The sequence below is a fragment of the Myxococcales bacterium genome (assembly GCA_016716835.1).
In the GTDB taxonomy this organism is placed as follows: Bacteria; Myxococcota_A; Polyangia; order Haliangiales; family Haliangiaceae; genus JADJUW01.
Genome location: JADJUW010000002.1, coordinates 287,100 through 402,442 on the forward strand (window position 1 = coordinate 287,100; position 115,343 = coordinate 402,442).

Annotated in this window: 104 protein-coding genes (2 of these 104 cut by a window edge); 55 read left to right on the forward strand and 49 right to left on the reverse strand. The window is 62.1% G+C overall.

Annotated features, from left to right (window positions below):
• The 8 genes from IPL79_16075 to IPL79_16110 form a co-directional block, all read left to right on the forward strand.
• Positions 1-1,495 carry the end of an efflux RND transporter permease subunit gene (locus tag IPL79_16075; GenBank protein MBK9072494.1) on the forward strand. The gene continues 1,823 nt to the left of window position 1, outside the view, so only the last 1,495 of its 3,318 coding nucleotides appear in the window; its start codon lies beyond the left edge, outside the window; it ends in the stop codon at positions 1,493-1,495.
• 28 nt (positions 1,496-1,523) lie between these two features.
• The gene (locus tag IPL79_16080; protein MBK9072495.1) at positions 1,524-1,928 is read left to right on the forward strand and encodes a cupredoxin domain-containing protein; all 405 of its coding nucleotides are present in this window, start codon (positions 1,524-1,526) and stop codon (positions 1,926-1,928) included.
• Positions 1,929-2,148: 220 nt separating this feature from the next.
• The gene (locus tag IPL79_16085; GenBank protein ID MBK9072496.1) at positions 2,149-3,429 is read left to right on the forward strand and encodes a TolC family protein; all 1,281 of its coding nucleotides are present in this window, start codon (positions 2,149-2,151) and stop codon (positions 3,427-3,429) included.
• Positions 3,426-4,694: an efflux RND transporter periplasmic adaptor subunit gene (locus IPL79_16090; GenBank protein MBK9072497.1), complete on the forward strand. Its 1,269-nt coding sequence runs from the start codon at positions 3,426-3,428 to the stop codon at positions 4,692-4,694. The genes IPL79_16085 and IPL79_16090 overlap by 4 nt, the downstream gene beginning before the upstream one ends.
• On the forward strand, positions 4,691-8,170 hold the full coding sequence (locus IPL79_16095) for an efflux RND transporter permease subunit (GenBank protein MBK9072498.1): 3,480 nt from the start codon (positions 4,691-4,693) through the stop codon (positions 8,168-8,170). Before IPL79_16090 ends, IPL79_16095 begins: the two co-directional genes overlap by 4 nt.
• Positions 8,167-9,588, forward strand: a complete 1,422-nt coding sequence (locus IPL79_16100) for an MBL fold metallo-hydrolase (protein ID MBK9072499.1) — start codon at positions 8,167-8,169, stop codon at positions 9,586-9,588. The genes IPL79_16095 and IPL79_16100 overlap by 4 nt, the downstream gene beginning before the upstream one ends.
• Positions 9,589-9,644: 56 nt before the next feature.
• A complete protein-coding gene (locus IPL79_16105) occupies positions 9,645-12,047 on the forward strand; it encodes a cation-translocating P-type ATPase (GenBank protein MBK9072500.1) in 2,403 nt (800 codons plus the stop codon).
• A complete protein-coding gene (locus tag IPL79_16110; protein MBK9072501.1) occupies positions 12,044-12,673 on the forward strand; it encodes an ATP-binding protein in 630 nt (209 codons plus the stop codon). The genes IPL79_16105 and IPL79_16110 overlap by 4 nt, the downstream gene beginning before the upstream one ends.
• Before the next feature lie 64 nt (positions 12,674-12,737).
• Here IPL79_16110 and IPL79_16115 read toward each other — a convergent pair whose 3' ends face one another.
• Positions 12,738-15,086: a heavy metal translocating P-type ATPase gene (locus IPL79_16115; GenBank protein ID MBK9072502.1), complete on the reverse strand. Its 2,349-nt coding sequence runs from the start codon at positions 15,084-15,086 to the stop codon at positions 12,738-12,740.
• 1,182 nt (positions 15,087-16,268) lie between these two features.
• The gene (locus IPL79_16120; GenBank protein MBK9072503.1) at positions 16,269-16,679 is read right to left on the reverse strand and encodes a helix-turn-helix transcriptional regulator; all 411 of its coding nucleotides are present in this window, start codon (positions 16,677-16,679) and stop codon (positions 16,269-16,271) included.
• Positions 16,680-16,761: 82 nt separating this feature from the next.
• Here IPL79_16120 and IPL79_16125 point away from each other — a divergent pair, with 82 nt between their 5' ends.
• The 6 genes from IPL79_16125 (at position 16,762) to IPL79_16150 (ending at position 21,176) form a co-directional block, all read left to right on the forward strand.
• Positions 16,762-17,211 carry an SRPBCC family protein gene (locus tag IPL79_16125; protein ID MBK9072504.1) on the forward strand — a complete coding sequence of 150 codons (450 nt, stop codon included), beginning with the start codon at positions 16,762-16,764 and terminating at the stop codon, positions 17,209-17,211.
• A complete protein-coding gene (locus tag IPL79_16130) occupies positions 17,208-17,585 on the forward strand; it encodes a TfoX/Sxy family protein (GenBank protein ID MBK9072505.1) in 378 nt (125 codons plus the stop codon). The genes IPL79_16125 and IPL79_16130 overlap by 4 nt, the downstream gene beginning before the upstream one ends.
• Positions 17,586-17,657: 72 nt before the next feature.
• The gene (locus tag IPL79_16135; protein MBK9072506.1) at positions 17,658-18,005 is read left to right on the forward strand and encodes a hypothetical protein; all 348 of its coding nucleotides are present in this window, start codon (positions 17,658-17,660) and stop codon (positions 18,003-18,005) included.
• The gene (locus IPL79_16140) at positions 17,945-19,273 is read left to right on the forward strand and encodes a sigma-70 family RNA polymerase sigma factor (GenBank protein ID MBK9072507.1); all 1,329 of its coding nucleotides are present in this window, start codon (positions 17,945-17,947) and stop codon (positions 19,271-19,273) included. The genes IPL79_16135 and IPL79_16140 overlap by 61 nt, the downstream gene beginning before the upstream one ends.
• Positions 19,274-19,671: 398 nt before the next feature.
• Positions 19,672-20,283 (forward strand): type IV toxin-antitoxin system AbiEi family antitoxin domain-containing protein, encoded by a 612-nt coding sequence (locus IPL79_16145; GenBank protein ID MBK9072508.1) that lies wholly within the window; start codon positions 19,672-19,674, stop codon positions 20,281-20,283.
• Positions 20,280-21,176, forward strand: a complete 897-nt coding sequence (locus IPL79_16150) for a nucleotidyl transferase AbiEii/AbiGii toxin family protein (GenBank protein MBK9072509.1) — start codon at positions 20,280-20,282, stop codon at positions 21,174-21,176. Before IPL79_16145 ends, IPL79_16150 begins: the two co-directional genes overlap by 4 nt.
• 106 nt (positions 21,177-21,282) lie before the next feature.
• Here the strand turns inward: IPL79_16150 and IPL79_16155 are convergent, their stop codons facing one another.
• The gene (locus tag IPL79_16155; protein MBK9072510.1) at positions 21,283-21,840 is read right to left on the reverse strand and encodes a dihydrofolate reductase family protein; all 558 of its coding nucleotides are present in this window, start codon (positions 21,838-21,840) and stop codon (positions 21,283-21,285) included.
• A gap of 127 nt (positions 21,841-21,967) precedes the next feature.
• On the opposite strand from IPL79_16155, the gene IPL79_16160 reads away from it, so the two are divergent.
• Positions 21,968-22,534 (forward strand): hypothetical protein, encoded by a 567-nt coding sequence (locus tag IPL79_16160; protein MBK9072511.1) that lies wholly within the window; start codon positions 21,968-21,970, stop codon positions 22,532-22,534.
• Positions 22,535-22,566: 32 nt separating this feature from the next.
• On the opposite strand, the gene IPL79_16165 is transcribed toward IPL79_16160, so the two are convergent.
• Positions 22,567-22,959, reverse strand: coding sequence for a hypothetical protein (locus IPL79_16165; GenBank protein MBK9072512.1), 393 nt, complete (start codon positions 22,957-22,959; stop codon positions 22,567-22,569).
• Positions 22,960-22,974: 15 nt separating this feature from the next.
• A complete protein-coding gene (locus IPL79_16170) occupies positions 22,975-23,172 on the reverse strand; it encodes a hypothetical protein (GenBank protein MBK9072513.1) in 198 nt (65 codons plus the stop codon).
• 271 nt (positions 23,173-23,443) lie between these two features.
• Here IPL79_16170 and IPL79_16175 point away from each other — a divergent pair, with 271 nt between their 5' ends.
• Entirely contained in the window at positions 23,444-23,830 is a 387-nt protein-coding gene (locus IPL79_16175) for a phage holin family protein (protein ID MBK9072514.1), read from the forward strand.
• Positions 23,831-23,937: 107 nt separating this feature from the next.
• On the opposite strand, the gene IPL79_16180 is transcribed toward IPL79_16175, so the two are convergent.
• Together IPL79_16180 and IPL79_16185 are read right to left on the reverse strand one after the other, a co-directional pair.
• Positions 23,938-24,726 carry a DNA alkylation repair protein gene (locus tag IPL79_16180; GenBank protein ID MBK9072515.1) on the reverse strand — a complete coding sequence of 263 codons (789 nt, stop codon included), beginning with the start codon at positions 24,724-24,726 and terminating at the stop codon, positions 23,938-23,940.
• 20 nt (positions 24,727-24,746) lie between these two features.
• Positions 24,747-24,962 (reverse strand): hypothetical protein, encoded by a 216-nt coding sequence (locus tag IPL79_16185; GenBank protein ID MBK9072516.1) that lies wholly within the window; start codon positions 24,960-24,962, stop codon positions 24,747-24,749.
• Positions 24,963-25,019: 57 nt separating this feature from the next.
• Here IPL79_16185 and IPL79_16190 point away from each other — a divergent pair, with 57 nt between their 5' ends.
• Entirely contained in the window at positions 25,020-25,682 is a 663-nt protein-coding gene (locus IPL79_16190) for a DUF2200 family protein (protein MBK9072517.1), read from the forward strand.
• Between the two features lie 30 nt (positions 25,683-25,712).
• Here the strand turns inward: IPL79_16190 and IPL79_16195 are convergent, their stop codons facing one another.
• The 4 genes from IPL79_16195 to IPL79_16210 all read right to left on the reverse strand — a co-directional run bounded on the left by IPL79_16195 (position 25,713) and on the right by IPL79_16210 (position 28,578).
• Positions 25,713-26,432 (reverse strand): hypothetical protein, encoded by a 720-nt coding sequence (locus IPL79_16195; GenBank protein MBK9072518.1) that lies wholly within the window; start codon positions 26,430-26,432, stop codon positions 25,713-25,715.
• A 267-nt stretch (positions 26,433-26,699) separates the two neighbouring features.
• Positions 26,700-26,918: a hypothetical protein gene (locus tag IPL79_16200; protein ID MBK9072519.1), complete on the reverse strand. Its 219-nt coding sequence runs from the start codon at positions 26,916-26,918 to the stop codon at positions 26,700-26,702.
• 33 nt (positions 26,919-26,951) lie between these two features.
• Positions 26,952-27,983, reverse strand: coding sequence for a hypothetical protein (locus IPL79_16205; protein MBK9072520.1), 1,032 nt, complete (start codon positions 27,981-27,983; stop codon positions 26,952-26,954).
• 298 nt (positions 27,984-28,281) lie between these two features.
• The gene (locus IPL79_16210; protein ID MBK9072521.1) at positions 28,282-28,578 is read right to left on the reverse strand and encodes a hypothetical protein; all 297 of its coding nucleotides are present in this window, start codon (positions 28,576-28,578) and stop codon (positions 28,282-28,284) included.
• 621 nt (positions 28,579-29,199) lie between these two features.
• On the opposite strand from IPL79_16210, the gene katG reads away from it, so the two are divergent.
• Complete coding sequence (gene katG, locus IPL79_16215; protein ID MBK9072522.1) at positions 29,200-31,422, forward strand: catalase/peroxidase HPI; 2,223 nt, start codon at positions 29,200-29,202, stop codon at positions 31,420-31,422.
• Between the two features lie 47 nt (positions 31,423-31,469).
• Here the strand turns inward: katG and IPL79_16220 are convergent, their stop codons facing one another.
• On the reverse strand, positions 31,470-32,120 hold the full coding sequence (locus IPL79_16220; GenBank protein MBK9072523.1) for a hypothetical protein: 651 nt from the start codon (positions 32,118-32,120) through the stop codon (positions 31,470-31,472).
• A gap of 81 nt (positions 32,121-32,201) precedes the next feature.
• On the opposite strand from IPL79_16220, the gene IPL79_16225 reads away from it, so the two are divergent.
• Positions 32,202-32,456 (forward strand): hypothetical protein, encoded by a 255-nt coding sequence (locus tag IPL79_16225; GenBank protein ID MBK9072524.1) that lies wholly within the window; start codon positions 32,202-32,204, stop codon positions 32,454-32,456.
• Between the two features lie 25 nt (positions 32,457-32,481).
• On the opposite strand, the gene IPL79_16230 is transcribed toward IPL79_16225, so the two are convergent.
• Entirely contained in the window at positions 32,482-33,045 is a 564-nt protein-coding gene (locus IPL79_16230) for a hypothetical protein (GenBank protein ID MBK9072525.1), read from the reverse strand.
• Between the two features lie 387 nt (positions 33,046-33,432).
• Here IPL79_16230 and IPL79_16235 point away from each other — a divergent pair, with 387 nt between their 5' ends.
• Genes IPL79_16235 through IPL79_16245 form a run of 3 tightly spaced genes read left to right on the forward strand, consistent with a single transcriptional unit; the run spans position 33,433 to position 35,128 of the window.
• The gene (locus IPL79_16235) at positions 33,433-33,849 is read left to right on the forward strand and encodes a helix-turn-helix transcriptional regulator (GenBank protein MBK9072526.1); all 417 of its coding nucleotides are present in this window, start codon (positions 33,433-33,435) and stop codon (positions 33,847-33,849) included.
• The gene (locus IPL79_16240) at positions 33,830-34,660 is read left to right on the forward strand and encodes an SRPBCC family protein (protein ID MBK9072527.1); all 831 of its coding nucleotides are present in this window, start codon (positions 33,830-33,832) and stop codon (positions 34,658-34,660) included. The genes IPL79_16235 and IPL79_16240 overlap by 20 nt, the downstream gene beginning before the upstream one ends.
• A 45-nt stretch (positions 34,661-34,705) precedes the next feature.
• Positions 34,706-35,128, forward strand: coding sequence for an SRPBCC family protein (locus IPL79_16245; protein MBK9072528.1), 423 nt, complete (start codon positions 34,706-34,708; stop codon positions 35,126-35,128).
• 26 nt (positions 35,129-35,154) lie between these two features.
• Here IPL79_16245 and IPL79_16250 read toward each other — a convergent pair whose 3' ends face one another.
• The gene (locus IPL79_16250; GenBank protein ID MBK9072529.1) at positions 35,155-35,760 is read right to left on the reverse strand and encodes a PilZ domain-containing protein; all 606 of its coding nucleotides are present in this window, start codon (positions 35,758-35,760) and stop codon (positions 35,155-35,157) included.
• A 338-nt stretch (positions 35,761-36,098) separates the two neighbouring features.
• Between IPL79_16250 and IPL79_16255 the strand changes: the two genes are divergently transcribed.
• On the forward strand, positions 36,099-37,652 hold the full coding sequence (locus IPL79_16255) for an NAD(P)/FAD-dependent oxidoreductase (GenBank protein MBK9072530.1): 1,554 nt from the start codon (positions 36,099-36,101) through the stop codon (positions 37,650-37,652).
• Between the two features lie 4 nt (positions 37,653-37,656).
• Here the strand turns inward: IPL79_16255 and IPL79_16260 are convergent, their stop codons facing one another.
• Both IPL79_16260 and IPL79_16265 read right to left on the reverse strand, forming a co-directional pair.
• Positions 37,657-38,301 carry a hypothetical protein gene (locus IPL79_16260; GenBank protein ID MBK9072531.1) on the reverse strand — a complete coding sequence of 215 codons (645 nt, stop codon included), beginning with the start codon at positions 38,299-38,301 and terminating at the stop codon, positions 37,657-37,659.
• 123 nt (positions 38,302-38,424) lie between these two features.
• Positions 38,425-39,447, reverse strand: coding sequence for a hypothetical protein (locus IPL79_16265; GenBank protein ID MBK9072532.1), 1,023 nt, complete (start codon positions 39,445-39,447; stop codon positions 38,425-38,427).
• 130 nt (positions 39,448-39,577) lie between these two features.
• Between IPL79_16265 and IPL79_16270 the strand changes: the two genes are divergently transcribed.
• Positions 39,578-41,464 carry a fibronectin type III domain-containing protein gene (locus IPL79_16270; protein MBK9072533.1) on the forward strand — a complete coding sequence of 629 codons (1,887 nt, stop codon included), beginning with the start codon at positions 39,578-39,580 and terminating at the stop codon, positions 41,462-41,464.
• Between the two features lie 379 nt (positions 41,465-41,843).
• The gene (locus IPL79_16275) at positions 41,844-42,314 is read left to right on the forward strand and encodes a hypothetical protein (protein MBK9072534.1); all 471 of its coding nucleotides are present in this window, start codon (positions 41,844-41,846) and stop codon (positions 42,312-42,314) included.
• A 14-nt stretch (positions 42,315-42,328) separates the two neighbouring features.
• On the opposite strand, the gene IPL79_16280 is transcribed toward IPL79_16275, so the two are convergent.
• Together IPL79_16280 and IPL79_16285 are read right to left on the reverse strand one after the other, a co-directional pair.
• Positions 42,329-43,699 carry a T9SS C-terminal target domain-containing protein gene (locus IPL79_16280; GenBank protein MBK9072535.1) on the reverse strand — a complete coding sequence of 457 codons (1,371 nt, stop codon included), beginning with the start codon at positions 43,697-43,699 and terminating at the stop codon, positions 42,329-42,331.
• Positions 43,700-43,702: 3 nt separating this feature from the next.
• On the reverse strand, positions 43,703-44,056 hold the full coding sequence (locus tag IPL79_16285) for a thiol reductase thioredoxin (GenBank protein ID MBK9072536.1): 354 nt from the start codon (positions 44,054-44,056) through the stop codon (positions 43,703-43,705).
• A 99-nt stretch (positions 44,057-44,155) separates the two neighbouring features.
• Here IPL79_16285 and IPL79_16290 point away from each other — a divergent pair, with 99 nt between their 5' ends.
• The gene (locus tag IPL79_16290) at positions 44,156-44,977 is read left to right on the forward strand and encodes a sigma-70 family RNA polymerase sigma factor (protein MBK9072537.1); all 822 of its coding nucleotides are present in this window, start codon (positions 44,156-44,158) and stop codon (positions 44,975-44,977) included.
• A 152-nt stretch (positions 44,978-45,129) separates the two neighbouring features.
• Here IPL79_16290 and IPL79_16295 read toward each other — a convergent pair whose 3' ends face one another.
• Both IPL79_16295 and IPL79_16300 read right to left on the reverse strand, forming a co-directional pair.
• The gene (locus IPL79_16295) at positions 45,130-46,098 is read right to left on the reverse strand and encodes a DUF1554 domain-containing protein (GenBank protein MBK9072538.1); all 969 of its coding nucleotides are present in this window, start codon (positions 46,096-46,098) and stop codon (positions 45,130-45,132) included.
• A 23-nt stretch (positions 46,099-46,121) separates the two neighbouring features.
• Complete coding sequence (locus IPL79_16300) at positions 46,122-47,348, reverse strand: glycosyltransferase (protein MBK9072539.1); 1,227 nt, start codon at positions 47,346-47,348, stop codon at positions 46,122-46,124.
• A 548-nt stretch (positions 47,349-47,896) separates the two neighbouring features.
• Here IPL79_16300 and IPL79_16305 point away from each other — a divergent pair.
• A complete protein-coding gene (locus tag IPL79_16305) occupies positions 47,897-48,310 on the forward strand; it encodes a hypothetical protein (protein MBK9072540.1) in 414 nt (137 codons plus the stop codon).
• Between the two features lie 53 nt (positions 48,311-48,363).
• Positions 48,364-49,107, forward strand: a complete 744-nt coding sequence (locus IPL79_16310; protein MBK9072541.1) for a hypothetical protein — start codon at positions 48,364-48,366, stop codon at positions 49,105-49,107.
• Here the strand turns inward: IPL79_16310 and IPL79_16315 are convergent.
• Together IPL79_16315 and IPL79_16320 are read right to left on the reverse strand one after the other, a co-directional pair.
• Entirely contained in the window at positions 49,104-49,607 is a 504-nt protein-coding gene (locus IPL79_16315) for a hypothetical protein (GenBank protein ID MBK9072542.1), read from the reverse strand. The genes IPL79_16310 and IPL79_16315 overlap by 4 nt on opposite strands.
• Positions 49,604-50,056: a DUF302 domain-containing protein gene (locus tag IPL79_16320; GenBank protein ID MBK9072543.1), complete on the reverse strand. Its 453-nt coding sequence runs from the start codon at positions 50,054-50,056 to the stop codon at positions 49,604-49,606. Before IPL79_16320 ends, IPL79_16315 begins: the two co-directional genes overlap by 4 nt.
• 285 nt (positions 50,057-50,341) lie before the next feature.
• Here IPL79_16320 and IPL79_16325 point away from each other — a divergent pair, with 285 nt between their 5' ends.
• The 3 genes from IPL79_16325 (at position 50,342) to IPL79_16335 (ending at position 53,119) form a co-directional block, all read left to right on the forward strand.
• A complete protein-coding gene (locus IPL79_16325) occupies positions 50,342-52,417 on the forward strand; it encodes a cation:proton antiporter (GenBank protein MBK9072544.1) in 2,076 nt (691 codons plus the stop codon).
• Between the two features lie 73 nt (positions 52,418-52,490).
• On the forward strand, positions 52,491-52,691 hold the full coding sequence (locus IPL79_16330) for a dodecin domain-containing protein (protein ID MBK9072545.1): 201 nt from the start codon (positions 52,491-52,493) through the stop codon (positions 52,689-52,691).
• An 83-nt stretch (positions 52,692-52,774) separates the two neighbouring features.
• The gene (locus tag IPL79_16335; GenBank protein MBK9072546.1) at positions 52,775-53,119 is read left to right on the forward strand and encodes a hypothetical protein; all 345 of its coding nucleotides are present in this window, start codon (positions 52,775-52,777) and stop codon (positions 53,117-53,119) included.
• A 26-nt stretch (positions 53,120-53,145) separates the two neighbouring features.
• Here the strand turns inward: IPL79_16335 and IPL79_16340 are convergent, their stop codons facing one another.
• Both IPL79_16340 and deoC read right to left on the reverse strand, forming a co-directional pair.
• The gene (locus IPL79_16340; GenBank protein MBK9072547.1) at positions 53,146-55,563 is read right to left on the reverse strand and encodes an aldehyde dehydrogenase family protein; all 2,418 of its coding nucleotides are present in this window, start codon (positions 55,561-55,563) and stop codon (positions 53,146-53,148) included.
• A gap of 14 nt (positions 55,564-55,577) precedes the next feature.
• Positions 55,578-56,555: a deoxyribose-phosphate aldolase gene (gene deoC / locus IPL79_16345; protein MBK9072548.1), complete on the reverse strand. Its 978-nt coding sequence runs from the start codon at positions 56,553-56,555 to the stop codon at positions 55,578-55,580.
• Between the two features lie 192 nt (positions 56,556-56,747).
• Between deoC and IPL79_16350 the strand changes: the two genes are divergently transcribed.
• The 5 genes from IPL79_16350 (at position 56,748) to IPL79_16370 (ending at position 60,632) form a co-directional block, all read left to right on the forward strand.
• Complete coding sequence (locus tag IPL79_16350; GenBank protein ID MBK9072549.1) at positions 56,748-57,215, forward strand: hypothetical protein; 468 nt, start codon at positions 56,748-56,750, stop codon at positions 57,213-57,215.
• A gap of 53 nt (positions 57,216-57,268) precedes the next feature.
• Positions 57,269-57,730 (forward strand): GNAT family N-acetyltransferase, encoded by a 462-nt coding sequence (locus IPL79_16355; GenBank protein ID MBK9072550.1) that lies wholly within the window; start codon positions 57,269-57,271, stop codon positions 57,728-57,730.
• 13 nt (positions 57,731-57,743) lie between these two features.
• Positions 57,744-58,997 carry a chloride channel protein gene (locus IPL79_16360; protein ID MBK9072551.1) on the forward strand — a complete coding sequence of 418 codons (1,254 nt, stop codon included), beginning with the start codon at positions 57,744-57,746 and terminating at the stop codon, positions 58,995-58,997.
• A gap of 3 nt (positions 58,998-59,000) precedes the next feature.
• Positions 59,001-59,729 (forward strand): SDR family oxidoreductase, encoded by a 729-nt coding sequence (locus IPL79_16365; protein ID MBK9072552.1) that lies wholly within the window; start codon positions 59,001-59,003, stop codon positions 59,727-59,729.
• Positions 59,730-59,963: 234 nt separating this feature from the next.
• Positions 59,964-60,632, forward strand: a complete 669-nt coding sequence (locus IPL79_16370; protein MBK9072553.1) for a hypothetical protein — start codon at positions 59,964-59,966, stop codon at positions 60,630-60,632.
• A 54-nt stretch (positions 60,633-60,686) separates the two neighbouring features.
• On the opposite strand, the gene IPL79_16375 is transcribed toward IPL79_16370, so the two are convergent.
• The 5 genes from IPL79_16375 to IPL79_16395 form a co-directional block, all read right to left on the reverse strand.
• Positions 60,687-61,427 (reverse strand): ABC transporter ATP-binding protein, encoded by a 741-nt coding sequence (locus IPL79_16375; protein MBK9072554.1) that lies wholly within the window; start codon positions 61,425-61,427, stop codon positions 60,687-60,689.
• 6 nt (positions 61,428-61,433) lie between these two features.
• A complete protein-coding gene (locus IPL79_16380; protein MBK9072555.1) occupies positions 61,434-62,645 on the reverse strand; it encodes an ABC transporter permease in 1,212 nt (403 codons plus the stop codon).
• A complete protein-coding gene (locus tag IPL79_16385; protein ID MBK9072556.1) occupies positions 62,642-63,826 on the reverse strand; it encodes an efflux RND transporter periplasmic adaptor subunit in 1,185 nt (394 codons plus the stop codon). The genes IPL79_16380 and IPL79_16385 overlap by 4 nt, the downstream gene beginning before the upstream one ends.
• Positions 63,827-63,874: 48 nt before the next feature.
• The gene (locus tag IPL79_16390) at positions 63,875-64,840 is read right to left on the reverse strand and encodes a cysteine synthase family protein (GenBank protein ID MBK9072557.1); all 966 of its coding nucleotides are present in this window, start codon (positions 64,838-64,840) and stop codon (positions 63,875-63,877) included.
• 147 nt (positions 64,841-64,987) lie between these two features.
• On the reverse strand, positions 64,988-65,416 hold the full coding sequence (locus IPL79_16395) for a hypothetical protein (protein MBK9072558.1): 429 nt from the start codon (positions 65,414-65,416) through the stop codon (positions 64,988-64,990).
• Positions 65,417-65,660: 244 nt separating this feature from the next.
• Between IPL79_16395 and IPL79_16400 the strand changes: the two genes are divergently transcribed.
• On the forward strand, positions 65,661-66,182 hold the full coding sequence (locus IPL79_16400; GenBank protein MBK9072559.1) for a hypothetical protein: 522 nt from the start codon (positions 65,661-65,663) through the stop codon (positions 66,180-66,182).
• On the forward strand, positions 66,172-66,324 hold the full coding sequence (locus tag IPL79_16405) for a hypothetical protein (protein ID MBK9072560.1): 153 nt from the start codon (positions 66,172-66,174) through the stop codon (positions 66,322-66,324). Before IPL79_16400 ends, IPL79_16405 begins: the two co-directional genes overlap by 11 nt.
• Before the next feature lie 243 nt (positions 66,325-66,567).
• On the opposite strand, the gene IPL79_16410 is transcribed toward IPL79_16405, so the two are convergent.
• Positions 66,568-66,900, reverse strand: coding sequence for a pyridoxal-phosphate dependent enzyme (locus IPL79_16410; GenBank protein MBK9072561.1), 333 nt, complete (start codon positions 66,898-66,900; stop codon positions 66,568-66,570).
• An 89-nt stretch (positions 66,901-66,989) separates the two neighbouring features.
• Here IPL79_16410 and IPL79_16415 point away from each other — a divergent pair, with 89 nt between their 5' ends.
• The 5 genes from IPL79_16415 to IPL79_16435 all read left to right on the forward strand — a co-directional run bounded on the left by IPL79_16415 (position 66,990) and on the right by IPL79_16435 (position 74,407).
• Entirely contained in the window at positions 66,990-67,412 is a 423-nt protein-coding gene (locus tag IPL79_16415; GenBank protein MBK9072562.1) for a BlaI/MecI/CopY family transcriptional regulator, read from the forward strand.
• Positions 67,409-68,383, forward strand: coding sequence for a M48 family metalloprotease (locus IPL79_16420; GenBank protein MBK9072563.1), 975 nt, complete (start codon positions 67,409-67,411; stop codon positions 68,381-68,383). Before IPL79_16415 ends, IPL79_16420 begins: the two co-directional genes overlap by 4 nt.
• An 80-nt stretch (positions 68,384-68,463) precedes the next feature.
• Complete coding sequence (locus IPL79_16425; GenBank protein MBK9072564.1) at positions 68,464-69,687, forward strand: TolC family protein; 1,224 nt, start codon at positions 68,464-68,466, stop codon at positions 69,685-69,687.
• A gap of 2 nt (positions 69,688-69,689) precedes the next feature.
• Positions 69,690-71,315: an efflux RND transporter periplasmic adaptor subunit gene (locus IPL79_16430; GenBank protein ID MBK9072565.1), complete on the forward strand. Its 1,626-nt coding sequence runs from the start codon at positions 69,690-69,692 to the stop codon at positions 71,313-71,315.
• Positions 71,315-74,407 (forward strand): efflux RND transporter permease subunit, encoded by a 3,093-nt coding sequence (locus IPL79_16435; protein ID MBK9072566.1) that lies wholly within the window; start codon positions 71,315-71,317, stop codon positions 74,405-74,407. The genes IPL79_16430 and IPL79_16435 overlap by 1 nt, the downstream gene beginning before the upstream one ends.
• A 2-nt stretch (positions 74,408-74,409) precedes the next feature.
• Here the strand turns inward: IPL79_16435 and IPL79_16440 are convergent, their stop codons facing one another.
• A complete protein-coding gene (locus tag IPL79_16440) occupies positions 74,410-75,120 on the reverse strand; it encodes a hypothetical protein (protein MBK9072567.1) in 711 nt (236 codons plus the stop codon).
• A 23-nt stretch (positions 75,121-75,143) separates the two neighbouring features.
• Positions 75,144-76,562 (reverse strand): NAD-dependent malic enzyme, encoded by a 1,419-nt coding sequence (locus IPL79_16445; protein ID MBK9072568.1) that lies wholly within the window; start codon positions 76,560-76,562, stop codon positions 75,144-75,146.
• 12 nt (positions 76,563-76,574) lie between these two features.
• Here IPL79_16445 and IPL79_16450 point away from each other — a divergent pair, with 12 nt between their 5' ends.
• Together IPL79_16450 and IPL79_16455 are read left to right on the forward strand one after the other, a co-directional pair.
• Positions 76,575-77,846, forward strand: coding sequence for a HAMP domain-containing histidine kinase (locus IPL79_16450; GenBank protein ID MBK9072569.1), 1,272 nt, complete (start codon positions 76,575-76,577; stop codon positions 77,844-77,846).
• A 7-nt stretch (positions 77,847-77,853) separates the two neighbouring features.
• Positions 77,854-78,396 carry a response regulator gene (locus IPL79_16455; protein ID MBK9072570.1) on the forward strand — a complete coding sequence of 181 codons (543 nt, stop codon included), beginning with the start codon at positions 77,854-77,856 and terminating at the stop codon, positions 78,394-78,396.
• A 24-nt stretch (positions 78,397-78,420) separates the two neighbouring features.
• Here IPL79_16455 and IPL79_16460 read toward each other — a convergent pair whose 3' ends face one another.
• Positions 78,421-79,305, reverse strand: a complete 885-nt coding sequence (locus tag IPL79_16460; protein MBK9072571.1) for a LysR family transcriptional regulator — start codon at positions 79,303-79,305, stop codon at positions 78,421-78,423.
• 73 nt (positions 79,306-79,378) lie between these two features.
• Here IPL79_16460 and IPL79_16465 point away from each other — a divergent pair, with 73 nt between their 5' ends.
• Together IPL79_16465 and hppD are read left to right on the forward strand one after the other, a co-directional pair.
• A complete protein-coding gene (locus IPL79_16465) occupies positions 79,379-80,494 on the forward strand; it encodes a homogentisate 1,2-dioxygenase (protein MBK9072572.1) in 1,116 nt (371 codons plus the stop codon).
• Positions 80,495-80,517: 23 nt separating this feature from the next.
• Positions 80,518-81,585: a 4-hydroxyphenylpyruvate dioxygenase gene (hppD, locus tag IPL79_16470; GenBank protein MBK9072573.1), complete on the forward strand. Its 1,068-nt coding sequence runs from the start codon at positions 80,518-80,520 to the stop codon at positions 81,583-81,585.
• A gap of 9 nt (positions 81,586-81,594) precedes the next feature.
• Here hppD and IPL79_16475 read toward each other — a convergent pair whose 3' ends face one another.
• Positions 81,595-82,104, reverse strand: coding sequence for a YceI family protein (locus IPL79_16475; GenBank protein MBK9072574.1), 510 nt, complete (start codon positions 82,102-82,104; stop codon positions 81,595-81,597).
• A gap of 209 nt (positions 82,105-82,313) precedes the next feature.
• Between IPL79_16475 and IPL79_16480 the strand changes: the two genes are divergently transcribed.
• Positions 82,314-82,688, forward strand: coding sequence for a CBS domain-containing protein (locus IPL79_16480; GenBank protein MBK9072575.1), 375 nt, complete (start codon positions 82,314-82,316; stop codon positions 82,686-82,688).
• A gap of 25 nt (positions 82,689-82,713) precedes the next feature.
• On the opposite strand, the gene IPL79_16485 is transcribed toward IPL79_16480, so the two are convergent.
• From IPL79_16485 to IPL79_16500, 4 genes are all read right to left on the reverse strand, one after another.
• Positions 82,714-83,835, reverse strand: coding sequence for a hypothetical protein (locus IPL79_16485; GenBank protein ID MBK9072576.1), 1,122 nt, complete (start codon positions 83,833-83,835; stop codon positions 82,714-82,716).
• A gap of 74 nt (positions 83,836-83,909) precedes the next feature.
• Positions 83,910-84,743 carry an alpha/beta hydrolase gene (locus IPL79_16490; protein MBK9072577.1) on the reverse strand — a complete coding sequence of 278 codons (834 nt, stop codon included), beginning with the start codon at positions 84,741-84,743 and terminating at the stop codon, positions 83,910-83,912.
• A 315-nt stretch (positions 84,744-85,058) separates the two neighbouring features.
• Positions 85,059-85,709 carry a dioxygenase gene (locus tag IPL79_16495; protein MBK9072578.1) on the reverse strand — a complete coding sequence of 217 codons (651 nt, stop codon included), beginning with the start codon at positions 85,707-85,709 and terminating at the stop codon, positions 85,059-85,061.
• A 59-nt stretch (positions 85,710-85,768) separates the two neighbouring features.
• Entirely contained in the window at positions 85,769-86,815 is a 1,047-nt protein-coding gene (locus IPL79_16500) for a hypothetical protein (GenBank protein ID MBK9072579.1), read from the reverse strand.
• Positions 86,816-86,923: 108 nt separating this feature from the next.
• On the opposite strand from IPL79_16500, the gene IPL79_16505 reads away from it, so the two are divergent.
• Genes IPL79_16505 through IPL79_16515 form a run of 3 tightly spaced genes read left to right on the forward strand, consistent with a single transcriptional unit; the run spans position 86,924 to position 95,271 of the window.
• Complete coding sequence (locus IPL79_16505; GenBank protein ID MBK9072580.1) at positions 86,924-90,265, forward strand: protein kinase; 3,342 nt, start codon at positions 86,924-86,926, stop codon at positions 90,263-90,265.
• Between the two features lie 2 nt (positions 90,266-90,267).
• A complete protein-coding gene (locus IPL79_16510) occupies positions 90,268-93,615 on the forward strand; it encodes a hypothetical protein (GenBank protein MBK9072581.1) in 3,348 nt (1,115 codons plus the stop codon).
• A gap of 51 nt (positions 93,616-93,666) precedes the next feature.
• Positions 93,667-95,271 (forward strand): formate--tetrahydrofolate ligase, encoded by a 1,605-nt coding sequence (locus IPL79_16515; GenBank protein ID MBK9072582.1) that lies wholly within the window; start codon positions 93,667-93,669, stop codon positions 95,269-95,271.
• 26 nt (positions 95,272-95,297) lie between these two features.
• Here IPL79_16515 and IPL79_16520 read toward each other — a convergent pair whose 3' ends face one another.
• The 6 genes from IPL79_16520 to IPL79_16545 form a co-directional block, all read right to left on the reverse strand.
• Positions 95,298-95,891 carry a carbonic anhydrase gene (locus IPL79_16520; GenBank protein ID MBK9072583.1) on the reverse strand — a complete coding sequence of 198 codons (594 nt, stop codon included), beginning with the start codon at positions 95,889-95,891 and terminating at the stop codon, positions 95,298-95,300.
• A gap of 55 nt (positions 95,892-95,946) precedes the next feature.
• A complete protein-coding gene (locus IPL79_16525) occupies positions 95,947-98,505 on the reverse strand; it encodes a tandem-95 repeat protein (GenBank protein MBK9072584.1) in 2,559 nt (852 codons plus the stop codon).
• Between the two features lie 44 nt (positions 98,506-98,549).
• Positions 98,550-100,346 carry an ABC transporter ATP-binding protein gene (locus tag IPL79_16530; GenBank protein MBK9072585.1) on the reverse strand — a complete coding sequence of 599 codons (1,797 nt, stop codon included), beginning with the start codon at positions 100,344-100,346 and terminating at the stop codon, positions 98,550-98,552.
• 204 nt (positions 100,347-100,550) lie between these two features.
• Positions 100,551-104,330, reverse strand: coding sequence for a M48 family metalloprotease (locus IPL79_16535; GenBank protein ID MBK9072586.1), 3,780 nt, complete (start codon positions 104,328-104,330; stop codon positions 100,551-100,553).
• A gap of 195 nt (positions 104,331-104,525) precedes the next feature.
• The gene (locus IPL79_16540; GenBank protein MBK9072587.1) at positions 104,526-104,855 is read right to left on the reverse strand and encodes a hypothetical protein; all 330 of its coding nucleotides are present in this window, start codon (positions 104,853-104,855) and stop codon (positions 104,526-104,528) included.
• Between the two features lie 37 nt (positions 104,856-104,892).
• Positions 104,893-105,564, reverse strand: coding sequence for a thiopurine S-methyltransferase (locus tag IPL79_16545; GenBank protein ID MBK9072588.1), 672 nt, complete (start codon positions 105,562-105,564; stop codon positions 104,893-104,895).
• 113 nt (positions 105,565-105,677) lie between these two features.
• Between IPL79_16545 and IPL79_16550 the strand changes: the two genes are divergently transcribed.
• Complete coding sequence (locus IPL79_16550; protein ID MBK9072589.1) at positions 105,678-106,280, forward strand: YceI family protein; 603 nt, start codon at positions 105,678-105,680, stop codon at positions 106,278-106,280.
• Between the two features lie 6 nt (positions 106,281-106,286).
• On the opposite strand, the gene IPL79_16555 is transcribed toward IPL79_16550, so the two are convergent.
• Both IPL79_16555 and IPL79_16560 read right to left on the reverse strand, forming a co-directional pair.
• Positions 106,287-107,129, reverse strand: coding sequence for a DUF1003 domain-containing protein (locus IPL79_16555; protein MBK9072590.1), 843 nt, complete (start codon positions 107,127-107,129; stop codon positions 106,287-106,289).
• Positions 107,130-107,160: 31 nt separating this feature from the next.
• Positions 107,161-108,066: an AEC family transporter gene (locus tag IPL79_16560; GenBank protein ID MBK9072591.1), complete on the reverse strand. Its 906-nt coding sequence runs from the start codon at positions 108,064-108,066 to the stop codon at positions 107,161-107,163.
• A gap of 209 nt (positions 108,067-108,275) precedes the next feature.
• On the opposite strand from IPL79_16560, the gene IPL79_16565 reads away from it, so the two are divergent.
• From IPL79_16565 to IPL79_16575, 3 genes are all read left to right on the forward strand, one after another.
• Positions 108,276-109,901 carry a hypothetical protein gene (locus IPL79_16565; GenBank protein ID MBK9072592.1) on the forward strand — a complete coding sequence of 542 codons (1,626 nt, stop codon included), beginning with the start codon at positions 108,276-108,278 and terminating at the stop codon, positions 109,899-109,901.
• Positions 109,902-109,917: 16 nt separating this feature from the next.
• A complete protein-coding gene (locus IPL79_16570; GenBank protein MBK9072593.1) occupies positions 109,918-110,556 on the forward strand; it encodes a DedA family protein in 639 nt (212 codons plus the stop codon).
• 96 nt (positions 110,557-110,652) lie between these two features.
• Positions 110,653-111,708 (forward strand): hypothetical protein, encoded by a 1,056-nt coding sequence (locus tag IPL79_16575; protein ID MBK9072594.1) that lies wholly within the window; start codon positions 110,653-110,655, stop codon positions 111,706-111,708.
• A 14-nt stretch (positions 111,709-111,722) separates the two neighbouring features.
• Here the strand turns inward: IPL79_16575 and IPL79_16580 are convergent, their stop codons facing one another.
• From IPL79_16580 to IPL79_16590, 3 genes are all read right to left on the reverse strand, one after another.
• Positions 111,723-112,694, reverse strand: a complete 972-nt coding sequence (locus tag IPL79_16580) for a hypothetical protein (protein MBK9072595.1) — start codon at positions 112,692-112,694, stop codon at positions 111,723-111,725.
• A gap of 24 nt (positions 112,695-112,718) precedes the next feature.
• Complete coding sequence (locus IPL79_16585) at positions 112,719-114,329, reverse strand: protein kinase (GenBank protein ID MBK9072596.1); 1,611 nt, start codon at positions 114,327-114,329, stop codon at positions 112,719-112,721.
• Between the two features lie 109 nt (positions 114,330-114,438).
• Positions 114,439-115,343: the 3' portion of a serine/threonine protein phosphatase gene (locus tag IPL79_16590; GenBank protein MBK9072597.1), read on the reverse strand. Its footprint extends 787 nt past the window's final position; only the last 905 of its 1,692 coding nucleotides appear in the window; the start codon falls outside the window, past its right edge; its stop codon occupies positions 114,439-114,441.

Consider the following 115,343-nt stretch of genomic DNA (forward strand, 5'->3'; position numbering starts at 1 on the left):
GATTCTCATGACGTTCCCTGAAGTGGAGCGAGTGTTTGGGAAAGCAGGCCGTGCTAACACGTCAACCGACCCCGCCCCGTTTACCATGATGGAGACGACGATTGTTTTGAAGCCCGAATCGCAGTGGCGCACCAAGACACAGTGGTACTCGTCATGGGCTCCGGACTTCTTGCAGTTGATGCTTCGCCCATTCTGGCGAGACAGAATTTCCCAAGAGGAGCTCGAGGAAGACATGAACCGGGCCTTGCAAATCCCCGGTATTTCCAACGCGTGGACCATGCCGATCAAAGGGCGCCTAGACATGCTGTCGACGGGGATTCGCACGCCAGTTGGCATAAAAATCATGGGGGCTGATTTGGCAACCATTGAACGCATCGCCAAGGAAACAGAGAAGGCTGTGTCACAAGTGCCTGGAACGCGCAGTGCTTACGCAGAGCGTGTTGCAGGCGGCTTTTTTCTCGACTTTATTTTGAAGCGGGAGCAATTGGCTCGCTACGGACTCAGCGTGGACGATGCGAACATGATGGTAATGACAGCGGTTGGCGGTGACAATCAGAGCATCACCGTCGAGGGCAGAGAACGCTACGGCATCAATGTGCGCTACGCCAGAGACTACAGAGAAGACATTCAGTCGCTACGCAGAGTGCTGCTCTCTCTCCCCAGTGGCCAGGGACAAATACCAATGGAAGAAATTGCAGACGTCAAGCTGGTTTCTGGCCCAGCGATGATTCGCAACGAAAACGGGCTGCTTGCGGGTTACGTGTACGTTGATTTTGACACGTCAAGATTCGACATTGGAACATTCGTTGAGCGGGCAAAAAAAGCTGTCGCTGCACATGTGAAGACACCTCCAGGCTACGCCATGGTGTGGAGCGGGCAATTTGAGAACATGCTGCGCGTGAGAGAGCGACTGAAAATTATTATTCCGCTGACGTTGGTGCTGGTGTTTGCGCTTTTGTATATGAACACGAAGTCTGTGTTTAAGACGTCACTCGTCATGCTTGCCGTGCCGTTCTCTGCGGTTGGCGCCGTGTGGCTCTTATGGCTATTGGACTACAATATGTCAATTGCGGTCTGGGTGGGCATCATCGCCCTGATGGGCCTGGACGCAGAGACAGGTGTATTTATGCTCCTGTTTTTAGACCTGTCTTACGATGAGTATCAGCAGTCTGGTCGCCTCAGGACACGCGGCGACTTGGTCGAGGCGATCATTCATGGGGCAGTAAAACGGGTCCGCCCAAAAGCAATGACTGTCATGGCTGCCATGCTGGGCCTGTTGCCGATTATGTGGTCCATTGGCACCGGCTCAGACGTCATGAAACGCATTGCGGCCCCAATGGTGGGAGGGCTAGCGACTAGCTTCCTAATGGAACTGCTGGTCTATCCGGCGGTTTACTACCTATGGCGACGCCGTGGCCTACCAGAGGGACCGGTGTCAACGTCCCCCCATTTGGAACAGCCGTATCATCCCGGGCTTATGCCGGCGGAAACTTGATGACACTTACCCAACGAAGAGGAAGCACATGAAAAAGCAAATTCTGATTATTTCCCTATTGTCTATTGCGGGCTGCAAAGGCAAATCAAATGCGCCCGAGCACAAGGCAGAGGCGAGCCAGCCCGCGCCTCCACCCGCTAAAGCTGAAGCAGCCGCAACGACGACCACAGACGGAAGCATTGCTATAACCGTTGATGGCGAGGGGTATCACCCGTCGACAATTAACGCCCCGGCTGGAAAGAAGGCGACGTTGGTGTTTACCCGAACAGCTGACAAATCATGTGGCACCGAGGTGGTGTTTCCATCTCTCAACATCAAAAAAGACTTGCCTCTCAATGAACCAATAACGATTGAAATCGATGTGCCCGCTTCAGGCCAAATTGCCTTCGCGTGTGGCATGGACATGATGAAGGGCAGCATTGTGGCGCAGTGAAAATATTCTGCGGACTCCGGAAGGCGCATGGCATGCGCGCGTTGACTAGTGCATACGCACATTTTGCGGAGGCGTACCTCCCCGCGGGAGCTGCTGTGGCTTAAGGTCTGCTGCGCCCACGTCTGGTTGTGATTGACGGGGGTTCAGTCACCTACGGCTGGCACAGCAAATGCAATCGAAGACCCCGCAGGGGTACTCTGAAGAAAAACAGTAGAAACCAATGAGCACCTTACACATAAGCTTTTTCCTGGGGTTTGCCTTCATTGTATCTCTGTCGACGTCGGGCCGTGCGGAAGCACAGGCGCCCGCGCAAGGGCAATCAGAGGACGCATTGCCGAGTCCACTTCGGCTCGAGGATGTGTTGCAGTTTTCTCGGAGTCACCGCGCGGAGATCACCGCCGCGCGTGCTCGTGCGCGGGCTGTCGCGCAACGCCCCGCGATTGTGTCATCGCTAGAAGACCCAATGATTTCCCCATCAATTGATCACCTACCATTTATGCTCCATGGCGTCGATGCAAGTTTGAGCATTGAGCAACGCTTCCCGCTGTCGGGGATTCGCGGTAGGCGGCGCCGCGCCGCCGAAGCTGAGGCGCAGCAAGCTCTTGCTGAAACCGGTAGGGCGATACTTGATATTGAGCTTGAAGCGGCGACCGCGTTTCTCATGCTTCAGGAGCGTCGTCAGGTTAGAGGCATTCTCGAGGAGCAGCACACCCTCGCACAACAATTTGTCATCGCCGCCAACGCGCGCTACTCGGCCGGAACCGGCCCCCAGGCGGACGTTTTGCGCGCGGAAATCGAAATGGCGCGAGTTGCAGGAACGCGTCGCTCGATCGCTGCCGAAGTAAGGGCTGCAGAAGCTATGTTCAATACCACGCTCGGACGTTCTGTTACCGCCGTCGTTCCAACACTAGACAGCTCGGCCTCCATGACACCACCTCCGACCATGGAAGCGGTACGTAAAGCGGCGCTCGACCAACGGCCCGAACTGCAACGGGGGCGGGCGGAGATCGGACGCGCGCGCGCAGAAGTTTCCGTCATGGAGTCAATGTATTCGCCGATGGCGATGATCCGAACCGGACCGGCTTACACCATGAGCGATGGCGCGGGGTGGATGGTCATGGTCGGGATTAGCATTCCGATATGGCGCGGACGCCTTCGGGCAGGAGTTGCCGAAGCGGAGGCCATGGTCGATATGGCTGAGGCTGACGTGCTCGCCATGCGACGCATGATCGATGGCAATGCGGTTGCGTCGCGCGAGCAAGTCGTCGCATCTCAGGAACGGCTGCTGGCGCTTCGAGACGAAGTCCTGCCTCGCGCGCGGCAGGCCATCGAGCCCTCCCTCGCGGGGTACGCCGCCGGGCAGCTTCCACTCGTCAGCGTCATCGAGGCCGCGCAGACCCTGTGGTCATCGGAGGCCGAGCTGGTGTCGGCGGAATTCAGCCTTGGTCTGGCCTGGGCGAGGCTCCGCAGGGCGACCGGCGATGAGGGACCGCCGCCATGATCAAGTTACTCAAGGAATGGCGATCCGTTGGCGCCGGGGTCGTTTTCACCGCCGTTATCCTTATTGGCGCTCTCCTCATCCAACATTTCCGCCACAGCTGGCCATTTTCGCCACAGCAGAATCGCAGCACCCTCCTCAAAGGAGCGGCGGGACCTGACGCGGGCGACGCGGGCACCAGGCTCGCCGCCAACGCGCGGGCGGAAGTAGACTTCGATCCAGCACGCCTGGAGGTGCTTGGCGTCCGCGCCGAAACCGCGACGTTGGAGAACATCTCAAACTCGGTCCGCGCCATGGCGACGGTGGTCCCCGACGAATCGCGGGTCTCACACGTGCATACCCGCGTCGCGGGATGGATCGAGCGTCTCTCCATAGACCCCCCGGGACAAGCCGTGCGAGCCGGTCAGCCCCTGGCGGGCATTTTCTCGCAGGAACTCCTCTCCTCTCAAAGCGAATTTCTTGCAGCGCTTCGATCTGCCGCGGCCAACCCCCAGAGCACCCTCCTCGAGGGCGCCCGCGCGCGCCTGAAAGTTTTTGGCATGAGCGACGCGCAGATCAGGTCGCTCGAAAAAAGCGGTCAACCACAGCGCTTGGTGACCGTCGCAGCTCCTCGGCGCGGTGTGGTGCTACATCGCGGCGTGTCCGTGGGGACCGCGGTCGATCCATCGACCGAGATCATGACCATTGCCGATTTGTCCCGTGTTTGGGTCTTCGCGGAGGTGCCCGAGGCGGACGTGCCCCAGATCGCTGTGGGGACGCGCGCGGTGCTGGAGTTCTCCTCATCGGGACTTCCACCCTTCGAGGCGCACGTGGAATTCCTTTACCCGACGCTGACAGAGCGGACTCGGACGTTGCGCGTCCGCTTTGCCATCGACAATCCGAAGGGTTCGCTCCGTCCAGGCATCTACGGCACAGCCGATTTTCAAGTGACCCCTCGTCAAGCGGTCACAGTCGGGCGCGATGCGGTCGTAGACACTGGCATCGCGCAACATGTCTTTGTTGTCGCGAGCTCTGGTCGTTTCGTCCCTCGCACCGTCAAGCTGGGGGCTCGTCTCGAGGACCGAATCGAAATACGAGAAGGGCTCGAGGCCGGAGAAAAAGTTGTTGCCTCCGGCGTGTTTCTCATCGACTCCGAAAGCAGACTGCGCGCCTCCGGCGGAGGCACGGGGGGCCATGCCGGCCATACCGGCATCAGTGGTGCAGCGAAGTCCAGCCCTGCCAAACCAGACGCGTCTGACGCCCACAAAGGGCACGAAACCAACCCATGATCGAGCGCATCATCGAGCTGTCTGCCAAACACCGATGGGTCGTTTTTGGAGCGACAGCACTCATTGTCGCTTGGTCCATATTCGCTATCAAGCGCACGCCTCTCGATGCGCTACCTGACCTCTCCGATCCCCAGGTCATCGTCTTCACGGACTGGATGGGGCGCAGTCCCGACCTTGTCGAAGATCAGGTTACCTACCCGCTCGTTCGGGCGCTGCAGAGCACGCCTCAAGCACGAACAGTTCGTGGCTATTCGATGTTCGGGATGAGTTTCATCTATGTCATCTTCGAGGACGGCACAGATATCTATTGGGCGCGCGCGCGGGTGTTCGAACAGCTTGCTCGCGTTCAACAGATACTCCCACCCGATGTGTCCCCGGTGCTCGGACCGGACGCCACGGGGGTGGGCTGGGTATTTCAGTACGCGCTTGAGGATAGCACCGGACAGCGTGACCTCGCTCAGTTGCGTGAGCTTCAGGACTTTACGATTCGCCCAACGCTTCAGGCAGTCGCGGGTGTCGCCGAAGTCGCCTCGTTCGGTGGCTTTGAGCGTCAGTACCAAATCGTCCTCGACCCGGATCGGCTTGCTTCCTTCGGGCTTTCGCTTGGCGACGTCACCCGCGCGGTGCGGGACGCGAACGCGGAAGTTGGAGCGCGCGTGCTCGAGCTTGCGGGACGCGAGTACGTGCTGCGGGGGCGCGGCTACGTGAAGACGCTCGCGGACCTCGAAGCCAGCGTGGTGACGGTTGGCGCGGGGGGGACACCTGTGCGCCTGCGGGATGTAGCGCGGGTGCAGTTCGGCCCGGAAATCCGTCGAGGTGCTGCCGATCTGAACGGGCTCGGCGAAGTCGTTGGCGGCATCGTCGTGATGCGCATCGGTGCGAACGCGCTAGAGGTCAACGATGCGATTAAGGCCGAGATTGCGCGCCTGAATTTGCCAGAGGGTGTCCGTATCGTTCCGACCTACGACCGATCCGAGCTGATTCGCGGCTCGGTCGCGACACTGACCAGCACCTTGATGCAGCAAGGCATCATCGTCGCCATCATGTGCCTGATCTTCTTGTTTAGCCTTCGCTCGGCGTTCGTCGCAATAGTCGTCATTCCCATTGCGGTTCTGATGACGTTCATTCCTGCCTACTACTTTGGCATGACCATCAACATCATGTCCCTCGCCGGCATCGCAATTGCCGTGGGGGAATTGGAGGATGCCTCAACGACCTTCGTCGAGAACGGCGCTCGCAGACTCTCGATGGCGCAAGCTGGAACGGACCGGCGACGCGTCATCCTCGACGCGCTCAAAGAAGTCGGGCGTCCCACGTTCTTTTCTCTACTGTTGGTGACGGTCAGCTTCATTCCGCTCTTCACTCTGACCGGCCAGGCTGGGCGACTTTTTCGCCCACTCGTGCTCACGCATACATTCGCCACGTTTGCGGCGGCGATACTTGCCGTGACGCTGGTCCCACCCCTCATGATGCTCGTGATGCGCGGCAAATTTCGCCGCGAAAACCAAAACCCTGTCAGCAGGACTCTGACCAAGCTCTATCGCCCGCTCGTCGCCCTTGCCGTCAGAGCGCGCTGGTTCGTAGTCGCCGGTGCGATGCTGTTGGTTGTGGCGACGGTACCCATCGCCATGCGACTGGGCTCGGAGTTTATGCCGCCCCTCAACGAGGGTTCGCTGCTCGTGATGCCGACAACCTTCCCAGGCATCGCGATTGAAGAAGCCCGCCAGGCCCTCACCGCCCAGCATCGCATCATCAAGAGCTTTCCCGAAGTGGCGTCGGTGCATGGCAAGGCAGGTCGAGCCGAGACGGCGACTGACCCAGCTCAGCTCGACATGAACGAGAGCGTCGTGACGTTGCGGCCGAGAGAAGCCTGGCCGAAGCGGTTTACGGCACGCTGGTACAGCGATGGCCCAGAATGGCTCAAGGTGCCGCTCAGGTGGATTTGGAAAGAAGAACGTCCGCGCACGCTCGAGGAGCTCAGCCGCGACATGGATGCGGCGCTCCAAATGCCGGGTTATCAGATGGCCATCGCACCGCCAATTCGGACGCGAATCGACATGCTGACAACCGGTGTGCGCACGCCTGTCGGGATCAAGGTCTTCGGCACTGACCTCGCCGAAATTGAGCGACTCTCCATCGCCCTCGAAGGCATGCTGCGCGACGTACCGGGGACGCGAAGCACGTTTGCAGAGCGGCAAACGGGTCGCGAGTACATTGACGTCGTTCCAGACCGAGAAGCCATTGCCCGCTACGGTCTCAGCGTGCGCGATGTGCTCGACGTCGTGGAAGCAGCCGTTGGCGGCATGCCTGTGTCTACGGTGATAGCAGGTCGTTCAAGGTTTTCCGTCAACCTGCGCTACGCCTCGGACTACCGCGCAGATCCGGAAGCGCTTCGCCGCATTCTTATCCCGACCGCTATTTCAGAGCCTGTGGGTGAAGCCGAGCTCGGCGGCTCAGGCACAGGTTCATCGTCGTCCGGAGCCGGTATGCAGGGTGGCTCGTCGCCCATGCGGGGTGCTGCGGCGACCGCGGGCGGAATGAGTGGGATGGGTGGAAGCGGCACAGTCAATGCCGGCGCTCCGATGGGGTCTGCAGGGGCAGCGAGCACGAGCGCCCCGATGGCCTCGTCCTTTGGTTTTCCCGCCGACCCAAGCGATCGCTGGCGCCAGTCAGGCTCCTCGGTTCCCCTCGGCGCAATCGCGGACGTACGCGTCGTCACAGGCCCGCCCATGATCAAGGACGAGAACGGCGTCCTCGTTGGTTATGTCTTCGCGGACATCGATGCATCGAAACGGGATCTCGGTGGATGGGTCAATGATGCCAAGCAGCTCGTGGGCCGCGAGCTGTCGCTTCCGCCCGGCTATAGGATCCAGTGGACAGGCCAGTACGAGTTTATGGAGGAGATGCAATCGCGAATGGCGTGGGTGGTGCCGCTCACTTTGCTGTTGGTCATCTTTCTCCTTCGCATGGGTATGCGTGGCTGGTCGCAGACGGGTCTTGTCCTCACGAGCTTGCCCTTTGCGTTGATAGGCAGCGTCTGGCTGCTTTTTTTTCAGGATTACAACGTCTCGACCGCCGTGTGGGTGGGCCTCATCGCCGTCATAGGAACCGCGTCCGAGACCGGAATTCTGATGGTCACATTTCTCGATCAAGCGATGGCACTTCGCCAGCAGTCGAAAAGCACCCTTACCGCGAATGACGTGAATGAAGCCGTCGTGGACGGGGCTTCGTCCCGTGTTCGCCCCATCGTTATGTCGGTGGCCAGCACAGTTCTTGGTCTGCTTCCCTTACTTTGGGAGGCGGGGCCAGGCGCTGACGTTTCTGCCCGAATTGCAGCGCCCGTGGTGGGTGGCCTGGTCTCGTGCCTATTGCTCACGCTGTTCGTGCTGCCGGCAGGCTACGCGATCTGGCGCCGCCGACAGATTCGAACCGGACACATCATGCCAATTAAGGCAGAAGAAGAAGGATCAGTATGAACGAACCAACGCTCACATTTCTTGGAGGTGCGGGGACCGTTACGGGCTCCAAATATCTCATTGAAGCGAACGGAGGCCGCTTGTTGCTCGATTGCGGCTTGTTCCAAGGTCTCAAGGCACTGCGCGAGCGCAATCGCAGCGCGCAGCCCTTCGAGGCAAAGTCCGTCGACTGCGTCGTCTTGAGCCACGGGCACCTGGATCATTCAGGCTACCTGCCTCTCTTGGTCAAGAATGGGTTTCGAGGACCCATCTACTGCACAGCCGGCACGCGAGATTTGCTTGAGGTGCTCCTGCTCGACTCAGCACACTTGCAGGAGGAGGACGCAGCTCGTGCGAACCGCTATGGCTACTCAAAGCACAAGCCAGCACTGCCGCTGTATACGGAGGAAGATGCGCGCAAGGCATTAGAGCTCATTAAGACCAACGGGTACGGAGCGGCATTTGCCATAGGCACACTGGGACACGCACTCTTCCGAAGAGCGGGGCATATTCTCGGCTCTGCCACCGTCGAGCTCCAGCTCGCGTCGGCCGACCCATGTCGACTTGTCTTCTCCGGTGACCTGGGCAGGTGGAACCGCCCAATCATTCGAGACCCTGAGTTCGTACCGGAAGGTGACGTATTGCTCGTTGAGTCCACCTATGGAAATCGATTTCATGCGACGAACAGCGAGGAGACCCTCGTGCGGGTCCTCACGGAGACAGCAGAGCGCGGCGGCGCAGTGATTGTACCGTCCTTCGCGATTGGTAGACCCCAGGAGCTACTCTGGACAATTCGCAAGCTCGAGGATGAGGGGCGATTGCCCGCCTTGTCGGTCTACCTCGACAGCCCCATGGCGATCACGGCGACCGACATCTATTGCCGGCATCCCGAAGAGCATGACATCGACATGAAACTGCTTATGGATGAGCAGCGTTGTCCGCTTTGCTGTCGGCAATACCATTTGGTCCGGACGGCGGAGGAATCGAAGGCTCTCAACAAGAAGAGCGGGCCGATGGTAATTATCGCCGGCAGTGGCATGGCGACAGGTGGACGGGTTTTGCATCACCTTAAACAACGACTAACCGACGAGCGAAATACCGTGCTTTTGGTGGGGTTCCAGGCTGCGGGAACGAGGGGACGGGCGCTACAGGAGGGTGCAAAGTGGGTTCGGATTCACGGTGGAGATATCGCGGTCCGAGCGCACGTCGAGACGGTCGACGGGCTTTCCGCTCATGCAGACCAAGGCGAACTACTGCGGTGGATGCGTGGTTTCACCAAGCCACCAAAGCAGACCTACGTTGTTCATGGCGAACCGAACGCTTCACAGGCGCTCGCATTCGAGATTCGCAAGCAGCTCGGTTGCAACGTCGAGGTGGCTGAGGATGGCAAGACCGTGGCGCTCACTGTAGCGAAGGCGAGGATTGGGGCTGAACGATAATGGAAATGGTCCCGCGACGAGCTGATCCGGATAGCAGCCAAAACGCTCCACTTGGCTTGACAAGCGTCGAGGCCGCACGCCGTCTTGCTGAGCACGGGCGAAACGAGATCGCACGGGAACGAGCAACCTCGCCGTGGGTTCTCCTTGCACGGCAGTTCAAGAGTCCGGTCATCTGGCTGCTGCTCGGGGCCTGTATCGTATCCGGTGCTCTTGGCGAGCTCGCCGATGCCATCGCGATCGGGACGATCGTGGTCCTTAACGCGCTGGTGGGCTTCTTCCAAGAATACCGGGCAGAACGCGCGGTCCTCGCGCTGCGCTCGATGACGGCTCCTCGAGCACGCATCCTGCGCGATGGACGAGTGGCGGACATCCCCGCCGCGGATGTGGTTCCCGGAGATTGGCTGCTACTCGAAGCCGGTGACGTTGTCGCCGCCGACGCTCGATTGGTCGAGGCGAACCGCCTTTCGACGAACGAGGCACCTCTCACAGGAGAGAGCGCTCCGGTCGAAAAATCCATCGTTCCTGTAGCGGACGAAGCGCCTATCGCCGAGCGCCACGACGCCGTATTCATGGGCACGGCCGTGGCAAACGGCACCGGCAAGGCAGAAGTCGTCGCTACCGGCATGCGCACCGAACTCGGGAAAATCGCGCACCTTCTGGCCACTGCGGAGGAAGTCTCTACGCCTCTTCAGTTACGGCTCGCTCGCGTAAGTCGGCTCCTCCTCTACATCTGCGGCGGCATCGTCGTCGTCGTGGCTGCCGCGGGTATCCTACGCGGCGTAGCGCTATTTGATGTGTCCCTCGCCGCCGTCTCGCTGGCCGTCGCCGGTGTTCCCGAAAGTTTGCCGGCAATCGTCACCATAGCGCTGGCGATTGGCGTAAAGCGTATGGCCTCACGACATGTTCTTGTCCGGAGGCTTCACTCTGTCGAGACCCTCGGATGCGCCACTGTCATCTGCACGGACAAGACCGGCACTTTGACGACCGGGGTCATGGGCGTGCGGGAGCTCTGGGGCACCGACCACAAATTTCTTCTCGATGCGGCGGCGGCTTGTTGCGATGCTGAACTTGCGCACGACGAACGCACCGGCATAGGCGATCCGACAGAAGTTGCCATTCTCGTAGCCGCGGGAAAGCAAGAGATTCGACGCGCCGATATTGAGCGCGACCGGCCTCGTGTCACCGTCATGCCCTTCGACACCGAACGTAGGCGGATGTCGATTCTTCGGAGAGATGGAAAACTGTATCTCAAGGGAGCCGTTGAGGTGGTTTTCGGGTTCTGCACCTCAGGCACGGAAGGAGCGATGCAAGCCAATGATGAACTGACTGCGCGTGGACTGCGGGTCCTCGCTGTTGCGGTTGGTGAGGGCGCGGAAGAAAAAAACCTGCGCTTCATCGGCCTGATTGGAATCGCCGATCCTCCACGAGCGGAGGCCATTTTAGCGGTCGCAGCCGCGCGCGAAGCGGGCATCAAGACGGTGATGATTACCGGCGACCATCCAGCGACGGCGCTCGCCATCGCACGGGAACTTGGCATCGTCCGAGAAGGAGACAACCCCGAAGAACTCGTCCACGCGCGAGCCTCACCAGAAGACAAACTGAAGATCGTCAAGTCATGGAAGACGCAAGGCGCGGTGGTCGCGATGACGGGCGACGGCGTCAACGACGCACCGGCGTTGCGCGAGGCGCACATCGGCATCGCCATGGGCAAGACCGGGACGGAGGTCACGCGCGAAGCCTCTGACATGGTGCTCACCGACGACAACTTTGCCAGCATCGTCGCCGCGGTCCAAGAGGGGCGTGGCATCTTCGATAACATCCGAAAGACCATTGTCTACCTGCTCGCGGGCAACACTGCCGAGCTCGCCGTGATGCTCGCGGCGGCAATCGTGGGGCTCCCGTTGCCGCTACTTCCACTTCATCTTTTGTGGATCAACCTCGTCACCGACGGTCTACCAGCGCTTGCCCTCGTGACGGACCCAACGGATCGGGACGTGCTCAAGCGACCGCCCAGGCAGCCGGACGAGCCGATGCTGGGTCGCCCTGAGTGGACCAACGTCATCGTAACGGGCCTGCTTCAGGCGACAGCGACGCTGGCCGTGTTTGCGTGGGCGCTTCAAAATAGGGACCTCATCCAGGCCCGCAGTTTGGCCTTCTCGGTGTTGGTGTTCGGGGAGTTGTTTCGTGCGTTTGCGGCACGGAGCACGACGCGGGTGTTCTGGGAGGTCGGTGCTTTCACGAACGTACGCTTGCTCGGTGTGGTCGTGTTATCTGTCCTGGTTCAGCTGGGCATTCACCATTTCCCCGCAACCCAGGCGCTGTTCCAAATCGGGGAACTGTCGCTTGACGACTGCGTACTCGGCCTACTCGTGGGGCTTTGCCCGGTGTCTGTGATTGAGCTATCGAAACTTGTTCGTCGCGCAATTCAACCGCGACCCAATTTGAGGAGAGCAACATGATTGAATGCCAATGCCAAGAGCCCCACGAACACCGACGAATCGTGCTAACCGGAGGGCCGGGTGCAGGAAAGACGGCGGTCTTGGAGTTGGTACGTCAGTACTTCTGCAAGCACGTCGACGTGCTGCCCGAGGCCGCGAGCATTCTGTTTGGCGGTGGATTTAGACGAGGCACCACGATCGCCGGCCGAGCCGCCTCGCAACGCGCCATTTTTCACGTACAGCGAGAGCTTGAGACGACGGCCGACGTTGAGGGTGACGCGGCGATTATTCTCTGCGATCGAGGAACCATCGATGGTTTCGCCTACTGGCCTGGGCCAGAGGACTTCTGGAGCTCGCTTGGGACGACGCGAGAACGAGAGTTCCAACGCTACAGTGCTGTGATTCACCTGCGCACGCCGCTAGCAGTGGGCGGCTACAATCACCGTAATCCGGTAAGGATCGAATCGGCCGCCGAGGCCGCGCTGGTCGACGAACGGCTCGCACAGGCGTGGGAAGGACATCCTCGACGCTTCGTTGTCGAGAGCACGGCCGACTTCCTGGATAAGGCGAAGCGGACCATCGAGGTCCTGCGAGGCGAAATGCCAGAATGCTGTCGGCAACATCTAGTGCCTACGGTGGATGGCTGAATCTAGGGTAGGACAACGTGGAGTGATCATGAAATGCCCGCCACAAAGAAGCAGATGAGCCCCGTCAGCTCGTGCGCGCAGCGCGCAGACGTAGTGCATTGGCGACGACGGACACGGAGCTAAGACTCATCGCGAGCGCGGCGATCATAGGCGAGAGCAGCCAGCCGGTGGCGGGATACAGCACGCCGGCAGCTAGGGGAATGCCGAGCGCGTTGTAGATAAATGCAAAGCCGAGGTTCTGCTTCATGTTCGCGACGGTGGCCGAGGAGATCACGCGAGCGCGCACGATGCCTCGCAGATCGCCCTTCACGAGCGTGACCTGCGCGCTGTTCATCGCTACGTCGGTACCGGTGCCCATCGCGACGCCCACGTCAGCCTTCGCCAGCGCGGGCGCGTCGTTGATGCCGTCGCCCGCCATCGCAACAATGCGGCCTTCCCCTTGCAGGCGCTCTACCAACGCGAGCTTGTCTGCGGGCTTCACCTCGCCATGCACCTCGTCGATGCCGAGGCGGGCCGCGACCGCGCGTGCAGTTGTCAGCCCATCGCCCGTGGCCATCACGACGCGCAACCCTGAACGTTTCAACGTTGCGATCGCTTCGGGCGTGCTGGCCTTGACGGCGTCCGACACCGCTAGGAGTCCCATCAACCGGCCATCGACTGACAGATGCATCACGCTAGCCCCCTCCTCGCGCAGCGTTTCTGCTTGCGCGCGCAGGCCATCCACATCGATTCCGAGCTGATTCATGAGCGTTGTGTTGCCGAGCGAGAGGTCCTGGCCCGCCACCCGGCCGCGCACGCCGATCCCCGAGCTCGACTCAAATGCCTCGGCCTTGTCGAGCACGAGGCCGCGCTCGCGGGCCGCGCGCACGATGGCGTCCGCAAGTGGATGCTCGCTGCCCTGGTCAAGGCTGGCGGCGAGCCGCAACACCTCATCGGCTGAGCCACCCTCGACCGGCACGGCGCGATTAAACGAGGGCTTGCCTTCCGTGAGCGTGCCCGTCTTGTCGACGATTAGCGTGTCGACGGCGCGAAACCGTTCGATCGCAGCAGCGTCGCGGAAGAGCACGCCTTGGGTAGCCGCCTTGCCGGTCGCGACCATGATCGACATCGGCGTCGCCAACCCAAGCGCACACGGACACGCGATAATGAGCACCGCCACCGCGTTGACCAGGCCATACACCCAGCTCGGTTCGGGACCGATGAGGCCCCAGACTAGGAACGTCGCAAGGGCAATGGCAACCACCACTATCACGAACCAGCCCGCAACTCGGTCGGCCATGCGTTGCATGGGCGCCTTGGAGCGCTGCGCCTGCGCGACCATCTGCACGATCTGCGCAAGCATCGTTTGCGCGCCGACACGCTCGGAGCGCATGACGAGTGCGCCGCTGGTATTGAGCGTGGCGCCGATGAGTTTGTCGCCTGGGCCCTTGCTCACGGGCAGCGGCTCGCCAGTCAGCATGGCCTCGTCGACCGCGCTGCGCCCTTCCAGCACGATGCCGTCGACGGGGACTTGTTCGCCCGGGCGGACGCGCAGCGAATCGCCGACGTGCACATGCGAAAGCGCAACGTCCTGCTCGCTGCCGTCCGCGCTGATGCGGCGCGCGGTCTTCGGCGCCAGCCGGAGCAGCGACTTGATGGCGCCCGAGGTCTGCGAACGCGCCTTTAGCTCCAGCAGCTGTCCGAGCAGCGTCAGCGAGATGATGACGACGGCGGCTTCGAAGTACACCGCGACCCGGCCCATAGCGAAGAACGAGGCAGGAAACACACTTGGCGCGACGGTCGCGACGACGCTATAGACGAATGCCGCTCCGGTCCCGATGGAGATAAGCGTCCACATATTGGGGCTTTTATGCGCAATCGACTGCGCGCCGCGCACAAAGAAAGGCCACCCAGCCCACAGCACCACGGGCGCCGAAAGCGCCAGCTCGATCCAGCTCTGCGTCGCCATGTCGAACCAACCGAGCTGATGCCCGAACATCGCCATTGCGGTGACGATGACCGTCAGCGGTAGGGTCCACCAAAAGCGCCGTTGAAAGTCCGCCAGCTCGGGATTCGCTTCATCATTGATGCTCGGCAGCTCAGCCTCCAGCGCCATGCCGCATTTTGGGCAGGTCCCTGGCTCGTTCCGCCTGATCTCCGGATGCATGGGGCAGACGTAGACCGTTGCGGCGTCGGTGGAGCTCTCGATGGGGCGCGGGGCGAGCGCCGCGGCGGGAGCGACGTACCTAAGTGGCTCGGCGGCAAACTTCGCCCGGCATTTCTCGCTGCAAAAGAAGTAAGCGCGATCTCCGTGCTCGTGCCGATGAGGCGACTGCTCGCTGACGGTCATACCGCACACCAAGTCCTTTGCCGAGGTGGGCGCCGGCTGTTGCGAATCCTGATGAACGTGATGGGATCTTTGGTGGTCGGACATGTTTGTGTGTCAAAAGCTACGCTACAAACGTGTCCGGGTCTCAGCCGTTCCTAACGATCTGGAACCCATCTCCCATTGGCATCCATCCCTTGGAAAATACGCTGTCAGTGGCACGCAAGCCGCGCTGTCGCAGGTGCTGGCAGCCTGTCGGGCCGCGTGCGTGGCGTGCGAGACCGAGTGCGCAAAGCATGGCGCGCACATGAATCACTGCGCGACCTGCGCCGAGTGTTGCCGGCGTTGCGCGGATGCCTGCGCAAAGCTCATCGGCGGCGCTTCGGCGTAACCGTCAAAGATGTTCCGTGGCGATGGTAAACGCGCAAATGGAGGGACAGGGGGCTATCGACTGAAACGGCGCGATATCAATACGTTGGCAGGCAATCACGCGCGGCTACTGGGGTGAGTTTGGCCAAAGGCCGTTAATCGCCCCAATTGGACGTCTTTTTGGTGCTATCTCAACGGCACGGGCGGATGTCGCGACGGCAATGTTGGCTGGCAGCCGCGCTAGGCAGGCGGTGAATTGGGAGAATCAGCGATCTGTTTGCCAAGGAGCCACCGCGAATCACGCGGCAGGCAGGTGTCGACTCGTGGTATAAATCAACGAGGGGGGTGCGACACTAAGTTGAGTGCGGCGACAATTCGAATCCTTGCTCTTAGCGTGCATTTTCTAGGTATACGGGCAGGTATACGAGATATTTATTCTGGTATAAACATAAACTATTTCAATCAGTTACGTGCTTGAGTCGAACCCTCTCCCCGGAGCAAAAGCATGTCCCTCTGATCGCGAACATCAGGGGCATTTTTGTTTAACAAGCGTGAGTGGTCGAAATTCAAATGGTTTTCTCGTGCAGGGTCGATTCCTTACTTGCTGAGCGTCACCATCGCGCGGTCTCCGCTTAACAACTTAGGCCATTTTCTCCACATTTTTGGACTCTCCTGGGGCAGAGAGAAATGGAGAAAGTTGTTAACCAGTTAACAGCACGAGAGTTTAGCGCATGAAAATTCTCGTCGTGGCGGTGTTCTTGAAATCGGTGGCGAACGCTGTCCCATTCGCCACCCCGGGGTGGCAAGAGGTACGGTTGGGCTAATGAGTTGAGACGACTTCAAACGACGCGTTGAGACGTTCGAACATTCTTTGCCACGTGGCGAAGCGGTTAGGCGGCAAGTTTGGATCGCCCACGTAAACTACGCGGAGCGACTATGTTGCTTCTTGAGTTCTATCAGGAGCGCATTGCGGTTTGTCTTCGCCCGCCGAACAAAGTCAGGTGGCGCGGCGGTGTCGGCGTCATAGGTGCCGCTCCACGCAATCATTTCGACTAACAAGGGCATTAAAGCCAGCCCCTTCTCGGTAAGTGAGTAGCGCGTTCGCGCCGAAGCGGTGTGGATGATTTCCTTTTTGATGATGCCGTTGTCTTCAAGTGTTGCCAGACGGTCCGCCAAAATATTGGTCGAAATCGATTCGTCTGACTCAAGAATCTCCCGGTAGCTGGTTTTTTCCTTGAACATCAAGTCCCTGACAATGAGCAACGTCCAAGCGTCGCCGAACACCCCGAGCGCATAGTGAATTGGACAATGTGACGGCCTCCGCTTTCCCATGTCGACAGCTTAGCGACAAGACTTGCAATTCGCAAGTCTTGTGATAGCGTAGCTTGCAATTCACAAGGCTAATGGAGGCCAAATGACAACGCTTGAAAACACGATTCGGATTAAGGCAACCCCTCAGCAAGTGTGGCAAGCGCTTGGTCAACTTGATGCCCTGGAGAAGTATGATTCAGGTGTCAAAAAGTCGACCTTGCTGGATGGCCCGAAAGAAGGAATGGGCGCCACCCGTCAATGCGACCTGACTCCTGGCGGTTGGTTTCGGGAACGCGTGACGGACTGGAAACCCGGAGCCACTCTCGCGTTTGAATTGACGGCCTGCACGCTGCCCGTCAAGGCGCTCCGCCACAGCTACCGATTTGAAGTCGACGGCGCTGAAACCATTGTCACGCAGAAAATGGAGTACCAGCTCAAGTTTGGTCCCTTGGGCGCCTTGATGGACGTGCTGATGGTGCGAATACAATGGAACAGCGGCATCAAGTCGTTTTTCGCTGGGCTTAAGGCACATGTGGAGCAGCAAAAGTCGTGAGTTTTGATGAACGCTTGGCGCTGCGCATCCGTGAGCTTCTCGCAAGCCGCGATGACGTAGTTGAAAAACGCATGTTCGGAGGCCTGTGTTTTATGGTGAATGGCCACATGTGCTGCGGTCTGACGGCCACGGACTTCATGGTGCGTGTTGGACCAGAGCAGTTCGAGTCGGCGCTTTCGGAGGCGCACGCAAGACCAATGGATTTCACCGGTCGCCCGCTCAAGGGCATGGTGTACGTGAGCGCTGGCGGAACCAAGGATAAAGCCGGGCTTCAAAAATGGGTGAATCTCGGCTTACGCTTGGTCGACAGCCTGCCGGACAAGTCATTGAAAATACAAACGAAACCAAAAAAAGTACTCAAAAGACGACTATAGTGTCCAAAGTTTTGGCACTTGGGCGTCATAAGGAGTCGGCCCTGACGGCCTGACAAACACAAGGAGAAACAAATGCCCAAATACCTCTGTCTACAACGAAACCTTTCAGGCGCTTCTGGCGTGAGCGGCGGCGAAAAACCATCCCCTTCACAAATGCAGGCGATGTACGCCAAGTTTAACGAGTGGCGCGAGAAATACCAGACGAACCTCCCCGATATGGGTGGCAAATTGGGCGCAGGAAAATTAGTAACTTCGCAGCCTGCGCCAGATGGACCACTGGTTGAAGTCAAAGAGCTTGTTGGTGGCTACATGATTGTCTCCGCCGCAACCATCGACGAAGCCATCGCGGTCGCGCGTGAATGCCCAGGCCTTGTGCGTCCAGGCTCTGGCGTAGAAGTCATCGAAATTCATACCCCTTGAATTCAGTCGGCCTTGTCGAGCACTTCTTCCGGCACGAGTACGGGCGCATCTGCGCTTTGCTGTCGTGCCGATTTGGCGTGCAGCACATCAATGTGGTCGAAGATGCAGTTCAATCAGCACTACTAACGGCGATTCAGTCATGGGGCGTGGGGTTCGTGCCGGACAACCCGTCGGCGTGGCTGTACCGTGTGGCGCACAATCACTTGGTAAGTCAGCTTCGTAGCCATGTTCGCCAAGATCGTTTGGCCCGTGAACACGCACTTGAAAACGATGTGGCCACGACCGACGCCGCATCCACTAGCGACGCTACCGACGAGCTTCTGCAAATGCTGTTCGTCGCGTGCGACGAGTCGATTCCCATCGAATCACAGCTTGTCTTTGCGCTGAAAACGCTTTGCGGTTTCGACATCAAAGAAATTGCCGACCGACTCTTCATCTCGGAGGCGAACGCATACAAGCGCTTTGGTCGAGCGAAAGAGCATCTTCGCAACAAACCGTCGATGTTTGAGATTGGGGCACCAGAATATCACCGGCGGCTACCAACCGTTCACGCAGTCATCTACCTGCTGTTCACCGAAGGCTACCTGTCGTCTCACCCCGTTGCCGCCATTCGAAAAGAGCTTTGCGACGAGGCCATAAGGCTTGGGACGCTTTTGACGCAGCGACCTGCAGGACAAACCCCAGAGACCTACGCACTGCTGGCGCTCATGACTTTGCATTCATCGCGCGAGAAAGCGCGGCAAGACGCGACCGGTGGCCTGGTGCTTCTGGAGGAACAAAATCGAGCTCTGTGGGACCAAGAAAAGATTGCACTCGGACTTGCCTGGTTGGCGAAATCTGCCGAGGGCGATGTGTTTACTCGCTATCACGCGGAGGCAGGCGTTGCCGCAGAGCATTGCCTCGCTCAATCACTGCAGGAAACCAACTGGGAGCGCGTCGTTGAGTGTTACATGCTACTGGAGCGAATTGCCCCCTCTCCGCTGCCTGCGCTCAATCGAGCGCTCGCGACCGCAGAATGGAAGAGTCCACGACATGGATTGGCTCTTTTGGATGGGCTTGTGCCGCCTACCTGGCTTGAGGGATCTTACGTTTGGTCAGCGACTCTATCCGACTTGCATCGACGTTGCGGGAATAAAGAGCTTGCGTTTAGACATCGCGAACTTGCCCTTCACCTCGCCCCAACAGATGCGGTAAAAAACGCGCTCGGGCGACGCCTGCGGCAGGAGAACGACTACAGCAGCCAGAGCGCTTTTTCTGCAGTCTCCTGAAAGCTATCTCGACCACAGTATGGTTTTCCATATATTCAAGTCGTGAATCGATCGGTCGACACGGTCGATGGCTGGGTCGTTGAGCACATCAACCGCGGTATCTGCCACTGAATCGCTTACAAGCAAACGCCTGCCTCCGGAGATTCCGGCAGTTGAGCGGGTTCGGGTTGTTCAGGGCGGCGAGGGCCCTTGGTCCACTGAATAGCGTATTGGTGTACGCCGGCCTCTGGAGAATCCAGCAGTTGGGTGGGTTGTTCGGGTGCTGCCGGGCGGGCGCGTTCCACACGAGCCAATTCTCCAGATTGTTAATTGTTTCGACCGGTTAACGTAACTCACTTCACGCTAGACTGGCAGCCAGATCCGAGGTACATTTACTAGGTATAACTAATTATACACCTATGTCTAGAACCATCGAGACGAAGCTCGAAGCAACGCAAGCCCTTGTTCGCAAACAAGGTGTGCTGCGTGCTCGCGACCTTTCGTCCCGGGGCATTCCTCGTAGCTACCTTAGACGTCTTCAAGATCAGGGAGCTATCGAAAAGCTCGGCCCAGGACTCTACGCAGATGCGAAATTTGAACCGACAGCGAACCATTCGCTTGTTGAAGCGAGCGTACGTGTTCCGCACGGTGTTATTTGTCTTCTCTCCGCGCTGCGTTTCCACGGCCTAACGACCCAAGCACCTTTTCAAGTGTGGCTCGCGATAGACATTCACGCGTGGAGGCCCAAGCAAAGTAGCCCACCACTGCGCATCGTACACATGGGCGAAGCTGCACTGAAAGCAGGCGTTGAAACGCACAAAATGGAGAACGTTGATGTGCCGGTATTCAGCGCGGCAAAAACAGTGGCCGACTGCTTCAAGTATCGAAACAAGATCGGCCTCGACGTTGCCCTTGAAGCTCTGAAAGAATTTCGCGCATCCAAGAAGTGGAGCCACGACGAGCTCTGGCGTCACGCAAAGCTTTGCCGAGTCGCCAATGTCATGCGCCCATACCTTGAGGCACTCGCATGACAATAGCGAAAAATATCGAAGCGTCCGTTCGGCAGCGGCTGCTCAACTTGTCAAAAGAGAGAGGCGAAGATTTTGGACTTGTACTTTCGCGTTTCGCGATCGAACGCCTTTTGTTTCGGATTGCGACTTCGCCGCACAAGGGCAAGTTCATCCTTAAGGGCGCTACGCTGTTTACGGTTTGGTCTGGAACACCGCATCGAGCGACGAGAGACCTCGACCTGCTGGGCTTCGGTGACAATTCGCCCGATGAGCTGACGCGTACCTTTCGTGGGATTTGCATGGTAGCCACGGTGCAGGACGGCCTGAAGTTTGACGATAAAAGCGTGAGCGCCGCGCCCATCCGCGAAGACAACATCTACGGAGGCATTCGAATCACGCTGGTGGCAAAGCTCGGCACAACACGCATTCCTGTACAGGTCGACGTTGGTTTTGGCGATGACCTTGTGCCGAACCCGTCCGAGGTGACGTTGCCCGCACTGCTGGAGTTCCCGGCACCAGTGCTCCGCGCCTACGCCAAAGAAACCGTCATCGCTGAAAAGTTTCACGCGATGGTCGTCCTCGGCATGAGCAACAGCCGGATGAAGGATTTCTTCGACATTGCTTGGCTCGCGGAGCACTTCGATTTTGACGAGGCGGTGCTGCGGAGCGCCATCGAATCGACGTTCAACAGGCGAAGCACACCTATCCCGGAGACAACGCCGCTGTGTTTGACGGATGAGTTCTTCGCAGATGCTGCCAAGCAGCGGCAATGGCATGCATTCACCAACCGCATTGCCCAGCCATCAGTTTCCTTTGAGGAAGTCGTTCGTCAAATTTCACACTTTCTTGGCGTGTTGTTGTCACCCAAGCAAGCTCGAAAGTGGATAGTTGGCGGACCATGGAGGTCAGAATGAATCTCACAGGCCTGCATTGGGGTGCTGGCGCTTTGTATTGTGCTGGCATGCGGTCATCATCCCCTAAAGTGATGCCACCCAAAGCTGGTAAACGGGGCGCCCGGCCCTAGAGCCCGCGCCTATAGTGCATAGCGACGGCGCCGCAGCGGAGCGGCATCGCCGAGACCAGCTCGAGGCGGCGCGTGCTCGGCAAGCCGCGTTGGTATAGCGTTGGGCCGTGGCCGACGATGCGGGGTTGGATGAGGAACTTGTACTCGTCGATTAGATCTAACCGGTCAAGCTCCACCGCGAGCTTGCCGCTACCGAGTAGCACGCCGGTTGGGGTCGCATCCTTTAGTTGCTGAACTCTTGCGCGCAAGTCGCCGGTGAGATGGTGGCTGTTGGTCCACGGAAAATCTTTTCGCGTCGACGACACCACGTACTTTGGTTTGGTCTCGAGCTTGACCGCCCACTCGCGCAACGCAGGCGGCGCCTCGGTCTCGCCGCGGGCGACGGACGGCCAGTAGCTCTCCATCATCTCGTACGTGACGCGGCCCCACAGCATCGCGCCGCCCTCGTCCATGAGGCGGGTGAAGAAGGCGTGTGTCTCGTCGTTGGCGATCCCCTCTTGGTGGTCGACGCAGCCGTCCAAGGTAACGTTGAGGCTAAAAGTCATGAGTCCCATGCGGCAGGTCTAACACTGCGAGCGATGCAAACGGATCGCGGCGCAGACTTTTCGCTGAGGCGGCTGGGACGGGCGCGTGTAGGGCGCGACCTGCGCCCTGCGTAGTCGTGATAAACATCTGCCTACTATGCGTCGATTGACAATACCCGTCGCGCTACTCATCGTCGGTCTTGGCCTGGGCTGTCGCGGGCCGACGCCGAAGCTGGCCCCGACGCCCAGTGCGCAGCCGAACCTTGGCGGTGCTGGCGCGATGTTGGTAGCAGACCTGCAATACGTGGATATCAGCAGCGGCATGACGTTCTTTTCGTTGCAGCGCGACGGCGTCTTTCGCGCGGGAAAACGCATCGTCGGTCGGCTCGATGGCGCGGGGACCTTCGTGTTCGATGATACGCAGGGGCGCGTTACAGCGACGCTTTCTGAGAACGGCCGCATTGCAATTATCGCGTCAGAGGGAACGGACTTGGCCGCCATACCGGGGAGGCTTGGTCGACTGCTAACCGATTTCGAAGGACGGGTTGAGTCCGGCTATACACTTGGCTCCGATGCCACCGCAACTATTGCGCTAGGCAACACGCTCGCGTTTGACGACCAAGGACGCCTCGCTGACCGCGAAATGATGGTCAAAGGGCTCACGCCGCAAACGCGACGCACCGCAATGTTTCTCTATCTCGTGTTGGCGATGATCACGCAGTAACGTAGCCGTCGCGTTGCACGGGTCGGCACCTGCTATTGTTGGTCTGGCTTCGATGATAGCTGACTCGAAAGCCAGGACTGTGCGGACGTGCGGCCGAGCTGCAACGCAAGGCCACCCATCAGCGCGCCAAGACCGCTCGGTAAAAGAGTCCGGCCGCTGCGCCCAACGCCGACCGCCACGCCGCCCGCTAAGGCGAGCGCGGCTGCGGCGAGCGGGTGTTGGCGAATCTGCGAGGACACTTCGGTGGCGTCTTTCAAAGGTTCGACCCGACGTCGCAACTCGCGAAGTCTCCGTCCGATGCTCTGGCTGGCGTCGGCAATTCTCCTCGCGTAGCCCCCACGCTCGTCGGCCTGGTCGTGCTTAACCATCGCGGTATCAGCAGCGCCGGCGCGCGAATTGAGCTCATTGCGGGCAAGTTCCGTCATGGTTGAGGTCCTGTTCTAGCGACGTGCAAGGCGCGTGACGAGGTAGCCGATGCCGAACGCGCTGGCTACCGCCGTGAGTGGACGCGCTTTAATCACCTTGGTAAGCGAGGCAATCATGGTCTCCCCACGCTGCACGACCATGTCTTTGGCTTCGACGGCGCGGTCCTTGGCGTCGCTTATAAGATGTTTGCCGGCGTCGGATAGCTCTGACACGAGCTTTCCAGCGTGGTCAGTCGCGTCCTTGGCAGATGATGAAGCGTTCCCGGAAGTGTTCGTATTGTATGTTGACATAGTAATCTCCTGGCCCAACCATGTGCATACGGCGTGCCATGCTCAAGGTGTTGCTACGCCCTTGGTAATGGTTAAAATAGCGAGCGCTGACGCACAGCGAGCGCGGCAGCGGCACAAGCGGGCACAAATGCGCGGCCACTACTCGCGGGCGTAAGGCAGGCCTAGCGGCTCATTTATTGCACTGTGCAGACCTGTGACTATTAGTGACGAAGTCAATCCACGCAACGATCAACGCAACGACCGCCAGTCATTTCCCTGCGGCCACGTTGATGAATCCAATGTTGCCCTGATCGGAGGGTTGATGGCAGATGCGAACGATTTGGCCCTGGGGCACCTAGATCGCCTAAAGCATGAATTAAAACAGGAAGTTGACTCGTTAAAGTCGATGATCGTTACGTGGTTGCTGGTGCTGGGCCTTGCCATCGTGGGTGCAGTGCACGTTACGTCTGCCGCCGCGTTAGCCCTCGCCGACGGCACAGGATGGCAGTTGTGGCTGTGCTATGGCCTGGTTGCAAGTGTTGTGCTGCTGCTCGCGGGAATCGTCGTGATTTCCCGACAAGCCGCGAAGGAAGAGTTATGACGACGCCGCGTCGGCGATCATCGGCACGACGAATCCGATGGAAGATGGCTTTCTGATATTCAAGAATAGCTGAGCTACCATCTGACCCATGCTTGAAATTACCAGGGTCAGCAGCGGCGTCGCGGGGTCTCGCGTGAGCGCTCGTGCGCGGCAGGCGAGGCGAAGCCCTTGGAGGTGGAGTACGCCCAGGCCTTCTCGATATATGCCGCGGCGTCGGGCGTCTTGCACGCCGTGTCGCCGTGGTCAATTTCGACCTTGCCAATGCGCTTAGCGGCGGCGATGGCCGATTTGCGCAACCCGGCGCTGCGGCACCCGATGGCGATGAGGGCCAGGTTCATTGCCTCGCGCTCTGCATTGGGCGCTGCATGAATGGTGCGGGCGATGTCGGCGAGGTGCTTCTCGAAGGAAGCATCCATCGATTTTTCGTCGCGCTCTGCCAATTGCCCAAGGAGGGACCACCCGTAGCAGCGCTTGCCTTCGTCCTTGGACCCCAGCCACTGGGCCACCTTCTTGGCGGCGTGCGGTCCCTCTGCCGCTACCATGCCGACGTAGCTGCTACACATCCGCGCGGTCATCTCGCTAGCCCAGCGGTCAAGGTCGGCCGAGGTCATGCGCGCAGGGTCGACGATTTTAACCGCGAGATTTCGCGCGTCGAAGTTTCCCGTGGCCCATAACGCGAGCGCCAACTCGTGATCGACGTCAATTTTCTTCATCAAGATTTTGAGCGTAGCGAAGCTGACGCCGAACATCGGCTCCCGCGCGCCGTGCCGCGTATAGGTCTTGCGAGTTTGTTCCGAGCCCGCCGCCTTTAGCGCCCGCATCACCTCAGCAAGCGTCACGCGCGGCTTAGATTTTGCGGGTGCAGGTTTCTTGGATGTCGCTTTGGTAAGAGCCATGGCGACCGCAGCGTAACAGCCTACGGTGACTGGAGCCACAGCGCGGCGCTATCGGCAATGGTATCGCCGACGCCGCGCGCAGGTCGTCCAAGCAGCCGCGCCAGGGTTGGATCGGTCGTCGCGCCCTGGCCGAAACGGAGGAGGAAATGGAGGATCGTTTGCACGTCGATCCAGTTTATGGGCGCTGACCCGGCGGGGACGTAGATGCTGTCATCCTCGCGTCGGTCTGTTAGCACGAGTCACTTTTTGTCGGCGGCGCTGGGCGCAGCTGTGTAAATCAATAATCATAAGGCATGGCCGTCGCTTCTAAACGCAAACCAGTCGCCACACCCAAAGCCCGCGCCGTGCGAAAGCCCGCGCCCTCCACCAAGCCACATCGAATTTACTCAATGAGCGTTGCGAGCGTGTACCCGCACTACGTCGCCAAGGCTGAAAGGAAAGGGCGCACAAAGGCCGAGGTCGACGACATTATTCGTTGGCTCACGGGCTACACCCAGCGCCAGCTCGATGCCCATTTGCAGAAGAAGACCGCCTTCGAAGCATTCTTTGCCCAGGCCGCGGGGATCAATCCGTTGCGTCACCTAATTTCCGGTGTGGTGTGTGGGGTTCGCATTGAGAATATCGAAGAACCGCTCATGAAAGAAATTCGCTATCTCGACAAGCTCATTGACGAGCTGGCGGCGGGCCGATCTATGGAAAAGATTTTGCGCAAGGCGGATGCGATCACGCCGGGGGTGCCGAAGAAATCGAAGGCGCCCATGGCGCAAGCTGGGCGCTTGCCAAATATTGGTGCACCCGCCACGCGAGCGCTTGCGGCGCTGGGGGTGACGACGACAGCGCAAGCGGCAAAGTATTCTGCGCGCGAGCTGCTCGCCTTGCACGGGTTTGGGCCGAGGGCGCTTGCCATACTCGAACGTGAATTGGCGGGCATAAAGCGATCGCTTAAGAGGAACTAGGATTTGTCGCGGTGCAGCCTGTGCGCGCGTCTACGGCGTCGGCGTCAGCGTGATCTCTACGTTGCGATAGTAGAATCTCGAGTCCGATTCGAACCCGGAGTGGGTCGATAACGAGATCAGCAAGGTGCCATCGGCGGCGGTTTCAATCTCGATGGGATCGCTGGTGCGCGTCTCTAGCGACCATGGGTTTGCATTGAAGCAATCGGTGCCGGCGGTGCCAATGTCACCCGCAAGTCCACAATTTCCCTCTCGACTGCCAAGTGGCAGGCGCCAGTGGTTTAGATTGTCTACGATGCGCACGTCGGCATCTGGATCTGCGGAGGCGCAGAGCGCCGGCCAGACGCCATCAGGACCACCGCCCACGCCGGCGCAACCGATTGGCGCATTGGAGTAAAACGAGAAGGTTGAGGTGATCGTGTATGTGGTGCTTGGCGCTAGCCCAGCGGAGGCGTCTAGCGACCAAATTAGGTTTGAGTCGATGTCGTCAGAGTAGTTGAAGGCGTAGTACTGCAGCCCTCTCCCCGTCCCGACGTCGCTCGGCAGGTCGACCAAGCCGACGTCGATTTGGTATTGCTCTTCCGCGCCGACCGGGTAGTCGGACATGATGAAGGTTAGGTGCTCAGGTTGCTCCAACATCGACGAAAAATCAACGGTCAAGACGAGCGGATCACTAGGAGGCTGGTTGGAACCTCCGCCACATGAGGCTGGTACGGCGAAGAACAGTGTAGTTAAGAACAGATTGGTTCTCATGCCTAAACCTTAACCAGTGGTTGCGTCTCGAGACAATACATTTTATTCGTCTATGTAAATACATGCACTTGCGTCACTTTGTTATGCACCATATATTGAAATGGCTAAGGTTTGATGGTTGCCTTGGTCATTACTTAGCTGCAGCAGAGCGACCGCAACGTTGGGGATGCCACTCCTCTCGCGGGGGCTCAGTCTCGCCTTAGGCGGCATGCGTTGTCTGGTGCTCGAGCTCAATGCTGGCAATGTCAAGCTTGGTAAACGCAAAGGTTACCGTTCATTGCCGCGTTTGAAGTTGCCCGTCTTGCGCGCAATGATGAGTTGAACAATTTGCTCGTCGCCGTTGGCTCGCGCTGCGCGAATCTGCTCCGCCGCTGGGCCAACCAGGGTATCGACCAGGCGACCTCGGAAGTAGATGTGAACCGCCTCGCGGCTGATCACCGCGGTGAAGGGCTCGTGTCCTAGCTTGCCGCGCTTGTCGATGGCCATGATGAATCACGCGGTTGTGAATGCAGTGCTAACTTACGGCACTTCGACGAGGCCTGAAATGAACCGCGACCAATCTGCGACGTGGTCGTCACCCGAATATTCCTCTGGCTTCATGCCGAGCGCTTGGCCGCGAACCAGCGAAAGCGGCATGATCGCATCGTTCGCAGCGCAGTATTCGCCACCGATGAACTTGCCGTTTTTTGCTTCGAGCACGTAGCGATACGTTGCGTCAATGATTTGGCCATTGAGTTGCATGTAGCGGACGGCCGTCGTCACCAGATAGACCGCGTCGGCATTGCTGTTGGTGCCGTAGCCAGGCGCACCCGCGCTGTCGCTGCCTTGAAGGCAGGCGTTCGCGGCTGAGCCAGTCGTTTCGGCCATGGTCGATGCAAACGACAGAACCGGGTACGTCATGACTAGGTCATAATTAGTTTCATGAGGCATGCCCACCACGAGTGGCCCGCGGGCGTGCACGAAGCTGTTGGCAAGCGCAATGTGGAAGACGCCAGCGTTCACGGCGCCGGGGAATCTGCCCCCATAGCGGTTGTCGCCCTTGATCGCCGTCGACGTTGCTTCCGTGGCGCGCAGCGCGCTAAAGAAGAGGCTTCGCGGCGAATACGTTTTGTCGTTTATGGCGTCGTAGACCGGGTGCAGCGGCATCGGCAGCAGCTGCGTTCCCACGGCCCAGGCGAGGTGTTTTTCGTTGTAGATCTCGATGCGCTGCTCGCCCCGCGGATCCTGTCGAGAGTAGTCACGCGGTGGCGGCGTCGTGCCAGCGAAGTTTTCAGCCTCCCAAGCCGATGGCGTGCCGGGCGCATACGAGGCGGGGTCCATATCCGCAAGGGGCAGCGGCATTGGCGTGTTGGGGGCATACTTTGGCAAAATCCAAAGGGGCGTGACGTGACTGCCCGCTTGCGCAAGGTCAGCGACGGCCGTGACGATGCTGTCGGCGCCAAATAGGGCCTGCGGCGAATTGGTCGCCGACCACGCTCGTTTATCTTGGTCTTCGGTGCCGTCCCCAGATCCGCTAGGATCGAGACAACCGAGGGCGGTGGTAGATAGCAAAGTGAGAAGTGTTGTTTTTATTGGTGTGTGCATGGGAACTACACATGCAAGCGCTGTTCCATACACAATCGTCTGTAACCTGCGGATAGCATTGTGCTTGTGGCGGGGAAATTCCGAGCCTGGCGACTTCAGTCCCAGGGATACGCCCATGGTTCCGCATTTATTGCGAGGGTCGGTTTCATGCCGAACCCTGCAAAATTTCAGAACGCGCCCTAAACTCAGTGCGTGCGTTCGTTATCCGCACTATTCGCCGCTCCGACAACTGCAGCCGCCAAAATGTGCACTACCTAAGGGGTCCTTAGCCGTCGTTGGTCGTTTCTTGCTGCCAGACGCAATCTCCAGTGCGGCGGCACTCCGCTTCGCTGAGCCCGGCACAAGCGAAATTGCAGATTTCGCCGTTTTCGGTGATTGACTCGCAATGCGCAGGGATGGTGTGAGAGTCGCCACGGCGCCAAAACCAGCCACCATTGCCGGTATCAGTTTGCGCCTCTTCTGTCTGCTCGAACTGTGGGTCCTCATTGTCAAGACCAACACAGGCCGTCATCGAAAGGGCACTCGCAAGTATCAAGATAATCAAAGCATGTTTTCGTCGCATTATTGGGATTCTCCTTGGTTCGAAGGCGAAGTACGTAGTGGCCGTTTTTATATGCGCCATAAATGCCCATAGCTACCGAAACATTCTTAACTTATTGAAGGCTGGTATGAGGCCTCGCAACTACGTCCTCTCCGGTCACGGCATGTTACTCAGGCATTGGCTTGCCGATGCCACCTGGCACAATAGGCCGGCTATTTGCCTGCGCCAGCGCCGACACCTAGCGCCTTGGTTGGCGCGTAGGACAGGGCTCACAGGACTGTGTACTTCTTAGGTTAGGTATCAAGACCCCTTAGCTGATGCCATTCACGCGACCAGGGCTTGTTGGGATAGGCGCATGGACCCAAATCCGACATTCTTGCCCCAATGCCACAGCTGCCTCGCTGGTATTAATTTCTTAGCTCGACCCGTTTCGCTGATTATGCCCGATGCCAGGCGGTTCGGGTAACGCGTAAATCAAGGCCGGCACGTGTGCTTGAGACAGTGCATTTTCCCATCGGGGACATGCGGTTGCTGAATCGCTCTCCCGACAAGCATCGTGGCGTTTGGAGGTGCGCTGGTCTACTTTTGCTGGTGTGTACGCCTAGGGCGTGCGGCGCGCGCAAAGTGGAGGTATAGAGCGGCATGAGCGATTCAAAGCAGCCAGCGTCGAAGTCACCGGCAACCGCGGGGACTTCAGTTAGCACCCATGCCAGCGGGGGTAAGTGCCCGGTGATGCATGGCGGCAATACCAACGTCGACATGGCGCACATGGGTTGGTGGCCGAAGGCGCTGAATCTCGACATCTTGCATCAGCACGATCGCAAGACCCAGCCGCTGGGCGAGGGCTATAGCTATCGCGAGGCGTTAAAAAAACTCGACGTTGCGGCGCTTAAGCGCGACCTGCACGCACTCATGACCGACAGCCAATCGTGGTGGCCGGCCGATTGGGGGCACTATGGCGGCTTTTTTGTGCGCATGGCGTGGCACGCTGCGGGCACGTATCGCATTGCCGATGGTCGCGGCGGCGGCGGTGCCGGCAACCAGCGCTTTGCGCCGATGAGCTCGTGGCCCGACAACGGCAACCTCGACAAGGCGCGGCGGCTGCTTTGGCCGATTAAGAAAAAATACGGCAACCAAGTTAGCTGGGCCGACCTCATGATCTTGGCCGGCACCATCGCGTACGAGTCGATGGGCCTTAAAACCTTTGGCTTTGGCTTTGGTCGCGAAGACATCTGGCATCCAGAAAAAGATGCGTACTGGGGCGCCGAAAAAGAGTGGCTCGGTTCGACGCGGTACGACGGCGACGATCGCGCCAGCTTGCAAAACCCGCTCGCCGCGGTGCAGATGGGCCTAATTTACGTAAACCCCGAGGGCGTTGGCGGCAAGCCCGACCCGCTGCGCACCGCGCAAGACGTGCGCCTAACCTTTGCGCGCATGGCGATGGACGACGAAGAGACCGTCGCGCTCACCGCCGGCGGTCACACCGTGGGCAAGGCGCATGGCAATGGCGATGCGAGTCGGCTGGGGCAAAGCCCCGAAGGCGCCGAGATCGCCGAGCAAGGGCTTGGCTGGCGCAATCCGGCCGGCAAGGGCTGCGGCCGCGAGACCGTGACCAGCGGCCTTGAGGGCGCGTGGACCACGCATCCGACCCGGTGGGACAACGGCTACTTTGAGATGCTGTTTGGGCACGAATGGGAGCTAAAGAAAAGCCCCGCCGGCGCATGGCAATGGGAGCCGTTGAGCATCAAAGAGGAAGATAAACCCGTCGACGTCGAAGATCCTACCATTCGCAAAAATCCGATCATGACCGACGCCGACATGGCGATGATCAAAGATCCGATCTACCGAAAAATCTCGGAGCGCTTTCACAAGGACCAGGCGTATTTCTCGGAGGTGTTTGCGCGCGCGTGGTTCAAGCTCACGCATCGCGATCTGGGGCCCAAGGCGCGCTACCTCGGGCCGGATGTGCCAGGCGAAGACCTGATCTGGCAAGACCCAGTGCCCGCCGGCAGCACCACGTACGATGTTGCCGCGGTCAAGGCGCGCATCGCGAGCAGCGGCCTGTCGATTCCCGAGATGGTCGCGACCGCGTGGGATAGCGCGCGCACGTTTCGCGGCTCAGATAAGCGCGGCGGCGCCAATGGCGCGCGCATTCGCTTGGCGCCGCAAAAGGATTGGGCGGGAAATGAACCAGCTCGTTTGGCGCGCGTGTTAGGCGTGCTCGAGAGGATTGCCAAAGCCACCGGCGCCAGCGTCGCCGATGTCATCGTGCTGGCTGGAAATGTCGGCGTCGAGCAGGCGGCGCGCGCTGCGGGCGTTGAGGTCGCGGTGCCATTTGCGCCAGGGCGTGGCGATGCGACCGCCGCGCAAACCGATGCGGCGTCTTTCGCGCCGCTCGAACCGATTCACTACGGCTATCGCAATTGGCTGGCGCAAGATTTCGCCGTCAGCGCTGAAGAGCTAATGCTGGATCGCACGCAGCTTATGGGCCTGACCGCGCCGGAGATGACGGTGCTGGTGGGCGGCATGCGCGTGCTCGGCGCCAACTACGGCGGTGCCAAGCATGGCGTGTTCACCGATCGCGTGGGCGTGCTGAGCAACGACTTCTTCGTCAACCTAACCGACATGCGCTATGCATGGGTGCCGACAAGCGGCGGCATTTACGAGGTGCGCGAACGCGCCACGGGCGCCGTGAAGTGGACCGCGACGCGGATCGATCTGGTCTTCGGTTCGAACTCTATCTTACGCGCTTACGCCGAGGTCTATGCGCAAGACGATGGCAAGGCGAAGATGGTGCACGACTTTGTGGCCGCGTGGAGCAAGGCGATGAGCGCCGATCGCTTCGACCTCGCCGCGCGCGCGTAGCCGCATGCATGACGCGCACGCTGGCCTGCGACGATGGCTCGCTTCGGCTATTTCTTGGCCGGCTTCAGTGGTTTGACGACGAGCGACCAGTGTCGGCGGTAGCCGGTATTGTATGGGAATACTTCGAGCCGGTTGACGACATCAAGTGATGTCGGGTCATAGCCGAGCTTTTTTAGCGTTTGGTAGACATCATCTTGGTCTTGCTCGTGGATGACGTGCGCGAGCAGCTGGGCTTGCGACAGGGTAGGGTTTTTGTCAAAGAGCTCTTCCATCTGTTCAATGATTTCATCGGCGATGCCGAGGCGAAGTGGACCCTTTGGCTTGCTTCCCCGTTTGGCGACGCCTTGCCAAATGGTCGCCGAGAGCGGCGAGACCGTGCCTAAGCCCGGCACCGTGACGCGAATTCCTCGGCGGAAAATATATGGCGATAAGGAGGATGCCTCGCCGGGCTCGTCGGCTGATACGGCGCTGGATGGGTCGCGGAAGAAGCCTGCATGGAGCGTTTCGCCAGCTGCCAGGCGCACGTTGCCTTTGGTGATCTTGATTTCAAGGTCGGTACCGGGGCTTCCGTATATCGATTTGCTGCGGACGATCTTGCCGACCGCGCTGACGCCAACACCTGGCCCTTTGGGGCCCGCGGTCGTCTTTCTCGGCGCCGCATCGGCAGCGCCCGACAGCAATGCGCAGCCAAGTAGCATCGGCAGCAATGTGAAACTAAATTTTTTTTGCATACCTGGGAAATTAGCAATGCACGTGCCAGGCCTAACACGGCGCTAACCATGCGGATTCAAATCCTCGTTGCGCTTGGGTTAAGGGGATACACGACACTAGCGGCTATTTCGCATGCCGGCGAACTGGTCGACGACAGCAAACACAACTGGCTGTTGCAAAGGCTTATCATAGCGGCCGGCGAGCTGCTCTCGGCAGCGATGCGGCGGCAATGGAAGGCGACGGTGTGGCCGCGTGGCGTGGCGCCAGGTGAGGTGAGTGACACCGACGCATGCAAGCTGGTTGCGGCGCGCGGGCGCGGTTAATTAACCACGGTGAATGGAAGCTAAACTATTTCTGCTTGGCCGGCTTCAGCGGCTCTACGATGAGATATCCAAATTTTTGGTACCCGGTGTCGATCGGGAAATCCTCAAGACTGTCGACTATGTCCAGTGACGTCGGGTTGTAGCCGAGCTTGGTCAGTGTTTGGTAAACATCGCCCTGATCTTGTTCATGGACGACCTGCGCAAATAGCTGGGCCGGACTCAGCCTCGGATTTTTCTTATAGAGGGCTTCCATTTGCTCAGTTATTTCATTATCGAGGCCAAGGCGAAGCGGCCCCTTTTGTTTGGTGCCTCGTTTGGCGAGGCCTTGCCAGATCGTCGCCGATAGTGGTGAGACCGTCCCAAGGCCCGGTACCGTAACGCGAATTCCTTTGCGGAACGCATCGCCGTTCACGTGCGATGCTTCACCGGACGCGTCTGCGGTTTTTTCGCTGGTCGGGTCAATAAAATAGCCGGCACCGAGAGTTTCCCCTTTCTTCACGCGCGCATTGCCTTTCGTGATCTTAATATCTACGTAGGTGCCACTAATGCCCCTGGCTATGCTTAATTTGCTAGGGACAATCTTGCCCACCGCGGTGACGCCTATGCCTGGCCCTCGTGGCCCTGTCGACGTCTTTCTTGGCCCGGCATCAGCGGAGCCGATCAGCACGGTGCAGCCGAGCAAGGCGGGAACCAATGTGAGACGTAGTTTAGTTAGCATACCGGGCAAATAAGCAATGCGAGTGCCAAGCCGAACGCGGCGCTAACTAGGCGGATTAAAATACTAGGTGGGCTTGAGTTAAGGGGACGCGCGACACCAGCGGCCAATGCGTTTGCCGCAACGACGGGTGATTCACCTGCCGTCGCGGTCGGCGCGGCGCGGCGCGACGATGACGTGGCGAGGCGTCGGGTCCCGCACGCGCTTGCTTTTGTGGGGCTAACATGTTACTAATTGGTTAATTAACTAATTGGTAAAGTAATGACTGACCCTCTCAGCTCGACCTTCGCGGCGCTGGCCGACCCAACGCGGCGCGCCCTCCTGGCGCGTCTTGCCAAAGGTGAGGCCAATGTGTCGAGCCTGGCCAAGCCCTTTGCCAAATCGATGAGCCTACCGGCGATTACCAAGCACCTCAAGGTGTTGGAACACGCAGGCCTGATTCGCAAGACCAGGGACGCGCAATGGCGAAACTGCACGTTGCGCGCCGCGCCGCTTAGGGCCGCCGCCGGCTGGATTGACGACTACCGCCACCACTGGGAGCAGCGGCTCGACCGGCTCGGCGACTACCTTGCCCAGGTGCAGTCGGCGCAACCATCACCGATGCCTACAGCACGCCTGCAAAATCTGCCAAAGCCAACAAAAGCCAAAGGAAGCCGCCATGCCCGCCAAGCCAAATGAAATTGTCCTCACCCGCGTCTACGACGCGCCGCTTTCGCTGATGTGGGAGGTTTGGACCGACCAGGCTCATCTTGAACGCTGGTGGGGCCCGCGCGGATTTACGATTGCGACCCAGCACAAGGAGATTCGGCCCGGCGGCAAATGGATATTCACGATGCACGGCCCTGACGGCGCTGATTACCCCAACCAGATCACCTACCACGAGGTGGTGCCGTTTGAGCGTCTCGTCTACGATCACGGCACCGACGAAGCACGCCCCAAGGCATTTTCGATGGTGGTGACCTTTGCCGAAGCCAAGGGCAAGACGACGGTCTACATTGCGATGGCGGTAGCCACGCCCGAGGCTGCGCGCGAGATGGCAAAACATATCAAGCGGGCCAACGGCACCTCCACGTGGGATCGGCTTGGCGAGTATCTCGAGCACAAGGCCACGGGCGCGGAGGTCTTGTTGGTAACCCGATCATTTGCGACCGATGCTAAGACGTTGTTTGCCATGTGGCATGCGCCAGCGGACGTTGCCAAGTGGTTGCCGAGAGGGGGCGCCATCACGGCGTCTGACGCGGGCGAAGCGGGCGAAGACGGCTGGGCGCGGTGGTCCATCACGACGCCAGCTGGGACAATCGCGCTGCAAACCACTGCGACCTTTGCGGCCGAAGGCGGAGATGCCGCCCGCGTGACTTTAAGATGTGCGATCGCTGGTGAGGTCACGGCCGAGGCGCGCGAGGCCTTCAGCGCGCAAAAGCGGTTCATGAACGAAGCTTGGAATGATGCCTTTGATCAGCTCGACGTCCTGCTGGCGCCGAGGTCGTAAACCGCGGCTTGTGTGATATGTATTCGCCCACGAAAGGATTACGTCATGTCAGCACCTACAAAGATCACCATCGAGGCAACGGTCATGGCGCCTGCACCGCGCGTCTGGGCGTGCTGGACGGAACCCGCGCATATCACGCAGTGGAATTTTGCATCGCCCGATTGGCAGTGCCCGCGCGCCTCCAACGAGCTTGTCGTCGGCGGCAAATATGTCGCGCGCATGGAGGCCAAGGACGGCAGCTTTGGCTTTGACTTCGAGGCGAGCTACAACGAGATCGTGACGCACGAACGACTGACCTACACCATGCCAGATGGTCGCGTGGTGAAGACAACATTTGAGGCGATAGGCGATACCACCAAGGTGACAACGGTGTTTGACGCCGAAACGATGAACTCCGCCGACATGCAGCGGGATGGCTGGCAGGCGATTTTGAATAACTTCAAGGCCCATACCGAGGCGGCTCGCTAACGTCAGCGCTGTCGGCGTAACGATTTCTAGAGCGCGGCAATGATACGGCGCAGCGTGCGCGCGAGGCGCAGTTCGCTGGCGCCGGTGTTTAAAAACTCCGCGCCGATGATGCCGATGCTTTCGTTAGCGCCCGCGTCCGCCCTTTTTTGATACACGATACGAGCCTTGAGCTTAAAACGATTTTGGCGTCCCGGCACCTCAAGGCTAAGCGGGAGATGTTTCGCGGCCGGTGGCAGCTCGCCAACCAGCGCCGCGCCACCGACGCTGATGTCGCGCGTGGTGAGCGGGTAGTCCCGGCCACCGATCCTCGCGGTCATGTGGAGCGCCAATGGTAAGCGCTCGTGGCGACGCTGCGCTGCCGACGGTGCCGTCCCCAAGGCCGTCTCAAACGCCAAGGCCGCATCGCGCGAGGCTTGCGGCAAATACATCCAAATGCCGCGGCGACGCGGCGGCGTGCCGCCATTGCTTTGGGTTGCCAAAACGCTAGCCACGACGACGACGGCACGCGGCCACTCAGGCCGGCGCAAGGCCAGCAAGAGCACCTCGCCGGCCGTGAACGCTCGTGAGGTGGCGATGAATACGCAGTCATCGCCATGCGCCGGCGGGATTGCGGTCAGTTGCAGCCGCTTCACCGCGGCCTCAGGCGAAAGGGGGGGCTCAAACGGAACAAAAACATATGTCAGTTTTTAATGCAATCGGCAGGCCACCGCGCCCAAACACGGATTCAGCTAGATGCGACCGCGTCGGCTCAAAAAACTGAGGCGCATGTGATGATCTGGATCCACCTAGGGTGTGGCGACGCGACCACGGTCACAGCGAAATGACGCGGCGAAAATGGCGTCGCGAAAGCACTTAAGGCCGTTCACCTTTAGGCTTAACGTCGGCGGGCTGGTGCAAACTTGCGCGGACCGCGTAAAGCGCCTTACCGTCGCGCGGCGTTTGACCTATCAGCCGCAAGGAGCAAGGAACCATGTCACTACCCTCAACGACCGATGTCCTCGTCATTGGCTCGGGCCACAACGGCCTGGTCGCCGCGACCGTGCTGGCCCGCCGCGGGCTCAAGGTGCTCGTGGTCGAAGAAAAGCCCATCATCGGCGGCGCGACGCGCACGGAAAAGGTGTTTAAAAAGGCGCCCAACCTCGGCATCTCGTCGGGCTCTTATTTGCTCGGGGTCATGCCGCCAGAGGTGATTGGGCTCATGGGCGCGAAGATCGAGCTCATCCGCCGCGATCCACACTATTTCTTGCCAACGCTCGATGGCCGCTACCTCATGTTTGGTTCGGACAAGGTCGCGATGCGGGAGCAGTTTCTCAAATTCTTTTCCGCCAAAGACTGGCAGGCCAACGAGGCGTTGACGACGGAGATTGGACAGATCCGCGACGACCTCGCGCCAAGCTGGCTGCAAGCGCCACTTTCGCTGGAGGCGACGGCCGAAAAATATATTCGCCCCGCGCTGCGCGAGGTGTTCATGAAGCTCGTAACGCAGCCGTGCGAAAACTATATCGCGCGCTTTGGCTTTGAGAGCGAATTGCTGGTGGCCATGTATGCGGTGACCGATGGCTTCTCGGGGCTGTCGGCATCGTTCGGCACCGCGGGCACGGGCATGAACTTCTTGGTCCACAATATGTGTCGACTGCCCGGGTCAGATGGCACGTTCATGATCGTCAAGGGCGGCATGGGCAGCATCAGCACGGAGTTTGCGCGGCTGGCGCGCGAAGCCGGGGTCGAAATCATGACGAACACGGGTGTCGAGCACATCGTCACCACGCAAGGCCGCTCGACGGGCGTGGTGCTCAAAGATGGCCGCGAGATCCACGCCAAAACCATCGCCTGCAACGCCGATCCCTTTCGCCTGCGCAAGCTCGTGGGCGAGGCCGCGTTTCCACAAGAATTTAACCAACGCCTCGATTCGATGAAGCGCTTTGGCACGACGATGAAGGTCAACCTCGCGCTCGAACGCCTGCCGACTTTTACCTGTCTGCCGGAAAATCGCGGCCAGCACAACGCAACCATCCACTTGCTCCCCGGCGAGCCCGATGTCATGGGTCAGATCAAGCGCGGTTTTGCCGACGTGCAGGCCGGTCGCCTGCCGCAGTTTCCAACCATCGAATGGTACATCCACAGCCAGGCCGATCCGTCGCTGAGCGATGAACAGGGCCGCCACAATTCGGCGTTCTTCGTGCAATGGGTGCCCTATGAACTGAGCGGCACCACCTGGGACAAAGAAATTGACGGCTACGTGCAGCACCTGCTCGGCATCGCCGAACGCTATGCGCCAGGTCTAACCGCGAGCGTCGTCGAGGCCTCGCCGCTGACGCCCAAGGGCATCGAAGAGCAATTCGGCATTACGTACGGCCATATTCATCACATCGACAATACGTATGGCTTTGACCAGCGCTTTCCTTACGCCACCCCAGTGCAGGGGCTGTATTCGTGCAGCGCCGGCACGCACCCCGCGGGCTCGGTGGTTGGCGCCGCGGGCCACAATGCGGCGCAGCGCATCTTGCAAGATATGGGGCTGTGACCGCCTAGAACTCGTTGTCCGTCGAGGCGGTGAGCAAGTCGGCGATCTTTACGCCGTCGCTGGCGTTGGCGGGCACCGTGTACGACGTGCGGTTGTGGGTGAAGATGACCGCGCGCCCGAGGCGGCGCGATAGCTGCGCGGCCTTGACGATGGCGTCGTCAAGATGCACACCGCCCTCGACCTTCATCTGGCGAAATTTGCCGCCACGCGGGTTGCCAATGGCGTGCCTTAGCTCGCCTCCGGCCAACGCCGGCATCGCTCGCCCCGTCGTTGGTTGCTTGGCTTGATAGTGCGTCAGCTCAAACGACTTGCCAAGGCCAAGCCAGGTTCGCTTAAACGTGCAGGTTGCGACATAACCGTCGTCTTGTCGCTCCTGCACCTTGATCACGCGATTATTGCGGCGAAACGCCGTGAAACGCTTGCCCCTGACCGGCTGACCATCGGCGGCGAGCACGCTGGCGGCGGCGGCTTTGGCGCCGCGCAAGCCGAGCACAGGCTGGCGGTTCGTGGTCGTGCCGCTGGCAACCTTGGCTTTGCCAACGTTAGGGGCGGCGTTGGCTGCTTGGCTCGAGACGATGCCGCTAGCGAGCAAGAGCGTCAGCGCGCTGATGATTGGCAAAATAAGGCAGTTAAATTTTTTGTCGGACATAATAAGATAAAACAATTCAAGATGCGTGCCAGTCGCGGGTGGGGCGCAAACGGCTGAATTCCGACAAGTCACGGCTCACCTGGCAGGCGTGGGCGCCAGTGACGTGGGGTATGCAGACGCCGCTTATGGCCGCCAGGCACCGTCGGCGAAGACCTGCGCGTCGTCGATCCACACCTTGTCGGTGACAGGAAAAACGTCGATGTGGTAGCGGGTTTGCTTGTGGCGCAGGCCGGGCTTTTTAAATACGCCGTGCTTAGCGCCGAGCGAGAGATGCACGCCACATACGCGCTCAAACGCGCCAATGTCGCCCACGAGACGCTGCGGCGAAAACGCGCGGTTGAGGCCAAACCCAAGCTCGCGCACCATGATGCTGCCTTCATCGTGGCGAATTTGGTCGAGCACGGCGTCAAATACTGGCACCGAGTTTTGCACGTCGATGACCTGGCCATCGTCGATCACCATGGTGATCGGCGGCGTTGCCGTGTTGACGCGAAACTCTAGATCAGAAAAGACGTAGATGCGCACGGTGCCGCTCACCCGCGCTAGATCTTGCGCCTCGGTGAAGACCTCGCCGATGGGGTACATGCCGCCGACGGTATTGAGGTGGCGGTAATCGCCGGTATTGAGCTTGGCGGGCTCGAACGGCGACTCAAACACCAGCCGCGCGCCCGCGCCTTCCACCACCGCGCGCGTTGCGACATCGAGCCGGGCCTTGAGCGCGCTGCCGATGCCGCGATAATAGGCGGGGTCATAGGCGAGCGAGTCTACGTACGTCGCCATCTCGTGCGGCGCCATGCGCGCCAGGCTCGCGTGTTCGATCACCTTTATGCCCCGCTTCATGAGCTCGACGCGGATGCGAAACGATTCGATGCGAAAATTTGTCGACTGAACCAACGCCACCAAATCGCCGGCCACCAGCTCCTCGAACATGGCGAGCAGCTCGGGCGTTTTTATCAAGTAAAACAGCTCGTGCGTCGCGTCGGGCAAGACGTCGCCGTACGCCTCGGCGATGATATCGGTCAGCTCGCACTGCGTGTCCGACAAAACGATGGCGGCGTGGTCGGGCGTGTACTCAAGCGACAGCCCAAGTGTGTCGCGCAGGTGACGGCTTGCGGTGGTAACCAGCTCGGCGTGGAGTTCACTCATATAAGCTCGTTGTTTTCGTCGCGCGCTGCGTTATCGCATTGAACATAGTGAGCTTGTAAATATCTGAATCCACAGAAAAATCTGCGCTGTAATATTGCTGTAATTTGCTTTTGAGCGCTATCGTGCGCGCATGAAGCGCTTGCTCCCTCTATTATTTCTTGCGACGGCCTGTGGTGATAACGGTGCACTCCCTGGCCCGGCCCCCACAAATCCCTTGGTGGCGGAAACCCTCACCGGCCGGCTCGTCTCGCCGACCCAGATCGACCTCTCGTGGACGTCGGAGTCCGAGGGCCAAACTGGTGCCATCATTGAGCGCCGTGGCCCGCACGACGCTGGTTTCACTCAGATCGCCACGGTTGGCGCCAATGTCACCACCTATTCGGACACGGACCTGGTCGGCGGCATGCTGCGCTATCGCGTCCTTACCATTTCCGAGGCGGGGCAATCGCCGCGTTCTAATGTAGCCGAAGTGGCGGTGCCGCTGGCCGCGCAGACGGCGACGCTCTCGAGTGACGTCGCGACGCATGAGGTGACGGTCACATCGCAACCCGAGAACTTTAATTTGTCGGGCTCGGTTCGCGAATTTATTACGTTCGCGCCTGGCGCGCCCCTGGGCCTCGCACTGCGCGTGCAAAACAGCACGGGGCGCCCGGTTTTTAACTTGAAAGCGGTGGTCACGTCAGTTTCGGATGGCATGAGCAAGATTGGCATCGGCGCACATGGCAACTTTGCCGGCAGCCCGTTTATCCATTTTGGCAACGCGGGTATCGACATCGGCGCCACGCGTACCCAATACCTTGGCATCTCAGGCTACGACGACACCGCAACCTCGATCGATCTCGAAATCACGCTGGTCGATAGCCCGGTCGTTCTAACCACCGACTCTTACTCCGGTGGCAATCTCTACGCCAGCGACCTTAGCGGCGTGGGCTTTGTGACAGAACTCGACATCAATCAATTTACGTTTGGCGGCAAAGATGGCAACAGCAATACAATGCGAGGCGTCGTTTCGCCTGACGGGCGCTACGCTTATTACGGCCTGCGCAACCAACCCGCGGTCTTGGTCGTCGATTTGACGACGTTGACGCCGATGGTGGGCCCGAGCCTCGTGGGCACGGAGCTGGCGCATGACACGACCGGCGCCGTGGGCATGACCCGTGCGGTGACGATGTCGCCCGACGGCATGTACCTGTACGTCACGCTGATGACGGAAATGCATGCGTATGAGTGCTCGACGTCCTCATACGACGGCACTGAGCAAGGCGATATTAAGGACCCGGCAAGCATCGGGACCATTGAGGTCGTCAAGCTCGATCGCGCCACCCTGGCCGAAGTCGACCGCGCGGTGCTCCTCACCGGCGTCAGCGAGGCGCAGGGCCGCGAGCTGACCTTGTCGGCCGATGGTAGCCGCGGCGCGATTGCTATCAAGGTCAATGACGAAGGGTATGGCGTGCCGGCCGAGCAGGTGCACGGCCGCTTTTTTGTCATCAACACCAGCGACATGTCGATCGTCGACGGCGACGACGCCGCAGATTTTCAGTCCTTTGACGTATCGGCCTACAGCGCCAAAGTCTACGCGGCGACCATCTCGCCCGATGGCACGTCGGTGTACGTCCTGACCACGAGCGACGACTCACCGTTGGTGAATGTCGAAATTGCGACCGGGACCGCGACACCTGTCGATGGTCACGGACTAAGTGGCGATCTGTACACGAAGAATCTGACCTTTGGCCCTGATGGCCGCCTCTACTGGATGGACTATTACGTTGGTGGCCATATCTTTGCTCCTGGCGCCTCGGCAACCGAGGGCACCTGGACGCATGGCCTTGATACCAACGTGCGCGACATCGCCTTCATCCCCTCGACGCTTCAGTACGTGCATTTTCTGTTCAACGACAGCTCCGCCAAGGTCTATGACCTTGCGACGGATGCCTTGGTTAACAGCGAGTCTGACGATGAAGCGGCGCGTTGGATTGGGAACTTGGCAGCGCACTCGTCCTTAGTAACGCCGTTCTAGTCGCTGGCACCGTGAACAAAAATTGCGCCTTTGCGGCGACCATGTTGGCGCTTGCGGCCGCCGCAAGCTGTGGCAGCGCAAAGTCGGCGCAAGAGGCGCCTGCCAGCCTCGGCACAGGAACCGTTGAGCTCTTCGTAAACGGTGCGGCCGTGGCGACGGCGCGGCAGCAGGATGTTCGGGGCGTGCAGGCGCTTGCGACCTGGTTGCCGGTGGGCGCGCAAGATCCGGCGATGTGGCAATGGTTAGGCGCCACCTCAAAGCGTGACGCAAAGTTGAACTTGCCAACCCCGCTAGGCGCTACGCCGAGCACGATTTTGCCTTATTTACCGACACCGCCGGCCAGCTCGCTTTGGGCATTTTTCGCAAGCCGGTCGCGGGCATGTCCGCCGAAGACCGCATCGCGTACGCCAAGCCCGTCATGGCACTCGGGGATGCCGCGCGCATTGAGGTATGGACCAAGCCAATCCCGAGCGACGAGATCGCGGGCTATGCCCTGGTCGTGCGGACCGCGTCGGGCGAGGTCGAGCTCACCAAGCGCGAGCTCGAGGTGCTGCCTCGCGTGCCACTCGGCGACGAGGTTGGCCCGCGCGAGCGAGCCCCGGGCGAGAGCAACCGCGACCGGCAGAAGGCTTCGGGATGGCGGTTGCAAGACGTCATGGCGGCGGCGAAGGTGGCTGGCGCCACGACCGTGATCGTCGTCTCGGCAAACAAGCAGGAAACCACGGTTGATGCGGCCAACAGCACCCTAGGTATTAATCGACGCGGCTTGTTTTCGGTTTACACGCTGCAAGCGGGTGGCAAGATTGAGCGTCTGCGCAACGTCATTCGACTTGAGTCGCCCCAGCGATAAGTTGAAATTTTCGGCTACGGCGCGCTGGTAAGCGTGACGCGAAAAAGGCGCGATGACGCGATGCTGGCGTCGACGACGTCGCTGAAGAAAACGTTTGGCGCCGAGCTCTCGATGCCGCCGACGATGTAGCCAAGCTCGAGGCCGGCCGGTGGCAGCGGCAGCGCAGGCACGGCGATGATGCCGCGCGCGGTACCAGCTAGATCAGGATTGGGTACAAATTCCGCGCTGGCACCGAGCAGCGCCGGCATCTCGCCAATGACAAACTCGCGCATGCTGCCATCAGCCCCGCGCGTCACCATGCTGATGGTGTTGACAAAGGGCACCGCCGAATCTTCCGTGAGCGTGCCGTCGGCGTCGTAAAAAAACTGCGCCATGCCGCCAAAGAACAGGGTGTGCATCTCGCCACGCTGCGCGTCGTGCAGCGGCGCATGCGCGCTGTGGTAGTGGCTGAGCAGTTGCTCAAAGCCGGGCACGAGCTGATAGCCCTCGGCGTCGAAGTCGACCGCGGTCAGCCATGGCACGTCGCGGTCTTGTTGAAAGACGCCGGAGAACATGGTGAAGCCGTGGCGGCCGTCGGGAAAGATTTGCGGAACCAGGTTGTAGTCGCGGCGATGCAGCGCGGCCGCGTCGTGCCAGGCGGCGTAGCCCGTGATGGTGAGCGTTGTACCATCGTCGCTAATGCCAAATCGGCGAATCTCATCGGTATACGCTTGGGTAAAGCCTGGCCCGTGGCTGGGTCCCATAGGGTTATAGCGGCCGGTAAAGCGCTGGCCGCCGGCGAGATAAAACACGTCATCCTGCTCGCCGAGATAGCCGCCGGTCACCGCCATGCGTTCGTCGGCGAGTTGGCGCACGTGCGGCGCCAGCGGGTCGCCAGCGATGATGGCGTCGATGGCCGCGGGCACGTCGATCGCGGTGAGGTAGGGATGAGTCATGTGATCGCCTGCCTCGGCGTCGTAGCCATAGCCGCCGATGATGTACAGCGTGTCGTCGCGCTGGACGAACTCCATATTGGTCGACTGCAGCTGCGACGCCAGCGACGGCGCCAGCGAGGTGACCGACTGCGACCACACCGTCGACGCCACGGGGTCGACGACGTAGGCGGTGGTGTTGTTGTCGGCGGCGAGAAAGGCCTCGAACGGCCGCCGCTTGTGCAAGCCGTCTTTGCGGCCGCCGAGCAAGAGCCATTTGCCGCCAGCCTCGCCCAGGACATAGGACTGCAACGCCGGCAGGCCGGCGAGCGGTACCGGGGTTAGCGTAACCGCAAAGGCGCCGGCGGCGGGCGGCGGAAACGGCGCGGGCCCGGGGGTGGATTTTGTTGCGCAGCTTGCGGCAACGGCCAACGTGGTCGCGAACAAAACGGTGAGTCGTGGGAGCGTTGTCATGGCTTAGGCCGCCTCGGTGCGGCGAACTTCATCCATATCGAGCGCCTTGACCTGCGCCACGAGGTCGTCGAGTGCGGCCGCTGGCAGCAGCCCAGGTTGCGCGTAGAGCAAGATGTCGTCGCGAAACACCATGAGCGTGGGAATCGAGCGGATCTGCAGGCCACCCGCGAGTACCGGCTCGGCTTCGGTATTGCACTTGCCCCACGTAATGTCGGGGTGGCGCGCCGCCGCGGCCTCAAACACCGGGGCAAACGCGCGACACGGCCCGCACCACTCGGCCCAAAAGTCGATGATCAAGATGCCGGGGCGTTCGACGTGTTGGTCAAAATTGGCGGCGGTGATTTCAACAGTTGACATGGTTGGCTCCTTCTTTCGCTAGGTATGAGCCACGGGCCGCGCAAAAGGGTTCGCAAAATCGGCGGCTCCTGTGATTTTCGCGTGATAACGTGGGGTTGCGTGAAGGACGTGGATTCGCTCAATCAACAAATCGCCAAGGCTAAGGCCGGGGATGTCGCGGCCATGGAGCAGGTCTTACTCGCGCTGGCGCCGGCGATGCGCCGCTTTGGCCTGCACATGTGCCGGCATCGGCAAGACGCCGAAGATGCGCTGCAAGACGCGCTTTTGGCAGTTGCACGCCATCTGCCGACTTTTGATGGCCGCGCGTCGCTGTCGAGCTGGGCATTTGCGATCACGCGTTCGGCGTGCGCGCGCCATCATCGCGGCGATGTGCCGCATGCGGCGGCGGCCGTGCCCGCGGCCGAGGCGTTGGGCGACCTCGCCGACGCCTCGCCATCACCCGAGGCGCAAGTGGCCGACCTCGAGCTATCGCGCGAGCTCAGCTCGGCGCTGACGCATTTGCCAGCGGAGCAACGCGAGGTGGTGTTGCTGCGCGATGTCGAGGGCCTGACCGCGCCCGAGGTTGCCGCGGCGCTTGAGATTTCGGTCGAAGCCGTCAAGAGCCGTTTGCATCGTGCGCGCGCCGCCTTGCGCGAGGCGTTGCAGGCAGCGTGGGGGCAGCCCTCACGCGCGCCGGCGACGGCCGTTTCGCCGCCGCCATCGACATGCCCCGACGCCGTCGCGCTGTGGTCGCAAAAACTCGAAGGCGATCTAAGCGCGCGCGATTGCCAAACCATGGAGGCGCACCTCACAAACTGCGCCAACTGCCGCGCGACCTGCGACGACTTGCGCAAGGCCCTCGGTGCCTGTCAGGCCGCGGGCGATGCCGCCGTCTCGCCGGCGATCATTCGTCGCGTGCGCACGGCCCTCGCCGCTCTCTAAGGGTTCTCTAAGGGTCACTCTCGGCCCAAAATTCAAAAGCTATTTCATATAGTTAACTACGCTACTGCGTGATCACGTTCAAGCGAATGTGACTACGCAGCACCGAGTCTAATACTCGGTAATTACAGACTAATCGGGAGGCGAGAGTGACCCTACTGCTCGACGCAATAGAAGCGATACGCGGCTTGGCAGCTGAGGGTGGTGTCGTTGGTCCACGCGGTGGTGCCTGATGACGAGTAGCCGCCGGTGCCGGTGTCGGTCTGCGAGCCCGAGGTCCAGTTGACGCAGGTTGCCGTAGATGCCGTGCCGTCACCGTTAGTGCCGGTATAAACGAATTCATTGCCCCTGATGGTGCCGCTTTCATCGGTCGCAATCGCAACCGAGATGCCATCGATTAGATCGCTCCAGTTGGTCGCGACTAGCAGCGGCTGGCCAGCATCGAGGCGATAGTACGGGCCATTAAAGTGGGTCAGGCGCGAGGCGGCCGAGGCGGTGCCCGAAGACAACCACGCCTTATAAGTGCCAGTGATATTCGCCGTAGCGGCTAGGTTGTTGCAAATCGCATCGGCGGCGGCAAGTCCCGTGAGCGCGCCCGACGTAATGCTGCCAGTCGTCGTCGTGCTGGTGATAAACATGCGCTTGGCGACGACGCAGGTCGCGACGTCGCACATGGCACCTGGCGCGCAGTCAGCGTGCGTGGCGCAGGTGGTCTCGCAGGCGACGCCGTCGCCGGGGCAGGCAAATGGCGCGCAGGCCTGGGAGGTGGTTGGTTCGACGCCATCGGTTGGGCAGTCAAACGACGCGCCGTCGCACGTCTCAACGGTGTCGCAGGTATCAACCCCTGCACGGCATGGAGCGTCGACTAGCTTGGGCGCACAGGTGCCATCGCTCCCGCCGGTGGCAGCGGCGCTGCAGCTGCCGCACGCGTCTTCGCAGGCGGTATCGCAGCAAACGTCGTCGACGCAAAAGCCGCTGTCGCAGGCGTCGCCCGTGCTGCAGGCGTCGCCAAGCTCGCCGGGCGGAGGCGGCGTCGCGGAACTGCCGCCGCACGCACTGGTGAGGCCAAGCACGAGGCCGAAGAGCAACATGGCGTGATGTAGATAGTTTGGCTTAGTATTCATTACCGACAAATTCTAACATCGGGTCACTTGGATTTCGCTGCCAGCGCTTCCAAAACATCGACCGCTGCGTTTGGTCCACCCGCCTTGCGAAAGCCTTCGGCGACGCGCCGTGCGCCGGGTGCGCATTCGATGGCGGCGTAAATGGCGCGGCGGAGCTTGACGGGTGCACCGTGCTTGGGAGCGATGCGCGTGCCGGCGCCGGCATGCGTGACGTGTCGCGCCACCTCGAGCTGATCGCGGCCAAAGGGCATTACGCAAAGTGGCACGCCGGCCGCGAGCGCTTTTTGCGCGATGCCCATGCCGCCGTGGCAAACGACGACTGCCGCTTCGCGCAACAACGGGCCGTGCGGCAGAAAGCGTTCGACGCGGGCGTTGGCCGGCGCGCGAAAGGTTGCCGGATCGAGCGAGGCGGTGGTGGCGACGACGCGCACGGGTTCATCGGCGAGCGCCGCCAGCGTCGCCTCGATGATGCGCCCATCGTTTTGAAATTCGGTCGAGCAGGTGACGAGGACGAGCGGGCGCCTGTCTGCCTCGGCGCTCGCCTCGGCGCCACTGGCATCTGGCTCCCACACGCCGGGGCCGACCAAGTGCACGCCCTCTGGCCAGGCGCGCGCGTACTCGAACGGCTCGGCGGTGTAAGAGATGATGGCCCGCGGATTGGTGGCGAACTGGGCGACGTGACGAAAGGCCGGCACGCCGGCGGTTTGGCGCAAGCGATTGAGGCCGGGAAGCGCGCGGTCGTACAGCTTGTTGACGACCGCCCACAGCAGGCCGTCGCGCATCCGGCCGAAGAGGCCGCGCATCGGCGAAAGGCCAAGCCCCCAGGGTGGGGCGCCGGGCGCGCGCACCGGCAGGAAATACGGCGCAAACACCGCCCACGGCAGGCGCGAGGCCTCGGCAACGGCGGCGGCGCCCCAGCAGTTGATATCGGTGTACAAAACGTCGGGTTGTTCGAGATCGATCGCAGCGCGCAGGTCGGCGAGCTCGTGCTCACCTCGATCGACAAAGGTCCGGCAGGCGGCAAGCAGCGCGGCGGGCGGCGAGCTTGCTTGCCAATCGTCGATTTCGCGCGCCTCAATCACAGGCGCGATCGGCGCGGCGCTCATACCCGCGGCGGCCATGCGATCGACCTCGGCGGCGAGCGTGCGGACGGAGACCATGTGACCGCGGTCTTGCCAGGCCTTCAGCGTCGGCATGAGGGGATATAGGTGCCCTCGCGCGGGCGAGGTGTAAACGAGCAACTTGGCCATGTGGATACCTTGGTTAGCGCAGAAGCGACACTGGCGGGGCGCACCTCGCCGGAAATCGGCCTGGCATGGATATGCTGTCGTTAGATAACTGAGATCGTGCCCGCTACACCTAGCGATAGAACGACCGAGGACAGAACACCCCAACAGGAGCGATACGTCGGAGCCCGTTGTCGTCAGCGCCGTGACAGTAGTGCATCAGGTTGAACCCTTGCGCCCATGCCTTAGGCCCCAGGCGTTGGGAGCTCGATGGCACGCAAATTGCTGATTGCATGGGTATGAGTCGCGCCAAATACCTATCCGCTTTGCCTTTGGTTTCTTTACTGGTGGCACAGACCGTGCTCGCAAGTCCCCGTGTAAACCCGTCAAAAAGGGCTCCCAGGTCAGCCATGAAATTCCCTGCTAAACCAGGCGAAGTCGTAGGTGCTCGAGGAATGAAGGGAAAGGTTGCCAAGTACACGACGTCATTTGGACGTTGGACCGTAACGAGCAACGATCACTATCGACGTGGAATACAAACTGACAAAACGTGGGTCGACGTTAAGGCAACCATGACGCTTAAGGGCAACGCGCATGAATTCGAAGACCAAGGGCTTAACGAGGGCACGACCCTGGAAGCGAAACACTCGAACGGCATGATAAAGACGCGAACTCGAGCGTCTGGCAAGGTGAGCACTAAAATGTCGGTCGAAACACTGAAACATTCACCGGAAGAAATTGCCCGTCAGGTCGGCAATTTGCACGGCGGCGGATTAGAGATCGCCTTTAAGAGCCCCGGCATATTCTTCAGCCATTATTGGTACGCTCACTTCGATCATGCTCCATCAGCTGCTGAGATCCGTACGGCAATTACAACTAAGCAAGCCGAATTAGCGGCATACGACGCACGCTTGCAAGTAAAGGAACGAAAGGACAATACCGCCACATGGCTACCCCATTGGTCGCGCTCGTGGTTTGGCCTATAAAGAAGCCCGCAGAACAAAGGTCGGCTTTGTCGATATAAGGTAAGCATCTACCAATGGATGCCGTGACGATGAACACTTATGTGGTATCGGGACACGAGCCCGCACCCGTGGCGCCGACGCGCAGCCTTGCGGGCATGGCGAGCGAACTGCAAACGCTGCGGCTGCTGCCCAAGTTGGCGCGGGCGGCGCCGAGCATGCGCGCCTTGCCGCGTGGTGACAACTCGCTCGTGATTGACATCCCGGGCATGTACGCGCCCGAGGTGAGCATGGCGCCCCTGCGGGCCTTTTTGCGCCGGCTTGGCTATGACGCGCGCGGTTGGGGCGTCGGGTTTAATCATGGCCGGCCGGGGCGCGACATCGAGCGCCTCAGCAGCGCCCTGCATCAGCTCCGCGCGCGCGATGCACGGCCAATTCACCTAATCGGTCAAAGCCTCGGTGGCGTCATCGCCCGCGAGATATCGCGTCGCGCACCCGAGCTCATCACCACCGTGACCACGTTTGGCACGCCCGCGATTGGCGGTCCCACGTTTACCCTGGCGGCCAAGGCGTTTGGCCAAGAAGAGTCGCAGCGCATTGCGCAGCAGTCGGCGGCGCGTGATCGCGACCGTCCGATCGAAGTGCCCGTGCTCGCGATGTTTAGCAAGCGCGATGTGGTCGTGCACTGGCCCGCCTGCCTCGATCACACCTCGCGGCGCGTCGTGCATGTCGAGATCGATTCGCCGCACCTCGGCATGATCTTTGATCCTGAGGTCTGGCGCCACACCGCACTACACCTGGCAGCCGTACCGCGGCGCTAGGCGGCCGTGACCTTGGCAAACAGCACCACCTGGTTCTTGCCGAAGCGTTTGGCGCATTTGGGACACGTCGCGTAGAAGTAGTAGATCTTTTCAAGCGTCTCGCCCTTGGCGGCGACGAAGGTGCGCATCTCGGCGTTCCATTTGCCGATCTGGCTAAACGGACCGTCGAAGACCTTTGTGATAAAGGTTCCTGACAGCTCGGCCATCGACGCGCCGGGCACGTCGCGGTCGGTCGCAAAATATACGTCGGCACCCCATAGCGAAACCTCGTCGGTGAGCCAGATGGGCTCCTCGGGGTAAGCGGCCGCACGTTCGATGGCTGCCTGGCTGCGCGTCATCACCGCGCCATAGTTGAGCGGGATATGAAACAGCGACCGTACGTGGTCCTTGAGAAAGCGCTTGTGTTGCCACTCATGGCGCTGGCCATCCCAGCGCGCCACGTTGAGCCGCGCGCAGCAACCGGTTTCCGAGTTGTCGTACTTTGTTTCAGCGAGCTTCAAGGGGTTCCTTTCCGCGAGTCGTCGGCTAAGGGCACCGGCGTCGCCATCGCGGCCAAGACGCGGTCGAGCCGCTCGCCGACGTCGCGCGCGACCTCGGTGAGTGCTGGCACTTGGCCGCCCGCGCCGAGCGTTTGGACCGGGTCGATCGCGCCCACCATGGTCTTGCCGGCATCGGTTTCGAAGAGCACGACATTGCACGGCAGCAGCACCCCGACGTGGAGGTCGTGCATCAAGGCGCCGTGTGCCAGCTTGGGATTGCACGCGCCAAAGATGCGGTAGCGACGAAAGTCGACGCCGATCTTGGTCTTGAGCGTCGCCTGCATATCGATTTCGGTGATGATGCCAAAGCCTTCGGCCTTGAGTGCCTCGGGGAGCCGCGCCAGCGCGGCCTCAAACGTCAACGCCAGCTGCTTCCAGTGGCCATGGGCAAATTCTCGAGGTGCGGTCATGTGATGTCTCCTTGGGGTTAGTGCCGTGTCCCAGATAACATGAGCCACCCTGCTAGGTCTGACGCCCGATGCCTGCGTTGCTCGTCGGTCGTTTGGAACCACCAAACTCCACTCCTCGCGCCTTGGCCTCGGACGTCATCCCGGTGCAGCCTGGCTCATAACATCTGGGACACGGCACTAGGCCCAATTGGGCGCCATTTTGGGCGGCGGCACAAGCCGCGCGGACGCGACAAGTTACCGCGCCTGACTCGTCCGCCCGCGGCGCGCGTGTTAGCGTGGGGCGCCATGGACGCGCATGCCTTCCTCGTGGCGCTGACTATCGTGCTCGGCGTTGCCGCCGTGACCACGGTGGTCTTTCAGCGGCTGGGGCAGCCGGTCGTGCTCGGTTATATTTTGGCGGGGCTCATCATTGGGCCAAACGTGCCGATTCCGCTGGTGGCGGACCCACAGATCATTCGCACGCTCTCGGAACTCGGCATGATCTTGCTGATGTTTTCGGTGGGCCTCGAATTAAACCTCGGCAAGCTGCTGCGCCTGGGGCCCACGGCCGGCCTCATCGCGCTGCTCGAAACCAGCCTGATGGTGTGGCTGGGCTTTATCGTCGGCCAACTGTTCGGGTGGTCGACCGTAGAAAGCCTGTTTGCCGGCGCCATCATCGCGATTTCCAGCACAACGATCGTGGCCAAGGCCTTTGATGAGCAGAAGATCGCCGGGCCGCTGCGCGAGCTGGTGGTCGGCGTCATCATCGTCGAAGACCTTATCGCCATCGTGCTGATGACCACGCTCACCGCGATTGCGGTGGGCTCGGGGCTGTCGGCGTCGCAGATGGCGCTCACCACGGGCAAGCTGGTGCTGTTTTTGGTTGGGCTGGTCGCGGTGGGCATGATGCTCGTGCCGCGCACCGTGCGGGCGATTAATCGCCTCGGTCGCCCCGAAACCACCTTGGTCGCGAGCATTGGCTTTTGCTTTGGCGTCGCGCTGCTGGCGCACAAGTTTGGTTATTCGGTCGCCTTGGGCGCGTTCATCGCCGGTTCGCTGATTGCGGAGTCAGGTGAGGCGCACCAGATCGAGGTGCTGGTGCAGCCCGTGCGCGACATGTTCGCCGCCATCTTTTTTGTCTCCGTTGGCGTCATGATCGACCCAGCGCTCATCGCGCAGCATTGGCTCGTGGTGGCCGTGCTGACGCTGGTGGTGATTGGCGGCAAGATCGTCGGCGTGACCATGGGCGCGTTTATTACTGGCAACAGCGTGCGCACCTCGGTGCAGGCCGGCATGAGCCTGGCGCAGATCGGCGAATTTTCGTTTATCATCGCCGGGCTGGGCCTGACGCTCGGCGCCACCGGCAGCTTCATGTATCCCGTGGCGGTGGCGGTGTCCGCCATCACCACGCTTACGACGCCGTGGCTGATCAAGGCCTCGGGGCCGTTCGCAAATTTTGTCGATCGCAAGCTGCCGCGCGCGCTGCAAACCTTTGTGTCGCTGTATGGCAGCTGGGTCGAGCAACTGCGCAGCCGACCCAAAGAGCCTACCCGTGGCTCAGAGATTCGCCGCCTAGTGCTCCTGCTTGCAATTGACCTCGCGTTGCTCGCAGCCATCGCGATCGGCACCATCGAGGGTGAAGATGCGATCGCACGCTTGGTTGGCAATCAATTCGGGCTCTCAGCGTCGGCGACGAAGATTGCCGTCGTCAGCATATCGCTAGCCCTGGCATTGCCGCTCGGCGCCGGATTGGCGCGCGTGGCGTCGCGGCTTGGCATTTTGTTGTCGGAGACGGTCTTGCCGGTTGCTGCGGCGGGGCAGGCCGACTTGGCAGCGGCACCACGCCGCGCGCTGCTGATGACCTTGCAACTGGCCATCGTGCTCCTTACCGGCCTGCCGCTCCTGGCGGTGACGCAGCCATTCTTGGGTGGCTTTTATGGCCCGCTGTTGTTTGCCCTTTTGCTGATTGGCCTCGGCATCGCCTTTTGGCGCGGCGCGGCCAATCTTCACGGGCACGTGCGCGCGGGCTCGGAAATGATCGTCGAGGCGATCATGATGCAGGCACGTCGCGGTGGCGTCGTGGCGCGGGCAGCAACGGACGCCGGCGCTAGCGACGATGACTTGGACGAGGTGCACCGCCTGTTGCCGGGCATTGGCGAGCCAGTATCGTTTCAACTCGGTGAGGACAGCCCGGCGATTGGGCAGACCCTGGCTGCGCTTAACCTGCGCGGCATTACCGGCGCCACCGTGTTGGCGATTACGCGCGGCGAGCAAGGCCTGATCGCGTCGACGGCCAAAGAAGTGTTGCGACCTGGCGACGTGCTGGCGCTTGCAGGCAGCCACGACGCCATCGACGCGGCCAAGGCCATGCTGTCGCCGTAAAACGCCGTGATCCGCTTGCGTCGCCTGACAAACCCACTAAGGTTGCCGCCGTACCGCATACAAAGGAAATCATATGAGCGTAGCAAAAATCGTCGAAATCACTTCATCCTCCAAGGTCAGCTTTGAAGACGCGATCGCCAAGGGCATCGCCCGCGCCAACAAGACCATCAAAAATATCAAGGGCGCCTGGGTACAAGACCAAAAGGTCGACATTGAGAAGGGCAAGGTCACGGCCTATCGCGTGTCGCTAAAGCTCACGTTTGTGCTCGACTGATGCGCCAGGGTGGCACGCGACTTTTGTTGCGGTGCCACAACATAAGAAATAGATAAGAACGCTAGCGCGGTAGCGTTGGGGACATGTCCAATCGCATAAATGGTCCCACGCTCATGCGTAGCCTTGCCTCACTTGCGCTGGTCGCTTTGGCGGCGTGTGGCGGCAATCAACCCACCGGCGCGACGTGTCCCACCGATAGCACGCTGACGTATGACAACTTCGGCAAGCAGTTCATGACTGACTACTGTACTGAATGCCACAGCAACTACGGCACGGTCACCGGCATCCGCAAAGACCTGGTGGGCATCGACGAGACCAGCGCCGCTGGGCCCGATGCAACGAACACCAGCATGCCGCCCAGCGCTCCCTATCCTACGGCGGCCGAGCGCATGCTGCTTGGTGAGTGGATCGCCTGCGACGCACCGTAAGGCCAGCTACGCGCCTTCGCGCGGGTTCACGCGCCGTACGGAATCCAGATGTTCTTGATCTGACTGGCGTGGCGCAAGAATTCTTCTCCTTCGCCGTGCGCGGCGTCGAGCCAGTTGCGGTGCTTGCCAAGCGAGACCCAGGTGCGCTTGAGGTTGTCGGTGGCGAGTAGCTCGACCTCTTTGCTGCCAGCGGCGCTGCCGAAGTACCACAGGCCGTCGACGTCGTCGTGCTTGGCGAGCTCGCGGGTGAGTTCGTCTTTGTGGCCGGTGACAATATTGACGGTGCCTGGCGGGACATCGGACGTGTCGAGCAATTGATAGAAGTCGGTCGCGGCGAGCGGCGAGGTGCTCGATGGCACCACCACGACGCAATTTCCCATGGCGAGCGCTGGCATGACGGTAGAGACAAAGGCGAGCAGCGGCGATTCATCGGGGCAGACGATGCCCATCACGCCAAGCCGCTCCGGCATGGCGAGCGTGACGTTGCGCGACGTAGTGTGGTGCACATGGCCGTCGTATTTATCGGCCCAAGCGGCGTAGGTGTAAATGCGGCCAATCGCGGCATCGACTTCGCGCCGCGCGGCGAGCGGGCCGACGTTTAGCATTTGGGTCAGGCGGTCGGCAAACTCGGTAGCGCGCGCCGCCAGGTTTTCGGCGAGGTAATAGAGCACCTGCGCGCGCGCGTGGCCGGTCATGCCGCCCCAAGCGGTGCCGGAATGCGCGGCCTCAACCGCATTGCGGATGTCTTTGCGATTGCCTTGCGGCGCCTCGCCGATGACATTGCCGTGGCCGTCTTTAACCAGCAGGCTGTGGCCGCCATCGGGGCGGGCTTGCTTGCCGCCGATGTAGAGTTTTGGCGTGCGGTCGATGCCGGGCAACGCGCCGTTGGTCGCGGCGGCCGCGCCGGGCGACGTTGGCGTGGCCAAGGTCGCGGGCAAGCGCTCAAGCGGCGGCGGCGCGTCGGCGAACGTAGCGTCGATCTTGGGCTTGACGTATTCGTAAAGGCCTTCCTTGCCGCCTTCGCGGCCAAAGCCCGATTCGCGATAGCCGCCAAAGCCAGCGGCGGCGTCAAACACGTTGGTGCAGTTGACCCACGCGGTGCCGGCCTTGATCTGCGGCGCGATATCGAGCGCGAGGTTGATGTTCTCGGTCCAGATGCTGCAGGCGAGACCAAAGCGCGTGTTGTTGGCGAGCTTGACGGCTTCCTGATGGGTGCGAAAGCTCATCGCGACGAGCACCGGGCCAAAGATTTCTTCCTGCGCAATGATCGAGGAGGGCGCGACGTCGGTGAACATGGTCGGAGGATAGAAGTACCCGTCCGTTGGGCAGCTCCACGACGGCTGGTGCATCGTATTGCCCTCGGCGACGCCTTGCTTGACCAAGTCGTCGATGGTTTTGAGTTGCACCGCGGCGACAATGGCGCCGACGTCGATTGATTTATCGAGCGCGTTGCCAACTCGCAGCGTCTCCATGCGGGCGCGAATCTTGGCGTAGAGCTTCTCGGCGACGCTTTCTTGCACCAGCAGGCGCGAGCCAGCGCAACAAACCTGGCCCTGGTTAAACCAGATCGCGTCGACCACGCCTTCGACCACGCTGTCGAGGTCGGCGTCTTCAAACACGATGAACGGCGACTTGCCGCCGAGCTCAAGCGAAATCTTTTTGCCGGTGCCGGCAGTGGCGCGGCGGATGATTTTTCCGACCTCGGTCGATCCGGTAAACGCGATCTTGGCGACTTTGGGGTGGTCGACGAGCGCGGCGCCAGTGCCGCCATGACCGGTGACCACATTGACCACGCCAGCCGGAAGCCCAACTTGTTGGCAGATATCGGCGAAGAGCAGCGCGGTGAGCGAGGTGAACTCGGCGGGCTTGAGCACCACGGTGTTGCCCATCGCAAGCGCCGGCGCGATCTTCCACGACAGCATGAGCAGCGGAAAGTTCCACGGAATAATCTGGCCAATGACGCCGAGCTCTTTGTAGTCAGGCAGCTCTTTGTCGCGCAGCTGCGCCCAGCCGGCGTGGTGATAAAAGTGGCGCGCAACGAGCGGAATGTCGATGTCGCGGGTTTCGCGGATGGGCTTGCCGTTGTCGAGCGATTCGAGCACGGCGAACAAACGCGCGTGTTTTTGGATTTGTCGCGCCAGCGCATAGAGATAGCGCGCGCGACCGTGGCCGCCGAGCGCGGTCCACGCGGCGAGCGCGCCGTCGGCCGCCTTCACCGCGGCATCGACATCGCCCGCATCGGCTTCGGCGATTTGCGCCAACACGCCCTTGGTTGAAGGGTTGATGCTGTCGAAGTAACCGCCAGCCTTTGGCGCCTGCCACGCGCCGTTAATGAACAAGCCAAACTTGTTTTGCTTGTCGGCGAGAAACGCGAGCGCTTCTTTGGGGCTTTCGGGGGCGGGGCCGTAGCTCATGGTTTGGAAGATTTCCTTGATGGTCGTCATGGTGGTTTTGGTCCCTACGCCATCGGGTGGCGGAATGCGGCGGAGTAGCGGCCGGTGACGTGGTGTTCGAGTTGGCGCTCTATGTCGCCGAGCAAGCTGCTGGCGCCGAAGCGAAAGAGGTCTGGCGCAAGCCACGGCGCGCCAAGCTCTTCTTTCATTAAAATAAGCCACGCGATGGCATCTTTAGCCTTGGCAATGCCACCTGCGGGCTTAAAGCCAACCCTCAGGCCGGTGAGCTCGAGGTAGCGGCGAATCTCGCGCGTCATCACCAGGCTCACTGGCAGCGTGGCGTTGACGGGCTCCTTGCCGGTGCTGGTCTTGATAAAATCCGAGCCGGCCATCATCGCGACCATGCTCGCCTGCGCAACTTTGGTCAGCGTTGGGATCTCGCCGGTCGCCAAGATGGTCTTCATATGCGCGTCGCCGCAGGCCTTGCGGCAGGCGGCGATTTCGTCGTAGAGGCCTTTCCAATCGCTTTGCAGCACGAGCGCCCGGCTGACGACGATGTCGATTTCCTTGGCGCCGGCAGCGACCGACATCTGAATTTCGTGCAGTTTTTCTGGCAGTGGAATTTGCCCGGCGGGAAAGCCCGTCGACACGGCGGCGATGGGGATGTTGGTGCCCGCGAGCGCCTCGGCGGCAAAGGGAATTAGGTTGTGATAGACGCACACCGCGCCGGTGGTAATGCCGGCGTCGGCCATGCCGAGCGCGGCGAGTAGATCCTGGCGCACTGGATTGCGCGCCTTGGCGCACAGCCGCATCACGTTGCCGCGGGTGTCATCACCGGCGAGCGTCGTGAGATCGATGCAGGTAATCGCCCGCAAAAGCCACGCCGCCTGCCAGTCTTTTTTGACCGAGCGCCGCGTGGTGAAGGTGCCGGCGCGTCGCTCCACGGCGCTGCGATTAATCGAGATGCCTTCGACGAGGGCGGCATCAAACGGCATGCCGTCGTTGCGCGCGCCATGCGCGGGCGTAGCTGGAGTTGGCTTCATGGGCCCCACGTAACTACACGCTAAGGCGCGGGGCTGTCGAACAAATTATAGGGGCGGGCGTGGCTACTGGAGTCGCCAATCGCGCCAGCCGGCTAGGGGCAGCAAACCTCGGGGGGCGTGGAATTGGTGCCGCCGCCAGCCCCGCCACGGCCTAGCCTGCGTGGCATGTGACTTGCATAATTGGCCACTATCATGAAAGCCTCGCCTGTCGCAGCGCTCCTCGCTCTTGGTTGCATGCTCGCCTCGGCATCTGCGCACGCTGGCGTGCAGCGCGGCGGGCCGAGCAAGCCAATCGTTACGCGCTCGCACCTAATATACACGCAGGGACATCGGCCTATCTTGATTCCAATCAAGCCCGTCGCCGCGAAACTCGGCACAACTAAGAAGCGCACCGCCAAGGTGACATATGGAGAACGTGCCGAGCGTGCGAAGGTGTCCTCAATATTTGCCGGTGCAGCAGGGTGGGCGGTTGGCATCTCGTATGCGCTTGGGCTCAGCCTCCACGCAATCTTCGGCGACGGAAAACTTGAACCGGCGTACAACATCACCATGGTTACCGCGTTTGTGGTCTCGATCGCCGTTAAGCTGTTTATGGGCAAGAAAGCCAACGAGTTCGATCGCAAGGCCAACGCAGCCGGCGGAACTTCGCCATCGCCCTAACTTTGTCGTATCGTCCTATTCGCAAATGCCGGCGGCAAGCCTAAGGTGCCCGGGTGATTCGCCTCGCGCCCATGACCGCGCCTGAATTTGAGGCCTACGTCGACGCGAGTGCACGCGCCTTTGCAATAGAATCGCCGCGCTTGCGGCATTTGGCTGAGAAAGAGGCGTTGGCGGCATCATACGAGGAGCTGCGCGAACTCTTGCCGACGGGGATCGCAACCACGGGTCAGCTGCTCTGGAGCATTTTTGACAAGGATGCGCTGGTTGGCTACTTGCACCTTGGGGTCGATAAAAGTGACCCTGCCTCAATGTTTGTGTGGGATCTCGAAATCGCGGCCGCACATCGCCGCCGAGGCTATGCCCGTGCGGCGCTGACGCTGGCAATGGCGCACGTCAAAGGGCTTGGTATTCGCCGGCTTGGCCTCAATGTGTTTGCCGAGAACTCCGCGGCCATGGCGCTTTATACGTCGATGGGGTTTGGCGTCACGCAGTCGCAAATGGCGCTTGAGCTATAAGTTTGCCAACGCCATGGGCTCTGCGCGCTCTCGCATTACGTTTCACTTCCATGGCGTTGTGCTCGGCGCTGCGGTTGGCATTTTGTGCGGCATCTCGGCGGCCCTATTTTTGTGGTTGCTTGACCTCGCGACGAGCTGGCGCGAGGGCCATGAGGTCATCGTATGGGCTCTGCCAATTGCCGGCCTCGCGATAGGCTACGGCTATGAGCGCTTTGGCCAGCCTATCAAGGGCGGCAGCAACCTCGTGATCGCCACGGCGCAGGGCGGTGGCGAAGGCGCACCCTTGCCGCAGCGGCTAGCGCCGATGGTGCTGCTAGGCACCGTCCTGACGCATCTGTTCGGCGGCAGCGCCGGTCGCGAAGGTACCGCCGTGCAGATGGGCGCGGGACTCAGCGATTGGTTGGCGCGGCGCGTTCGCGTCGATGCGGCGATGCGCCGGCAGCTACTGCTTGCCGGCATGGCGGGCGGCTTTGGCGCGGTGTTTGGCACGCCGCTCGCGGGCACCGTGTTTGGCCTCGAGGTGCTGGCGCGCCGCCCAATACGCTACGACGCGCTGCTGCCGTCGCTGGCCGCGGCGTTTGTCGGCGATTTCGTTACGCGCGGAGTTGGCATCGCGCATACGCCGTTTCGCGCGGTGTCCTTTGTCGCGCCGACGCCGATGCTAGTGGTTAAATGGGTGCTATTTGCGATCGTCATCGCAGCGGTTGCGCTAGTTTTCATCGAGCTAACGCACTTCATTAGACGGCGCGGCGAGCGGCATGTGCCGCGCCTGCCGTGGCGCATGGCGCTGGGCGGCCTAGCAATTGTCGGCTTGTGGCAGCTCGTCGGCAGCAGCGACTACTTGGGCCTCTCGGTGCCACTCATGCTGCGCGCCTTTAGCGATGGCGAGCTGCCGGCGTATGTGTTTGCGCTAAAGCTGTTGTTTACGGCCATTACCCTCGGCGCGGGTTTTCTCGGTGGCGAGGTTACGCCCTTGTTCGTCATCGGCGCCACGCTCGGCTGCGTCATGGCGAGCGCGCTCGGCATGCCAATCGAGCTCGGCGCCGGCGTCGGTATGGCGGCGCTCTTTGCCGCGGCCGCCAACACGCCGCTAGCGCTATCGGTCATGGCGATGGAGTTACTCGGCGTCGCGATCGCGCCACATGCGCTCATCGTGTGCGTCTTGGCGTGGGTCTTGGTCGGCCCGCGAAGCATCTACGCGGCGCAACTCACCTTGAATTCTACGCAAAGCATGCGAGACTCGCGGCTCGACCCACTAAGGAGATAGACTATGACAACCACCAAAAAAATCGCACTCGTGACCGGCGCCAACAAAGGCCTAGGCAAAGAGATTTCAAGACAGCTTGGGCAGCAAGGATACTACGTGCTGCTTGCCGCGCGCGATGAGTCGCTTGGGAAGCAAGCCGCAGACGAACTGCGAGCGACTGGCATGGAGGTAGCGCCGATCAAGCTTGACGTCACCAACCCCGATCATATTGCGTCGGCGGTTCACTTTGTCACAACGACCTTTGGTCGCCTCGATTTGCTGGTCAACAATGCCGGCATTGCCCTTGAGTGGGATGGTAGCGGCACAAGTGTTGAGAAGATTCGCAAAACCTTAGAGGTGAATGTCATTGCCCCGTATGCGCTCACGGAAGCGTTTATGCCGCTGCTTGAGAAGTCAGCGGATGCGCGCGTCATTCACCAGTCGTCTATGCTCGGTTCGATCGGTGAAGTTGAAAAATCATGGCCGCACGTCAAGAACTTCGTTTCGCCAGGCTATTCGATGTCTAAGGCCGCGCTGAATATGTTGTCATTAATTCAAGGCAACAACTTCGGGGCCAAGGGCGTGCTGGTCGCCGCCGCTCATCCAGGGTGGGTCAAGACAGACCTTGGCTCAGACGCCGCACCCATGGAGGTTGGGGATGGCGCCAAAACCGTGGTGAATCTCGCCACGATGCCGCGCGAGACGTTTCCGAACGCCACGCTTTCGCACATGGGCGCGCGCCTTCCTTGGTAAGTTGACTAAGCGGCTGGCTGTCTCCATCAGGGGTGCAAGCAGCCGGATCGCGCGGTCTCTCCTAAGGGGCGGACAATCACCAGCTGGGGACTGCTGACACCATTTTCATATTTTGGTGACTACACGCGTCACCTGCTCGAATTTATTTTCAAATAGCATCCATGCAATTTTAAGAAAATCATCTAGTTGCGGCATTCGGCTCTTGGCATGTGCTGTGCACTATAAAACTGCATTGTGAGACTATCAAAAATATATTCTGCAATTCTATTGTGCTCGCTGGCTTCCACGCCCGCTTGGGCCAGTCGTCAAAAACAAACGACGCCGACAAGATCAGCAAAGAGTTCGGCACAAAAAACTAGGACGCAAAAACTAATCTTAAAATCCCCTCTGCGGCTCACAGCAACAAAAGCTGCCTATGATGAATTGTTCGCTGAGCTTTACACGGGGCATGCTGCTGCCATGTACGTAATTCCGCACAAAGGGGTTATCGAAACTGAATTGAAAGCGCCCGGAGCCTACGGATCAGGACAATCCCAAGAAGTAAAAGTAACAGGGCTTGGTGCATCCGGGATTTACAACGCTGAATTCTTGGGCTCGGTGAGTACCCACAATGACGGTGCTCAATTTGTAGGGAATAGAAGAGCAATGCAGGCATTTATCGACAAGTTTGCAGCGAGCGGAGGCGTGACAATCGCTCATACCGCGCCAAATGGTACGGTTCGCGAAATTGTAACGAATCACCCCGCAGCTGGTGTCACGCAAATATCTATCGCCGTGCCGTTGAAACCAGGTAAAAATGTAATTGAATACCGGCGCACCGATCGCGCCAGCGGTCGAAGCGTCGGGGCTCAATCCGGTTATGGCGAGTGGCGAAGCAAAATAATCTATTGGGATGGAAAATAGGAACACCTTGGCCTTGGCCTTTGACGCCATCCCGGCGCAGCGTGGCTCACAACACTAGCGGGCGTGGTACGGGCGCAGGCGGCCGTCTTCCATTTCATAGAGCACGTCGAACACCTCCAGCGCGCGGTGGTCGTGGGTGACGACCAAGACGGCGGCGCCGCGGTCGTGCGCGACCTTGCGAAATAGCTCCATGACGCTGCGGCTGCGCACGCTGTCGAGGGCGGCGGTGGGCTCGTCGGCGAGAATCAGCGACGGCTCGTTGGCGAGCGCCCGGGCAATGGCGACGCGTTGCTGTTCGCCGCCGCTCAACATTTCCGGGTAGGCGTGTTCGCGCCCGGCAACGTCGAGATACGCGAGCAAGTCGCGCGCCCGCTTGCGGCCATCGCGCTTGCCGCCAAACTCGCAGGCAATTTCCACGTTCTCGCGCGCGGTGAGAAACGAGGTGAGGTTGGCCTTTTGAAACACGAAGCCGAGGTGACGGCGGCGCAGCGCGGCTAAATCGGCGAGCGGCACGCCGTCTTTCACCACGAGGCGGCCCTCGAAGTACACCTCGCCGGTATCGGCGGGCGAGACAAAGCCGAGCGCCTTGATCAGCGTTGACTTGCCGGAGCCGCTGGGGCCAAGCAGGGCGGCGACGGTACCGCGCGCAAGCGTCAGGCTGACGTGATCGAGCGCCTTGACCGCCGCAGCGCCCGAGCCGTAGGTCTTAGTTAGGTTGTCCGCGCGCACCGCATCGGTGGTGGTGGTCGATACGGATGTAGATGCGAACGTGGACACGGGCGGGGTTGTTGGCATTGTCATTTAGGCCTCCAGCGCGCGCGAGGGATCAATGCGCATGACATGGGCGAGCCCGAGCAGGCTGGCGAGCGTGACTAAGATCATCGTCGCAACCGGCGCGACCATGGTGATGGTCTCGGTGATGAGCACGCGGCGCGGAAACAGGGGATAGGCCAGCGCGCCGAGCGCAAACGCCACGGTATAGCCAATTGCCCCGAGCAGCCACGCTTGCTGCAAGACCAGGCCGAGCAGGCGAGGCTTGGGCGCGCCCATAAGCTTGAGCACCGCGAGGTCGTGGGTTTTTTCGAGCGTGAGGTTGTACATCACCATCATCACGATTACGGCGGCGGTAAGGGTGAGGATTACCGTGAACAGGCCGATCTGCATGCGGGCGCGTTGCACCACGCCGCCCAGCAGCAGCGCCTCTTCTTCGGCTTGTGAATACACGCTGACGTCGCCCCAGCTGCGCACGATGCCGCGCACGTCGGCGAGGCGATGCGGATCGACCTCGAGCAACACGGCGGCAACGGGTGGCGAGGCCAGCGCCGGCGGACGCCAGCGCGGATCGGTTGCGAGCTCTTCGAGTGAGGGCTGGCCGCGGCCGAGATCTGTTTGGCGCAGACGCGAGGCGACGCGTTCGCGTTCGAGCACCGCGGCCTCAGGCGGTTGGTCATACGCGACGAGCTGCGCGTCGCCGGCGGTCAAGAAGGCAACCGAATCACCGCCGGAGGTGAGCGCGTTTTTCGTCAGCCCGACCACGCGGTAGGTCTCGCCGGCAAGTTCGAGCGCCGCGCCGATCGCCAGCCCGAGCGAGGCATCGACGATGATTTCGCCATGGGGTTGCGCCAGGCGACGGCCGCGCACCAGCGGCAGCGAGCGCCCCGGATCATCGGGCCAGCCCAGGCCAACCAGCGCAATGCGCATCACGGCGCCGCGATGCTCGCGCTGAATGAGTTGATACGTGTAGGGCCGCGCGCTGCGCACGCCCGGCAACGCGGCGGCCCGCGCCTCGACGCTCGGATCGAGCCGCGAGCCTTCGGCAAACGGCCCGCGCGTGTCCTTTTGCACCAGCCACACGTCGGCGCGCATGGCGCGGGTGAGGATGGTGGCGTCGTCGACCATGCCGGCGTAAATGCCCTGCATCGCGATGACGACGGTGAGCAAGAGGCCAAGGCCCGCCGCAGTGCCGACAAAGCGCGCGAGATGACGGCGCACGTCGCGCAGCGCGAGATTCATCGGCTCACCCAGCGCCGTCCAAGCGGCAGCGAGGTGGCGGTGCCCGGCGCGGCCAAGAGCTCATCGCCCTCGGCGAGGCCCTCTAGCACCTCGACGTGCGCGCTGCCCGTGAGTCCGAATTTCGGACTAATGCGTGTAATCTTGCCGCCGCGGCTGGCATAGACAAAGGCGCCGGCCTCATCGTGGTGGATGAGGTCGATCGGAATCCGCAGCGCGTTGTCGTGGCGCGCTAGCTCGACGCGCACGTCGGCGCGCTGACCGATGGCGATGCGGCGCTCAAGGCTTACCGGCGTGACTTCGACGAAGAGTTCGTGGGTTTGGCGGTCGGCCTCCCACGCGATCTTGGAGACCTTGCCGGCGATGGGCTGGTCGGTGCCGGGAAAGGTAATCGTCGCGGGCTGATCCACCGCGAGCTGTGACAACATCGTCTCGTCCATGGCGGCGTTGACGAAGACGCGGCTGGTGTCGACGAGGCGTAGCACGGTCGAGCCAATCGCGACGGTGTCGCCCGGCTCGCGCAGGCGCCGGGTAATCACGCCATCAAATGGTGCCAGCAACGTGGCGCGCACCACCGCGACGCGGCGTTGCTCGGCGCCGCCAGCCGCGACGTCAATGCCGCGCGTCGCCTCGGCGCGTTGTGCCAGCACGCGTGCGAGCTCGGCGTGGGCCAAGGCCAGCTTGTCGCGCATGTCGTCGCGCTGTTGGCCAGGCACGGCGCCGGCGTCAAATAGCGCCTGGGTGCGACGCGCCTCGCGCTCGGCGGTTGCGAGCAGCGTACGTGCGCGCTCTTCGTCGGCGGCCAGGCGCTGCAAGGCCGCCCTTGCCGCGCCAACGCCGGTTTGCGCTGATTTTAGTTCGGCTTGCGACTGACTCGTCTCAAGCCGCGCGAGCTCTTGGCCGATGGTGACGCGGCCGCCTTCATCGACGAGCACCTCGCTTACGCGGCCGATCAAGTCAAAGCCGACCGCCGCCTCGCGCTGGCTTTCGATGGTGCCGCGGCCAAACGCCTCGAGCACGACGGTGCCGCGCTCCACCCGCGCCATCTTGACGTGCACCGGCGACCAGACTTTAAACCAAGCGATTAGCAGGCCGATCGCGAGCACGCCCAAGACCCAGCGCAGGCGGTAGACAAGGGCGAGCACGCGCCGTGGGAGGCTTGAGTTGGCATGAGTTTGGATCATTGTGGAGAACTTGCTTTCGCTTCGGGATTGGAACGTGATTGCTCGTAATTAGCCGCCCGCCGCCCACGCCTGCATCCAGGGCTTGGCGCGATAGCGGTCCCACGCATCGGGCAGCACTGTGACCACCGGCCCGGCGAGGCCGCCGCGCGCCGCGACGCGCAGGGCGGCGACGACGTTGGTGCCGGCCGAGCCGCCGACGAAGAGGCCTTCCTCTCGCAGCAGCCGCCTGACCATGGCAAAACTCTCGTCGTCGCTGACGCGCTCGACGGCATCGATGACGTCGCGATGCAGGTTGGTCGGCACCTCGTTGCCGCCGATGCCTTCGACGGCATAGGTGCCATCGGGGCCCAGGTGCCCGGTCTCGATCCAATCGGCGAGCGATGACCCGACCGGATCGGCGACGACGACGCGCACGTGCGGCAACGCGGTCTTGAGCCGGCGCCCGACGCCCGAAATGGTGCCGCCGGTGCCGACGCCCGCGACGAACGCACCGATGACGCCGCCGGTTTGGGCGAGAATCTCGGCACCCGTGGTGCGCACATGCGCCTCGACGTTGGCGGGATTGTTAAATTGATCGGCGAGAAACCACCCGTGCTCCTGCGCCATGCGCGCCGCGACGTTGCGGAAGTTCCCCGGATCGGTGCGCGGCAAATTCGGCGTCACGATCACTTGGGCGCCGAGTGCGCTCAGGGCGTTGCGCTTGTCGACGGACATTTTCTCCGGCATGAGGCACACCAACTTCATGCCACGCGCGCCGGCGACCATCGCCAGGCCAAGCCCGGTGTTGCCGGCCGTCGCCTCGATAATTGTCATGCCGGGCGCCAAGACGCCGCGCGCCTCGGCATCTTCGACGATCGCGATGGCAATGCGATCTTTGATCGATCCGCCGGGATTTAGGTGCTCGCACTTTACCAGCACTGGCACCGCTAGCTCCTTGCCGATGTGTTGCAGCCGCACCAGCGGCGTGCCGCCAATGTGGCGCAAGATGCCTTGGCGCTCGGTCGTGGACAGCATGGCCATGACATCACCATTGGCTACGGCGCGCGCAATGTCAAACCGCGGAGGGGGATAGGAAATTTTAGGCGGAAATTGCGGAGGGTGGCATGGGCCGAGCGGGGCTGGCTAGGTGCCAGATGGCGGGGTGCGGGTGATTTAGAGGCTTCAGATCACTGAGATTGGGGCATCATCAGGCAGCGAGGTAACGCGCCCGAGACCGCATGTCGCTGCGCCCAGCAGCAGCCCGGGCAACGGCCCCGCCAAGGCAACCGTTGATCGTTCGTATGGGTTGGCGTCTTGCTTGCGCCCACGGGCAACCGCGCCAAAGAAGGGCAAAAAGAGAATTTGCAGATCTCGGTACTTGTAGTGCCGCATAGCCATCGCATGTCCAAGCTCGTGCAACAGCAGCACGGCGACGAGCACGACGAGAAGCTTCGCCGTAACTGCCAGCGACAATTGGCCAACGAACAACAACAACGTTAGCGCGAATAGCAACAGCCCTTGCGCATAGTTCGAGCGCTCGGGTTCGGCAGGAGCCTCCAGCTCACGGCGTATCGCGTCGGTAACAATCTCGCCACTCGTGGGACTGCGCATAAAGGGTGACAAAGACTACGGGGAAAAATAGGAATTTTCAGGCCGAATTGGTGGCGGGACGCCTGAGTCGGCAGCGGCCACTCTTTGCGATCTGAGGCGTTAGCCGGGCCCCCAAGATACGAAGCAGAAAAATTAGGTCGAAAGGGCGGAAGGTGGCGAGGTCCGCGGGGCGCTGGTGGGGGTGCGGGCGTACGCGGCTGGGAAGTGGTTGGAGTCGAGTCGCGAGGTGAGCTATAGTTGAGTTGTGTCAGGTGAGTTGCCACGAATTTTTAGAGCGCTGGCTGAAGGCGGTGTGCAGTATTTGGTCGTCGGCGGCGTCGCGGTGGTGATCCACGGATACCCACGCATGACGGCCGACTTAGACTTGGTGCTATCGCTTGCCTCTGAGAACGTGGTTCGCGCGGTCAATGCGCTCTCTAGACTCGGGTTCCAACCTCGCCCGCCTGTTCCATTTATGGATTTTGCTGATGCGGCGAAGCGCCGAGAATGGATCGAAGAGAAAGGCCTGACGGTATTTTCGCTGTGGAGTCCGCAGTTTCCTTTAACGGAAATCGATTGTTTCGTTGCCGAACCTTTTCCATTCGCCGAAGCCTATGGGAGGGCTTTGAGCGTGCCGATTGAGGGGATCGAGGTTTCGGTCCTCGGCCTTGTTGACCTAATTTCGCTCAAACGGGTTGCAGGACGCCCCAAAGACCTAGATGACATCGAAAAATTACAGGCAATTCATGCCGACGGTCTTGCGGGAGGTGTTGATCATGAAAAATGATCGCGGTTGGAGTGACCATGAAAAAGCGCAGCTGCAACGGTGGAAGGAGCTGTCGGCAGAACAGCGCCTGCGCTGGCTGGAAGAGGCCAAGGGGTTTGCGCACGAAGCCATGCAACAAGCCAAAAAGCGGCGGTCTCAGTAGGGGGATAGGAAATTTCAGGGGATAGGAAATTTTAAGCGGAAATTGCGGAGGGTGGGACGGGCCGAGCGGGGCTGGCTAGGTGCCAGATGGCGGGGTGCGGGTGATTTATAGCCTTCAGATCACTGAGATTGTCGGCTAGAAACCACCCGTGTTCCTGCGCCATCCTCGCTGCCACGTTGCGGAAGTTGCCCGGATCTGTGCGCGGCAAATTTGGCGTCACGATCACCTGGGCACCGAGCGCGCTCAACGCGTTGCGCTTGTCGACGGACATTTTCTCGGGCATGAGGCCGCCAACTTCATGCCGCGGGCGCCCGCGACCATCGCCAGGCAAAAGCCGGTGTTGCCGGCCGTCGCTTCAACAATGGTCATGCCCGGCGCCAGCACGCCGCGCGCTTCGGCGTCTTCGACGATCGCGATGGCAATGCGATCTTTGATCGACCCGCCGGGATTTAGGTGCTCGCACTTTACCAGCACTGGCACCGCTAGCTCCTTGCCGATGTGTTGCAGCCGCACCAGCGGCGTGCCGCCAATGTGGCGCAAGATGCCGAGGCGCTCGGTCGCGGGCGTCGTTGCCATGGCGTCACCATTGGCCACGGTGAGCCTAATGTCAAACCGCGTGGGTAAATCCGATTGACGCCCGGAGTTTTGCCCGCTAGCTTGCCACCATGCCAACCCGCCAGGCACCTTTGCCGCCTCTTGGCGAACTCGAGCTGGCGCTGCTCGAGCTGCTGTGGAACGCCGGCGCGTGCGACGTAACCCAGGCGCACGCGGCCATCGGCAAACGCCGCGGTATCACGCCCAACACCATTGGCTCGGCGCTCGAGCGCCTCTACAAAAAGCGCTTGATCGCGCGACATAAAGTATCGCATGCGTATCGCTATGAGCCGGCCGTTGGGCGAGACGAGTTCGCGGCGAGGAAGTTGGTGACGGCGGCCGGCGGCATCAAGGCGCTCGCTGGTAGCGGGATGCTCGCGGCGTTCGTTGATTTAGTTGGCGACGTCGACGAGGCGGCGCTCGATCGGCTCGAGGCGCTGATCGCGGAAAAGCGCGACGAGCGTGGCCAGCGCGGCCAGCGGGGTGGTAAGTGACCCTCAGCCTGGTGATGCTATGCATCGCGGCGGGCGGGGCGATCGCATTTGTTACCTCAGCCATCGTCGGCGTGGCGCTGTTGGCTGCGCGGCGCGCGATGTCCAGACTGACCCCGGCGGCAAATGCACGGGTCTTGTTTGGCGCTGCGGTGTTGCCGCTGCTCGTAAGCGTGGCTGCCATGATCGCTGCGCTTGCGCCGTCGTTTGGTCTCGTCGCTGATCATTGCGAACCTGTTGGCACCACGCACGCACATCCCCACATCTGCACCGCGCATCACGTCAGCGAGGCGCCGGCGCTTGCCGTCGCGCTGCTCGCTGGCACGCTCGCTTTGCGCCTCGGCCTGCGGCTGGCGCGGCTTGTGCGTGGCGCGTACGTCGCACGCGTGGCGCGACGCAACCTGCTCGCCTCGGCGCGCTACGAAGCCACCCTCGGCGCGCATGTCTTGCCCTTAGCCGCACCGCAGGCGTTCGTAATCGGCGTGGGGCATCCACTAATATTTGTCACCGAGGGCCTGTTGGCCGATCCGCATCGAAAACACTCGATGGCCGCCCTGGCGCACGAACGGGCGCACATTCGCCGCCGCGATCTACTACGCCGCGCCTTGGCGGGCATGGCGTTGGCATTTCATCTCCCAGGCCTCGCGTCATGGCTTGAGCAGCAAGTTTCGCGCGCGCACGAGCTTGCGGCCGATGCCGAAGCCGCCGCCGATGTTGGTAGCCGGGTTGATGTGGCCGCCGCGCTGGTTGCGATGACGCGCGCGCAGCTCGTGCCGCTTGGTGTCGCGATGTCTTTTGGGGTAGGCGATGTGGAGGCGCGCGTGCACGCGTTGCTCGACGCTCAGCCGCGATTCGATCGACCGCGGCCCGCGGCGTTGTTGGTTGGCCTGCTCGGGCTTGTGCTGCTGCTTGGCCTGACCGCAGATGCCGTGCATCACGGCGTCGAGATGGTGCTCGGCCTGCTCGTCGACTAATAAACGTGGAACCAGTGAAAACATTTATGATGGCAACAATAGACCGCAAAACACCGATTGGTGGTCGGATTTTAATCGGCGTGCGAAGCCTCATGTTTGTCGCGAGTTGCTTGCTTGGCCTCGCCGCGCAGGCCGATGACAAGCGGCCGCTGACCGAGGCCGACGTGCTGGCGTTAGCCGTGGCGCGCGACCCGGAAATCTTGGCGCTGCACGCCGAAACCTCGTTGGCGCTGGCCGAGGAGCGGCGGGGAGGGATGCATGCGAATCCCACGGTTAGCTGGGAACGTGAGCATTTGCCAAGCGTCGGCGCGATGAGCGCGACAACGGAAACGTCGTTGCAGCTCGCGGTGCCGATCGAGCTGTTTGGTAGGCGCCCGGCGGCGCAGGCGTTGGCGCGCGTGGCCACCGCAGGTGCGCGGGCGCATGCGGCGCAGGGGCAAGGCGACGTCGCTGAGCGCGCGCTGTTGGCGTTTTATGCCGCGCTCGCGGCAACCCGTGAGGCTGAGATCTTGGCCGACGCGGCGACGCGCCTGCAAGAAGCGGCGCGCATTGTCGGCCGTCGCCACGATGAGGGCACGACCTCGGGGTACGAGCGCACGCGGCTTGAGGTGGAGACAGAAATGTCGCGCAGCGAGCTGGCGCAGGCGACGGCTGCGGCGCGGATCGCACACGCGCGGTTGGCTGGCTTGATTGGCGCGGACGTCGCGACCATGACCTTGCGCGGCGAGTTGAGCGTGTCGTCACCAGCGACCGCGGCGGCTGCTATGGCCGCAGCGCCCCAAGCGCGCACCTCGCTGCGGCTGCTTGCGCAGGCCGAGGCGCAGGCGCATCGCGCGACGTCGGCGGCGCGATGGGCGTGGCTGCCGACGCTCACGGTGGCGGGAGGGCTGCGTCGCGAAATCACCGAGACGACGCGCGACGGCTATGTCGCGGGCGTATCGCTTTCCTTGCCGGTGTTTGATCGCGGGCAAGACTCGGTCACCGCCGCGCGCGCCGCGCAGCAACAGGCAACGGCGGCGTTGCGCCTCGGCGAGCGCGACACGCAGTTGCGGCTCACCGTGGCGCGCGAGGCGCTTGCGGCGGCGGTCGCCGAGTTAGCGCGCTTTCGCGAGGCGACGAGCGCGCGCGTTGAATTGCTCGAGCGAGCGGCGCTGGCTGGGTATCGCGAAGGCGATCGCTCCGTCGTCGAATTAGTCGATGCGCAACGAGCGCGCACCGCGGTGGCGCGGCGCGTATTGGCGCTGGAGCTCGAGGCAAAACAAGCAGAATTGGTGCTGCGTGCGGCGCAGGGGGAATTCGAATGAATATGCAACTAACAACGTCTGCGCTATCCATCGCGGTCGTCGCGGCGCTCGCCGCAGGCTGCAAGGGCCACGGGTCAGGCCACGATCACGCCGACGATCATCCCAAGGGCCACGACCATCACGAGGAAGGGCACGGCCACGGCGATGGTCCCGTCGTGCGCATCACGCGCTGGAGCGAGCGGCTCGAACTATTTGCCGAACATCCCACCGCCATCGCTGGCGTCGAACTCAAGCTGCTGACCCATCTTACCGTGCTCGAAGATTTTCGCGCGCTTGAGCAAGCCGAGGTGGTGCTGGAGCTAACGCGTGTAAACGCAGGCGGCGACGCTAATGCCAACGCTTCGCCGCTGACGGCGAGCGCCAAGGCGCCGTTACGGCCCGGCATCTATGAGCTGGTGTTTACGCCGCCGCAAGCCGGCACCTATCGCGGTCGCCTGGTGGTGAGCGGCAGCGTCGTCGATGTCATCGACGGGCTCGAGGTGGTGGTCGCGGCCGACGCCAAGGGGGTAACGGCGGCGCCAGCGGCACCCGAAGAGGACGCCTCCATCGAACTACTCAAGGAACAGCAATGGGGCCTGCCGTTTGCGACGGCATTTGCGCGCAAGGGCGCGCTGGTGCCGGCGATCGAGGTCGCGGGCACGGTCGGCACGCCTCCGGGAGGCAGCGCCGATATTGGGGCACCGATCACTGGCCGCGTGATCGCGCCGCCACAAGGGCTGCCGCGCCCTGGCATCGAGGTGCGCAAGGGCCAATTGCTCGCGACGCTGGCGCCCGCGCCGTCGTCGCCAGAAGAGGCGGCGCGCGCGAGCCTAGCCGTTTCCGAGGCCGATGCGCGCTTGGCGCGGGCACGAGCCGCGGCCGAACGCGCCGAGCGCCTCATTAAAGATCAAGCCATCTCGCAGCGCGACGTCGAAGACGCGCGGCGCGAGGTTGGCGTTGCCGAGGAAGCGGCGCGCGCGGCGCGTGGCGCGCAGCAGCTCTTCGTCGGCGCGACCGGCGGGGCAGGTGCGGGCTCGTGGCGCTTGGTTTCGCCGATTAGCGGCACGCTAGTCGAAGTCGCCGCTACGCCAGGCGCGACCGTAGCGCCAGGCACCTTGCTATTTCGCGTCGTCGACACCCGCGAGCTATGGATCTCGGCGCGGGTGCCCGAGCAAGACGCGGCGCGGCTGCGCGCCGATCGGGACGCCGCGTATCAGATCGCGGGACTCGATGGCTTTTTGCCGATTGCCATCACCGACAAGGCTGCGGGCGCCTCGCTGGTGGCGATTGGCCGCACGGTCGATCAGGTCTCGCGCACCGTCGACGTCATCTATGCCTTGACGCGACCTGCCAGCCAATTGCGCGTGGGCGGCCTGGTGCGCGTTAGCGTGCCCGCGGGCGACGAATTTGTCGGTGTCGTGGTGCCGACGACGGCGATCGTCGAAGACGAGGGTCGCGAGGTGGTTTACGTGCAGGTCGACGGCGAACATTTTGAGGCGCGTGTGGTCAAGACCAGCGCGCGCATGGGCGACCGCATCGGCATCTCGCAAGGCCTCGTTGATGGCGAGCGCGTCGTCACCCGCGGCGCCAACGTGGTGCGCCTCGCGGCGCGCGCGCCCACCACGGAAGCCCATGGACATATTCACTAATGATCGAGTCGCTGCTTAAACAATCCCTTCGCCATCGCTGGTTGGTGCTCGGCATCGCCTCGGCGTTGCTCGTGTTTGGCATCTATCGCGCCGCGCACATGCCGGTCGATGTCTTTCCTGATCTGACCGCGCCGCGCGTCACCGTGGTGACCGAGGCCTCGGGCCTCGCCGCCGAAGAAATCGAACGCCTGGTGACGTTTCCCATCGAGACCGCGGTCAATGGCTCGGCCGGCGTGCGCCGCGTGCGCTCGGCGTCGGCGCCGGGCATCTCGCTGGTGTGGGTGGAATTTGATTGGAGCAGCGGGGCCACGCTGGCGCGGCAACGCGTCACCGAGCGCCTGCAAACGCTCGCCGGCATGTTGCCGCCCGAGGCCAGCGCCCCGCTGCTGGCACCGGCGTCATCGGTCATGGGTGAGATCGCCTTTATCGCATTGCGCAGCGACGCGCTGTCGCCAATGGATTTGCGGCGGGTGGCAGATGTCGAGGTGCGGCGCCGCTTGCTCGCCGTGGAGGGCGTGTCGCAGGTGGTCGCGATCGGCGGCGACGAAAAACAATATCAGATCGTCATCGATCCGCACCGCAGCGAGCGTTATCGCCTGACCTCGCACGACGTGGTAGAAGCGGTCGAGCGCGGCAGCGCCAACGCGCCAGGCGGCTACGTGGTGGATCGCGGCCAGGAGTCGGTGGTGCGCGTCCTGGGGCGCGCGGAAGGCACCGCCGACCTCGAGGCCATCGTCGTCGCCATGCGCGATGGCACGCCGGTGCGCGTGCGCGACGTCGCCGACGTCCAAATTGCGCCCGCGGTGGCGCGCGGCGCCGCCAGCTATAACGCCAAGCCGGCGGTGATCCTTAGCATCGTCAAGCAGCCCGACGCCGACACCGTGTCGACGACGGCGCGCGTCGATGCCGCGCTGGCGCAGCTCGCGACCGACCTCGCGCCGCGCGGCGTGCAGCTGCAACGCGATTTGTTTCGCCAACAAGATTTTATCGACACCGCGATCGACAACCTCATAACCCACCTCCGCGATGGCGGGGTGCTGGTGGTCGTGGTGCTGCTCCTCTTCTTGTGGAGCTTGCGACCCACGATCATCAGCATCGTCGCGATCCCGATCTCGTTGGTTACGGCGACCCTGGTGCTAGATCTGCTCGGGATGCGCATCGACACCATGACGCTCGGCGGCCTGGCGATCGCAATCGGCGAGCTGGTCGACGACGCCATCGTCGACGTCGAAAACGTCATGCGTCGCCTGCGCGAGCGCGCGGCGCAGGCGGTGGAGGCTCGCGCCAGCGTGGTCGATACCGTGCTCGCGGCGTCGGTCGAGATTCGCTCGTCGATCGTTAGCGCGACCTACGTCATCATGTTGGTGTTCGTGCCGTTGCTGTTCCTCGATGGGCTCGAGGGTCGCCTCATTCGCCCGCTCGCGGTCTCGTATCTCGTGGCGATATTTGCCTCGCTTATTGTCGCGGTAACCGTGACGCCGGTGCTGTGCTCGTTTTTGCTGCCGCAGGCGATGGCGCGGCGCGGCGCCCAGGAGCCGCCGTTTATGCAATGGCTGTCGGGTCGCTATGAGCCGTGGTTGCAGCGCAGCCTGCGCCATCCGCGCCGTATTGCCGCCGGCGCCGGCGCACTGGTCGTCGTCGGGGCGCTCGGCTTGCTCGGCGTCGGCCGCGCCTTCTTGCCCGAGTTTAACGAGGGTAGCCTGACCATAAATATGGTGCTAGCCCCCGGCACCTCACTTGCCGAAAGCGACGCGCTCGCCACCATGGCCGAGCGCGAGCTGATGCGCGATCCGGCGGTGCTCGCGGTGGGCCGCCGCACGGGCCGCGCCGAAAAAGACGAGCACGTGCTCGGTGTCGAGACCAGCGAAATCGAGGTGAGGCTAAAGGCCGATGATCCGCGTAGCAAGGCGCAGGTCTTCGCCGATGTGCGGCAGCGCCTAAAAGCGGTGCCCGGCGCGCAATTTGAGATCGGTCAGCCCATCTCGCATCGCATCGAGCACATGATTTCGGGTCAGCGCTCGGCGCTGTCGATCAAGGTGTTTGGGGAAAACTTAGGCGAGCTGCGCCGCGTCGCCGACGAGGTCAAAACCCTGGCGAGCGCCGTGCCTGGCTTGGTCGACGTCAATGTCGAACAGGTGGTCGAGATTCCGCAGGTCGTCGTGCGCGTCGACGCGCAGAGCGCGGCCAATTACGGCTTTTCTGCCGGTGAAGCCGCAAGCGCCATCGGCACCGCGTTGTGGGGCGCGACGCCGGGCCATATCTATGAAGATGGCACCACCACCGAGGTCGTGGTCAAGCATGCGGCCGCGTCGCTCAAAGATATTGAAGCCGTGCGGCGCGCCGGCATCCCAACGCCATCGGGCGCCGTGGTGCCGCTGGCCGCGCTGGCCACGGTGCGCCAGGCGACGGGCCCGAACTATGTGCTGCGCGAAAATGTCGAGCGCCGCGTCGTGGTCACCGCCAACATCCAAGGCCGCGACATGGGCAGCGCCTACGACGACGTGCGTGCGTCCTTGAGCAAGCAGCTGACGTTGCCCGCCGGCGTGCGCCTCGCCTACGCCGGGCAATTTGAACGGCAAGAGGCGACCAGCCGCCGCCTGTTGCTATTTGGTCTGCTAGCGATCGTTGGGATCGCCCTCATCGTCGGTACCACGCTGCGCAGCGTGCGCCGCACCTTGATCGTGCTGGTCAACCTGCCGCTGGCGCTCGCCGGAGGCGTCATCGGCGTCTATCTCGGCGGCGGCATCTTGTCGGTCGCCAGCACCATTGGCTTTATCACGCTATTTGGCATCGCGATGCGCAATGGCATCTTGCTCGCAACCCGTCTGCGCGATCTTGAGCTCGAAGGCCTGGCGCTGGCGGCCGCGATGGAGCGCGCGGCCCGCGAACGCTTGGCGCCGATTCTCATGACCGCGCTCACCGCCGCGCTCGGGCTGTTGCCGCTCGCGCTGGCGCTCGGCGAACCGGGGAGCGAAATCCAGGCGCCGATGGCCTTGGTCATCTTAACCGGCCTAGCCACCTCGACGGTGCTTAACATGATCGTTGTGCCGGCACTCATGGTGCGCTGGGGCGGCGTCACGGCGCCAAACTAGCGCTACGCCACCTTGCGCGACAAACGCAGCACATTGGGTAGCTTCCAGTCAATGAGTAGCTCTTGGTAGCCGTCCGGCAACTCGCCACCAAAGCCGTTGTATTCGATGACGTAGGTGCCGGCGGGGGCGTGCGCGAAGAACTTGCGCGCATGCGCGACATCCCGCTCAAAGCGAGCATTGCTCAGCTCGACCGCGTCGTCGATGTGGGCGTCTGGACCAAACAAGTTCTCGCCAAACGGATTGTACAAATAGTAGGCTTCGGCGGCAGGCAACTCACCGGCACCCAGCGTGCCGACGACAAAGCGGCAGCGATCGCCAAGGTTAAATTGTCCTGCCAGCGTGTTCGCAGCAGCTACGAAATGGCGACGCTGCTCGACGCCGATAAAGTGCGCCTTGCTGGCTAACGCCGCCGCCACGCAAAATTTTCCGGCGCCGGCGCCGATATCGACGACCGACGTAATTTCGTAGGCGTCGAGCCACTGGGCAACGCGCAAGGCCACCGCGAGCGGGGTCCAGTGTTGGCCCGAAACCACTCTCAGCTCGGCAGGTAAGAATTGATCAAAGGCACGCTCGGCCGGACGCAGGCCGCTGCGCAGCGCGCTGGCAACTTGACGCGGCGTTGGCGAAGACGACGGCTCGTGGCCTGGCGACGTTGGCGCGTCATAGGACCATTCATGGTCTGGTTGTTCTGAGTCATCGTCGCTCTCGATCAATTACGTTCTCCTTTTGCGGTTTCTCACGCGCGCGCGGTGTTTTCAAGCCCGAGCCGACGTGCACGCGCCACCGTCGCTTGGCGCACCGCTTCATGTACTTGTTGGTTGAGCGGGCTTGGCACCACCTCGCCCGGCTCGGCCATGCGCGCGATGACCTCGGCGGCATCGATGAGCATTTCGATGGTGATGGCGCGACTACGGACCTCGAGCGCGCCCTTAAACAGCCCAGGAAAGGCGAGGGCGTTGTTGATCGATCGGCCATCGATGGCAAACGCCGCGCCCGCCGCGCGCGCCGCATCCGGCGAAATTTCGGGTTCGGGATTGGACAGCGCGAAGATGACATGGCCTTGGCGGATCATGGCCGGCGAGATGAGGCCGGCGCGGCCTGTGGTCGCAATGACAATGTCGGACTCGCGCATCAGCGTCGTCAGATCGGTGGGGCGCGCGCCATGCGCGGTTAGGCGGGCCACGGCCTGCGCCGAGACATCGCTGACCAGCACCTCCTCGACGCCGTACGCCAACGCCAGCCTCGCGATCGAGCTGCCCGCCGCGCCAAGGCCAAGTTGGCCGATGCGGGCCTTGGTTAGATCTCGCCCGGTCAGCCGGCAGACGTTGATGATGGCGGCGAGCGCGGCGGTGGCGGTGCCGTGTTGGTCGTCGTGCAGCACCGGCTTCTGCAGGCGTGCTTGCAACTGTTCTTCGATATAGAAGCAATCGGGCGTGCGGATGTCTTCGAGGTGGATGGCGCCAAAGCCAGGGGCCAGCCGCATCACGGTTTCGACAAATTCATCCGGATCACGCGTATCCACGAGGATGGGCGTGGCGCTGATCTTCGCCAGCTGATCGTAAAGCACCGCCTTGCCTTCCATTACCGGCAGGCTGGCCAACGCGCCGATATCACCCAGGCCCAGCACGCGCGTCCCGTTGGTAAAGATGCCCACCGAATTGCCGACGCCGGTGAGCGTCCATGCGAGCTGCGGATCTTTTTCGATCGCCTTGGCGACGCGTGCGACGCCCGGGGTATAGATGTGCCTCAAATCGCTGAGCTCGCGCAAGGCAACGCGACTCGTGGAATGCAGCTTGCCCCCTTGGTGGCAGGCGAACACTTGATCAAGCATATGAATGAGTTCGACGCCTTCAAGCTGCCGCACGGCCTGCGCGACGCGCTCGGTGTGGGCATCGTTTTCGGTCTCGATGGTAATGTCGCGCACCGTAAACACCTCACCAATTTGATTGGTGGAGATTTCGCCGAGCAGGCCCCCATGCTCGGCAATCGTCGTCATCAGCCGCGCGAGCTCGCCCGGTCGGTGGCGAAGGCGAACTCGAAAAATGGTGTCTACGCTGTACCCGTCCACCACGGCACCATCGCAAAATTGTAACGCCGTGTCACAAAACGGCTCTACGAAACGCGCCCCATTGACGGTTGGCGCCGCCGCGGCCATAGTCGGCGCACGATGAGCGCCACCATGGTCGATAGCTCGCTGCGGTGGGTGGTGCGCTTGCGTTGGATTAGCCTGGGTGGCCTCGGCGTTTGCGCGGGCTTCGCCAAGTCTGAAGGCCAAGCGTTGCGGTGGTGGCTCATCGCGGTAATCATCGGGCTCGGCGTGGCGTCGAACCTGGCGCTGGGATGGCTGCCACGTCGCCGTGGCATCACGCTGTCGCGCCAGCACACCTCCTACATGATCGCCGCTGCGCTCGTGCTCGACATGCTGCTGCGCACGGCTTGCCTCGCGGTTACGGGCGGCGCCTCGAATCCTTTCTCGGTGCTCTATCTCGTGCATATCGCGTTGGCCGCCGTGGTCCTCACCTCGCGCCAGACGTTGGCGATGGCGGCGGTGTCGGTCGTGCTCTTCGCGCTGCTCTTTCTCGTCGACGTCGGGCAGGTGCACGTGCACGACCCCAAGGCGAGCTTATTTGAGAACAAGCATCTCCAGGGCATGTGGCTGGCGTTTACCCTGGCCGCGCTCATCACCGGCTATTTTGTGTCGCGCATTGCGGCCACCCTGCAGGCGCAGCGCGAGCAAATTGCCGAGCTGCGCGAGACCGCGGCGCGCAACGCGCGGCTGGCCTCGCTCACCACGCTGGCAGCGGGTGCGGCGCACGAGCTATCGACACCGCTGGGCACCATCGCGGTGGCCGCCTATGAAATGCGGGATTTGGCCAAGCGGCAGCGCAGCGGTGCCACCCCTGACGTAAGCCAAGACACGGCCGATCTTGATCTTATCCTCGCCGAGGTTGAACGCTGCCAACAGATTATTGCCCAGCTAGCGCCGCGCAGCCGCGAGGGAGAGGAGGCGGTCGCCATCTCAGCCGCCGACCTCGAACGCAACCTAAGGTCGCGCTTGGGCGGCGAGTGGGCGCGCATCGCGTGGCGTGCCGAGCCGATCGCGCTGCATGCGCCGGCGGCGCTGGTGCACACCACGGTGGCGGCCATCGTCAAAAATGCGCTCGACGCCTCGCCCGAGACAGGGCAGGTCGAAGTGACCATCGCGCCAGCCGCGGCAGGCTCAGCTGGCACGACGATCGCCGTGCGCGATCGCGGCGAGGGCATGACGCCAGCCTTCTTGCAGCGGCTCGGTGAGCCATTTTTTACGACCAAGGAGCCGGGCAAGGGCATGGGCCTTGGGCTGTTTCTCGCCAAGTCGACGATGGAAACGCTCGGCGGCCACTTGGCAATTCATTCGACGCCGGGGCAGGGCACCGAGGTCGTGCTAACGTTTGCGTGAGGCGTGCATGACCGAGCTTTCGCGGCATTATCTATTGGTCGACGACGATGAGCGCTTTCGCACCCGCCTAGCCAAGGCGCTCACCGATCGCGGCAATGAGGTCACGGCGGTTGGTTGCCACGCCGAAGCCCTTGCCGTGGCCGATCACCTCGCCTTTGATCGCGCCATCGTCGATCTTAAGATGCCAGGTAAAAATGGCCTGGCGACGGTGCGCGCGCTCAAGGAATTGCAGCCGACGATCGATATCGTGGTGCTCACCGGCTATGGCAGCATCGCCACCGCGGTCGATGCGATGCGCCACGGCGCCACGGAATACTTGCAGAAGCCAAGCCACACCGAGCAAATACTTGGCGCCTTTGCCGCCGAGCCGCCGGCGCTGGAGGAGACGGCGCAGGCGTTCGAGACGCCATCGCTCGCCAAGATCGAATGGGAGCACATCGAGCGCGTGCTGCATGAATGCGGTGGCAATATTTCGCGCGCGGCGCGAGTGCTCGGCTTGCAGCGCCGCACCTTGCAATACAAGCTCGCGAAGTTTCCCGTCGCGCGGTAGCGACGCGCGGCAGGCGCAAATTGCCTACCCCCCGACGAGGCGATCGACAAAGAGCTGCCCGGCGCGGCCGAGCTTCGGCGCGGACCGGACGTAGAGCCGCGGCGAAAACTCATGCGCGCTGGTGCCGGCCCAACGCACCTCCCGCAACACCCCGGCGGCAAGCTCTTTCGAAATCAGGTGCTCGGGCAACCAGCCAAACCCAAGCTTTGACATGATCGCCGTCTTCTTGGCGGCGAAATCGCTGAGTTCAACTGAAAACGTTGAGGTCAATTGTGACGTGCTCAGGCCGAGGCGCGGATCGGAGCCACGCACCGTAAGCAGGACCTCGTCCGTGAAGGTGGCGGCGCTAGCCCCACGGCCGCCATGGCACAAAGGATGCGATTTGTGGGCCACGAGCAGTGCGCGAATTGGCGCCAGCGCCACCATGCGTAGCCCCGCGGTGGTTGGGGGCAACACGGAAATCATCATGTCCGCGTTGGATGCCAAAAAGGCGGCTTCGACGCCGCCGAGGAAGGCGGTCGAGACATCGATCCGCGTCTTGGCCTTGGCCTTCGCTAGGTGGTGGACGACGCGCAAAATAGGATCGGCGGGAAAGATGCCGTCAAACACCAGGCGCACCCGCGGCTCCCACCCGGTGCGCAGCTCGGCACACGCCGTCTCAAAGTCGCGCTCGGCGGCGAGCAGGCTGCGCGCCAGCACCAAGACCTGTTCGCCAGCGGGGGTGAGGCGCGTGCGATAACCGCGGCGGTCGAGCAGCGCCAGCGCGAGATCGGCCTCCAGGGTCTTGATGGCGTAGACCACCGCGGTATGACCCTTTTGTAGCGCCTGCGCCGCGGCCTCAAAGGTGCCGCCGGTGGCTAGGGCGTCAAAGGCGCGCGCTTGTTCGAGCGTGATCGGCATATGTAACATTGTGCAATATTTTGACATTTTCTGACAGTTGTACTGTCTTTTATTGACTAACTCGTCGCGCTATGAATACGCCATGCAAATTCCATACATTCGCGGCAAGGTGGCGGCGCAGGCCCACGTAGGCATTCCGGACGGCACCGTCGAGGAAGAGTTTGCGCGCAACGGCTTTTTTGGCCGCTATGCGCACCTGTACCGCACGCATGCCCCCGTCGGCTGGTCGCGCATCGAGGGCCCGTTGCGGCCGCGCGCCTATCGCGCCAGCGAGCTAGGTGAGGCGCCCGTGCCTGGCGAGTACCTCGCGGCACGAATGAGCATGCTCGAAAACGACGACGTGCGGCTGCACATGGCACGCCTGGACGCGCCGATGCCCTATTACTTTCGCAACGCCGACAGCGACGAATTGCTCTTTGTTCACCAAGGCGCCGGCCGCCTCGAGACCGACTTTGGGCCCCTAGCCTACGAGGCCGGCGACTACCTGCTCATTCCGCGCGGCACGACGCATCGCCTGCATCCAACCAGCGCGACGTCGCTGCTCGTCATCGAGTCGGCCAGCGAGGTGGCGTTTCCTGACAAGGGCATGCTCGGCCAGCATGCGCTGTTTGATCCGGCGGTGCTGCGGGTGCCGACGCCAAACGAGGCCTCGTCGCTGACCGCCGATGCGCGCGGCGAATGGGAGGTGCGCATCCAGCGCGAAGGCGAGCTGACGCGGGTGTACTATCCTTACTGCCCGCTCGACGTCGTGGGTTGGAAGGGCACGCTGGCGCCGCTGCAGCTCAACGTGCGCGACATCCGCCCGGTTTCGAGCGATCGCTATCACCTGCCGCCGACCGCGCATTGCACGTTTGTCGCGCACAATTTCGTCGTGTGCTCGTTTCTGCCGCGGCCGCTCGAAAATGGGGATGCCGCCGCGATGAAGGTCCCATTTTACCACTCCAATATCGATTTCGACGAGGTGCTGTTTTATCACGCGGGCGAGTTCTTTTCGCGCCAGGGCATCACCCCCGGCATGCTGACGTTTCACCCGCAGGGCATCCACCACGGGCCGCAAGGCGGGGCGGCGCAGCGCGCGGCCGCCGCGACACGTACCGAAGAAGTCGCCATCATGATCGACACCAAGCGCCCGCTGCGCGCGACCAAGGCCAGCGCGCAGGTCGAGATCGCCGACTACTGGCAAAGCTGGCAGAAGTAATTCGCATCCCAAGGAACGCCACCATGACCACAACCCCAAGCAATCCCACGCCTAACCCCTTAGCGCTGCAAGGCATCGAATTCGTCGAATTCGCCAGCCCCGATCCGGACGCGCTGCATGCGCTGTTCTTAGACTTTGGCTTCTCGCGCATCGCCCGTCATGGCGACCGTGCGGTGGACCTCTACGTGCAAAACGATATCCACTTCTTGCTCAACCGCGAGCCCGCCAGCGTCGGCGCCGGCTTTGCGCGCCTGCACGGGCCCTCGATCTGCGCGATGGGCTGGCGCACGCAACACGCCGAAGGCGCGCTGCACGCGGGCACGACGCGTGGCGCCCAGGCCGCCGCGCACGTCGACTATGCGCGCTACGGCGTCTCGCTGCCGGCGCTAAGCGGCATCGGCGGTAGCCTGATCTACCTGATCGATCGTTGGAGCGACGGCCGGCTCTATGAGTCGATGGGCTTCATCGCCCTCGACAAGCCCGATCTCGTGCCCGACAAGGGGTTTCTCACCATCGATCATCTGACCAATAACGTGGTCAAGGGCACCATGGCGCAGTGGGCCAATTTCTATAAAGATGTGTTTGGCTTCACCGAGGTCCGCTATTTCGACATTCGCGGCGCCAAGACCGGCCTGGTGTCGTACGCGCTACGCTCACCATGCGGCACGTTTTGCAGTCCGATCAACGAGGCTACCGAGCCGACCAGCCAGATCCAGGAATACATCGACGAGTACAAGGGCCCAGGCATCCAGCACCTGGCATTTTTGACCGGGGACATCCTAGCGTCGCTGCGGGCGTTGCAGGGCTCGCGGATCGACTTCCTGGATATCGACGAGCAGTACTATCGCGAGATCTGGCAACGGGTGCCGGGCGTCACCGAGGATCGCGACGAAATTGCCAAGCGTGCCGTGCTCGTCGACGGCGACGACGACGGTTATCTGCTGCAGATTTTCACCAAGCCCGTCGTCGGGCCCATCTTCATCGAGATTATTCAGCGCAAGAACCATCTCTCGTTTGGCGAAGGCAATTTTGGCGCGCTGTTTCGCTCGATGGAGCGCGACCAACAGCGCCGCGGCGTGCTGGGAGCCTGAGGTGCGTCCCTACGCCGGCAGCCGGACTTCGATATCGACGTCGGGCTTAACCCGCAGCGCGCCGAGCATGGCGGAGTAGGGTTTGACCCCAAAATCAGGCTGGTGCAAGCGGGCCCGCGCAACGCGCGTGGTGCCGTCGAGGGCGATTTGCACCGGGATGTCGCGGCGAACGCCGCAGAGCTCGACGCTCGCCAGGCAGGCACCTAGCTCGCGCACCGTCAGCGATACCGAAATCGTCGGGTGTTTGGCTCCGCGCAGCACCGAGGTCTGGATATTTTTTTCGATATCGTGTTTGTTGCTGTCGGTCAGTACCTGCGGCGCGTCTTGACCGTTTTGCCGCGCGCACACCACCTTTAGCGACGTTGCCTCTATCGTGGCAACGATCACGTGTTCGTGGTCATCTTCTTGGATTGAGAATGTGCTGAAGCGGAGGCGCAAATCGTGCGCCACAGCCGCAAGCACGCCCTCGCGATAGGTGTAAACAAAGATTTCGCTGCTAGGTGGCGTGAACGTGCCCATCAGTTCAGCGTATCACCACCTGCCTACTTGGCCCGGGGCACGACACCAGCAAATGCAGGGCCTGCCGCAACCCGTGCACCATGCGCGCTAGACGCCGCAAGAATTGCGCATTGATCTCGATCTCGGCCGCCTTACACCTGGATTGTCGCGGCACGCAATGTGCATAGTTGCCCACCATGAGCAAAGGCATTCCAACCATTTCAAGTTTCATGACGACCTCGCCACACACCATTGGCAAGGACCAACCGCTCGCGATGGCGCACGGCATGATGCGCGAGCACCAAATCCGCCACCTCCCGGTCCTGGAGGGCAATTCGCTAGTTGGCGTCATTTCTGATCGCGACGTCGCGCTCATCGAGGCCCTGCGCGGCGTCGATCCCAAGACGGTCCGGGTCGAGGACGCCATGACACAGGACGTATTAACGGTTGGGCCGGACGCGCCCATCGACGACGTCGTGGGCGAGATGGCGGCGCGCAAAGCGGGCTCGGCGGTCATCATGCAGAACCACAAGGTGGTTGGCATCTTCACCGCGATCGACGCCATGAACGCGCTGGTCAAGCTGCTGCATACGCGCTTGAAATAGGCCGTGAGGCCTCGCGCGCCGGCCCCTAGTTCGTGGGGATGCCGGTCTCGGCGAGTTCGGTCAATAGCGCGCGCTGGTAGTCGGGCACGTTCGCGAGCGAAGGCACCCCGAGCGCGGTGAGCGACTGCGAGAAGATCGCGCCGCACGCAGACTCCTCGCCTTCGCCGCCCGTCTGCTCGCCCAGCGTCCAGCTATAGTAGGTGCGATCGAGCGCGGCATCCCAGCACTCGGTTGACGCCGCCGTCTCGTCGTCGGCGATGGCCTCGCCGGAATAGGTGTTCTCGGCGCGACCGACGCCGCTGTTGAGAAAGGCCGCGTGCAGCGACATGGTTTCCGGTGCCTCGGTCTCGCCATCGGCAAAGTCTTGCTCGCCAATAATGTCGACGAAGCGCAGGTCGTTCGTGCCGTCGTCGACTTGGCCGTAGAGGTACTCGGCATCTACGGGCGGCTCGCCGTGGTCTTGGAAGTTTGCGAAGGCCGCGTAGACCAACGTCACCGTCTTGCTGGCATCGGCCTCGTCGGGGCCGCGGCCAAAGACGCTGACAAAACGCCCGCGCGTGCCGGCCTGCTCGTCATAGTTGTCGTTGTGCGCAACCTCAAAAAAGTGGTTGGCCTCAAAATCCCACAGGATGGCGCCCGAGCCGAAGTCGGGATTGTCAGCATCGGGATTGGAGCCGCCCCACACGATGGGCTCGAAGCCAGCGATGGCGTTTTCTGGGGCGCGGCCGATGGCGTAGCTGTATTGAAAATCTGAACCCGGTGGGTTCTCCCGCACATAGATGCCGATGTGGCCCACGCCATCATCGTTGGGAAACAGGCCCCAGAAAAATTCGCTCGACAGCTCGCTGTAAACCGTCGGCGGCTGGCTGGTCACCGTTTCGATGACGGTCAGCAAATCGACGACCGCGCCATTGACGTCGTGAATAATAGGGACGATGGCGAGGGGGGCTTCCGCTGGATCGCCTAACACATTACTTGCAGATGCCTCGGGTACGGCGGCCTGCAGCGTCGCGGCCGATGGCAGCGCGGCGCGATAGCGCGCCAGACGAGCTTGTTGGGATTCAGTCGGAGCGTTGTCTTCGCCACCGCAACCGCCCAGGCTAAGCGCAAATAAACCGAGACCGATGAACGATTTGGTAAGCCTCATGAAATCCTCCATGAAAAAGAATACACGGCTCCACGCGCGCTCGACACCCCCAGCGAGCGTTAGTGTGCGCTCGATCACCGCGCAAAGAGCGCGCTGAAGGCACCCGGAAAGCGTTCACGCCACGCCGCCTCGGTGTGGCCGGCGTTGGCATCAAAGCTATGCCAGACGTTGCCCTTGCCTGTGGCGGCGCGCCGCTTCTGCATCGCGTCGCGCAAGCGGTCGACATGTGGGGCATTGTCGCCCTCGGCTCCAACCCCACCGTTGTCTAGATAAAGATCAAGCGGCGCGTCGCTGGCCGCTGCGCGATCGATGATGCCCTTGTCAAACCAAAGAGAAGGCGAGCTCGCCAACACTTTGCCAAAAACGTCGGGCCGCCGCAGCGCGCCGTGGATTGACACCAGGCCGCCCATGGAAGCCCCACCCAGCGCGGTTGAACCACGGCCCGTTCGCGTCAGGTAGCGCGCCTCAATTTGAGGGCGTACGACATCGGCGACATAGTCGATGTACGCATCGGCACGGCCCTTGACGTGCATTGACGTGCCGCCCATTGTCACGTCGCGCGAGATCGTGGCGTACTCGCCGATCCGATCGACGGCGTCATTGAAGATGGCGACGATGATCGCCGGCTCGGCGCGGCCCTCGGCCACCTCTTTTTCCATCGAGGTCGCGATGTCCCAACCATCGCCAAACCCAGCGGGGCCATACTCAAAGGCGTTTTGGCCATCTTGCATATAGAGCACGGGATAGGTGCGATTTGGATCGTCGCCATAGCCCTTGGGGAGATAGACGGTTAGCTCCCTGGCTTGCGGTTGCCCCTGGCCACCCGAGAGCCGCAGCGAATCAAACCCATGCCATGGCCGGCTGCGCTGGCGCCCGGATACACTTGCGAGGCGGTGGCTTGTTCGCACTAGTTTCTTGCCCCTCAGTGGGCCTGGGCCGCTACTTTTGCGCGCTGCCCCGACGCCTGGCCCACGTGGGCCGTGAGCGGCAAGTCCCGGCTTCGAACTTGCCGCTGAGGATTGCGCGAGTGCCGTGCTCACCGCCACGACGAGCACGAGTGACCTCGCACGCAGCAAGCAAGACGTGGGCAACGACATGATATGGCTGCAAAGTGCAAATTGCGGACCACGTCAAATTGCGGCACGAGCCCTAGGAATTGCCGATTGCTGAGGTCGTTTGGCCCCAGCCTGGCGACGTTGGTGCCCAGCAGAGATGCGGGCGCCTTACAGGGGCTGCAGCACAAAGTGGAACGTGGCGTGCTTGGCACCCTCGACGTCGGTGGTGGTCATAATCAACGACGGCCTAATGAAGGCGTCGACGTCGTTGAACGGATCGCCCGCAAAGTACAACTGGGTGGTCAATAACTTGTGCCCAGGGGCGGCCACCTTGACGTGGACGTGCGCAGGCCGATATTGCGCGCCGTTGAGGTAGTGACCAGGCAGCACGGAGGTGAGGTGATAGTCGCCTTCGGCGCCGGTAAATTGGTGGCCGCGCAACTCAAAGCCCACGTTGTCGTATGCCCCCGCGTGGTCGGCGCTCCAAAAATCTAACACCGCACCCTCAATCGGCTCGCAGGTGGTTGACGAAACTACGCGGCCGCTGATGACGATGCGCGTGCCCGTGGTCCCCTCATCAACTAACACCGACCGCAGCGGCGAGTCTGGCAAAAAGAAGGGGCCTTCGATATTGGGCTCCGTGAGCTCACCGCAGGTTGGTGGCAGGCCATCGGGTGGGGCATCCACGGCGTCGGGTATGGCGCCCTGCGGGCTCATGTCGCAGGCGATAAGCCGACCGCCAACCCACGTGCCGATCACGCCAAGCGCGGTGTGTTTGAGAAAGCGACGTCGCGGCAGGTTGCTAGGTTGTGGCTTCATGCGCCCAACCTAACACGCGATCGCCAAAGCCATTGTTCACAATTTTTTGTCGCGATTGTTCAGAAACTGCCAGACAGCGTCACCAGCAAGCCGCGCTCAGTCACGCTCGCGCCAACGCTGGGCGCGGGCCGTTTTTCGACGAGTTTTTTGCGGGGCGCATTGAGAATAGCCATCGTCGTGCCAAGCGCCAGCGCCGCGCCGCCGACTGCGATCATGCCGATGCCCAAGCCTTGCGAGCCCTCGGCGCGATCGCGCAGCTCAGGAAACGGATCTTCCTCGCATGCGGTAATGCCGCACGCATCCTCGAGGCGATCGCGGTAGTCGACAAAGAGGTCGCGGCTCTGCAACAACAGCCCCGTGCCAACGCCTGCGATGACGACGCCGGAGGCCAGCACCGTCCATGGTTTCCACGTCGCCCAACGCGTGATGATCACGGTTTCGCGATCCGAACCAATCGGCTGCAGCGTGATTGCCAGCGGGGGATTCTCGCCGGGCACCAACGGCTCGTTCATGACCTTGGGAAGATATCCCGCGCGCGTGCCGACGAAGGCATGGCGCCCTGGCTTGACGCGAATCACCTTTTCACCAGGGCAGGTCAAGAGCGCGTCGCCGTTGAGCGTCACGGTGGTGTCGGGTTGCCCGCAGCTAACCGTGGTCGTTGCGACCTGGCCGGTCAATAATTTTTGATACGTGGTGGCCTCGCGAAACGTCGCCGCGTCAAACGGCGCCTCGCCCCAGCGCAAGGCCTGATCGAGGTGGTCGAGCGCCTCGAGCGTGCGTTCGAGCGCGATGCACGCCCGCGCCGCATTAAAGTGGATCGCGGGGTGATCCCACGCCGCGAGGGCGGCCTCGTATTCCGCCAAGGCATCGCGATGTCGGTTATCGATGAACAGCGTGTTCCCGGCTTCGAGCTTGGCCTTGGCCGTGGCGCGGTCGGCCGTCGAGACGCCCTTAGACCACGGCGTCTCCTTACCAGACTCGACCGTGGTGCGCGTTGGGCTCGGCGTTGACGCCGGCGTTGATGGTTGCGCCATCGCGGCGGAGGGCGCGAGGTGAGCCGTCGCCAGGAGCAACACGCCAACCCGCAGCCAATCGCTTGGACTCACTTCGCCATGGTACGGCAGCGATGTCGAGCTTCGCAAGCGCGCGGCCACGGTGACGACGAAAGCATCATGTAGGACAATGGTGACGCTAGCCATACACCGACGCGCCGCATGACCACCCAAACGGTCGCGGTTGGCGCGCGGTTTGCGATACAATTTGTCGACGAGGGCAGGGGCATGGCAACACCAAAACATGATCGCGACGCGGAGCCGACGTCACACGGCAGCGGCACAGCCACAAGCACTCCGAATCAAACGATGATCGGCGGCAGCCGCGTGCAGGCACCCGCGGGGCCTCGGCCGGTGGCATTGCCCATGGGCACGCCAGCCCATGCGATGCCGCAGGTTGCCGGCGCCGAGGCTGGCTTTGCCGCGACGTTGGCTCCAGGTGCGTTGCAAGTTGATGCCTCGGGTGTGCCGCGGGCAATGGCTCGAATGGAGTCATCGCCTATGCTGGCGCCGCAAGAGGCGCCTACGCCTGGCACGCTGCTCGGACAGTTTGAGTTGGTTAAGGAACTCGGCCGTGGCGGCATGGGCGTGGTCTATCTCGCGCGCGATCTTCGTCTCGGCCGCTTGGTCGCGATCAAGCTCATGACCAACGCCAGCCAAACCATGGCGCGACGCCTGCTCGAAGAGGCGCAAACCACGGCGCAATGCCAACACGAGAATATCGTCATCGTCTACAGCGCCGATGAGTGGCGTGGCGTGCCGTATTTGGCGCTTGAGTTTCTAGAGGGCCAATCCGTTGCCGAGCGCTTGTTGCAAGGGCCGCTGTCGCCGCGCGAAACCATCGAACTACTCAGCTCGGTGGCGCGCGCCCTGGTGAAGGCGCATAGCATGGGCATTGTTCACTGCGATCTAAAGCCCGAAAACGTTTTTTGCGTCGCCAATGGCCAGGTGAAGGTGCTCGACTTCGGCATCTCCCGCGTCGTCGCGGTCAAGCGCAATGCAGCGATTCAGGCGGCGGCGCTCAATGTGCTCAAGGTGACCCAAGATGACACGGTGTCCGGCACCATCGAATACATGGCGCCCGAGCAATGGGGCGTCGACGAGATCGACCACCGCAGCGACATTTGGGCGGTTGGTATCATGGCGTGGATCATGCTCACCGGCAAGCATCCGCTCGGTGAGGAGGTCTCGCTCGCCGCCGCCGTGGCCTCGGCCACCAATCTCGACGTGCCGCTGCCGTCGATCGCGACGGTCATGCCGGCGCTGCCACCACGCCTCATCGAGGCCATTGATTGCTGCCTGCACAAACACAAGTCGCAGCGCTTCGCCGATGCGCAGGCCCTCTTGGCCGTGCTGGAGTCGCTGTCGCCGCGTCGCATGTCGGCGGTGATCGATGCCGAGGCGAGCCCGTATCCCGGCATCGGCACGTTTCAAGAAGAGGATAGCGCCCGCTTCTTTGGCCGCGATCGCGAGATTGCGCACGCGGTGGCGCGCTTACAAGAGACGCCCATGCTGGTGATTACCGCGCCCTCGGGCGTTGGCAAGTCGTCGTTTTTGCGCGCGGGCGTCATGCCGGCACTCAAGGCGCTGGGGCCGTGGGAGGCGTTTATTGTGCGTCCCGGCCGTGCGCCCATCGAGAGCCTGGCCGCGGCGATCGAGCCCTTGTGCTTCGCGCGCGATCAGGGCGGCGGTGCGCAGCTGCGGGCGCGCATCGCGACGCGGCTGCGGCAAGAGCCAGGCTTTCTCGGCAATCTCTTGCGCAGCCGGGCGCGCAAGGCGGGCGTGCGCGTAGCCTTGATGGTCGATCAATTAGAAGAAGTGGTCACCCAGTGCGACTCGCCGGCCGAACGATCAGTTTTTTTGCAGGCCTTGGCTGGCGTCGCCGATGATCGTTCGTCGCCATTGCGATTGCTAACCTCGATTCGCTCCGATTTTATCGATCGCCTTAGCGACGACGCGCCGTTTTTCGCGCGCGTGCGCGACGGCCTGTTCTTATTGCCGCCGATGAAGCCCGATAACCTGCGCGAGGCGATCGTGCGGCCGCTCGAGCTAACCGCGTATCGACTCGAAAGCCCAACGATGGTCGAGGACATGGTCGCGTCGCTCGCGGGCACGCCGGGCGCGCTGCCGCTGTTGCAATTCGCGGCGGCGTCGCTGTGGGAGGTGCGGGATACCGCGCGGCGGCTGCTCACCGAGGCGGCATACCAAGAAATGGGCGGCGCGCTCGGCGCGCTCGGCAGCCATGCCGATCGAACGCTGTCCTTGCTATCGCCGCCGAGGCAACAATTGGCCAAGCGCGTGCTGCAGCTGCTGGTCAGCGGCGAGGGCACCCGCGTCGCCACGACCTATGACGAGCTGGTGGCGCGCTTTGAGGCCAATGACGAGCTCGGCGCAGTGATCGAACACCTCGTGGCGGGACGTTTGCTTGTCATCCAGAAGGGCGAGGCGACCTACGTCGAACTCGCGCACGAGTACCTCGCACAGGGTTGGCCCACGCTGCGCAAATGGCGCGAGGAATCGCGCGAAGACAGCGCGTATTTGCGCCAGCTCGCGAGCGCCGCGAAGCAGTGGCACGCACGCGATCGGTCGCTTGGCCTGTTGTGGACCGGCGATGATGCGGTTGCGGCGCAGCGGTTTGCCGCGCGCTATGCGGGTGAGTTGACTGGGGTAGAGCGCGAGTACTTGCAGGCGGTCACCGCGCAGCACGCGCGGACACAGCGCGCGCGTCGATTGCGGCGCCTTGGCCTTGCCGCCGCGGCCTCGGTGGTCATTGCGGGCCTCGCCGTTGGCTTGGTCGTGGTCAAGCAGGCGCAAGGCGCGGCGCAAGCCGAGGCCTCGCGCGCCGTGGCCGCGGAGTCGCAGAGCGCCGCACGCCTGGCAGCGCTGGAAAAAGAAAAGGCCGACCGCGAGGCCGCCGAACGTGAAAAGCGCGCGGCGGACGCGCAGCTCGCGGCGGCACAAGGCTTATTAAGCCAGGCCCAGCTCGACCTCGCGGCCGCCGAAAAAACGTTGCTCGATTCCAAGGCCGCGTTGTCGTCGACGATCGCGCAGCTGGCCACCGGCGACACCAAGTCACTGGCCGCGCTCAGCACCACCTTGGGGCAGCAGGCCGATGCGGCATTTGCACAGGCCGCCGCGGCAACCAAGCAGATCGCCGAGGTGCGGCGCCAGTCCGAGGACGCCCGGCAGGAGGCGGTTGAAAAAACCAAGGAGGCCGCGCAGGCGCGGCAAGATGCCGCAACGCTCAAGGCCGAAGCCGAGGCCGCGATGGCGCTGGCGCGCAAAGAGAGCGAGCGCGCCACCCTGGCCTTGGCCGCGCTTGAGCGCGCCGAACGCGTCGCCAAGGAGGCCGGCGCGGTAGCCACCCAAGAACGCAAGCTGCGCGAAACCGAGGCCGAAAAGGCGCGGCGTCTTGAGCAAGAAAAATTGACCATGGAGCAGGAGCTCGCGGCCAAGCAGCGTGCGCGCGAACAGCAGGCTGGCTCGCTGATTAAGGATTTGTAGGCATGAACATGCAACACGACTCGCAAGTTCACCCCGCGCAGGCCCGAGCAACGCCACGTCGGCCGGGGCTGTTGGTCGGCATCGGCCTGATGGCGCTCTTGGCGGGTAGTGCCTGCCGCGCGACCCCTGGCGTCGTGTGCGCCGATGGCAGCCTGTGCCCCGACGGCGCGGCCTGTCTGGTCGATAGCGAGTTCGGCACCACCTACTGCGTCGAGCCGTCGCAGCAAACGTGCGATCCGGAAAAGATCGGGACGTTTTGCGAGTTCGCGGGCGTCGCGGGCATCTGCATCGACGAAGGCTACTGCGTCGCTTCATTTTGCGGCGACGGTCGCGTCGATTCCCGCCGCGAGATGTGCGATGGCGATCAAGCCGACCTCTCGTGCGCCGAGGTCAACGATACGTCCTATATCACCGGCGATTATGGTTGCGCGGCGTGCGTCACGGATCTGCGCGCATCGTGCGTGGCCGACAATTGGATGCCGTGGAGTTTTACCACCTCGAGGCTCGTCGGCATCGCCGGCCTCGATGATCACGCGTTGTGGGTGATCGCCCAGGGCGGCGAGGCCGCGGGCTCGTCGCAACCGCTGCGCGCCGAGATCTGGGTTTTTGACGGCCTGGCCTGGTACCAGGATGAGCCTGCCGACGTAATGGAGGGCGCGAAGGCTATTTCGGTCGCGGCGGCGGGCGAGACGACGTGGGTGACGCTGCGTCGCGGCGACGCTGGCGAGCTGTGGCGCCGCGATGTCGACGGCACGTGGCAGCAGAACACCGATAGCGACTTACCTCCAACGCCGCTGACTCTGTTTACTACGACCGATGGCGTGTTCGGGTTTTCAAACACAACGCTCTATGGCATCACCGAAGCCGGCGAGCTGTCGCGGCTGGTGACGCTAAATACGAATTTGCCACCGACGACGATCATTAATAGCGCCGTGGCGTTTCGCACCTCGACCAATACGTACTACGGCTATCTGGCGATCGACGGCAAGGTCTATGCGTTCGCGAGCGGTACCATTAGCGACCAACCGGAAACCGGCAGCGGCCCGATCCACGGCACCCAACAAGTGGTCGAGGCAACGCGGCTAGTCGCCCAGGTGCCTTCACTAATCTATGCGTTCTCGCCCGCGGGGTCGGCGCCGACGGGTGGTCAAACCAACTTGGTATGGGGCCGCGCGGGTGGCGGCTGGGGCGGAGGCGCAGCCACCATCGACAGCGTAAGCATGGGCGGCGGTCAAACCTGGTTGACCTCAAGCGCGGCGGTGTATCATGCGGTCGACGGCTTCGACACGGTGCTCGCAAATGGCATGCAGTCGCCGGCGCTTGAGACGTACACGACGCCCACGGGGACGTTGTGGGCGATCGCACGCGACAGCACCACCGTGACCTCGCGGCGGGTGCATCGCCGTGGGGCCAATTGGGGCGTCAGCCAGCCGAGGCACGTCGGCGGACCAAGCAACAGCGAAGTGCTCATCCTGGATACCAACGCGATCATGTATAGCCCCGAAGGCGCCGGCGAGGCAGCTCACTACGTTGGCGGTGGTGGCCCGATCACTGCATATCTCGAGGTCGATGCCGGGAGGTATCTCGCGTTTTCGTCGATCGGCACCGGCGACGCCCAACAGGCCGTCGCGATCATTTTGTACGTCGTCAACGATCGCCTTGAGCCAGGGACGATGCAGCTAATTCCAAACATGTCCGAAGTGACCCATGCCGTCGCAAATACGAAATCTCGGCAGATCTATGCGATCGGGCACAAAAACGTTGGCAACGTCGACGTGCCACGCAGCAGCACGAGCTTTGATAGCGGGTTTAACTGGGCGACAGCGGAGATGCCGACCTCGTCGCGCTTGGTCGGCCTGGCGACGCTCATCGACGACGATGATGCCTCGCAGCCCTCTGGGGCCTGCGCGCTCAGCGAGACAGGCAGCCTTTACTGTGGGGTAAGTGGCCTTCCCTCGACGACAACGTACACGCTCGGCACGGGGCTTGCGTGCGTTGCGTTGTTTCCGATGAGCATCGTTGTCGGCGACCCAACCTTTGTGGCCGCGTGCAATCAGACCAGCCCGGCAGACAGTTATGCCTTCTTGCGATTCACCGTCGATTGGACCACCCAGCCCGCCATCGACCCAGGCCTCGCGGTACAGCGCAACGACGCAACGCTGCACGCGGCCTGGTCCTCGCAAGAAAGCATCGATGCCTATGTCATCGAAACCGAGACCGTTGCGGCCGCGCCTGCTGTCGTCCGGTTGCTTCCAATCAGCGTAACGTTCAACACCACGCTTATAAAAGGCGGCCTGACCACCACGGACGTCTTGTTGACCGGGCGTTGGTACGGCACGTCCACGACGCTTGCGTGGGTCGAACGAAGCTCGACCGAACCAGATCGAGTATCGTCCGCCGGTTGGCCGACGAATATTGGCCTCAATACACTTGCCTCCGTAGCCGTGGGCGACGCAGTTCATGCGCTTGCCTCGAACTTATTGAACGACGGCACTGAGTACGGCGCCGGCGCGGTCGTTGCCTTTGATGGCGCGAATCTTGTTCGGTTAAGCCCGCACGCCTCGGTTGACCCAACCTTCAAGCCCTTGCTCGCCTCGTTGCCGCCCGAGACGACAGTGCACGACATCGCAGGGGTCGCCGCTGCCAACGGCGGTGTGCCCTACTACTATCTCGCGACCTCAACCGGGCTATGGTACTTCGACGGCGACGCGACCATCAAGCGCGCGAGCGCCGCGCTCGAGTTTGCGGCCGAGGCCACAGAGGTGGTGACTGCCGCAGGCGTGGTTGCCGCCTTGGTGAACGAGGCCGATCCACTCCAGGCCACGGTTCTTATCAAGTCAGCCTCCGGCTTTTGGATCACGCCGACACCGGTGCCTCGCGCCAAGGCGGTATGCACTGCCAACGGCCAGGTGCTGGCCGCGGTGATCGACGGCGACACCACCACCTTGCGCGATGTTAAGGCGGGCAGCAATTTGGCCACCGACTTCGCGGGGACTCCGGCGGCCTTGTGGTGCGGCAAGGGCGCGGGCACATCGATCGTGGTGGTGCTGGCGACCTCGATGGGCGATGGCACCGGCTCGTTGCACACCTTTACCGTCGACGAATCAACCGTGCAAGAAGGCAGCGCCGTCTCGATTCCGCAAGAAGTCACGCACATCGCCGGCAACGCGCCAAGCGATGTCCATGCGCGAGGCGCGGGCTACTATCATTTTAATGGCGTGAGCTGGTCGGCGGTGCGCGCCTTTGGCTCGCAGGTAGTGGATCTCGAATCGATTGGGGGGAACATCTACGCCATTGGCGAAGGCGGCGATGTACAGCTCACCATTGGCACCATGCGGCCGACGCCTTAAAGCGCCACGCGACGCACCCTGGGCGCCGACGAATATGGCAGGCTGCCGGGCATGGACCTGCGCGCCTTGGCGATCGAAAGTGGATTCGCGACCGAATATCACACGCCGTATGGCGACTGGGCGATCAAGCTGCGCGCCGATAGCGTGCCGCCGGTCGCGGGCGCCCAGGGAACGTTGGTATTGGTTTCCGCGATGTCGCCGTCGCCAACTGGCGAAGGCAAGACCACCGCGACGATTGGGCTTACGGACGCATTGCGCTTGCGGGGGCAGCGCGCGATCGCCGCGCTACGCGAACCATCTATGGGGCCCGTCTTTGGCGCCAAGGGTGGCGGCACCGGCGGCGGCAAGGCCACCATCGAGCCGGCGGCGCGCATCAATCTCCATTTTACCGGCGATTTTCACGCTCTAACGGCGGCGCACAACCTGATCGCCGCGGTCGTCGACAATCACCTGCATTTTCGCAGCGAGCTGGGCTTGCTTGCCAAGCGCGTCGTATGGCCGCGCGTGCTCGACGTTAACGACCGCGCGCTGCGCAACATTTCGATCGGCATGGGCGGCACGGGCGATGGCGTCATGCGCCAAGCCTCATTCGAAATCACCGCGGCGTCCGAGCTGATGGCGATCTTGGCGCTCGCCAAGGATAGCGACGATTTGGCGGCGCGGCTGGCCCGCATCGTCGTCGGCTATCGCGGCGATGGCAGCGCGGTCCGCCTCGCTGAGCTGGCGATGACGCCAGCGTTGCTCGCCTTGCTCGCGGACGCGCTGGAGCCGAACCTGGTGCGCACGCAGGGCGGCTCGCCGGCCTTGGTGCACGCCGGCCCATTTGCCAACATAGCGCACGGCGCCAGCAGCATTCGCGCGACGCGGCTGGGGCTAGCAACGCACGATTGGGTAGTCACCGAATGCGGCTTTGGCTTTGACCTGGGCGGCGAAAAGTTCATGCACATCGTCGCGGCAGCCGGGGGGTTCGCGCCAAGCGCGGTTGTGCTCGTGGCGACGATCAAGGCGCTGCGGTATCACGGTGGCGTCGCGGCGGGCGAGATGCTGGTGCCCAACGCCGCCGCCGTCGCGCGCGGGCTTGCCAACCTTACCAAGCATATCCAAAACGCGCGCCTGCTCGGCGTCGCCCCCATCGTGGCGATCAATCGCTTCGAAAGCGATGCGGTGGATGAGTTGGCCTTGGTGCGCGCTCATTGCGAGGCGCTCGGGGTGGCGTTGGCGGTGTGCACGCATTTTGGTGATGGCGCACAAGGAGCCCTGGCCTTGGCCGACGCCGTGATCGAGGCCGCGCGCGGCGGCTCGCCGGCCGGGATTAAGCGGTTGTTCGCACCCCAGGCCGAAGTTACAGAGCAGCTGTCGCAGATCGCGACGCAGCTCTATGGCGCGAGTGGCGTCGATTATGCGGCGCAAGCGCAGTCGGACCTGGCGGCGATTGCGCGCGCTCGCGGCGCTGACCCCTCGCTCGCGGTGTGCATTGCCAAGACGCAATATTCATTTTCCGACGATCCCAAGCGCGTCGGCGGGCCAACCGCGCAGCCGCTGCACGTGGCGCGCGTGCAATGGGCGGCTGGTGCGGGCTTTGCCGTGGCGGTGTGCGGCGACATTTCGCGCATGCCGGGGTTGCCGCGCGCGCCGCAAGGCCTGGGCGGCCTGTAATTGGTTTGCGGGGTTGCGTTGAGGCGTTAAGTCGCTTCGCCAGGAGCCTCAAAAAAATGCACGGTGCCAGCGGCGAGTTCGTATTCAGCGCCAATGACGGCGACCCGTCCCGAGATCACGAGCTCCTCGAGGATTTGGCTGCCATGGCGCAAATGGTTGACCGACGCGCGCACGTTGGCCCGCACCGCCTCGCGCAGCTCGTCCTCGGCGCGGTGATGGCCCACCAGGCCCGCGATGTTGGGTGCGATGCGGTCAGTGATCGAACGAATATTCTTGGATGCAGAGCCGGTGCCGGTGTGGAGCGAATCGACCGTGGCCGAGACGGCGCCGCAATTGGTATGCCCCATCACCACCACCAAGCGCGCGCCAAACTGCGACGCCGCAAACTCAATGGAGCCAACGATGGAAGGCGCGACGATGTTGCCGGCGACGCGCACGACAAAAAGATCGCCAAACCCCTGATCGAACAAGATTTCCACCGGCGTTCGCGAATCGGAGCAGCCTAGAATAATTGCAAACGGCCGCTGCGCGCGCGCGGCGAGCTCGGGGCTCCATGTCCGCGTCGCCGCGATGGGCGTGCCTTGGCGAAAGCGCGCATTGCCCGCCACGAGCTGGGCCATCGCCTGCTCAGGCGTCGACGACGACGGATCCCAGGTGTTGCTCATGCCGCCTTGGTCACGGTGTCTGACGCAGGCGCCGCCTCATCATGAGCGATAGCGCGATCAGCACCAGGCCCATCCACGCCCCCGGCGATCCGCCAGCCGCGGCACAACCGCCACCGCCTTGGATGTTGCTGCCGTCGACAAAGCCATCGCCATTGGCGTCTGGATCCGGGGTAGGGCCCGGGTCGTCGGCATCGTCGTCGGCGTCATTAGGATCGAACTCGCCTGGGTCGACCTGGCCGTTGCCGTTGGCATCTTCTTCGCCATCCGACGCGCCGCCGCCGTCGCTGTCAGGATTGTTCGGATCTGTGGTGGTGGTTGGATCGGCATCTGGGACGAAGTCTGGGCCGGTATCGTCGCCCTGCGGCTCGGTGATCCCAACCTCGGTGCCATCTTGCACGCCGTCGCCATCGGTGTCGGGCAGGGTGGGATCCGTGCTCGTAACCGTGACCTCATGGCCATCGGTGAGGCCATCGTTGTCGCTGTCATCATCGAGCGGGTCGGTGCCGTGGACTTGTTCCTCGTCAAAATCGGTCAACCCATCGCCATCGCTGTCGAGGCCGACGCTGACCATCACGCTGACGACCGCGGTGCCACCATTGCCGTCTGACACCGTATACGTGAACGTATCCGTGCCCTCGAAGTCGAGATTTGGCGTGTACGAAACCGTGCCGTCGTTGTTGTTGACGACGCTGCCATTGGCGCCTTGGGTGACTGCGCTGACGCTGAGCGCATCGCCATCGATGTCGCTATCGTTGGCGAGCACGTCAATGAGTGCAGAGGCGTTGAGGTTGGTGTTGGCGGTATCCGCGACGCCGGTTGGGTCGTCGTTGATGGCGGTGACGTCGATCGTTACATTGGCGCTCGAGGTGCTGCCATTGCCATCGGTAATCGTATAGGTGAACGAGGCGGTGCCCTCGAAGTTGGCCGCGAGGACGAAGTTCACCGTGTTGTCTAGGTTGACCGTGGCGACGCCGCCCACCACCGCGCTGACGCCGACGCTGATCGGCAGGTCCTCCAGGCTGGTGTCATTGGCAAGCACGTCGAGCGTTAGCGGCGCCTGATCTTCATCGGCTGTAAACGCATCGGCGACGGCGCCGGGCACGTCATCGATGGCGCTCACGTCGATGTTGACGGTGACCACCGTGTTGCCTCCGTTGCCGTCGCTCACCGTATAGGTGAAGCTATCGGTGCCAAGGAAGTCGGCGTCGGGGGTGTAGGTTACGGTGCCGTCGTTGTTGTTGACCACGGTGCCATGCGTCCCGTCCGTCACCGCGGTGACGCTGAGCCCGTCCCCCTCTATGTCGCTATCGTTGGCCAAGACGTCGATGAGAATGGTAGCGTTGACGTCGCCGAACGCGGCGTCGGTAACCCCGGTCGGCGCGTCATTGACGGCGGTGACATCGATCGTGACGTTGGCGCTGGCCATGCTGCCGTTGAGGCCGTCGGTAATCGTATAGGTAAACGAAGCCGTGCCCGCGAAGTTTTCGGTGAGCACGAAGTTGATCGTCCCGTCTGGGTTCACGGTGGCGACGCCGCCGACCACCGCGCTGAGCCCCAGGCTGATCGGCGTGTCGACCAGATCCGTGTCATTGCCCAGCACGTTCAAGGTAAGGGCCGGGTCATCCTCGGTGGCGTTGAACGCATCGGCCACGGCCACGGGCACGTCGTCGACGTTGGCGACGTCGAAGGCGACCGTCGCGGTTGACGTTTCGCCATCGATGTCTTCAACCATATAGATCAGGCTATCTGGGCCGAAATAGTCCGGATCTGGCGTGTAGAGGATGTCGCCATTGATATCGACGACCGCGGTGCCGTGCGCCGGCGGCATCGAAATAGTGACCGCGATCGGTCCGTCGGTCAGGCCAAGGTCGTTGCCAAGGACGTCGACCGCGTTATCGGTCGAGTCCTCATTGACGGCGCTCGCATCGTCGAACGCGACCGGGATGGCGGCGCCGATGCAGCACAGGGCGCCTCCGAAAGTGTCGGCAGTCTTGACAGTGGCGATGACTTCGTCTTGGCCGGTGCCGTTGCCGATGTAGTCCCACACCGGATTGAGGCTGGCATTCTCATTGTTGCCAAAGCGGTTGAGCGGGGCGCAATTGGCGTTTGGCGTCGCGCCGAGATTGCCGCAGCCAAAAAGGTCGTTGTTGCCGGCGCCGCAGTTCATGCTGCCCGGGCCCGACTGAAGCGTCACAAAAAACAGGGATGGGTCACCGCCGACGGTGGCGCCAACGCAGGTACCCGTGCCGCTATTGGCGGCTACCTCGGTGTCGGTTTGGCAGACGTGCCAGCCAATCTCGCACAGGTCGCGCGCGGAGCAGCCGGCGCCGGAACCGGGCAGGTCATCACCGGACGGGCTGACGCACGTGCGCGGCGCGCGCATGTCGCCTTGATCCCACATGCCCGAACAGCCTGCGATGTTGGGATGCGTCAGCTCATCGACGAAGCCTTCGCGCTGGCCATCGGCGCAGCCATCGGCGTGCGCGCGCTGGCTTTCGGTCAACGTAACCGCGCCCGCGCTCGCGCCGCAGGCAAGAAGGATGAGGACGCGCAATCGAAGGGTGCCCATTAGAACAATTCTAACCGGTCACAGATCGGCGCTCAAGGTGCGAGCTACCGATAGCCCTGTGCCTGCAAGTGAAACAAGGTGGCATAGCGCCCTTGCTTGGCAAGCAGTTGGTCGTGGGAGCCCTGCTCGAGGATGGTGCCGTGGTCGAGTACGATAATGTGGTCAGCCATGCGCACCGTCGAAAATCGGTGCGAAATCACGATCGCGATGCGGTCGGCCGCGATCTCGCGAAAGCGCTCAAATACCTTCACCTCGGCCTCGGCGTCCATGGAGGCGGTCGGCTCGTCGAGTACGACGATGTCGGCATCTTGCCGCATGAAGGCGCGCGACAAGGCGATTTTTTGCCATTGCCCAAGCGAGAGCTCGCGACCATCGCGAAACCAGCGTCCGAGCTGCGTTTCGTAGGTCGCTGGCATTTCGGCGATAAACGGCTGCGCGAGGCCCTTTTCCGCCGATGCCTCCCACCGCGCGCGGTCGTCGTATGCCTGGTCGTCGCCGGCACCGATGTTCTCGCCCACGGTCTGCTGGTAGTGGACGAAGTCTTGGAAGATCACGCCAATGCGGCGATGCAGGACCTGGCGGTCCCATGCCGCGAGATCGAGGCCGTCGAGCATGACGCGTCCGGAGGTAGGCTCATACATGCGGGTGAGCAGCTTGATCAGCGTCGTCTTGCCCGAGCCATTTTCGCCGACAATGGCCAGCTTCGAGCCGGGTGGCAGATGCAGCGAGACGTCGCGTAAGGCCGCCGTCGCGGCGCCGGGATACTGAAACGAGACGTGCTCAAACCGCACGCCATCGCGTGGATCCGGCCCGACGGTCAGACCGCCTGTGGGCGCCGCCGTGGGCGTGGCGAGAAACTCATAGAGATTTGAAAGGTACAAGTTGTCTTCGTACATGCCGCTGACATTGCCCAGCGCGCGGCCCAACGTCGCCTGCGCCTGACGAAACACCATGACGTACATGGTCATCGCGCCGATCGTAATTTGTTTTGCGATGGCCGCCAGCGCGATCCAAACGTACATGGCGTAAAATGCCAAGGTCCCGACAATGGTAAGCCCTACCCCCCAAATACCGCGTCGCATCGTCAGCGCGCGGTCGGCGGCATAGAGCTTGGCAAAGATATCTTTATAGCGCTGCAGAAACCGCGGCGCGAGGCCGAATAGAATTACCTCTTTGGCGTGATCTTCGCGCGCAATCGCCATTTCGAGATAGCTCTGCTCGCGGGTCTCCGGCGTGCGCCAACGCGACAAGCGAAACGCGTCGCCTGAAAATTTCAGCTCGGCAAAAAATGGCGGCAGGGCGGCGATGAGCATGACGACAAACGTCCAGGCCGAAAACGAAACCAGCAGCGCCGCAAAGCTAAGCAAGGAGATCGAATTTTGCGCCAAATCGAACATCTGCATCACCAACGACACCGGCCGCGCCGAGGCCTCGCGGCGCGCGCGGGTTAGCTTGTCGTAGAGCTCGGAGTCCTCGAACTGAATCAGCGACAGCGTCGCGGCCTTCTCCAAGATGATGACGTTGATGCGATGGCCGAGTTGCTGATACAGCAGGCTGCGCAAGATCATTAGCGCGCGCGCGGCTACCGCCATGACGATCACCAGGCCGAGTTCCATTGCGACCCACCGCAAGGCCGCGCCTCGGTCGGCGACGCTGCCAGTTTGGCTGGCGCGCAAAATCGCATCGATAAGATGCTGCCCGACCCACGCAATCGCGCCTGGAATCAGGCCTCCGAGAAGGCTTAGGACCGCAAGCCCCAGCGTGAGGCCACGCCCGGTGCTCCACACCAGGCCAAGCGCCCGGCGCATGTACTGGGTGAGCCCGCGAACCTGCGCGAGCATGCTGGTGGTGGCACGGCTAGGCGCAAACGCGGGATGCAACGTCGCGGCCGAAGGACGCGCTCGGCGAGCGGACATGGCGGAAGGTGTACCGCATTTTGCGCCGGGCGGGTGTCGCGTGCGCCTGCCTTAGCGGCTAGTGCCGCTTCGATGTAGCCAGGTCGTCGCACGTGAGAGATGAGTACATCCTATGGCGAACCAGGCTTTTCACCAGATGGGCGTTTCAAACGGGAAAAGCAATTGGTCCGCAAGATCTTTCCACTCTTTGGGGCACTTGTCTCCCAGGATCATGACCGCCGCCATGTAGGCCAGACCGCGGTCTCTTGGAGCTTGTGCGCCGAGCAAGGTGTCGCCCTGGGCGCGCGCTCCAAAGTCCGGCGCTGCTACGAAATCTAAGAACGCGACCATGCGTTTGGCGTCCTCCTCTTCTTTGCTTAGCTTGCCATTAGCAAGGATCAGATCGCGGTAGGCCGCGGTCGGCTGCTTTTCAAGGTGGGCAACGGCCCAAACCAGGATAGGCGAAATGATGCGGAGCTCGTCGGGCTTGGTCTCAAGCAAGGCCTTTCGCAGCGCTGGGCGCGCGTTTCGGCTGGCGCCGGCGAGCTCCCTCACGGTTGATTCGTCAGTTTCCGAGCCAGTTCGATTAATCCCTAGCGTCGTCATCAAGTCGGCTTCGCTAAAAATCGAGAACAAAAAATGCGTCTGGTCATCTGGGGCGCCTTGCGGAATGGCGCGCAACTTTTCCTTGGTCAACACCGCCCGCACACGCTGATGCTCCCAGAATACATGTTCGACTAAGGCGGGCAGACGCTTCATGGCGTCCGCAAAGGCCTCACCCGCGTCCGCCCACTGCATTTCGGACGCCGCCGCGTACCCGGTTGCCATCAAGATCCATGGGTTATCGGGGAATTGAATGCGCAACGCGCTCCATTGTTTCAAGTCGCCTTGCCGACACCTCCAGGCCAGATAGAGCTGATCGGCCTCGCCAAGCCCTTGCGCCGCCGCGGGAGGGACCCGTGCCTGTTCCGGCCATGCCTCGCAATTGGTCGTTGCGTCTTGCTTGATGCGTTCAAACAAGACGTGTGGACCGGTCTGCGCCTCACGCTGCAAAATCACCGCGAGCGTCGCTTCGGATGCAACGTTTTGCGAGACGCCAAGCCAAAACGAAGCACTGGGGGCTGTTAACGGCGTCCACCTCGCGTGCGTCAAGGCAACGGCTGCGCGATCTGCGTCATTCTCAAGCGATGAGATCAAGAGAATTGGCTTGAACGGGAGGGCATGAACCAGATGCACCTCCTTGCCCGACTCTCCTGACGTCGGAGGTTCTTCAAGGACATAGTTCGCAGTGGTGTGCATCCACGTAAACCGGTTTACCAAGCGAGGGGTGGGCTCGACACCGCCGTAGGTGCCTTGGGCCTCGATAAACATGTGCGCGCCTGCAACGTTGTACACGTAGGTTTCAAAGTCATCCGTCGCGACCTGCTTGGTCTCAATGGTTTCGTGGGTGTCTTGCGTGCGGGTGGTGATGGTGTGGTCCCCTGATGGAATTATCACGATGGCGTGTTGGTGCGTAGGCACCGCGTGCTCGGTCCCGTTGATGTCGACGAGCACCGGGCGGGCCAAGCCATTAAAGCAGTAAATGGTTGCATTGGACTCCACCGTGCCCAAGGCGGCAAGCGCGGCGATGATGCTTCCCGCCGCCGCGATTCGAACTGCGCCCCCAAACCACCCCTGTCCAAGTTGGATACGGTCCCACAACCCGAGCTTTTCTCGGATGCTACGTTTTTCGCGGGTCAGCAGGGTGGCATAGGACTTGGGTGCCGCTGGAAGAGCTTCCTCCACCGACGTGGCATCATCGTTTACACGGCCATGCTGAGCACGTTCGGCGATCTGTGCTTCGAGCCGAAGCAGGTCATTGAGCGCGGCATCTCGCGCCACTCCGGCTGGGCCTGTGGTGCCATAGACCCAGCTATCGACCGCCCCAAGCCAGTCACCCAAGTTGTCTCGGCTCGGCGGGCCAAATTTGAACTCGCCAAGTTGAGTTTTCCAGTCTGCGCTGGAACCATCGGGGGCCGCAGTGAGACCACTGGCACTGAGCTGCACTGACGGCGCATCGCCATAGACTTTCTCGAGGGCCAAATAGAGCTGAGTGCCGGCATGAACGAGCTTGTCGGCTTCGCGCGTTGAAATCTGTCCGTCCGCCACCGCGTGCTGGAAATCGTTGTCGAAGACCCTCTTGAGGTCGCCAAGATCTGCGACGACGTGCTCGAGATAGTGGACCAGTTGCACATGGCTGGTGTGCCTAGTGAGCCACTGGGGCCCTAACGCTTGGGCGGCGAAGCGGTGCGCAGAGCGAATTCGCTTGAGGGCTTGCGACATCGACTTGTCGGTCTTCGCGAGCTCATCGTTCACGTGCTGTTGCAGCCGCGGTATGTCCTTGGCTCTAAAGTCTTCGCCTCGAAACCGAACGACCCCGCCAGGTGCATCTGCGATCCCAATCGCCAAGGCCTTTAGTTGACTCTCCTCCTTTTCGAGTTGATCTAGGGATTCCACCAAATCTCGCAGCGACTCTGGATACAAATCGCTCCACGCCGTTGGTGTCGGCGTCAGCTCGAACAGGTCTTCCACCTTCGCGGCGCTGCGCGTGACATGGCGATCGATGTAGATGCCCATGTACCGCGTAGAGAGATACTCGTCGCCATACTCTGCATGCACCGCTTCCCGGGCGTTATCGAGGCTGAGCTGGTCCAGGGTTTCAGGCGTCTTGTAGAGGTCGCGGGTCGCTTGCTGTTTGAGACCTTCTGCATCTCTAAATAAAAGCCAAGGCGAACGAACATCTTGCGGGCAAAAGACGTAGATCCGTTTGGCATTGTCTTCGCGGTCGGTGTTGGCAGGGTGCGTTGACCACATCTGCGGTGGGATGGCAATCGATTGCTCGAACACTCGATGCGTGGCAGGATCGACGCCAGGTGGACAGCTTGTTGGTTGTGAGTAGCTTTGGCCCAAGATGTTCGTCATGCGCTCAATGATGTTGTGTTGGACATCAAACACGTCAGGAATCGCTTTGCCTTTTGAGCCAAGGGTGTTCATGAACGACAACGATTGCGAAAGCCCATTATCCGCAGCTCGAAGCTTGTAGAGGCCGTTTACGATGGCATCGCTGCCCGCAGCCGAGACCGCGACGGAGTCCGCATGAAATTCCATCTGGCGCCCGAGGGCCCGCTCCGCAATGAGGATCCACCCGAAGATGGTTTCGAAAACCGATCTGACCGACCATGCGAGAATTCGGCCCAGCCAACCCAGCCAAGCCAGGCGCAGGTCGATTTGCGAGAGCCCGCGCAGCAGGCTGTCAATCCATCCGCGTGCGCCCAGAAACTCGGAAACAATGCGCTGCGAGATATAGACGTAGCGGCCTACCGCACTCGATCGCGCCTGTGAAAAATGCCCGAACTCGTGGGCCAGGACCGCCTTGAATTCGCTGAGGTTTAAGACATTGATCAGGCCGAACCCAATCTCCAATTTCTTTTTTACCGGAATGATCAAATTGTGCAGCCGTACTTCATAGAACATGCTGGCATTGACGTGATTCGACAGATAGATTGCCGCGGGACGCGGCGCCTTGACTTCGTCGGCTACTTGGCAAATGAACTGGTATAGTTGAGGTTCCGATTCGGCGGTCACCTCAATTCTGTCGTCTTCATCGGCATCGTGACGTTTCTTGGGCCAAAGCCCGCGAATCATTAGCAGCGCCATAAGCACGGAGAGCCCGCACGTGAGCGCCAGCACAAACAGATCGTCGGGCTTGGCCTTCATCGCCTTGACCATCTTCCACGCGTTCCAAACAAAGAACCCAAACGTCCCAAAGTACAGGATCCCAAACAACAGCAGCGCGACGACGGCCAACCACGCATGTCGCACAAAAGACCGGGTCGGCTTGGTCAGCGCTTCCGGCACATGCTGCGGACTCGGTGGGTACAAGTTGCTCATGCCGCACGTTTCCGACGTTATGCGCGGTAAAGGCAAGAAGATTGTGCGGGAAGTTGCGGGCGTGGGAGGGCAAGGACCGCGTCGGCGCGTTGGCCGCAAGCTGGGTCAGCCCGCCTCTATCTCAGCGCCTTGGCCGGCGCACACCGTCTCATAACGGGGGTGAAAAACCACAAGTTGCGGGCCAGGCGGGGGGCGCTAGTGAATCTCACCCAGCCGCAAGATTGTGCCGTGGACGTCGCCGGTGTCGGGATCGATCTGCGGATCTACAAACAGCCGCGTGACCTCCGTTTGCTGCAGCCCGGCGAGCATTTCGGGCGAGACAAAATCGCGGGTATCGGTGCCGATCGCAAACAGGGTTTGGCCGGTGCCCATGCTCGCGGCAAACGCCTCAGCGGCTGGGCCATTGGAAAACAAAAAGCCGTACGGCCGCCGACACCACATCGCATCGCCGTTGCTGGTGAGGTACCAAATTTGCGGTGGCAGCACGGCAATGAGCGCGTCCAGCGAAAGCGCGGCACCTGACATGCCGGGGTCTTACCACGGTCTCCAGCGCGCGCCGCGCCTATTTGGCGCCCAGCCGACGCAAAAGGTAGGCAACTTCCGTGACCTGGGTAATGCCCGCGGCGGCAAAGCGCGGGCTGACCGGCGCCGGGCGCTGCTCGAGGCGCTGGAGGGCAAAGCGCGGCTCGAACAGGGTTCGCACTAGCTCGTCGTTGACGCTCCAAGGTGGGCCATCTAACCGCTGCTGATCGTAGTCGAAGGTCACCAGCAGCAGGGTGCCGCCGGGACGCAGCACGCGGTGCATGGTATCGACATAATCGCGGCGCCGCGCCGGATCGATTGCGACCAACGACGCACGGTCGTAGGCGCTGTCAAAAAGTGGAAGTTGTGGCGACGGCACAACCTCGGCCAGCGCAAACGCATCGCCAACGAGCAGCGAAACCGCCAGCTCGGGCGAACGCAGGCAGGCAAAGGGCCCTAGCTGCGAGGTTGCGGCCATCAGGCCGGCCTCCGCAAAATACGCCGCCGCGGCCTCGGGCACCCATTCGGTACCCGCCACCGTAAACCCGCGCTCGGCGAGATGCGTTAGATCCCGGCTCTTGCCGCACATGGGCACGTAGATGCTGCCTGGGGCCAAGGCGTCAAGATGCGCTACGAGGAGCGGATTAACCTCGCTGGCGTGAAACCCAATCTCGCCTTTATCCCAGCGCTCCTGCCAATAGTCGTGGTGCATGACGCTTTTAGACCACGATTTTGCCCAATCTACCAATTGTTGCAAAATCGCAACAATGCATCTCGTTTGACCCATCTAGTCGGCAGCGCGCATTATGCCTAGGGTTAGAGCATATGAGCACTTCAACCATTTCAAATCCCTCTACGTCTAACTCTTCGGTTGCCTCCAACACCGCCGCGCTCGCGCCGGTGACAAAGTATGCCGTCGATGCGTCGCACTCCAGCGTCGGCTTTGGCGTTCGCCACCTGATGATCACCACGGTGCGCGGCGAATTTAGCCAGTTCGCTGGCAGCTTTTCCTACGACGCGAGCCGGCCTGAGCTAACCAAGCTGGAGGCCAACATCGAGGTAGGATCTGTCAACACGCGCGAGCCCAAGCGCGACGAACACCTGCGCAGCGCCGATTTCTTTGATGCGGCGAATCATCCAAGCATGACCTTTGTCTCAACCTCAGCGCGGCGCGACGGCGACAAGCTGATCGTGAGTGGCCAACTGACCATCCGCGGCACCAGCAAGCCCGTGGTCCTGACCGTGTCGGACATTACCCCCGAGCAAACTGACCCGTGGGGCAACAAGCGCATCGGCGCCACCGCCCGCGCCACCATCTTGCGGTCGGACTATGGCATGACGTGGAATGCCGCGCTCGAGGCGGGCGGCGTCATGGTGAGCGACAAGGTGACCCTCGAAATCGAAGCGTCGTTGGTGCGCCAAGCGTAACGCCCGCTAGGCTGCGCGCGAGGACGACTCAATCGCGGCCAATCTCCGAAGCATTTCGGCATTCATGGTGTCGAATTTTTCGTGCAGCTGCTGGATCTGCAGCTCGGCCTTAAGATTGACATCATATTCGATATCGCTGCGGGTGCGATCGCGGGCGCTCTGTCGATTAGAGCTAAACAGCAGCAAGGTGGTCAGCATGATCGCCTCAAGCGAAACTGCCATCGTCAGCAGACCAAACGGATAGGCGTCAAACGGCGCATTGCCCAAGAGGCCGGTATTGAGCACGATCCACGCCGAGAAGAAGCACAGGTGCAGCAGCAAAAACGAGATGCTGCCGGAAAAGGCGGCGACGGCGTCGGCGCTGCGCATCAGCCAGTTGGAATCTTCCTCGAACTCCTCGTTGACGTTGCGAGAGGCGGTGTTGCGCAGCAGATTCGTGCTCTCACGCAAGCGCTGGCCGCTCGCGGTGAGCAAATCCATCGCCGCACCGGGCTGCATCTTGATTAGGTGGTCGAGGTCGCCGCGGTCGACCGCGATTACTTCGCCGGCCTCGATAACCGTCGCGCTCGCCGTGCGCGGGCCCTGATCGAGCATCGAGATTTCGCCAAAAAACTCGCCCTCGCGCACCCGCTCAAGCACCACGCGTTCGCCGGTCAGCGTCTTGACCCACAGCTCGACACAGCCGGTCTTGACGATGTACATGCAGTCGCCCGGGTCGCCGAAGCTAAAGAGCGCTTGCCCCGCGGTGGTCGCCTCTTCGGTGAGCCGTGCCGCCAAGACGCTGCGCTCGGTCGCATCCAACAGGGAAAACAGGTGAATCCCTTCTAGCTCTTCGGTCGAGACGCCCATGGGCCCTTTTATCGCCATCGCGGGCGACGGGCTAGCCCAGCAAGGCATTGATCAGCGGCAAGGTCGCGATAGAGGCGACGATGCCAAACCCCAGCACGGTATTGGCGGTGTCCGGATCGAGGCCGTGCTTATCTGCGACGATGGTTGCAGAAATCATCGGCGACATGGCGGCTTGCAGGGTGGCGATGGCGAGCAACTCGCCACCAAGCCCCAGCGCCATGCCGACGGACCACACCAGCGCTGGCGCCAGCGCGAGCTTGTACGCCAAGGCCGCCGCTACCGCGAACGCTTGCTCGCGCCGCAGCCGCAGCTTGAAATGCAGGCCCACGCTAAACAAGGCCAACGGCGACAAGGTGCCGCCGAGGCGCGCGAACACCTCGGCCAGCTGCGGCGGCCAGCCGCCGGCGAGGCCAACGACGACCCCTGCCACTAGCGCGAGAAACGGCGGAAATGTCGCGACACGACGCGCGATTTGCGCCCCCGTCGGACGCGGCGACGTCGCGTCGCCAGTGGCAAAGGTCGCGGCGATCATCGTCCCGCCGATCGCCAGCGCCAAAAAAGCGCCCGCCTGATCCGCGACCACCGCGAGCGGCAAGCTGGCGCCGCCGCGCAGCGCCTCGATCATCGGAAACCCAAGAAACGACGTATTGCTGAGGCCCGCGACGAGCATGATGCAACCGGTACGCGCGCGCGTCCAACCTAGGCGTCGGCTAGCCAGGCTGACCCAAATAACCGCGACGCCGAGCACCAGCCATTGCGAGGCGGCGAGGTACCACAGCTCCCACGAAAGCCTCAGCCGCGGCACTAGCGCCAGCGTGACCGCCGGCAACGCGACATAAATGATCCACCAATGCAGTGCGGCGGCCATGCCCACGGGTGCTTTGCCCCAGCGCGCCACCGCCATCCCAAGCAGCAGACACAACCCAACCAACCACAGCGCGGTCACGTGACGACAAAATACCAGCCCTCCAGCGAACTTGCTACGCTGGTAGGGGCGTCCTGGCGCAGCCCGCGCAACGCTCGCCGCACCCGCGGCGGGCCCCACAGGTAGTTGCCGGGCTGACACCCTCGCGCATTTCTCCGACAGGGCCGCAAATGCCGGTTGGGCCGCATGCAGCGCCTCTCGAAGTGATCTATCTTAGATGGGTGCGGCTCGGCGACATGCTTGTGCGCGATGGCGTCATCACGATGTCTCATCTCGATGAGGCCTTGGTGCACCAACAAAAAAGCCAGACCCGGCTAGGGTCAATTCTGTATCTGCTGCAGATGGCCGACCCTGACGTGCTAGCGCGCGCGCTTGCGCACCAGCACAGCGTGCCCGCGGCCCTGCTCAAGCACATCGTTGGGCGCGATCCCAAGGTGGTCGCCAAGCTGTCGCGCGATGTGGCATGGCGGTATTTCGCCCTGCCGGTGGCCATCTCCAAGGGCGGCGGTTCGCCTTCGATGGTGGTGTGTTTTCGCGATCCGAAAAACATCACGGCCATGCAGCATCTGTCAGGCCTGATGAACATGCCGATCATCGCGGCCGTGGCGTGCGAAGCCGTCATCGCGCAGGCGCTGACCGAATCCTACGGCACCAAACCCGACAACAAGGGCGGGCTCGAGATTGACTTTGATGAACCTGAGCCCGAGGCCAAGGCGCCGGCGGAGCTTGAGCCCATCGACATTGGCTTTCAGCTTGTCGACCTTGACGCCCAAGGCGTCGATCGCGATCACAACACGCTTGCAGGCCCCCCCAACGCCAAAGAGAACGCCGGCATCTTGTCTATGGCAAGCGCCTCGGGACAGATGCCCGTATTTGATCCCAGAATCAATGGCGGCCTAGGCTCGCGGACAATACCGCCACCATTTGCGCAAACCGTCATCGGCGTAAAGCCCGCCGAGGCAGCCGCACCAGCACCAGCGGTAACTGCCGCTCCGGCCGCTCCGGCTGCTCCGGCCGCTCCGGCTGTGCCGGTTGTGGTCTCACCGCAAGACCTGGTGGTGTCCGTTCCTCGAACCTCGGTCGTTACCGTACCGCCGCTGCCCGCGAGTCCGCCGCCTCAGTATGTGCGACCAGCCACCGCGCCCTTGTCCGCCCCGGTGGCCGATGTGGCAGCGCCCCCTCCAGTGGTGCCGCCTGTGCAAGCCGCGCCGTTGCCTGCCGCCGCCGAAGCCGAGGCCGTGCCCATCGCGCCGCCGCCCGGCTCCGCCGCCGAGCTACATGCAGCCATGGCCTCGGGCACGCAGCGCCTGAACATCGCGCCGGCCATGCAATCGGCCGAGGCCCCGCCGGTTATCGCGCCGCTCGATATCGCCGGTGCGCAAGCGGCGTTGGCGACGGCAGCCACACGGGACGATGTCGGCGACCTTGTGCTGCGGTATCTCGTTGGCGCGTTTTCCGCTGGCGTGATGTTTGTCGTGCGCGATGGCTTGGCGCTGGGGCACCGCGGTCACGGCGGCTCGCTCTCGCCAAATGTCGTCGAGTCGCTAGTGATTCCGCTCAACGTGCCCTCGGCATTTAAAGATGTGCACGAGCGCATGCAGGCCTTTCGCGGCGCGCCCGCGACGCCGAATGCGACCCAGGATCGATTCTTGCGTGTGGTTGGTTATCCTGGCACCCCAGCCGAAATCATGCTGGTGCCGGTGCTCGTGCGTGGCCGCTCGGTGGGCATAATTTACGCGCAGCAACCGCTGTTTCCCGCGGGCGATGGCTGGACGGACTTGCAAGCCGTGGCGCAGGCGTGTGGTGCGGCGTATTTACGCATCATCATTGCCTCGAAGCAAAAATAGCTGGTATGACCGCGGCGTGCTCCAACACGTCGCGACTTGGGTGCAGCAGTTTATTGCGGACGCCGGCTACGTCGGCTTGTTTGTGATGATTTTTCTCGAGAGCACATTGGTGCCCATTCCATCGCTGCTGGTCATGCCCTTCGCGGGTTTTATGGCGGCGCAGGGCCATTTTTCATTGCCGGCAATCCTGGCCATTAACAGCGCCGGCGCGGTGTCGGGCTCCTTGTTTTCGTATTGGATCGGCATGCGCGGCGGCACGCGCTTGCTCGAAACGTATGGCAAGTATTTTTTTATCAAGCCCGCCGACATCGCGCGCACCGAAGAGTTTTTTGCCAAGCACGGCATGTGGACCATTCTCATCGCGCGCTTCATGCCTGTGATTCGCCATATCATCTCGATTCCTGCCGGCGTCGCACGCATGAAGCTTACGACCTTCGTTACCCAAACGTTGCTCGGCGCGACCCTGTGGGGTGGGGGCCTGATGATCGTCGGGTACGTCCTCGGCAGTCGCTGGCAAGAGGTGGCCATGATCGCCAAAAAATTTGACCTCGCGATCGCCATTGCGACCGTCGTGGTCATCGTGGGGCTCGCTCTTCGGTTTTACCTCAAGCGGCGCAAGGCGGCCTTAGCCGCAACGGCGCCCACCCAGTCGTGAGCGCGACGTATCCCACCTTGGCATCCCTCAACGCACCTTTGCCCCTTTGACGCCGCCGCCAATAAAGCAATGACCATGCTACCATCGAACTTAACCATGTGGCCGTTGGCATCTGAAGACGCGGCATTTACGTTTAATCCGCGCGAGTTGCAGCTCATCAATGCTGCCATCGCCACGGTGCAGGCGAGCAGCCCGCAAGACGCCCGCACGCTGACCGGCCTGGTGCAGCAGCTGGCCGACACGCGCAAGCTGGTAGAGTCGTGCCGCCCGCTGCGAGAGCCAACCGCCCTAGGCCACGAGGCGCGCAACGCCGACACCCTCATCAAGCACCTAATTACCCTCGATGGCCTCTCGGGCGATCTAAGCCTGCCGCTAAAGGCCACGCTGTCGCGGACGTATCTGGTTTCCAAAATCATGTTTCTCCGCGCCTTCCTCAAGGCGACCAAGGCCACCACTGATGGCGTGGGGGTGGGCGTAGCGCCAGCCGACCCCAGTGCGTCGACCACGCGCTTGTGCTTCGATCTGCGCGAAGAGCTTGCGGAGTCGATCTATACCTTACTCGCCGAGGAGCTCTTGCTGGCGCTGCTCCGCAAGCCCTCGACCTTGCCTCGGATCAAGCTCCGTGCGGCGCAGCAACTAATCGCGGTGTGGGACGACGCCACCTTGGAAGTGCGTGATTTCGCGCCGATGCTGGAATCGGCGTGGCATGCGCGCAATCGCGTGCAGGCGGCTTACGGAACGTTGTTGGGCACGTCCGAGGCGGTCCAGCTCGCGTGCGCCGATTGCGACCCACATGTCATTGAGTTTTTCTCGCGGCGCGAGATGTCGACCGATGAGGCCTCGGCATTCGAAGAATTCTTATTCAACATGACCAGCGAGGAGCTCACCGTGCTGCGGCGCGCGATGACCTCGCAAAACGTCAGCGCCATCTCGCCGGCATGGGCGGCGGGCGTGCTCGGCCGCCAAATCGAGGAGCTCGAGCATTCGCACGAAATCGACCCCATGGCGCTCTACCGCTCGTATCAGCGCCGCCAGCTGGCTGCCGACTTTCGCATCATGTCGGGCACGCCGGGGCCGCGCCGCACCGCCGAAGCGTACCTCATCGTGGACCGGCTCGAGGCGGCCGCGGGCGACGCACGCTTGGCGATTTAGTAAATCAGGCGCGCTTACCAGCGGCCAGAAACCATCGCCGAGGCGCCGCCAATTGTCGGCACGAGGGCAACTTCGGTCTTGCCCGCTGACTTACCGCTGATGAAGTAGAGGACGGTGCCGGTGCCAATCGCCGCGAGGCCGGTAACCGAGATGATGGTCGCGATGTTGCCGGTCTTGCGCGCGTCGTTGATGTCGTCGAGCGACGCCCTGCTTTGACCGGTGTCGTATAGCTTGCGCGCATCGTCGTATTTATCCTTGGCGGAAAATGCGAGGCCAACGCCGCCGGCAAATACGGCCGCGCCGCCGATGGCAACGTAGAGCCCAGTCTTGCTGCGCGTGCGTTTTTGTAATCCCGCGGCCTTGGCGGCGGTGGTCTTGGTGACGATGATGTCTTGCTCGGGGGCCTTTGGTTCAAGGTTGATCGTTACGAGCTGGCCGTCAACCGTCGCGTCGTGCGAGGTCACCAACTCACTTCCTGAATGCAAGCTGACGGTGTGGGGGCCGCGCAAGACCTCGAGTGGACCGCGTTGAATAACCGCAAGGTCAATCACCTCGCCATCCACGGAAATTTTTGGATCGGTCACGCGTTGATCTACCGTGATGAAAAGCATCCCGACGCGTGGCGCGAGCAGATCGTATTGTTTTCTGGCGAACATCGCGCGCTCGGCGTCGCCACGCGCGAGCGCCATCGCCTCGGCCTCGAAAAAAAACTTCCTGGCCTCGACCGGCTTATCCTGCTTGGTCGTGCACTCGCCGAGGTTGAGCAGCGTGCCAATCGCCGGGTCGAGGGTCTGGCTGGCGGCAAACAGGCGGCAGGCCTCGGCGTAGTCGCCGGCCGCCAATTTTTTGCGGCCCTCCTCAAACTTTTTGTCGGCCTCGGTCGGCTGGGCGTGTGCCGTCGGCGTGGCCATCCCGAGGCAAAGCACCAGCAGCGCGAGGGCAGCAACGAACGTTCGTTGCCATGTAAAAACAATCCCGTGGGTCATAAGCATGGTTCTCGTTGGTGCTGACTAGCGGTATGAATTTGGATCTTTGACCGGAGGCTTAGGCGTGGGGTTGCGACTCGCTTTGCTACCTGACCCTCGCACCTTAGTGGTAGCGGGCCTTTGGGCGGGTCTGGACGAGACCGGTTGCGGATCTGGTGTTGGCTTGGTTGGTACGCGGATAGGCGGCGTCGCGGTCAACGCCGCGTCGACACCGGGGGCCGTGGCCGCATCGACGAACGAGTTGGCGTCTGCACTGTCGGCGGGTTTCGCGCCCGCATCGACGACCGCGCTCGCATCCGCACCTTCGACCGACTTGGTTTCGACGGTGGGGGTGCCCGCGCGCGATAGCGCCCACCATGCGGCTACAACAAGTCCAACGGCGGCGGCCACCACCAGCACGATCGACGTTAGCGATCGAGGCGCTTTGAGGTCGTTCGTATCGAGCGAGGTTACGGTATGCGCGCGTTGCGGCCTGCCCGCGGACGCACTCGTCGATACTGCCGCGGCAAAGCCGGGCGTCACTTGGTCGGGCGCGGTCAAAGGGGCACCGACCTTCATTGGCGTCGGCACTGTGTCTTCTTGCTCGACCGGGGGCAGCGGCGCCTTGGCGGCCGCCGGCGGCTTCGCCGCGCCCGGGCCTTTTGCGACCATCGGCGGTTTTGGTGCCGCGAGCTGGGCGCGGGTGGCAGCCGGCGCGGGCTTGGTGTCTACGGCGGTGACGTCATCGGCAAACTCGCGCTCAATTTGGTGGCGACGAATTCGCGCTTGGCGACCTGTGCCGGTGCTCTGGTCAAACTGGGCCAGCGCGGTTAGCAATTCAGCGGCGGATTGAAAGCGCTTCTCAGGCTCCTTCTCGAGGCATTTTTGAACCACGGCAAAGAGGCCCTTGGGCCAGGCTTTTTTGGTCGGCTGCGGCGGGTTGGAAAGGATGGCGCCGCCAAGCTCAAACACCGACTCGCCAATAAAGGGGCGACCACCTTCGATGAGCTCATACATGACGACGCCCATCGACCAAATGTCAGAGCGAATGTCCGCAGCCTTCGCGGAATACAGTTGCTCCGGCGCCATGTAAAACGGCGTGCCAAGCATGACCGCGCTCTTGGTTAGATTCTCGCCGTCGGTCTTGGAAATGCCAAAGTCGAGCATCTTGACGATCTTCTCGCCATGCTCGTTCTTGGTCAGAAAGAAATTGGCCGGCTTGATGTCGCGATGCACGACCCCGAGCTTGTGGGCGGCATTGAGCGCATCGCAGGCCTGCAGCGCGTATTCGATGGCATCGTGAATCGAGAATGCGCCGTATCGGGTCAGCAGCTCGCCGAGATCTTGGCCCTCGAGATATTCCATGACCATGTACGGCGTGCCGCTCGGCAGCGTGCCGACGTCGTGCACCTTGGCGACGTGCTGGCTCTTTATCTGCGCCGACGCCCGGGCCTCGCGCAGAAAGCGAGAGAGCGATTCGTTGCCGCTGCCGCTATCGGCGCGCAGGCACTTGATTGCCACCGTCTCGCCGAGCAGCTCATGCCGGGCGCGAAACACCATGCCCATGCCGCCGACGCCGATCATTTCCTCAATAATGTAGCGATCCAGGATTTTTGTTCCTGGAGCAAAACTTGAAAAGCTTGGCGCGGCGCCCACGGCAATTTCAATGTTAACAAGGACGCGCGAGGCTGGGGAGTCCCCTTGTTGGTGTGAATCCGCGCCCATGTAGGCGGCTGTCAGATATGACCGCGAGGGCGAAGTCGCCCTAGGTTACGATGTGTGCGAGGTCGCGTGGGCGCGCGTAAAAGCCATTGCGGGCGCCGTGCATGAACGGCCGGTAGTCGAGGGCCCACGGGATCACGCGGGTGGCATCGCCCCGCAGCTCGATCGTCGCCGCCATAGGCCTAACCGTGCGGTAGCTCGAGGCCTCAGGGACGTCGTTGTTGGCGCTGCCGCCGGCGGAGAAGACGTCGAGCAGGGTGATCGGGCATTGCGGGTAAACGTTGCAAAAGCCCTCGTCGATTTTTTCGTGGCCGCGTACCATCATGCTGCAGCCGATGCGTGCCATGAAGGCCGCGAATTGGCGCTGGCCAAAGCGAAAACGCGCGGTCTCATTTTGTAGCTCCTCGGGGACATAGTCGCTGCTTACCGGATCGCTCCACATCATTTGGAAGCGCATGTCCGCATCGTTGAGCGAGCCAAGATCTTGGTAGCGCTCGCGCATGAGGCTGTCGCGCGGGATGCCCGCATGGACAAAAAACAGATGATCGAAAATAATCGACGAAGGCAGGGCCTCGAAAAACGCCATGAAAGGCGAAAACTCGCGATCGCTTAGATAGGGCAGCAGGCTGCTGATGCCCTCGGAGGGCTTAACCCCACCGTAGATGCGGCCGTTGTACTCGACAAAATATTCGTGATTGCCGCGCAACAGGAACACGTGATCGGGCTCGGCGAGATACAGCTCCATCGCGGCTCGCAGCACGCCGTCGAAGCTAAAGATGCCGCGATCGATGTAATCGCCAAGCAGGATTAGCTTGGGTTCTGGCGTGGCCTGCGGCTGTTTGCGCCACGCGGCGAGTTTCTCAAAGAACCGCGATTGTGCCAGCGCGGCCTTAAGGTTGCTGTAGCATCCGTGCAGATCGCCAACGACGGTCAGATCGTAGGCCGCCC

Coding starts and splice junctions, on each gene's coding strand:
- IPL79_16220 (MBK9072523.1), bottom strand. CDS start 32,120: ATGCTACTTGGCTGCGCATTGCTGTCGGGCGCTGCCGATGCGGCGCCG.
- IPL79_16575 (MBK9072594.1), top strand. CDS start 110,653: ATGTGGCCGTTGGCATCTGAAGACGCGGCATTTACGTTTAATCCGCGC.
- IPL79_16145 (MBK9072508.1), top strand. CDS start 19,672: ATGTCTAGAACCATCGAGACGAAGCTCGAAGCAACGCAAGCCCTTGTT.
- IPL79_16475 (MBK9072574.1), bottom strand. CDS start 82,104: ATGGGCACGTTCACGCCACCTAGCAGCGAAATCTTTGTTTACACCTAT.
- IPL79_16510 (MBK9072581.1), top strand. CDS start 90,268: ATGAACATGCAACACGACTCGCAAGTTCACCCCGCGCAGGCCCGAGCA.
- IPL79_16360 (MBK9072551.1), top strand. CDS start 57,744: ATGGGCTCTGCGCGCTCTCGCATTACGTTTCACTTCCATGGCGTTGTG.
- IPL79_16300 (MBK9072539.1), bottom strand. CDS start 47,348: ATGGCCAAGTTGCTCGTTTACACCTCGCCCGCGCGAGGGCACCTATAT.
- IPL79_16260 (MBK9072531.1), bottom strand. CDS start 38,301: ATGTCCGACAAAAAATTTAACTGCCTTATTTTGCCAATCATCAGCGCG.
- IPL79_16330 (MBK9072545.1), top strand. CDS start 52,491: ATGAGCGTAGCAAAAATCGTCGAAATCACTTCATCCTCCAAGGTCAGC.
- IPL79_16520 (MBK9072583.1), bottom strand. CDS start 95,891: ATGGCCCAGCTCGTGGCGGGCAATGCGCGCTTTCGCCAAGGCACGCCC.
- IPL79_16265 (MBK9072532.1), bottom strand. CDS start 39,447: ATGAGTGAACTCCACGCCGAGCTGGTTACCACCGCAAGCCGTCACCTG.
- IPL79_16385 (MBK9072556.1), bottom strand. CDS start 63,826: ATGATCCAAACTCATGCCAACTCAAGCCTCCCACGGCGCGTGCTCGCC.
- IPL79_16295 (MBK9072538.1), bottom strand. CDS start 46,098: ATGAATACTAAGCCAAACTATCTACATCACGCCATGTTGCTCTTCGGC.
- IPL79_16235 (MBK9072526.1), top strand. CDS start 33,433: ATGACTGACCCTCTCAGCTCGACCTTCGCGGCGCTGGCCGACCCAACG.
- katG (MBK9072522.1), top strand. CDS start 29,200: ATGAGCGATTCAAAGCAGCCAGCGTCGAAGTCACCGGCAACCGCGGGG.
- IPL79_16255 (MBK9072530.1), top strand. CDS start 36,099: ATGTCACTACCCTCAACGACCGATGTCCTCGTCATTGGCTCGGGCCAC.
- IPL79_16310 (MBK9072541.1), top strand. CDS start 48,364: ATGGATGCCGTGACGATGAACACTTATGTGGTATCGGGACACGAGCCC.
- IPL79_16415 (MBK9072562.1), top strand. CDS start 66,990: ATGCCAACCCGCCAGGCACCTTTGCCGCCTCTTGGCGAACTCGAGCTG.
- IPL79_16150 (MBK9072509.1), top strand. CDS start 20,280: ATGACAATAGCGAAAAATATCGAAGCGTCCGTTCGGCAGCGGCTGCTC.
- IPL79_16515 (MBK9072582.1), top strand. CDS start 93,667: ATGGACCTGCGCGCCTTGGCGATCGAAAGTGGATTCGCGACCGAATAT.
- IPL79_16580 (MBK9072595.1), bottom strand. CDS start 112,694: ATGACCCACGGGATTGTTTTTACATGGCAACGAACGTTCGTTGCTGCC.
- IPL79_16485 (MBK9072576.1), bottom strand. CDS start 83,835: ATGAGGCTTACCAAATCGTTCATCGGTCTCGGTTTATTTGCGCTTAGC.
- IPL79_16480 (MBK9072575.1), top strand. CDS start 82,314: ATGACGACCTCGCCACACACCATTGGCAAGGACCAACCGCTCGCGATG.
- IPL79_16525 (MBK9072584.1), bottom strand. CDS start 98,505: ATGGGCACCCTTCGATTGCGCGTCCTCATCCTTCTTGCCTGCGGCGCG.
- IPL79_16210 (MBK9072521.1), bottom strand. CDS start 28,578: ATGCGACGAAAACATGCTTTGATTATCTTGATACTTGCGAGTGCCCTT.
- IPL79_16285 (MBK9072536.1), bottom strand. CDS start 44,056: ATGTCAACTGTTGAAATCACCGCCGCCAATTTTGACCAACACGTCGAA.
- IPL79_16405 (MBK9072560.1), top strand. CDS start 66,172: ATGAAAAATGATCGCGGTTGGAGTGACCATGAAAAAGCGCAGCTGCAA.
- IPL79_16320 (MBK9072543.1), bottom strand. CDS start 50,056: ATGACCGCACCTCGAGAATTTGCCCATGGCCACTGGAAGCAGCTGGCG.
- IPL79_16435 (MBK9072566.1), top strand. CDS start 71,315: ATGATCGAGTCGCTGCTTAAACAATCCCTTCGCCATCGCTGGTTGGTG.
- IPL79_16225 (MBK9072524.1), top strand. CDS start 32,202: ATGCGGATTCAAATCCTCGTTGCGCTTGGGTTAAGGGGATACACGACA.
- IPL79_16245 (MBK9072528.1), top strand. CDS start 34,706: ATGTCAGCACCTACAAAGATCACCATCGAGGCAACGGTCATGGCGCCT.
- IPL79_16535 (MBK9072586.1), bottom strand. CDS start 104,330: ATGAGCAACTTGTACCCACCGAGTCCGCAGCATGTGCCGGAAGCGCTG.
- IPL79_16340 (MBK9072547.1), bottom strand. CDS start 55,563: ATGACGACCATCAAGGAAATCTTCCAAACCATGAGCTACGGCCCCGCC.
- IPL79_16080 (MBK9072495.1), top strand. CDS start 1,524: ATGAAAAAGCAAATTCTGATTATTTCCCTATTGTCTATTGCGGGCTGC.
- IPL79_16270 (MBK9072533.1), top strand. CDS start 39,578: ATGAAGCGCTTGCTCCCTCTATTATTTCTTGCGACGGCCTGTGGTGAT.
- IPL79_16455 (MBK9072570.1), top strand. CDS start 77,854: ATGACCGAGCTTTCGCGGCATTATCTATTGGTCGACGACGATGAGCGC.
- IPL79_16365 (MBK9072552.1), top strand. CDS start 59,001: ATGACAACCACCAAAAAAATCGCACTCGTGACCGGCGCCAACAAAGGC.
- IPL79_16335 (MBK9072546.1), top strand. CDS start 52,775: ATGTCCAATCGCATAAATGGTCCCACGCTCATGCGTAGCCTTGCCTCA.
- IPL79_16165 (MBK9072512.1), bottom strand. CDS start 22,959: ATGACGGAACTTGCCCGCAATGAGCTCAATTCGCGCGCCGGCGCTGCT.
- IPL79_16305 (MBK9072540.1), top strand. CDS start 47,897: ATGACGCTTAAGGGCAACGCGCATGAATTCGAAGACCAAGGGCTTAAC.
- IPL79_16275 (MBK9072534.1), top strand. CDS start 41,844: ATGTCCGCCGAAGACCGCATCGCGTACGCCAAGCCCGTCATGGCACTC.
- IPL79_16395 (MBK9072558.1), bottom strand. CDS start 65,416: ATGCGCAGTCCCACGAGTGGCGAGATTGTTACCGACGCGATACGCCGT.
- IPL79_16280 (MBK9072535.1), bottom strand. CDS start 43,699: ATGACAACGCTCCCACGACTCACCGTTTTGTTCGCGACCACGTTGGCC.
- IPL79_16350 (MBK9072549.1), top strand. CDS start 56,748: ATGAAAGCCTCGCCTGTCGCAGCGCTCCTCGCTCTTGGTTGCATGCTC.
- IPL79_16140 (MBK9072507.1), top strand. CDS start 17,945: ATGCCCAGGCCTTGTGCGTCCAGGCTCTGGCGTAGAAGTCATCGAAAT.
- IPL79_16380 (MBK9072555.1), bottom strand. CDS start 62,645: ATGAATCTCGCGCTGCGCGACGTGCGCCGTCATCTCGCGCGCTTTGTC.
- deoC (MBK9072548.1), bottom strand. CDS start 56,555: ATGAAGCCAACTCCAGCTACGCCCGCGCATGGCGCGCGCAACGACGGC.
- IPL79_16135 (MBK9072506.1), top strand. CDS start 17,658: ATGCCCAAATACCTCTGTCTACAACGAAACCTTTCAGGCGCTTCTGGC.
- IPL79_16180 (MBK9072515.1), bottom strand. CDS start 24,726: ATGGCTCTTACCAAAGCGACATCCAAGAAACCTGCACCCGCAAAATCT.
- IPL79_16495 (MBK9072578.1), bottom strand. CDS start 85,709: ATGAAGCCACAACCTAGCAACCTGCCGCGACGTCGCTTTCTCAAACAC.
- IPL79_16555 (MBK9072590.1), bottom strand. CDS start 107,129: ATGGGCGTCTCGACCGAAGAGCTAGAAGGGATTCACCTGTTTTCCCTG.
- IPL79_16460 (MBK9072571.1), bottom strand. CDS start 79,305: ATGTTACATATGCCGATCACGCTCGAACAAGCGCGCGCCTTTGACGCC.
- IPL79_16195 (MBK9072518.1), bottom strand. CDS start 26,432: ATGAGAACCAATCTGTTCTTAACTACACTGTTCTTCGCCGTACCAGCC.
- IPL79_16120 (MBK9072503.1), bottom strand. CDS start 16,679: ATGGGAAAGCGGAGGCCGTCACATTGTCCAATTCACTATGCGCTCGGG.
- IPL79_16445 (MBK9072568.1), bottom strand. CDS start 76,562: ATGGCCGCGGCGGCGCCAACCGTCAATGGGGCGCGTTTCGTAGAGCCG.
- IPL79_16095 (MBK9072498.1), top strand. CDS start 4,691: ATGATCGAGCGCATCATCGAGCTGTCTGCCAAACACCGATGGGTCGTT.
- IPL79_16200 (MBK9072519.1), bottom strand. CDS start 26,918: ATGGCCATCGACAAGCGCGGCAAGCTAGGACACGAGCCCTTCACCGCG.
- hppD (MBK9072573.1), top strand. CDS start 80,518: ATGACCACAACCCCAAGCAATCCCACGCCTAACCCCTTAGCGCTGCAA.
- IPL79_16085 (MBK9072496.1), top strand. CDS start 2,149: ATGAGCACCTTACACATAAGCTTTTTCCTGGGGTTTGCCTTCATTGTA.
- IPL79_16325 (MBK9072544.1), top strand. CDS start 50,342: ATGGACGCGCATGCCTTCCTCGTGGCGCTGACTATCGTGCTCGGCGTT.
- IPL79_16240 (MBK9072527.1), top strand. CDS start 33,830: ATGCCCGCCAAGCCAAATGAAATTGTCCTCACCCGCGTCTACGACGCG.
- IPL79_16410 (MBK9072561.1), bottom strand. CDS start 66,900: ATGGCAACGACGCCCGCGACCGAGCGCCTCGGCATCTTGCGCCACATT.
- IPL79_16545 (MBK9072588.1), bottom strand. CDS start 105,564: ATGCACCACGACTATTGGCAGGAGCGCTGGGATAAAGGCGAGATTGGG.
- IPL79_16100 (MBK9072499.1), top strand. CDS start 8,167: ATGAACGAACCAACGCTCACATTTCTTGGAGGTGCGGGGACCGTTACG.
- IPL79_16430 (MBK9072565.1), top strand. CDS start 69,690: ATGCAACTAACAACGTCTGCGCTATCCATCGCGGTCGTCGCGGCGCTC.
- IPL79_16110 (MBK9072501.1), top strand. CDS start 12,044: ATGATTGAATGCCAATGCCAAGAGCCCCACGAACACCGACGAATCGTG.
- IPL79_16505 (MBK9072580.1), top strand. CDS start 86,924: ATGACCACCCAAACGGTCGCGGTTGGCGCGCGGTTTGCGATACAATTT.
- IPL79_16465 (MBK9072572.1), top strand. CDS start 79,379: ATGCAAATTCCATACATTCGCGGCAAGGTGGCGGCGCAGGCCCACGTA.
- IPL79_16530 (MBK9072585.1), bottom strand. CDS start 100,346: ATGCTCGCGCAGGTTCGCGGGCTCACCCAGTACATGCGCCGGGCGCTT.
- IPL79_16550 (MBK9072589.1), top strand. CDS start 105,678: ATGAGCACTTCAACCATTTCAAATCCCTCTACGTCTAACTCTTCGGTT.
- IPL79_16115 (MBK9072502.1), bottom strand. CDS start 15,086: ATGTCCGACCACCAAAGATCCCATCACGTTCATCAGGATTCGCAACAG.
- IPL79_16090 (MBK9072497.1), top strand. CDS start 3,426: ATGATCAAGTTACTCAAGGAATGGCGATCCGTTGGCGCCGGGGTCGTT.
- IPL79_16190 (MBK9072517.1), top strand. CDS start 25,020: ATGGCCGTCGCTTCTAAACGCAAACCAGTCGCCACACCCAAAGCCCGC.
- IPL79_16160 (MBK9072511.1), top strand. CDS start 21,968: ATGCGTCGATTGACAATACCCGTCGCGCTACTCATCGTCGGTCTTGGC.
- IPL79_16390 (MBK9072557.1), bottom strand. CDS start 64,840: ATGCTGTCCACGACCGAGCGCCAAGGCATCTTGCGCCACATTGGCGGC.
- IPL79_16125 (MBK9072504.1), top strand. CDS start 16,762: ATGACAACGCTTGAAAACACGATTCGGATTAAGGCAACCCCTCAGCAA.
- IPL79_16155 (MBK9072510.1), bottom strand. CDS start 21,840: ATGGGACTCATGACTTTTAGCCTCAACGTTACCTTGGACGGCTGCGTC.
- IPL79_16540 (MBK9072587.1), bottom strand. CDS start 104,855: ATGTCAGGTGCCGCGCTTTCGCTGGACGCGCTCATTGCCGTGCTGCCA.
- IPL79_16375 (MBK9072554.1), bottom strand. CDS start 61,427: ATGCCAACAACCCCGCCCGTGTCCACGTTCGCATCTACATCCGTATCG.
- IPL79_16450 (MBK9072569.1), top strand. CDS start 76,575: ATGAGCGCCACCATGGTCGATAGCTCGCTGCGGTGGGTGGTGCGCTTG.